At 70.3% G+C, this 113,429-nt stretch carries 101 protein-coding genes, 1 pseudogene and 1 riboswitch (1 of these 103 cut by a window edge); of the genes and pseudogenes, 56 read left to right on the top strand and 46 right to left on the bottom strand.

From position 1 onward, the window contains the following. The first annotated feature begins 56 nt into the window (after window positions 1-56). A riboswitch (cyclic di-AMP (ydaO/yuaA leader) is annotated at window positions 57-214 on the top strand. Between the two features lie 4 nt (window positions 215-218). After that, a complete protein-coding gene (locus ACZ6MZ_RS13025; protein WP_469351637.1) occupies window positions 219-1,055 on the top strand; it encodes a transglycosylase SLT domain-containing protein in 837 nt (278 codons plus the stop codon). An 83-nt stretch (window positions 1,056-1,138) separates the two neighbouring features. On the opposite strand, the gene ACZ6MZ_RS13020 is transcribed toward ACZ6MZ_RS13025, so the two are convergent. After that, window positions 1,139-1,888, bottom strand: a complete 750-nt coding sequence (locus ACZ6MZ_RS13020) for an SDR family NAD(P)-dependent oxidoreductase (protein ID WP_384186885.1) — start codon at window positions 1,886-1,888, stop codon at window positions 1,139-1,141. Window positions 1,889-2,134: 246 nt separating this feature from the next. On the opposite strand from ACZ6MZ_RS13020, the gene ACZ6MZ_RS13015 reads away from it, so the two are divergent. Then, a complete protein-coding gene (locus ACZ6MZ_RS13015; protein ID WP_469351635.1) occupies window positions 2,135-3,133 on the top strand; it encodes an aminoglycoside phosphotransferase family protein in 999 nt (332 codons plus the stop codon). A 117-nt stretch (window positions 3,134-3,250) separates the two neighbouring features. Further along, on the top strand, window positions 3,251-4,477 hold the full coding sequence (locus ACZ6MZ_RS13010) for a hypothetical protein (RefSeq protein WP_469351633.1): 1,227 nt from the start codon (window positions 3,251-3,253) through the stop codon (window positions 4,475-4,477). 24 nt (window positions 4,478-4,501) lie between these two features. Here ACZ6MZ_RS13010 and ACZ6MZ_RS13005 read toward each other — a convergent pair whose 3' ends face one another. Beyond that, on the bottom strand, window positions 4,502-5,494 hold the full coding sequence (locus tag ACZ6MZ_RS13005) for a hypothetical protein (RefSeq protein ID WP_469351632.1): 993 nt from the start codon (window positions 5,492-5,494) through the stop codon (window positions 4,502-4,504). Between the two features lie 210 nt (window positions 5,495-5,704). Continuing rightward, window positions 5,705-7,996: an exo-beta-d-1,3/1,6-glucosidase gene (locus ACZ6MZ_RS13000; RefSeq protein WP_469351630.1), complete on the bottom strand. Its 2,292-nt coding sequence runs from the start codon at window positions 7,994-7,996 to the stop codon at window positions 5,705-5,707. A gap of 315 nt (window positions 7,997-8,311) precedes the next feature. Between ACZ6MZ_RS13000 and ACZ6MZ_RS12995 the strand changes: the two genes are divergently transcribed. Together ACZ6MZ_RS12995 and ACZ6MZ_RS12990 are read left to right on the top strand one after the other, a co-directional pair. Then, window positions 8,312-8,911, top strand: a complete 600-nt coding sequence (locus ACZ6MZ_RS12995; RefSeq protein ID WP_469351628.1) for a TetR/AcrR family transcriptional regulator — start codon at window positions 8,312-8,314, stop codon at window positions 8,909-8,911. Between the two features lie 91 nt (window positions 8,912-9,002). Then, entirely contained in the window at window positions 9,003-10,205 is a 1,203-nt protein-coding gene (locus ACZ6MZ_RS12990) for a cytochrome P450 (RefSeq protein ID WP_469351626.1), read from the top strand. An 11-nt stretch (window positions 10,206-10,216) separates the two neighbouring features. Here ACZ6MZ_RS12990 and ACZ6MZ_RS12985 read toward each other — a convergent pair whose 3' ends face one another. Then, complete coding sequence (locus ACZ6MZ_RS12985; protein WP_469351624.1) at window positions 10,217-13,063, bottom strand: AfsR/SARP family transcriptional regulator; 2,847 nt, start codon at window positions 13,061-13,063, stop codon at window positions 10,217-10,219. A 218-nt stretch (window positions 13,064-13,281) separates the two neighbouring features. On the opposite strand from ACZ6MZ_RS12985, the gene ACZ6MZ_RS12980 reads away from it, so the two are divergent. The 11 genes from ACZ6MZ_RS12980 (at window position 13,282) to ACZ6MZ_RS12930 (ending at window position 23,891) form a co-directional block, all read left to right on the top strand. Beyond that, the gene (locus ACZ6MZ_RS12980; protein ID WP_384186863.1) at window positions 13,282-13,410 is read left to right on the top strand and encodes a lasso RiPP family leader peptide-containing protein; all 129 of its coding nucleotides are present in this window, start codon (window positions 13,282-13,284) and stop codon (window positions 13,408-13,410) included. 63 nt (window positions 13,411-13,473) lie between these two features. Next, window positions 13,474-15,315: an asparagine synthase-related protein gene (locus ACZ6MZ_RS12975; protein WP_469351622.1), complete on the top strand. Its 1,842-nt coding sequence runs from the start codon at window positions 13,474-13,476 to the stop codon at window positions 15,313-15,315. Next, window positions 15,312-15,569 (top strand): lasso peptide biosynthesis PqqD family chaperone, encoded by a 258-nt coding sequence (locus ACZ6MZ_RS12970; RefSeq protein WP_389786598.1) that lies wholly within the window; start codon window positions 15,312-15,314, stop codon window positions 15,567-15,569. Before ACZ6MZ_RS12975 ends, ACZ6MZ_RS12970 begins: the two co-directional genes overlap by 4 nt. Further along, window positions 15,566-15,988 (top strand): lasso peptide biosynthesis B2 protein, encoded by a 423-nt coding sequence (locus ACZ6MZ_RS12965; protein ID WP_384186856.1) that lies wholly within the window; start codon window positions 15,566-15,568, stop codon window positions 15,986-15,988. Before ACZ6MZ_RS12970 ends, ACZ6MZ_RS12965 begins: the two co-directional genes overlap by 4 nt. Beyond that, window positions 15,985-17,847, top strand: a complete 1,863-nt coding sequence (locus ACZ6MZ_RS12960; RefSeq protein WP_469351620.1) for an ABC transporter ATP-binding protein — start codon at window positions 15,985-15,987, stop codon at window positions 17,845-17,847. Before ACZ6MZ_RS12965 ends, ACZ6MZ_RS12960 begins: the two co-directional genes overlap by 4 nt. Window positions 17,848-17,926: 79 nt before the next feature. Then, the gene (locus ACZ6MZ_RS12955) at window positions 17,927-18,466 is read left to right on the top strand and encodes a hypothetical protein (protein ID WP_384186850.1); all 540 of its coding nucleotides are present in this window, start codon (window positions 17,927-17,929) and stop codon (window positions 18,464-18,466) included. Window positions 18,467-18,545: 79 nt separating this feature from the next. Further along, on the top strand, window positions 18,546-18,950 hold the full coding sequence (locus ACZ6MZ_RS12950) for a hypothetical protein (RefSeq protein ID WP_469351617.1): 405 nt from the start codon (window positions 18,546-18,548) through the stop codon (window positions 18,948-18,950). A gap of 304 nt (window positions 18,951-19,254) precedes the next feature. Further along, on the top strand, window positions 19,255-20,382 hold the full coding sequence (locus ACZ6MZ_RS12945) for a glycoside hydrolase family 19 protein (protein WP_469351615.1): 1,128 nt from the start codon (window positions 19,255-19,257) through the stop codon (window positions 20,380-20,382). Window positions 20,383-20,531: 149 nt separating this feature from the next. Then, window positions 20,532-21,485, top strand: coding sequence for an alpha/beta fold hydrolase (locus ACZ6MZ_RS12940; protein WP_469351614.1), 954 nt, complete (start codon window positions 20,532-20,534; stop codon window positions 21,483-21,485). A 100-nt stretch (window positions 21,486-21,585) separates the two neighbouring features. Next, window positions 21,586-23,433 carry an MFS transporter gene (locus ACZ6MZ_RS12935; RefSeq protein WP_469351612.1) on the top strand — a complete coding sequence of 616 codons (1,848 nt, stop codon included), beginning with the start codon at window positions 21,586-21,588 and terminating at the stop codon, window positions 23,431-23,433. Further along, window positions 23,433-23,891 (top strand): MarR family winged helix-turn-helix transcriptional regulator, encoded by a 459-nt coding sequence (locus ACZ6MZ_RS12930; protein WP_469351610.1) that lies wholly within the window; start codon window positions 23,433-23,435, stop codon window positions 23,889-23,891. Before ACZ6MZ_RS12935 ends, ACZ6MZ_RS12930 begins: the two co-directional genes overlap by 1 nt. A 10-nt stretch (window positions 23,892-23,901) precedes the next feature. On the opposite strand, the gene ACZ6MZ_RS12925 is transcribed toward ACZ6MZ_RS12930, so the two are convergent. Then, the gene (locus tag ACZ6MZ_RS12925; protein WP_389786615.1) at window positions 23,902-24,885 is read right to left on the bottom strand and encodes a LuxR C-terminal-related transcriptional regulator; all 984 of its coding nucleotides are present in this window, start codon (window positions 24,883-24,885) and stop codon (window positions 23,902-23,904) included. Window positions 24,886-25,148: 263 nt separating this feature from the next. Between ACZ6MZ_RS12925 and ACZ6MZ_RS12920 the strand changes: the two genes are divergently transcribed. The 8 genes from ACZ6MZ_RS12920 (at window position 25,149) to ACZ6MZ_RS12885 (ending at window position 30,890) form a co-directional block, all read left to right on the top strand. Next, window positions 25,149-25,343: a hypothetical protein gene (locus ACZ6MZ_RS12920; protein ID WP_389786618.1), complete on the top strand. Its 195-nt coding sequence runs from the start codon at window positions 25,149-25,151 to the stop codon at window positions 25,341-25,343. After that, window positions 25,336-26,007 carry an SDR family NAD(P)-dependent oxidoreductase gene (locus ACZ6MZ_RS12915; protein ID WP_469351608.1) on the top strand — a complete coding sequence of 224 codons (672 nt, stop codon included), beginning with the start codon at window positions 25,336-25,338 and terminating at the stop codon, window positions 26,005-26,007. The genes ACZ6MZ_RS12920 and ACZ6MZ_RS12915 overlap by 8 nt, the downstream gene beginning before the upstream one ends. After that, the gene (locus tag ACZ6MZ_RS12910; protein WP_469351607.1) at window positions 26,004-26,837 is read left to right on the top strand and encodes a helix-turn-helix domain-containing protein; all 834 of its coding nucleotides are present in this window, start codon (window positions 26,004-26,006) and stop codon (window positions 26,835-26,837) included. The genes ACZ6MZ_RS12915 and ACZ6MZ_RS12910 overlap by 4 nt, the downstream gene beginning before the upstream one ends. 136 nt (window positions 26,838-26,973) lie before the next feature. Next, on the top strand, window positions 26,974-27,162 hold the full coding sequence (locus ACZ6MZ_RS12905; RefSeq protein WP_389786626.1) for a hypothetical protein: 189 nt from the start codon (window positions 26,974-26,976) through the stop codon (window positions 27,160-27,162). Between the two features lie 125 nt (window positions 27,163-27,287). Further along, window positions 27,288-27,926: a MauE/DoxX family redox-associated membrane protein gene (locus tag ACZ6MZ_RS12900; protein ID WP_469351604.1), complete on the top strand. Its 639-nt coding sequence runs from the start codon at window positions 27,288-27,290 to the stop codon at window positions 27,924-27,926. Continuing rightward, window positions 27,914-28,456, top strand: a complete 543-nt coding sequence (locus tag ACZ6MZ_RS12895; protein ID WP_389786632.1) for a redoxin domain-containing protein — start codon at window positions 27,914-27,916, stop codon at window positions 28,454-28,456. The genes ACZ6MZ_RS12900 and ACZ6MZ_RS12895 overlap by 13 nt, the downstream gene beginning before the upstream one ends. Continuing rightward, window positions 28,453-30,363: an ABC transporter ATP-binding protein gene (locus ACZ6MZ_RS12890; protein ID WP_469351603.1), complete on the top strand. Its 1,911-nt coding sequence runs from the start codon at window positions 28,453-28,455 to the stop codon at window positions 30,361-30,363. The genes ACZ6MZ_RS12895 and ACZ6MZ_RS12890 overlap by 4 nt, the downstream gene beginning before the upstream one ends. Beyond that, complete coding sequence (locus tag ACZ6MZ_RS12885; RefSeq protein WP_469351601.1) at window positions 30,360-30,890, top strand: S26 family signal peptidase; 531 nt, start codon at window positions 30,360-30,362, stop codon at window positions 30,888-30,890. Before ACZ6MZ_RS12890 ends, ACZ6MZ_RS12885 begins: the two co-directional genes overlap by 4 nt. Before the next feature lie 16 nt (window positions 30,891-30,906). On the opposite strand, the gene ACZ6MZ_RS12880 is transcribed toward ACZ6MZ_RS12885, so the two are convergent. After that, window positions 30,907-31,497: a helix-turn-helix domain-containing protein gene (locus ACZ6MZ_RS12880; protein WP_469351598.1), complete on the bottom strand. Its 591-nt coding sequence runs from the start codon at window positions 31,495-31,497 to the stop codon at window positions 30,907-30,909. Window positions 31,498-31,592: 95 nt separating this feature from the next. On the opposite strand from ACZ6MZ_RS12880, the gene ACZ6MZ_RS12875 reads away from it, so the two are divergent. The 5 genes from ACZ6MZ_RS12875 to ACZ6MZ_RS12855 all read left to right on the top strand — a co-directional run bounded on the left by ACZ6MZ_RS12875 (window position 31,593) and on the right by ACZ6MZ_RS12855 (window position 36,984). Beyond that, entirely contained in the window at window positions 31,593-32,222 is a 630-nt protein-coding gene (locus ACZ6MZ_RS12875; protein ID WP_469351596.1) for a class I SAM-dependent methyltransferase, read from the top strand. A 111-nt stretch (window positions 32,223-32,333) separates the two neighbouring features. Next, window positions 32,334-33,095: a FadR/GntR family transcriptional regulator gene (locus ACZ6MZ_RS12870; RefSeq protein WP_469351594.1), complete on the top strand. Its 762-nt coding sequence runs from the start codon at window positions 32,334-32,336 to the stop codon at window positions 33,093-33,095. Continuing rightward, window positions 33,092-34,174, top strand: coding sequence for an asparaginase (locus tag ACZ6MZ_RS12865; protein WP_469351593.1), 1,083 nt, complete (start codon window positions 33,092-33,094; stop codon window positions 34,172-34,174). The genes ACZ6MZ_RS12870 and ACZ6MZ_RS12865 overlap by 4 nt, the downstream gene beginning before the upstream one ends. 58 nt (window positions 34,175-34,232) lie before the next feature. Next, a complete protein-coding gene (locus ACZ6MZ_RS12860; RefSeq protein ID WP_469351591.1) occupies window positions 34,233-35,453 on the top strand; it encodes an aspartate ammonia-lyase in 1,221 nt (406 codons plus the stop codon). A gap of 253 nt (window positions 35,454-35,706) precedes the next feature. After that, a complete protein-coding gene (locus ACZ6MZ_RS12855) occupies window positions 35,707-36,984 on the top strand; it encodes an ice-binding family protein (protein ID WP_469351589.1) in 1,278 nt (425 codons plus the stop codon). 112 nt (window positions 36,985-37,096) lie between these two features. Here ACZ6MZ_RS12855 and ACZ6MZ_RS12850 read toward each other — a convergent pair whose 3' ends face one another. The 5 genes from ACZ6MZ_RS12850 to htpX form a co-directional block, all read right to left on the bottom strand. After that, window positions 37,097-38,332 carry an IPT/TIG domain-containing protein gene (locus ACZ6MZ_RS12850; RefSeq protein WP_469351586.1) on the bottom strand — a complete coding sequence of 412 codons (1,236 nt, stop codon included), beginning with the start codon at window positions 38,330-38,332 and terminating at the stop codon, window positions 37,097-37,099. 229 nt (window positions 38,333-38,561) lie between these two features. Further along, complete coding sequence (locus ACZ6MZ_RS12845) at window positions 38,562-39,308, bottom strand: IPT/TIG domain-containing protein (protein ID WP_469351585.1); 747 nt, start codon at window positions 39,306-39,308, stop codon at window positions 38,562-38,564. Window positions 39,309-39,948: 640 nt separating this feature from the next. After that, on the bottom strand, window positions 39,949-42,060 hold the full coding sequence (ligA, locus tag ACZ6MZ_RS12840) for an NAD-dependent DNA ligase LigA (protein ID WP_469351583.1): 2,112 nt from the start codon (window positions 42,058-42,060) through the stop codon (window positions 39,949-39,951). Window positions 42,061-42,113: 53 nt separating this feature from the next. Further along, entirely contained in the window at window positions 42,114-42,698 is a 585-nt protein-coding gene (gene pspAB / locus ACZ6MZ_RS12835) for a PspA-associated protein PspAB (RefSeq protein WP_469351580.1), read from the bottom strand. Window positions 42,699-42,770: 72 nt separating this feature from the next. Further along, window positions 42,771-43,676 (bottom strand): zinc metalloprotease HtpX, encoded by a 906-nt coding sequence (htpX, locus tag ACZ6MZ_RS12830; RefSeq protein WP_384186786.1) that lies wholly within the window; start codon window positions 43,674-43,676, stop codon window positions 42,771-42,773. A gap of 279 nt (window positions 43,677-43,955) precedes the next feature. Between htpX and ACZ6MZ_RS12825 the strand changes: the two genes are divergently transcribed. Continuing rightward, the gene (locus ACZ6MZ_RS12825) at window positions 43,956-44,555 is read left to right on the top strand and encodes a LuxR C-terminal-related transcriptional regulator (protein ID WP_469351579.1); all 600 of its coding nucleotides are present in this window, start codon (window positions 43,956-43,958) and stop codon (window positions 44,553-44,555) included. Between the two features lie 18 nt (window positions 44,556-44,573). Here ACZ6MZ_RS12825 and ACZ6MZ_RS12820 read toward each other — a convergent pair whose 3' ends face one another. From ACZ6MZ_RS12820 to lanKC, 4 genes are all read right to left on the bottom strand, one after another. Further along, window positions 44,574-46,304 (bottom strand): ABC transporter ATP-binding protein, encoded by a 1,731-nt coding sequence (locus ACZ6MZ_RS12820; protein ID WP_469351796.1) that lies wholly within the window; start codon window positions 46,302-46,304, stop codon window positions 44,574-44,576. A 41-nt stretch (window positions 46,305-46,345) separates the two neighbouring features. Beyond that, window positions 46,346-48,271, bottom strand: a complete 1,926-nt coding sequence (locus tag ACZ6MZ_RS12815) for an ATP-binding cassette domain-containing protein (protein WP_469351578.1) — start codon at window positions 48,269-48,271, stop codon at window positions 46,346-46,348. 181 nt (window positions 48,272-48,452) lie between these two features. Continuing rightward, a complete protein-coding gene (gene ramS / locus ACZ6MZ_RS12810; protein ID WP_384186777.1) occupies window positions 48,453-48,581 on the bottom strand; it encodes a mycelium formation morphogenetic lantipeptide SapB in 129 nt (42 codons plus the stop codon). 61 nt (window positions 48,582-48,642) lie between these two features. Continuing rightward, the gene (gene lanKC / locus ACZ6MZ_RS12805; protein ID WP_469351576.1) at window positions 48,643-51,243 is read right to left on the bottom strand and encodes a class III lanthionine synthetase LanKC; all 2,601 of its coding nucleotides are present in this window, start codon (window positions 51,241-51,243) and stop codon (window positions 48,643-48,645) included. Window positions 51,244-51,412: 169 nt separating this feature from the next. Between lanKC and ACZ6MZ_RS12800 the strand changes: the two genes are divergently transcribed. From ACZ6MZ_RS12800 to ACZ6MZ_RS12790, 3 genes are all read left to right on the top strand, one after another. Next, window positions 51,413-52,402 (top strand): iron-containing redox enzyme family protein, encoded by a 990-nt coding sequence (locus ACZ6MZ_RS12800; RefSeq protein WP_469351574.1) that lies wholly within the window; start codon window positions 51,413-51,415, stop codon window positions 52,400-52,402. 69 nt (window positions 52,403-52,471) lie between these two features. Then, on the top strand, window positions 52,472-53,125 hold the full coding sequence (locus ACZ6MZ_RS12795) for a HemK2/MTQ2 family protein methyltransferase (protein ID WP_469351571.1): 654 nt from the start codon (window positions 52,472-52,474) through the stop codon (window positions 53,123-53,125). Further along, window positions 53,106-53,306, top strand: coding sequence for a CDGSH iron-sulfur domain-containing protein (locus ACZ6MZ_RS12790; RefSeq protein WP_469351569.1), 201 nt, complete (start codon window positions 53,106-53,108; stop codon window positions 53,304-53,306). The genes ACZ6MZ_RS12795 and ACZ6MZ_RS12790 overlap by 20 nt, the downstream gene beginning before the upstream one ends. A 65-nt stretch (window positions 53,307-53,371) precedes the next feature. Here the strand turns inward: ACZ6MZ_RS12790 and ACZ6MZ_RS12785 are convergent, their stop codons facing one another. Next, window positions 53,372-56,092, bottom strand: a complete 2,721-nt coding sequence (locus tag ACZ6MZ_RS12785; protein WP_469351567.1) for a glycosyl hydrolase family 95 catalytic domain-containing protein — start codon at window positions 56,090-56,092, stop codon at window positions 53,372-53,374. Window positions 56,093-56,596: 504 nt separating this feature from the next. On the opposite strand from ACZ6MZ_RS12785, the gene ACZ6MZ_RS12780 reads away from it, so the two are divergent. The 3 genes from ACZ6MZ_RS12780 (at window position 56,597) to ACZ6MZ_RS12770 (ending at window position 60,961) form a co-directional block, all read left to right on the top strand. Further along, window positions 56,597-58,222 carry a M4 family metallopeptidase gene (locus tag ACZ6MZ_RS12780; protein WP_469351565.1) on the top strand — a complete coding sequence of 542 codons (1,626 nt, stop codon included), beginning with the start codon at window positions 56,597-56,599 and terminating at the stop codon, window positions 58,220-58,222. A gap of 148 nt (window positions 58,223-58,370) precedes the next feature. Next, the gene (locus ACZ6MZ_RS12775) at window positions 58,371-59,945 is read left to right on the top strand and encodes an MFS transporter (protein ID WP_389786679.1); all 1,575 of its coding nucleotides are present in this window, start codon (window positions 58,371-58,373) and stop codon (window positions 59,943-59,945) included. Further along, window positions 59,942-60,961: a glutathione S-transferase family protein gene (locus ACZ6MZ_RS12770; RefSeq protein WP_469351563.1), complete on the top strand. Its 1,020-nt coding sequence runs from the start codon at window positions 59,942-59,944 to the stop codon at window positions 60,959-60,961. The genes ACZ6MZ_RS12775 and ACZ6MZ_RS12770 overlap by 4 nt, the downstream gene beginning before the upstream one ends. Here the strand turns inward: ACZ6MZ_RS12770 and ACZ6MZ_RS12765 are convergent. Genes ACZ6MZ_RS12765 through ACZ6MZ_RS12755 form a run of 3 tightly spaced genes read right to left on the bottom strand, consistent with a single transcriptional unit; the run spans window position 60,958 to window position 63,534 of the window. Continuing rightward, window positions 60,958-62,151 carry an MFS transporter gene (locus ACZ6MZ_RS12765; RefSeq protein WP_389786682.1) on the bottom strand — a complete coding sequence of 398 codons (1,194 nt, stop codon included), beginning with the start codon at window positions 62,149-62,151 and terminating at the stop codon, window positions 60,958-60,960. The two genes, ACZ6MZ_RS12770 and ACZ6MZ_RS12765, sit on opposite strands and share 4 nt — an antisense overlap. A 54-nt stretch (window positions 62,152-62,205) precedes the next feature. Then, window positions 62,206-62,904 carry a hypothetical protein gene (locus ACZ6MZ_RS12760; RefSeq protein WP_469351561.1) on the bottom strand — a complete coding sequence of 233 codons (699 nt, stop codon included), beginning with the start codon at window positions 62,902-62,904 and terminating at the stop codon, window positions 62,206-62,208. Window positions 62,905-62,907: 3 nt separating this feature from the next. After that, entirely contained in the window at window positions 62,908-63,534 is a 627-nt protein-coding gene (locus tag ACZ6MZ_RS12755; RefSeq protein WP_469351560.1) for an RNA polymerase sigma factor, read from the bottom strand. Between the two features lie 202 nt (window positions 63,535-63,736). Here ACZ6MZ_RS12755 and ACZ6MZ_RS12750 point away from each other — a divergent pair, with 202 nt between their 5' ends. After that, complete coding sequence (locus tag ACZ6MZ_RS12750; RefSeq protein WP_469351794.1) at window positions 63,737-64,492, top strand: SAM-dependent methyltransferase; 756 nt, start codon at window positions 63,737-63,739, stop codon at window positions 64,490-64,492. Here the strand turns inward: ACZ6MZ_RS12750 and ACZ6MZ_RS12745 are convergent. The 3 genes from ACZ6MZ_RS12745 to ACZ6MZ_RS12735 form a co-directional block, all read right to left on the bottom strand. Then, window positions 64,465-65,517 (bottom strand): hemolysin family protein, encoded by a 1,053-nt coding sequence (locus tag ACZ6MZ_RS12745; RefSeq protein ID WP_469351557.1) that lies wholly within the window; start codon window positions 65,515-65,517, stop codon window positions 64,465-64,467. The two genes, ACZ6MZ_RS12750 and ACZ6MZ_RS12745, sit on opposite strands and share 28 nt — an antisense overlap. Continuing rightward, a complete protein-coding gene (locus tag ACZ6MZ_RS12740) occupies window positions 65,514-66,848 on the bottom strand; it encodes a hemolysin family protein (protein WP_389786691.1) in 1,335 nt (444 codons plus the stop codon). Before ACZ6MZ_RS12740 ends, ACZ6MZ_RS12745 begins: the two co-directional genes overlap by 4 nt. A gap of 245 nt (window positions 66,849-67,093) precedes the next feature. Next, window positions 67,094-68,446 (bottom strand): LCP family protein, encoded by a 1,353-nt coding sequence (locus ACZ6MZ_RS12735; RefSeq protein ID WP_469351792.1) that lies wholly within the window; start codon window positions 68,444-68,446, stop codon window positions 67,094-67,096. Window positions 68,447-68,652: 206 nt separating this feature from the next. Here ACZ6MZ_RS12735 and ACZ6MZ_RS12730 point away from each other — a divergent pair, with 206 nt between their 5' ends. Beyond that, window positions 68,653-69,108, top strand: coding sequence for a tellurite resistance TerB family protein (locus ACZ6MZ_RS12730; protein ID WP_469351555.1), 456 nt, complete (start codon window positions 68,653-68,655; stop codon window positions 69,106-69,108). Between the two features lie 50 nt (window positions 69,109-69,158). Here the strand turns inward: ACZ6MZ_RS12730 and ACZ6MZ_RS12725 are convergent, their stop codons facing one another. The 6 genes from ACZ6MZ_RS12725 to ACZ6MZ_RS12700 all read right to left on the bottom strand — a co-directional run bounded on the left by ACZ6MZ_RS12725 (window position 69,159) and on the right by ACZ6MZ_RS12700 (window position 74,798). Beyond that, complete coding sequence (locus ACZ6MZ_RS12725; RefSeq protein ID WP_469351790.1) at window positions 69,159-70,085, bottom strand: DMT family transporter; 927 nt, start codon at window positions 70,083-70,085, stop codon at window positions 69,159-69,161. Between the two features lie 68 nt (window positions 70,086-70,153). Continuing rightward, window positions 70,154-71,053, bottom strand: a complete 900-nt coding sequence (locus ACZ6MZ_RS12720) for a YihY/virulence factor BrkB family protein (protein WP_469351553.1) — start codon at window positions 71,051-71,053, stop codon at window positions 70,154-70,156. Window positions 71,054-71,152: 99 nt separating this feature from the next. Then, entirely contained in the window at window positions 71,153-71,899 is a 747-nt protein-coding gene (locus ACZ6MZ_RS12715) for a PIG-L deacetylase family protein (RefSeq protein WP_469351551.1), read from the bottom strand. Next, complete coding sequence (locus ACZ6MZ_RS12710) at window positions 71,896-72,546, bottom strand: DUF1796 family putative cysteine peptidase (protein ID WP_469351549.1); 651 nt, start codon at window positions 72,544-72,546, stop codon at window positions 71,896-71,898. Before ACZ6MZ_RS12710 ends, ACZ6MZ_RS12715 begins: the two co-directional genes overlap by 4 nt. Before the next feature lie 75 nt (window positions 72,547-72,621). Further along, entirely contained in the window at window positions 72,622-73,800 is a 1,179-nt protein-coding gene (locus ACZ6MZ_RS12705; protein WP_469351547.1) for a hypothetical protein, read from the bottom strand. A gap of 332 nt (window positions 73,801-74,132) precedes the next feature. After that, a complete protein-coding gene (locus tag ACZ6MZ_RS12700; RefSeq protein ID WP_384186724.1) occupies window positions 74,133-74,798 on the bottom strand; it encodes a GntR family transcriptional regulator in 666 nt (221 codons plus the stop codon). A gap of 490 nt (window positions 74,799-75,288) precedes the next feature. On the opposite strand from ACZ6MZ_RS12700, the gene ACZ6MZ_RS12695 reads away from it, so the two are divergent. The 5 genes from ACZ6MZ_RS12695 to ACZ6MZ_RS12675 all read left to right on the top strand — a co-directional run bounded on the left by ACZ6MZ_RS12695 (window position 75,289) and on the right by ACZ6MZ_RS12675 (window position 84,218). Further along, on the top strand, window positions 75,289-76,566 hold the full coding sequence (locus ACZ6MZ_RS12695) for an ABC transporter substrate-binding protein (RefSeq protein WP_384186722.1): 1,278 nt from the start codon (window positions 75,289-75,291) through the stop codon (window positions 76,564-76,566). A 294-nt stretch (window positions 76,567-76,860) separates the two neighbouring features. Beyond that, the gene (locus tag ACZ6MZ_RS12690; RefSeq protein ID WP_384186719.1) at window positions 76,861-77,751 is read left to right on the top strand and encodes a carbohydrate ABC transporter permease; all 891 of its coding nucleotides are present in this window, start codon (window positions 76,861-76,863) and stop codon (window positions 77,749-77,751) included. Further along, a complete protein-coding gene (locus tag ACZ6MZ_RS12685) occupies window positions 77,748-78,611 on the top strand; it encodes a carbohydrate ABC transporter permease (RefSeq protein WP_469351543.1) in 864 nt (287 codons plus the stop codon). Before ACZ6MZ_RS12690 ends, ACZ6MZ_RS12685 begins: the two co-directional genes overlap by 4 nt. Then, on the top strand, window positions 78,608-81,250 hold the full coding sequence (locus ACZ6MZ_RS12680) for a laminin G domain-containing protein (RefSeq protein ID WP_469351541.1): 2,643 nt from the start codon (window positions 78,608-78,610) through the stop codon (window positions 81,248-81,250). Before ACZ6MZ_RS12685 ends, ACZ6MZ_RS12680 begins: the two co-directional genes overlap by 4 nt. Before the next feature lie 109 nt (window positions 81,251-81,359). Further along, window positions 81,360-84,218, top strand: coding sequence for a discoidin domain-containing protein (locus tag ACZ6MZ_RS12675; protein WP_469351540.1), 2,859 nt, complete (start codon window positions 81,360-81,362; stop codon window positions 84,216-84,218). Window positions 84,219-84,488: 270 nt separating this feature from the next. Here ACZ6MZ_RS12675 and ACZ6MZ_RS12670 read toward each other — a convergent pair whose 3' ends face one another. Both ACZ6MZ_RS12670 and ACZ6MZ_RS12665 read right to left on the bottom strand, forming a co-directional pair. Beyond that, entirely contained in the window at window positions 84,489-85,547 is a 1,059-nt protein-coding gene (locus ACZ6MZ_RS12670) for a Glu/Leu/Phe/Val dehydrogenase (RefSeq protein WP_469351537.1), read from the bottom strand. 127 nt (window positions 85,548-85,674) lie between these two features. Beyond that, on the bottom strand, window positions 85,675-86,031 hold the full coding sequence (locus tag ACZ6MZ_RS12665) for a PRC-barrel domain-containing protein (RefSeq protein ID WP_384186705.1): 357 nt from the start codon (window positions 86,029-86,031) through the stop codon (window positions 85,675-85,677). Window positions 86,032-86,402: 371 nt separating this feature from the next. On the opposite strand from ACZ6MZ_RS12665, the gene ACZ6MZ_RS12660 reads away from it, so the two are divergent. Then, window positions 86,403-87,467, top strand: a complete 1,065-nt coding sequence (locus ACZ6MZ_RS12660; protein ID WP_469351536.1) for a fatty acid desaturase family protein — start codon at window positions 86,403-86,405, stop codon at window positions 87,465-87,467. Window positions 87,468-87,558: 91 nt separating this feature from the next. After that, window positions 87,559-88,047 (top strand): GNAT family N-acetyltransferase, encoded by a 489-nt coding sequence (locus ACZ6MZ_RS12655; RefSeq protein ID WP_389792633.1) that lies wholly within the window; start codon window positions 87,559-87,561, stop codon window positions 88,045-88,047. Between the two features lie 52 nt (window positions 88,048-88,099). On the opposite strand, the gene ACZ6MZ_RS12650 is transcribed toward ACZ6MZ_RS12655, so the two are convergent. The 4 genes from ACZ6MZ_RS12650 to ACZ6MZ_RS12635 form a co-directional block, all read right to left on the bottom strand. Further along, window positions 88,100-88,471 (bottom strand): VOC family protein, encoded by a 372-nt coding sequence (locus tag ACZ6MZ_RS12650; protein WP_384186888.1) that lies wholly within the window; start codon window positions 88,469-88,471, stop codon window positions 88,100-88,102. A gap of 55 nt (window positions 88,472-88,526) precedes the next feature. Continuing rightward, window positions 88,527-89,222, bottom strand: coding sequence for a phosphatase PAP2 family protein (locus ACZ6MZ_RS12645; RefSeq protein WP_469351533.1), 696 nt, complete (start codon window positions 89,220-89,222; stop codon window positions 88,527-88,529). Further along, window positions 89,219-89,761 (bottom strand): phosphatase PAP2 family protein, encoded by a 543-nt coding sequence (locus ACZ6MZ_RS12640; protein WP_469351789.1) that lies wholly within the window; start codon window positions 89,759-89,761, stop codon window positions 89,219-89,221. The genes ACZ6MZ_RS12645 and ACZ6MZ_RS12640 overlap by 4 nt, the downstream gene beginning before the upstream one ends. Before the next feature lie 74 nt (window positions 89,762-89,835). Beyond that, window positions 89,836-90,480, bottom strand: coding sequence for a DedA family protein (locus ACZ6MZ_RS12635; RefSeq protein WP_469351532.1), 645 nt, complete (start codon window positions 90,478-90,480; stop codon window positions 89,836-89,838). A gap of 138 nt (window positions 90,481-90,618) precedes the next feature. Here ACZ6MZ_RS12635 and ACZ6MZ_RS12630 point away from each other — a divergent pair, with 138 nt between their 5' ends. Together ACZ6MZ_RS12630 and ACZ6MZ_RS12625 are read left to right on the top strand one after the other, a co-directional pair. Then, window positions 90,619-90,993 (top strand): BlaI/MecI/CopY family transcriptional regulator, encoded by a 375-nt coding sequence (locus ACZ6MZ_RS12630; RefSeq protein WP_384186691.1) that lies wholly within the window; start codon window positions 90,619-90,621, stop codon window positions 90,991-90,993. Beyond that, window positions 90,990-91,937: a M48 family metalloprotease gene (locus tag ACZ6MZ_RS12625; RefSeq protein ID WP_389792641.1), complete on the top strand. Its 948-nt coding sequence runs from the start codon at window positions 90,990-90,992 to the stop codon at window positions 91,935-91,937. The genes ACZ6MZ_RS12630 and ACZ6MZ_RS12625 overlap by 4 nt, the downstream gene beginning before the upstream one ends. Window positions 91,938-92,118: 181 nt before the next feature. Here ACZ6MZ_RS12625 and ACZ6MZ_RS12620 read toward each other — a convergent pair. Next, window positions 92,119-92,526: pseudogene (locus ACZ6MZ_RS12620) on the bottom strand (hypothetical protein); the annotation flags it as partial. A 300-nt stretch (window positions 92,527-92,826) separates the two neighbouring features. Between ACZ6MZ_RS12620 and ACZ6MZ_RS12615 the strand changes: the two are divergent. The 3 genes from ACZ6MZ_RS12615 (at window position 92,827) to ACZ6MZ_RS12605 (ending at window position 95,304) form a co-directional block, all read left to right on the top strand. Next, window positions 92,827-93,144 carry an ArsR/SmtB family transcription factor gene (locus tag ACZ6MZ_RS12615; protein WP_384192951.1) on the top strand — a complete coding sequence of 106 codons (318 nt, stop codon included), beginning with the start codon at window positions 92,827-92,829 and terminating at the stop codon, window positions 93,142-93,144. Further along, a complete protein-coding gene (locus ACZ6MZ_RS12610) occupies window positions 93,141-93,998 on the top strand; it encodes an SRPBCC family protein (protein WP_469351528.1) in 858 nt (285 codons plus the stop codon). Before ACZ6MZ_RS12615 ends, ACZ6MZ_RS12610 begins: the two co-directional genes overlap by 4 nt. A 205-nt stretch (window positions 93,999-94,203) precedes the next feature. After that, complete coding sequence (locus ACZ6MZ_RS12605; RefSeq protein WP_469351527.1) at window positions 94,204-95,304, top strand: acyltransferase family protein; 1,101 nt, start codon at window positions 94,204-94,206, stop codon at window positions 95,302-95,304. A gap of 81 nt (window positions 95,305-95,385) precedes the next feature. Here ACZ6MZ_RS12605 and ACZ6MZ_RS12600 read toward each other — a convergent pair whose 3' ends face one another. The 8 genes from ACZ6MZ_RS12600 to ACZ6MZ_RS12565 all read right to left on the bottom strand — a co-directional run bounded on the left by ACZ6MZ_RS12600 (window position 95,386) and on the right by ACZ6MZ_RS12565 (window position 104,869). Beyond that, window positions 95,386-95,841, bottom strand: coding sequence for a tellurite resistance TerB family protein (locus ACZ6MZ_RS12600; RefSeq protein ID WP_384192953.1), 456 nt, complete (start codon window positions 95,839-95,841; stop codon window positions 95,386-95,388). 77 nt (window positions 95,842-95,918) lie between these two features. Then, window positions 95,919-97,319, bottom strand: coding sequence for an ABC transporter ATP-binding protein (locus tag ACZ6MZ_RS12595; RefSeq protein ID WP_469351526.1), 1,401 nt, complete (start codon window positions 97,317-97,319; stop codon window positions 95,919-95,921). Between the two features lie 155 nt (window positions 97,320-97,474). After that, on the bottom strand, window positions 97,475-98,218 hold the full coding sequence (locus ACZ6MZ_RS12590; RefSeq protein WP_389675752.1) for a DUF6193 family natural product biosynthesis protein: 744 nt from the start codon (window positions 98,216-98,218) through the stop codon (window positions 97,475-97,477). A 40-nt stretch (window positions 98,219-98,258) separates the two neighbouring features. Beyond that, window positions 98,259-98,759, bottom strand: a complete 501-nt coding sequence (locus tag ACZ6MZ_RS12585) for a hypothetical protein (protein WP_469351523.1) — start codon at window positions 98,757-98,759, stop codon at window positions 98,259-98,261. A gap of 1 nt (window position 98,760) precedes the next feature. Then, entirely contained in the window at window positions 98,761-100,869 is a 2,109-nt protein-coding gene (locus ACZ6MZ_RS12580) for an integrase (RefSeq protein WP_469351522.1), read from the bottom strand. Window positions 100,870-100,937: 68 nt separating this feature from the next. Then, complete coding sequence (locus ACZ6MZ_RS12575) at window positions 100,938-102,680, bottom strand: hypothetical protein (protein WP_469351521.1); 1,743 nt, start codon at window positions 102,678-102,680, stop codon at window positions 100,938-100,940. Next, window positions 102,680-104,131, bottom strand: coding sequence for a site-specific integrase (locus ACZ6MZ_RS12570; RefSeq protein WP_469351519.1), 1,452 nt, complete (start codon window positions 104,129-104,131; stop codon window positions 102,680-102,682). Before ACZ6MZ_RS12570 ends, ACZ6MZ_RS12575 begins: the two co-directional genes overlap by 1 nt. Window positions 104,132-104,221: 90 nt before the next feature. After that, entirely contained in the window at window positions 104,222-104,869 is a 648-nt protein-coding gene (locus tag ACZ6MZ_RS12565) for a hypothetical protein (RefSeq protein ID WP_389675762.1), read from the bottom strand. Between the two features lie 606 nt (window positions 104,870-105,475). Here ACZ6MZ_RS12565 and ACZ6MZ_RS12560 point away from each other — a divergent pair. Next, window positions 105,476-106,117: an alpha/beta hydrolase gene (locus ACZ6MZ_RS12560; protein ID WP_469351516.1), complete on the top strand. Its 642-nt coding sequence runs from the start codon at window positions 105,476-105,478 to the stop codon at window positions 106,115-106,117. 88 nt (window positions 106,118-106,205) lie between these two features. Beyond that, window positions 106,206-106,916 carry a dienelactone hydrolase family protein gene (locus ACZ6MZ_RS12555; RefSeq protein WP_469351514.1) on the top strand — a complete coding sequence of 237 codons (711 nt, stop codon included), beginning with the start codon at window positions 106,206-106,208 and terminating at the stop codon, window positions 106,914-106,916. A gap of 6 nt (window positions 106,917-106,922) precedes the next feature. On the opposite strand, the gene ACZ6MZ_RS12550 is transcribed toward ACZ6MZ_RS12555, so the two are convergent. Continuing rightward, window positions 106,923-107,099, bottom strand: a complete 177-nt coding sequence (locus tag ACZ6MZ_RS12550; protein WP_384192922.1) for a hypothetical protein — start codon at window positions 107,097-107,099, stop codon at window positions 106,923-106,925. A gap of 117 nt (window positions 107,100-107,216) precedes the next feature. Next, window positions 107,217-108,080 (bottom strand): UbiA family prenyltransferase, encoded by an 864-nt coding sequence (locus ACZ6MZ_RS12545; protein ID WP_469351511.1) that lies wholly within the window; start codon window positions 108,078-108,080, stop codon window positions 107,217-107,219. A gap of 188 nt (window positions 108,081-108,268) precedes the next feature. Here ACZ6MZ_RS12545 and ACZ6MZ_RS12540 point away from each other — a divergent pair, with 188 nt between their 5' ends. The 3 genes from ACZ6MZ_RS12540 to ACZ6MZ_RS12530 are packed head-to-tail and all read left to right on the top strand — an operon-like array spanning window position 108,269 to window position 110,902. Beyond that, window positions 108,269-109,321, top strand: coding sequence for a type III polyketide synthase (locus ACZ6MZ_RS12540; RefSeq protein ID WP_469351509.1), 1,053 nt, complete (start codon window positions 108,269-108,271; stop codon window positions 109,319-109,321). 16 nt (window positions 109,322-109,337) lie between these two features. Beyond that, on the top strand, window positions 109,338-109,889 hold the full coding sequence (locus ACZ6MZ_RS12535; protein WP_469351507.1) for an isoprenylcysteine carboxyl methyltransferase family protein: 552 nt from the start codon (window positions 109,338-109,340) through the stop codon (window positions 109,887-109,889). Beyond that, window positions 109,886-110,902 (top strand): NAD(P)/FAD-dependent oxidoreductase, encoded by a 1,017-nt coding sequence (locus ACZ6MZ_RS12530; protein ID WP_469351505.1) that lies wholly within the window; start codon window positions 109,886-109,888, stop codon window positions 110,900-110,902. Before ACZ6MZ_RS12535 ends, ACZ6MZ_RS12530 begins: the two co-directional genes overlap by 4 nt. A 58-nt stretch (window positions 110,903-110,960) precedes the next feature. On the opposite strand, the gene ACZ6MZ_RS12525 is transcribed toward ACZ6MZ_RS12530, so the two are convergent. After that, a complete protein-coding gene (locus ACZ6MZ_RS12525; protein ID WP_469351504.1) occupies window positions 110,961-112,217 on the bottom strand; it encodes a DUF4032 domain-containing protein in 1,257 nt (418 codons plus the stop codon). Between the two features lie 261 nt (window positions 112,218-112,478). Here ACZ6MZ_RS12525 and ACZ6MZ_RS12520 point away from each other — a divergent pair, with 261 nt between their 5' ends. After that, window positions 112,479-113,429, top strand: the 5' portion of a protein-coding gene (locus ACZ6MZ_RS12520; RefSeq protein WP_469351502.1) for an MFS transporter. The gene runs 510 nt beyond the window's last position; the window shows 951 of its 1,461 coding nt (coding positions 1-951); the start codon lies at window positions 112,479-112,481; its stop codon lies beyond the right edge, outside the window.

Genomic DNA, 113,429 nt, shown 5'->3' with positions numbered 1-113,429 from the left:
GGCGGTCTCGCTTACGTTCGCGTCAATCCGGATGGACTGCCGAATCCTGCCGCCATCCGGAAACCGCGTCCACTCACGTACGGCAGGAGCGGGGGAACCAGGTAAGTCGCCGATCCGAAATCCGGACCGGCTTGGGGTGAAGCCGCATTCCACCGCGGCCGGGCAGCTCCAGCCCGAACCCGACAGCTCACCTCGCAGGCGACGGAGAGGAATGCGTCATGCCCGCACATGCAAAGCACCGTCGTCCCAGAACCAGCCCGCTCGCTCGACGCCTCGTCGCCGCGGGCACGGGTGGGGCGGCACTCGCCCTCCCGTTGGTGGCGGCGACAACCGCCGGCGCCGCGCCGTCGGCCCACCGTGTCACCGCGGAAGCGGACCCGGCGACTGCTGTCGCCGCTCAGAAGGACACCTCCGTGACCTACGTCGTGGTCGCGGGTGACTCCCTGTCCAAGATCGCCCGCGCCCATTCCGTGAGCGGCGGCTGGCAGAAGCTGTATCAGGACAACCGGCGGACCATCGGCGACAACCCGTCGCTGATTCGTCCCGGCCTCAAGCTGACGCTCGGTGGGAAGGCGGAGTCGCGGACGGCGACCACGTCCGCCGCCGATCAGGCGGCCACACCGGCGGTCGCCGCGAGCGCGCCGGTCGGTGCGAGTAGTGCCACCGTCCCGGCAGTCGCGACGGCGGAAGTCGCGCCGGCAGAAGTCGCGACCGAGGCAGTCGCACCGGCGTACACCAACGATCTGGACGGCTGGATAAAGGAGTCGCTGGACGTCATGGCCGCGCAAGGCATTCCCGGCAGCTACGACGGCATCTACAGGAACATCATGCGTGAGTCTTCGGGCAACCCGCTGGCCATCAACAACTGGGACTCCAACGCCGCGGCCGGAACACCGTCCAAGGGGCTGCTGCAGGTGATCGACCCGACGTTCCAGGCCTATCACGTGCCCGGTACGTCGATGGACAGTTACGACCCGGTCGCCAACATCACCGCCGCGTGCAACTACGCCGCCGACCGGTACGGCTCGATCGACAATGTGAACGGTCCTTACTGACCTACCGGCACAGCACATTCCCCTACTCGGCCCCGGGTAGGGGAATGTGCCGTGCCGGTAGGTCGCCGGTGCCGGTCCGATCCTCAGGCGGCGGTCAAGCCGCCGTCGAGGAAGACGGTCTGGCCGGTCATGAAGCCGGCGTGGTCGGAGCTGAGGAAGGCGATGGCCTCGGCGATCTCGTCCGGATCGCCCGCCCGGCCGAGGGGGACAGTGGCGACGAACGAACTCTTCGTCTCGTCGCTGCGGCCGATGAACCGGTCGAGCATCTCGGTCTGTACGGGGCCGGGGCCGACGGCGTTGACGCGCACGCCGAAGGCGGCGGCTTCCAGCGCGGCGGACCGGGTCAGGCCGATGACCGCGTGCTTGCTGGCGACGTAGAGCGCGCCGTTGGGGTAGCCCCTTTCGCCGAAGACGGAGCTGACGTTGACGATGGCGCCGGATCCCTGCGCCCGCATGGCCAGCAGCTCGTGCTTCATGCTCAGCAGCGTGCCGAGTACGTTCGTGTCGAAGGTCGCGGCGTACGTCTCCGGGGTCAGGTCGGTGATCGCGCTGAACTCGCCTTCGGTCCCGGCGTTGTTGACGGCGATGTCGAGGCGGCCGAAGCGCTCGATGGTTCCGTCGACGAGTGTCTTCAGGTCGTCGTCATGGCGCACGTCGGCGCGTATGAACTCCGCCTCGCCGCCCAGCTTGCGCAGTTCTTCGGCGAGGGCGAGGCCAGCTTCCTCGTGCCGTCCGGAGACGACGATATGCGCTCCGGCCGCCGCGAACGTGGTGGCTGTCGCGCGGCCGATGCCGGTCAGGGCTCCGGTGATGAGAACGACGGGAGTGGTCATGGCTGACAATTCCTTCTCGGATCGGGTGTGCTTCTCGTATCGGGTGCCGGCCGTCGAGCCACCGCGTTCGGCGTCGCGTCCGCAGACGATCACATGGGCGCCGCGCTCTGCCGCACACCTCGTAAGTGCGATAACCAATGAAAGCCGACCATTAATCCCAAAATGGACAGATAAGTCATCGAGCTGTCGTCCGGACCGGGAGAAAACCGGATGGAGACTCGGCCGGCCCGGTGATGTGATGGCGCGATGCGACGTGATGTGCCGGAGGTCGTGGACCGGGGGCGATACCGGGAAGCGGTCACACCGTGGGAGCAAGAGGCATGGCGGGGCGCGGCTCTCGGCTGGGCGGAGCGCGAGCTCGCCGCCCACGGGCTGCGGGAAACAGGGCAGCGGAAGGTCCGGCTGCGGCCGTGGTCCGTCCTGGTGCGGATGTCCGTCGAAGGACACGACGCCGTGTGGTTCAAGGCCAACCCACCCGCCAGCGGATTCGAAGCGGGTCTGGCCGAGGCCCTGGCTCGCTGGGTTCCGGAGCACGTATTGACGCCGCTCGCCGTCGACGCCGACCGTGGCTGGGCGCTGCTTCCGGACGGGGGCACGCTCTTCAGGGACGTACTCGACCGTGGCCCCGCCGACCCGCGTGCCTGGGAAGAGCCGCTGCGCCAGTACGCCGGAATGCAACACGCACTGCTTCCGTACACCGAGGAGATCGACATGCTCGGCGTCCCCGACGCGCGCGCGGCCGCGCTTCCTCGGACCTTCGACCGGATCGTCGAGGAGAACACCGCGCTGGAGGTCGACGACCTCAAGGCGTTGCGTGAGCTGCGGCCCCGGCTCGTGGACTGGTGTGAGGAGCTCGCGGGCGCGGGCGTCGCGGACTCGCTCGACCATTCCGATCTGCACGACGCCCAGCTCTTCGCCCCGGAGCCGGGCCGTTTCACCTTCTTCGACTGGGGCGACGCGGCCGTCGCCCATCCTTTCTGCAGCTTGCTGGTCCCCGCCCGGGCCGCCCGCGAGCGGTACGGGCCCGAGGTGCTGCCCCGGCTGCGGGACGCCTACCTGGAGCCGTGGACCGGAGGCGGCCGTACGACGGCGGAACTGCGACGCGCGGTGGGTCTGGCCTGGAGGCTCGGAGCGATCGGCCGGGCCTGCTCCTGGGGGCGGCTCTTCCCCGGGGCATCCGACAGCGTGGGCGGCGCGGAGAGCGCCCGGTGGCTGCGGGAACTCTTCACCGAGCCACCGCTCTAGAAGGCAACGCAGGAACGCGTCCTGACGGAGCGTCACACGACGCATGGGTCCGACGTCGCCCTACGTGGGTGTGGCCCCGGCGGGGCCGGGAGTGGTGGTGGTCGCTAGTCTGCCCGGATGCGTGGTGGGGGAAGCAACGGTGACAGTGGCGACGGGCGTGCCGAGGGGCTCGGCGTCGGGCCCGCGGACGGTTCCACCGAGCCGGGCGGCCGGTTCGGGCTGCTGAGAAAGCATTGGCTGCTCGCCTCCGCGGTGGCCGTGGTGGTGCTGGCCGCCGGTATCGCGGTCCCCCTGTCCGGCGGCGCCGACGACCAGGGCAACGACCCGTGCCGGCAGCTGCCCGCCTCGGTCCGGGCCCTCGCCGACGACCCCGCGGCGGCCACCAAGGCCCTCGACCCCGGGGACGATCTCGCCCGCCTCGGATCCGTGAAGAAGCTGCTGGTGCACGAGAAGGTGTGCGGTGACGGCGCCCGGGTTCTGGGGCGCATCGTGGACGGAGCCACCCGCTCCGCGGGCAAGGGTGAGCCGCACACCGAGGCGCAGGCGCGCAGCGCCTACGCGGTGGCCGCAGCGCTGCATGACACCGAACTCCCCACCGGGCTGGCGCCCGGCGTGGCACGGATGCTGGCCGAATACACGCTGGACGCGGCGCGTGACAACGGTTTCAGCATGAAGTCCGAGCCCGGCCCCGTGGCCCCCTCCGAGCAGGCCCGGCCGGACGAGAACGGCTGGGTGAGGCTCGGCCGCTTCCTCGCGCCCGGGGAGGCACACACCACGTTCGCGTACGTCGACCGGGCCGCGGACGCCGACGCGGACATCGAATACCTGATCGCCGAACTCGCCAGGGATCCGGAGGCGTTCGCGATTCTCTACGACGCCGAGCGGGCGAATCTCGCGCACTATCTGGAGCGGCTGACCGATGAGGGCGGCGACCCCGGCTTCCGCCCCTCGCGCCGCGAACCCTCCTCGACCGCGACGACCTGGCCCGACAACGATCTCCAGGACGTGGCAGACCGCGTCGGTAACCTGATGAAATACCGCGCCGCCTATACCAGGGACGGAACGATCTCGGAGCTCGCCGCCTTCGACAGGTCCGTACGCGAGCGGACCCGGGGCACCTTTCGTCCAGCGGACCGGCAGCTGAACACCCGTCCCCCGATGGGTGACATCGCGGACCGGCCCGTCGTCGGGCCCGTGCGGGGCGACCTGATGGACGGCCGGTACCAGCTGTTCACCGTGCTGGACCGCTGGGCGGAGCAGCGGAACGTACCGCCGCAACGCGCCGTCGCCATGCGGCAGTTGATGGACGACTTCTATGTCCGCGCACTGTGGCTGAGGATCTGACCCCGCCGTACGGATCCGGCCGGGTCAGAAACGGAACGTCAGATCGGAGCAACCGCGGCGCCGCACCTCGTCCGCCGCGAACTCCTTGAGCATCCGCCGCTCCGCGGCCTCGCCGACCCCGGGAATGTCGTCGGACGCGCTGAGCGCGTAGTTGGCGGCCTCGCCGTCGCAGCGCGCGGTCGCGGTCATGGGCCACCGCTCGCCGTTGTTGTCGTCGGCCGCGAGGCGGTTGCTCCAGTCGCCGTACCAGGAGGCGAAGGCCAGCCTCGTGTCGTTGTCCGACGTATCCTCGTACTGCGCGTAGAGGTCGCACATACCGCTGGGTGCCGCGTTGTTCGCGTGCACCGCGATCCGCCAGTTCCCGCGCTCCGGCAGTCCGGCCCGGGTCACCCACTCGCACGCCGTGCCCTTCGCCTCGGCCAGCGGCACCGTTTCCGGATCCTCCGAGGCATCGATGAGGGGCACGTCCCGCTTCGGGGCCTTGAGGGGCTCCGCGCCACAACCGAGCGCTTCCGAAGCCGAGTTGGCGAGGGCCACGGTGGTGCGGTACGCGGCTCCCGGGACTTCGGTGCGGATGTCCCGTCCCAGGGTGGCCCGCACCAGCAGCGTGCGCGGTCTGCCGTTGTCGTCCTTGCCGAGATCCGGGCAGGGCAGCCGGAGCCAGGTGGTGCCGTAGTCGTCGGTGAACCCGGGCAGGTCCTCGGGCAGCGGTGCCTGCGCGGAGAACCCCCCCTCGGGGAAGATCCTCATGAACTCCCGGTCCTGGTCGTCCCGACGGGTGTACGCCGACATGGCGACGAACTGGTCGCCCCCCTCGAAGGCGAAACCGCACGAGTAGGAGTCGAGCCCCTCGGTCCGCCTCGACTCCTCGGACTCCAGACGGGAGTCCTCCGGTACGAGCTGCTCCACGGCGTCCCGGGGCAGCGTCCCGCCACAGGCGTTGCGGATCACCATCCACTCGCGCACATGGGGCTCGGCCACATATCCGCCCCCGGCCAGGACCACCGCAACCGCCACCGACACCTTGACCCAGCGCCGCATCCGTTCCCGCCCCCGTCGCACCGACCACACGCCCGCCCCTGCACGGCCGTACGTACCGCCGCACCCTACTCGCCGGCACCGCACCCCCGACGCACCGCCCGACGCATGCCGGTCTGGGGCGGGGCTGCTCGCGGCCCGCGCCGCGCGGCGCCTGGTCCGCTGCCAGGCGCCTCGCGGACGCGCGCCTCAGGCTTTTACGGTGAAGCCGGCCCGCAGGAGGCTGTCATCGCGCGACGACGGGCCGACGAGCAGCTCGAAGGCGCCCGGTTCGATGATGCGGTTGCCCTCGGCGTCCACGAGCGTGCACGCCGCGGCCGGCAGGTCGATGAGGACCTCGCACGACTCGCCCGGGGCGATTGCCACCTGCTGATACGCCTTCAGCTCCTTGTCGGCCCAGGTCACCGAGGTGATCGTGTCGCTGACGTACACCTGCACGGTCTCCAGCGCGGGCCGGCCGCCGGTGTTGCGGACCGTGACGCGTGCGCGCAGCGTGTCGCTCGCCCCGAGGGCGGGCGTGAGCACCTCCAGGTCCGTGTAGGAGACGGTCGTGTAGCTCAGGCCCTCGCCGAACACGAACGCCGGACTCTGGGTGAGGTCGGCGTAACGAGTGCCGTGCTGGCCGCGCACCTGGTTGTAGTACGTGGGCTGCTGGCCGCTGTGGCGTGCGAAGGAGACCGGCAGGCGCCCCGAGGGTTCGACGAGGCCGAGAACGAGCTCGGCCACGGCCCGGCCGCCGAGCATGCCCGGGTTGAAGGCGTGCACGATCGCCGCCGCGCCGAGCGCGGAGGGCGGGAGCACCAGTGGTTTGGAGCTGATGACCACGACGACGAGCGGCTTGCCGGTCGCGGCGAGCGCGTCGAGCAGTGCGATCTGGCCGCCCACGAGCTCCAGGGTCGCGGTCGACCGCCCCTCGCCCACGAGCTCGATCCGGTCACCCACGACCGCGACGACGTAGTCGGCGGCCCGCGCCGCGGCGACGGCCTCGTCGATGAGGTCCGTGCGGGGGGCCGCGGGGACGACGATCTCGGGCCGGGGCTGCCCGTCGGGGAAGAAGGCGCCCTCGGGGTCGGGGCCGACAGTGAGGATGTCGGCGCCTCTGGCGTGCGAGACGGTCCAGCCGTCGGGGGCGTGGTCACGGAATCCGTCGAGTACGGTCTTGATCATCGCGCGCGGATGGCCGTCCGGCAGCCAGTCGGCCTGGCCGGAGGAACCGGCCCAGTCGCCGAGCTGGGTCTGCGGGTCGTCGGCGTTGGGCCCGACGACGGCCACCGTGCGTGGCGCGGAACTGGGACCTGCGACGGCGCGCCCCCGGGGGTCGGCCGCGGCCGAGCCGGTCAGGGGCAGGGTGCCGTCGTTGCTGAGCAGGACCAGCGACCGGCGGGCGGCTTCGAGGTTCAGCGCGGCGTGCTCCGCGCTGCCGATGACCTCGGCCTGCCGGCCGGGGTCCGGGCGGCGCGGGTTCTCGAAGAGGCCCAGCTCGAACTTGAGCGTCAGGACGCGGCTGACCGCCGCGTCGATCTCCGCTTCGTCGAGCGTGCCCTGCGCGACCGCCTCCTGTGCTCCGGCGAAGAACTTCGGCGTCGTCATCACCATGTCGTTGCCCGCGCGGACCGCCGCGGCGGCGGCCTGCGTGTAGTCCGCGTACACCTGCTGCTCCCACACCATGCGGCCGACGTTGTCCCAGTCGGTCACCAGGGTGCCGGTGTAGCCCCACTCGCCGCGCAGCACGTCGTTCAGCAGCCAGTTGTTCACCGTGATCGGTACGCCGTCCATGGACTGGTAGCCGAGCATGAACGTACGGCAGCCCTCGCGGGCGACGCGTTCGAACGGAGGCAGGAACCACGAGCGCAGTTTGCGCCGGGAGATGTCGGCCTCGCTCGCGTCCCGGCCGCCCTGCGTCTCGGAGTAGCCCGCGAAGTGCTTGGCGCACGCCAGGATCGCCGTCGGGTCGCTCAGTCCCTCGCCCTGGTAGCCGCGCACCATCGCCGAGGCGAGGTCGCCGATGAGGAAGGGGTCCTCGCCGAACGTCTCGCTCACCCGGCCCCAGCGCAGGTCCCGGGTGATGCACAGCACGGGGGAGAAGGTCCAGTGGACGCCGGTCGCCGCGACCTCGACAGCCGTCGCCCTGGCGATGCGCTCCACCAGCTCCGGATCCCACGTCGCGGCCATGCCGAGCTGGGTGGGGTAGATCGTGGCGCCCTCCCAGAAGGAGTGCCCGTGGATGCAGTCCTCCGCGACGAGCAGCGGGATGCGCAGGCGGGTCTGCTCGGTGAGCCGGGCCGCTTCGAGGACGCGTTCGGGAGAGGCGTGGAGGATCGATCCCGCGTACAGGTCCTCGATGAGGTGCCGCACCCCGTCCTTGGCGTTCAACTGGAGCATCTGGCCGACCTTCTCGGGCAGCGTCATACGGCTGAGGAGGTCGGCGACCCGCTCGGCGACGGGCAGCGCGGGGTCGAGATAGGGCGGGAAGGGGTCCACAAGAGGTCCTTTCACAACGTCGGTGACGTTCTCGTCGGGCGGATACCTGAATGGGGGGCGGGGACGGGCGGGCAGCCGGCCGGGCAACGGGCCTGCGGGACCGGTCCACGGAGCTGCTCACGGCGGGGGAACGCCGGGACCTGTTCCGGAGGCGCTCGCCGCAGAGCCCGGTGATCACTTCCGACGCGTCGGGTGGGACGGCGCGCTTCGGCCGCTCCGGTTCACCGTACGCTCAATACCGACCATGTGGTAAGTATTTTGGTCTGTGCGAATCTGGTCAGTGGGGCCGTCCGAAGAGACCGGGGAGTGTGACGAGTGACCGCCGAAGCGCGGCGTGGCTACGCGAAGGGCCGTGCGAAGCGAGTGGAGATCCTCGACCACGCCATGGCCATGTTCGGCGAGGTCGGCTACCGGGGCGCGTCCCTCCGGGTGATCGCGACCCGCTGCGGCATCTCGCACCCCGGGCTGCTGCACCACTTCCCGACCAAGGAATCGCTCCTGCTGGCGGTGCTCGAACACCGTGACGCGGTGGACGGCGAGTGGCTCGCGCTCGGCGGCCCCACCGGCGTCGACCAGCTGCGCCGGCTGGTCGATCTGGCCGCGCTGAACGCCACCCGCCGAGGGATCGTCGAGCTGTTCTCGGTGCTCGCCGCCGAAGCGACCTCGGCCGATCACCCCGCCCACGCGTACTTCGTGCGGCGCTACCGGACCTCGGTCGCGAGTACGGCACTCGCCTACGCACAGGCGCACGACGAGGGCGCGCTCCGAGCCGGCATCACGCCCGACGCGGCGGCGCAGCAGCTGATCGCCCTGATGGACGGACTTCAGGTGCAGTGGCTCCTCAGCGGCTGCACGACGGACATGGCAGGCGTGATGCGCGCGCACATCGAGGCACAGCTCACCGTGGCGTACTGAGCACGGAGGGAGCCGTCGCGGCCGATCGTCCGCCCGCTTCGTCGCACCGGTCTCTCTGGCCCTCGCCCGCCCGGCCGGATACCGTCCTTGAATGCCCGAGTTCGACCCACGCTCGCCCGCCTTCCTCGCCGATCCCTACCCCGCCTACGCCGAGCTGCGGGCCGGCGGCCGGGTGCACTACTACGAGCCGAGTGACCAGTGGCTCGTCCCGCACCACGCCGATGTCGCGGCGCTGCTGCGGGACCGGCGGCTCGGCCGGTCCTACGGGCACCGCTTCACCCACGAGGAGTTCGGGAAGACCGCGCCGCCGCCCGGCCACGAACCCTTCCACGAGCTGAACGACCAGGGGATGCTGGAGCTGGAGCCGCCGGACCACCCCCGTATCCGGCGCCTGGTGTCGAAAGCGTTCACCCCGCGTACGGTCGAACGGCTCGAACCGTACGTGCGGCGGCTCGCGGCCGAGCTGGTACGGCGGCTCGTGGAGCAGGGCGGGGGCGATCTGCTGACGGCCGTCGCCGAGCCGCTGCCGGTCGCCGTGATCGCCGAGATGCTGGGCGTCCCCGAGACGGACCGGCCACTGCTGCGGCCGTGGTCGGCGGCGATCTGCGGAATGTACGAGCTGAACCCGTCCGAGGAGACGGCCCGCCGCGCGGTCACCGCCTCCCTGGAATTCTCCGCGTATCTGCGCGAACTCATCGCGGTACGGCGGGAGAAGCCGGGTGAGGACCTGGTCTCGGGCCTCATCGCCGCCCACGACGACGGCGAGAAGCTGACCGAGGCCGAGATGGTCGCCACCTGCGCGCTGCTGCTGAACGCCGGGCACGAGGCGACGGTCAACGCCACCGTCAACGGCTGGCACGCGCTGTTCCGGCACCCCGGGCAGCTCGCCGCTCTGCGCGCGGACCGGGCCCTGCTGCCCACCGCCGTCGAGGAGTTGATGCGCTACGACACGCCCCTCCAGCTCTTCGAACGGTGGGTGCTCGACGCGATCGAGATCGGCGGCACCACTCTCCCGCGCGGCGCCGAGGTCGCGCTGCTCTTCGGCTCCGCCAACCACGACCCGGCGGCCTTCACCGCCCCTGCCACCCTGGATCTCTCCCGCCGCGACAACCCGCACATCTCCTTCAGCGCGGGCATCCACTACTGCATCGGCGCCCCGCTGGCCCGGATCGAACTGGCCGCGTCCATGACCGCGTTGCTGGACCTCGCCCCGGGGCTGCGCCCGGCGGCCGAGCCTCGCCGCAAGCCGAACTTCGTGATCAGGGGACTGGAGGGGCTGCCCGTCACGGTCTGAGGGGGAGCGCCTCAGCCGTCGCCGGGTGGTACGGCCCCGTCCGCCGCCGCCCTCGCGTCCAGCTTGGCCCGGAGCCGTTCGGCGTCCTTCTCGCGGTGCTGCGCCCGGTAGAGGTCCGTGGCCCGCTGCCAGCTCCTGCGGGCCAGGTCGGGCCGGCCGAGGCCGAGGTGGACATCACCCAGGTTGGCCAGGGTGTTGGCCTCCTCGTAGGTGTTGCCGAGGTCGTGGAACAGGTCCCGGGCGCGTTGGTAGTGAGCGAGTGCCTCGGCGTGGCGGCCGGCGGCGAGGGCGATGTAGCCGAGGCTGTCGAGGGTGCACGCCTCGCCGTCACGAAAGCCGTGCCGGCGGTGGATGGCGAGCCCTTCCTCACAGTGGGCCAGAGCCTGTTCGTAGTCACCGAGACGGGCCTCGTACCACCCCACCCCGTTGAGGGCGCTCGCCTCCATCAGCCGGTCGTCGCCCGTGCGGTGCAGCCGCAGCGCGTGCCGGACGTGCGCCAGAGCCTGCCGGTCGTCGCCCCGGCGGGCCCAGGCCCAGGCGACGACGTCATGGACGCGCGCCTGCTCGGCGGTGTCGCCGGCCTCCTCGGCCGAGTGGAGGGCCAGGCGCGCGTGTTCCAGCGCGTCGTCGTGGTCCCCGGCTCTGGCGCAGGCATGGGCCAGCCGCCGGTGCGCCCAGGCCCGTACGGACACCTCACCGAGCCGCTCGGCCGCGGCGAGGCCCGTCCGCCACAGCGCCATGTGGTCGTGCAGCCGGCCCTGCCGCCACATGAAGCCGTCCAGCACCCTGGCGAGTTGCCACACCGGGACGTCCCACCCCTGCTCGACGGCGAGCCGCTGCGCGGCGAGCAGACCGGCGTGCTCCGTGCGGAACCAGGCCATGACCGCCGTCTGGTCGGGCAGCGGCTGGGCCGTCGAGCCCTCGGCCGGCCGGCCGAGCTCCAGGGAGTGGTGATCGAACGGGCCCAGTATCCGGTCACCGGCGTACGCCGTGTGCAGGTAGAAATCCGTCAGACGCCGCAGAGCCTGACGGCGGGACTCCGCCGGCTGGTCGTCTCCGGCGCGCTCGGCGGCGTACAGGCGGACCAGATCGTGCAGTTGATAGCGGCCGGGTACCGGTTGCTGCACCAGATGTACGGTCTCCAGCTCCCGCAGTACCGCGCGGGTGGCGGCGGCCGCGCGCGCGACGAGACTGCCGGCCGCCGCCAGTCCGATCTCGGGTCCTGGGGCCAGCCCCAGCAGCCGGAACACCTCCGCCGTCCCGGGGGCGAGAGCGCGGTACGACACAGCGAAGACCGCGCGTACGTTGGCCGCCAGATCGCCCGCGTCCAGGGCGTCCAGCCGTGCCGACTGGTCCTGCAGCTCCTCGGCCAGTACGGCCAGGGGGAAATGCGGGTGAGCGGCCGCACGGGCTCCCACGATGCTGATCGCCAGGGGCAGCCCCGCACAGTGGTCCAGTAAGGCGGTGACGGCGCCGGGCTCGGCGCTCGCGCGGTTCTCGCCCACATGACGGCCCAACAGCTCGCGGGCCTCGGGGCCGGCCAGCCCGTCGAGCGTCATGAGGTGGGCCCCGTGGGCGGTCGCCAGCCCCGTCAGCCGTCGGCGGCTGGTGACCAGCACCGCGCAGGTGGCGCTGCCCGGCAGCAGCGCGGCCGCGTGCTCGGCGTCCGCCGCGTTGTCCAGCACGATCAGCATCCGTCTGTCCGCGACCAGACTCCGGTAGAGCCCGGTCTGAGCCTGCGGATCCACCGGCATGGCAGCGGATTCCACTCCCAGGGCATCGAGAAAGCCGCGTACCGCCACGGCGGGCGCGACGGGCTCGCCGGAAGGATCGAAACCGCGCAGATCGACATAGAGCTGCCCGTCGGGGAAACGGTCGAGGTTCTCGTGGGCCCAGTGCACGGCCAGCCAGGTCTTGCCGACCCCGCCGCTGCCGCCTATCGCGGAAATCATCATCGTCCCGCCCAGCTCACCGGGCAGGTCCACGGCTTTCGTGAGCTCGGCGAGTTGCTGATCCCGGCCGGTGAACCACCGTGGACAGGCGGGAAGCTGACGGGGCACCAGGACGGGCGGCGCGGTGGGCGGGGCGGTGGGCGGGGCGGACTTCGGGACGTCCAGCGCCGGGTCGCCGGTCAGGATCCGCTGATGGAGCTGGAGCAGTGGCGCTCCCGGATCGATACCGAGTTGACCGGCCAGGATCCGCTGGGTCCGCCGGTAGTGGGTCAGGGCGTCGGCGGAGCGCCCGTCCCGGTACAGGGTGAGCATGAGCTGACCGGCCAGCCGCTCGTCCAACGGGTGTTCCTCGGTACGGGCGACGAGGCCGGGCAGCAGCCCGCCGTGCCGCCCGCACCGTAACGCGATGTCGTTGCTGTCCAGCTCGGCCGAGAACCGCTCCCGCTCCAGGGTCTGGCGCAGATCGCGGAACCACGGGCTGTCGACGGTGGCGAACGGCTCTCCCCGCCACAGCCCCAGCGCCTGTTCCATCAGCGCCGCCGCCCGCTCGTCGTCGGCGGCGCGGGCTCGGACGACCAGAGCGCGGAATCGGTGCAGATCCACCGTCTCCGGGTCGGTCTCCAGCACATAGCCACCGGGCTGTCGCACGATCCGTACGTCCTCGGCGGCGGCCAGCGCCCGGCGCAGATGGGAGAGATAGCCGTACAGCGTTCCTCTGGCCCGCTGCGCGGCGCGGTCCCCCCACACGCGGTCGATGAGCTGGTCGACCGGTACCGCCCGATTGGCGTCCACGGCCAGTGCCGCCAGCACACAGCGCTGCCGGGTGTGGCCCATATCCGCCGGACGGCCGTTGACACTGGCCTCCATCGCGCCGAGTAGGCGGAACTCCACCGTCACCCTGTCCACCCCCCGAGTGGAACTCAAACTAACCCGCGGGTGGTGGGGACGGGGATGCATTCGGCTGATCCGGTCCTCGGTCCCCGCGACCTCCTCGGCGGCTCCGACCGGGCGATTCAAGGTTCGTCCAAGGTCTGTCCATGGCCACTCGCGCAGAGTCGTGGCCGCGGCGCTCCTCCGGGAACGGCGACCGCACTCGTGAATCAACTCAAGGGAGATGGTTTTCCGTGGACGCAGAGCAGCCGGTATACGAGGCCCCGATGCTCGTCGAGGTCGGCGACTTCACCGAACTGACCCGTATCACCGCCAACGGCGGCTACTACGACAATCCCTTCTGGGACCAGTACTGGTTCTAGGCCCAGGGAAGAACAGGCCGGCGCGGGGATTCCCCCGCGCCGGCCCGGCGCGGGAGAGGTGACATGGTATTTGTGATCCTTCCAGATCAGCCGGCGGGAACCGCGATCGAAGCGCGGCTGCCGGACTCCGAAAAGACCCACCTGCTGTCGCACGCTTCCGGCCGGCCATGGATCGCGGGAAGCTGGTCGGAGCGGGACGTGGTGGCCGCTTCGGCCGGGGACAACGCGGTGGCGGTCTTCGGCTCTCCGACGGTGTCCGCCGAGAGGCTGGCCGGGAAGATCGGTGCCGTGCGGACTGTCCATGACATGGACGTGCTGGCACGATCACTGCCGGGTTGCTTCCATCTGATCGTGTCGATCGGCGGCCGCGTGGGGGCGCGGGGGAGCCTTTCGACGGCGCGTCAGATATTCCACGGCTCCGTCGACGGCGTGACCGTGGCCGCCGACCGGCCACAGGCGGTGGCCGCGCTGACGGGTGCCGGCGTGGACGAAGAGCTGCTGGCACTGCAACTGCTGACGCCGTACGGTCCGCCCTGGCCCCTGAACGACCGATGCGTATGGCGGGGGGTTCGGGCTCTCACCCTCGGACACCGTCTGGAGATCGGCAGGGACGGCAGGAGCCGCACTTCCCGCTCCTGGACGCCGCCGGCCGCGGAGGTTCCCCTGACCGCGGGACGTGCCGTCCTGCGACAGGCTCTGGAGACCGCGGTGGACGCGCGTACGGCGGGGGGCGGCATCGTCAGCGCGGACCTGTCCGGCGGCAAGGACTCGACGAGCCTGTGCTTTCTCGCCGCGCGGAACGATGTCCCGCTGGTGACCGTGCACCTGGAGTCGTCAGACCCCGCGAACGAAGACCGCATATGGGCCGCCCGCAGCCGGGAGAAGCTGCCGAAGGCCCAGCATCTGATCGTCCCGATGGAAAGCACACCGGGAAAGTTCGCCGAATCGACGACGCGGCACGAAGAGGACATCGAATCGCCGACGTCCTTGGTCTGCCGGCCGATGCTGGAACATGTCGCCCAGCTCGTCTCCAGCCACGGTTCGGCGGTTCACCTGCAAGGCATCGGCTCCGACGAACTCTTTCTTCCCAGTGTGATGTCCACGCACGCGCTCGCGCGCAGCCGGCCGCTGAGCGCGTTCAGGAACGTGCGGGAACTGAAGTCGATGCGCCGCTGGACGTGGCTGACCACCGCACGCAATCTGCTGCGCGGCCCGACCTATCCGCAGTGGCTGGGCACCGTCGCCGACACCATCACGGCGGACCGGGCCTGGGGCGCGGAAGTCGACTGGGAGATAGCGCCGAGGATGCCTCCGTGGGCGACAGCGGATGCCGTGGACGCGGTGCGCCGTCTCCTCCGCGAGGCCGCCGCCGAGTCCCCCGAGCCCCTCGCCCCGCTGCCCGTGCATCACGAGATGCTGCGGCTGACGCAGATCAACGGCGGTGCCGTCCGTGGCACCGCCCGGATCGGCGAGCGGTACGGGGTGTCGTTCCAGGCTCCGTTCATGGACGACCGGGTGATCGAGGCGGCGATGTCCATCCGGCTGGAGGACCGTACGGAACCGGAAAGGGTCAAACCCGTGCTCGCCGCCGCGCTGCGCGGTGTGGTGCCGGACGACCTGCTCGACCGGCGGAGCAAGGCCGACGCCAGTCCGGAGCTGTACATCGGTCTGCGCCGGCACCGGCGACGTCTGACGGAACTGTTCGACGACTCGTACCTCGCGCGGCTCGGCCTCGTCGACGTCGACGGCATCCGGACCGTCGTCGGCGGTCTGCACATGGACGTCAGACCCCTCGCGCCCCTGGAGAGAACGCTCGCCAACGAACGGTGGCTCCGCTCGCTGCCCTCCGCCGCCCGGCCCGCCGGAACCCACCACGTACCCCGATCCGCCCGAGGAGCATCATGACGTTCGCCCTGGCCCCTCATGTCACCATCACGGGGACCGACCACGGGATGGTGCTGCTCAACGAGCGCACCGGCCGCTACTGGCAGATGAACGACACGGGCGCGCTGGTCCTGCGGTGCCTGCTGGAGGGCGGGACCGTCGAGTCGGCGGTGGCGGCCCTGCGCGAGCGTTTCCCCGACGCGGCGCAGAACACGACCGGCGACGTGGAGCGCGTGATCGCCGCACTGCGCGTCGCGAAGGTGGTCACCCCATGACCGGCAGGTCGCTGACGCTCGAGACGTCCGCCGCGCTGCCGTGGCGCTCGCGTCCGGCCGTGTGGTGCGCGGTCGGTGCGGCCCGGCTGCTGACATGTCTGGCGCCGCTGCGCCTGCGTCAGGTGCTGGAATTCGTCCGGCGTGGGGCCCGTCCCGCGACCGAGGCGGAGACCCTCCGCGCCCGCCAGGCGGTCGTGGCGGTCAGCGTGCCGTGCGCCGGGCCGCGATGCCTGCAACGTTCGATAGCCGGCGCGCTCCTGTGCCGGATGAGGGGTACGTGGCCCGACTGGTGCACCGGCGTACGGACACAGCCGTTCCAGGCCCACGCGTGGCTGGCGGTGAACGGCAAGCCCATTGGGGAGAACGCCCGCGACGTCCGGTACTTCCACGTCCTCATGACCGTGCCGAGCCTGCGATGAAGCCGAGGCAGCGGGGACCGGGAGGGCCACCGCGGGCAGGGACTCGGCGCCAATCGCCCGGGGCTGCGTGGCCGCGTACGCCCGCGGACGCGGGGGAGGCCGACGGCGGCGTCCCCGCCCCGTTGCCCGCCCGGGACACCTGGCGGGCGCTGCGCGCCCACATCCGGCCGCACCGCGCCGTGATCGCCGTCGGCGGCCTGCTGGGCCTGGCCGGCGCGGCCATGGGCCTGGCCCAGCCGCTGGCGGCGAAAGCACTGGTCGACGCTCTCAGCAAAGGCGAGTCGATCGCCGGGGTGCTGATCCTGCTGACCGTTCTGGTCCTGCTGGGCGGCGCGGTCGCCACGCTCGGGCAGTACCTCTTGGAGCGCACGGCGGAATCGGTCGTGCTCGCCGCGCGTCGGCAGCTGGTGGTCCGTCTCCTGCGGCTACGCCTCCCCGAGATGGACCGGACCCAGCCGGGGGACCTGATGTCCCGTGTCATCGCGGACACCACGCTCCTGCGGCAGGCCACCACCCAGTCGCTGGTCTCCGCCGTCATCGGCAGTCTCACGCTGCTCGCCACCCTCGTGCTCATGGGGGTGCTGGACGTCGTCCTGCTCAGTGTCTCCCTGGCCGCGGTCGTGCTGATCGGCGGATCCGTGGTGCTGGTGATGCCGCGCATCGCGCAGGCCACCCAGCAGGTGCAGGGGGCCGTGGGAATCATGGCCTCGGTGCTGGAGCGGGCCTTCGGAGCCTTCCGTACCATCAAGGCCGCGGGAGCGGAACAGCGTGAGGCCTCGGCCGTCGAGGTGGCGGCCCGCGCGGCGTGGCGGCACGGGGTGAGAGTCGCCAAGCTCCAGTCCCTGGCCTCGTCGGCGGCCGGGCTGGCGGTCCAAGTCGCCTTTCTCGCCGTGCTGGGCGTCGGAGGAGCACGCGTGGCCTCCGGGGCCATCGGGGTGTCGACGCTGGTCGCGTTCCTGCTCCTGCTCTTCCAGTTGGTCAGCCCGGTCTCCCGGCTGGTGCAGGCCGTGTCCCAGTACCAGGTGGGTTCCGGCGCGGTGGCCCGGATCGCTCAGGTCCAGGGGCTGGCCACCGAACCGGCACAGTACGTGGACACCCGGCCCCGCGGCCGTCCCGCGGCGGTGGAGTTCCAGGGCGTTCGATTCCGCTACCGCGCCGGCCTGCCCGAGGTGCACCGAGGCATCTCCTTCCGTGTCGACGGCGCCGGGACGACCGCGTTCGTCGGTCCGTCAGGGGCGGGCAAGACCACGGTCTTCGGGCTGATCGAGCGGTTCTACGAAGCCACGGGCGGCCGGGTCCTGATCGACGGCACGGACGTGCGCGACTGGCCCCTGGGCGACCTGCGCGCGGCGATCGGTTATGTCGAGCAGGACGCCCCTCTGCTGGCCGGCACCCTGCGCGAGAACATCGTCTTCGCCGCCCGTGACGCCACGGAGGACGACATCCGCGAGGTGCTGGTACGTACTCGGCTCGACGCGCTCGTGGACGGCCTGCCCGACGGCCTGGACACGCCGGTGGGGCATCGCGGCAGCACGCTGTCCGGCGGGGAACGCCAGCGCGTGGCCATCGCGCGTGCCCTGTTGCGCCGGCCGCGGCTCCTCCTCCTCGACGAGGCGACCTCACAGCTCGACGCCGCGAACGAACGCGCGCTGCGTGATGTTGTCGCGGACACCGCCCTCGACACCACTGTCCTTGTCGTCGCACACCGCCTGTCCACCGTGACCGCCGCCGACCGCATCGTGGTCCTGGACGCCGGACGGGTCCGGGCCATCGGCACCCACGAGGAGCTGTTCGCCTCGGATCCGCTGTACGCGGGCTTGGCAGCCGCTCAGCTCCTCACCGCGACGCCCGTGCGCTAGATGTCTTGTCGGGCCGATCTTCGCGGACCCGCGACGCGTTCATTGGGCTCGTACAGGTTCGTCGTCCATACTGCCTGTCGTGGAGCAGCGCATAGATCCCAATATCCAGCCCGAGCATGCCGTTGGGACAGATCCGGCGTACGTCCCCGGCCTCATCCCCCGTCGTCCTGACGGGACGGAGGAGACGGACCCGGAGCAGGCCGAGCGGCTGACGCCCGACGGTGATGGCCCCGACGGTGATGTCCCCCGAGACGCCCCTCCCGAGCGTGCCCTCGCGGAGGAGCCCGACCCCGGCCCCGAGGAGGAAACAGCTCCCGGCACGGCGGAGGAGGGAGCGGACGGCCCCGTTTTCGAGGTCAGCGACCGCCGCGCCTCGATCACCGCGGACCGGGAAGGCGTCCGGTTCCGGCTGGACGATCAGGAAGCCGAGTTCCGGTGGGACGAGATCGGCGCGGTCGAGGTCGAGTCCGCCCGGTTCGGAAAGCGGTTCACGGTCACGGTCCACGTGTCGACCCGCCGGTGGTTCTACGCCGAGGTCGACGCGGCGGCCAGGAGCGATCTCAAGGAGTGGACGGCGGAACTCGACGCGGTCCTGGATGTCTACTTCGAGGGCGCCTGACCCGGGTGGGTCGGTAAACGTCCACGATCCCGGCCCTCGCGGTGATACCCGCGAGGGCCGGGCCTGCTGAGGAATCCGTATGAGCCACATGCCGGGCACGGTCAGGTCCGTCCGCGCCATGCTCTTCGTCGTGGGCGCGCTGAACATCGGCGCCGCCGGGTGGTTCACGGTGGCCGCCGCCACCTTCGAGACCGGCGCACTGGGTCTGCCGGTCGTGGTTCTGCTCCTGCTCGCGGCGCTCCTGTTGGGGACGCTGGCCGTGGCCGCGGTCGTCATCGCGGCGAAGTTCACGAACGGCGGCAACGGCGCCCGCGCCGGCGCGGTGGCCGTCGGCTACCTGATCGCTGTCGGCTGCGCGGTGGGCGTGATGACGCACCGCGGCGTATGGGGCGTCGGTGTCGCGGCCGGCGCGCTCATGATCGTCCTCTCGGCCGGGCAGGACAGCAGGGCCTGGTTCGACCGTGACAGGACGCGCCGACCGTAACGGCGGCTATTTCTCCGAGATCTTCGGCCGCACCATTTCTTCACAGACTCGATCACTTTCTGATGGGTGATCGAGTGGTTTTCTATTTTCCACCCAAACGCCGCAACGCGACTAAGAGTGCGTCAAAACCGGTGGCCAGAGCGCTGCTTGCTGGACTGATGCTTGACAAGTCTAGACCAATGCCAGTTCAATCCGAACGGAAGATTGGCGTGTGGCGGCGTATATGCGTCATTACCAGTTCTCTACATCCAGTGGTTCGAACCCGAGTCGCAGTCAATGACGTGAAGGGAAAAATCCAGTAGAGATGAAACGAAACTCGTTCAGGGGTCTCACGCTTGTCCGTTCCGCCGTCACGCTGGCCGTGGCGGCGCTCGTCTCCGTCCTGGTCACCGTGCCCGCCTCGGCCGCCGACCCGGTCGGCACCATCTCCGGTCTCGCCGGCAAGTGCGTGGATGTCGCCGCGGGCAGCAACGCCAACGGAACACCGGTTCAGCTCTACGACTGCAACGGCTCCGGCGCCCAGCAGTGGACCGTCGCCGCTGACGGCACACTGCGCGCGCTGGGCAAGTGTCTCGACGTCACCGATCGCGGCACCGCCAACGGATCGACCGTCCAGCTCTGGGACTGCGGTGGGGGCGCCAACCAGAAGTGGGTCGTCTCCGCCGCCAACGACATCGTCAACCCGGCGGCCGACAAGTGCCTGGACGTGTCGGGCAACAGCTCCGCCAACGGCACCCGGCTGCAGCTCTGGACCTGCACCGGAGCCGCCAACCAGAAGTGGAACGCGCCGAAGGGCGGCGGCACGTCGCCGGGCGGCTTCGTCGTCAGCGAGGCTCAGTTCAACCAGATGTTCCCGAGCCGGAACTCCTTCTACTCCTACAGTGGTCTGGTAGCCGCCCTGGGCGCCTATCCCGGCTTCGCCAAGACGGGCAGTGACACCGTCAAGAAGCAGGAGGCGGCGGCCTTCCTGGCCAACGTCAACCACGAGACCGGCGGGCTCGTGTACGTCGTGGAGCAGAACACCGCGAACTACCCCCACTACTGCGACCCGAACCAGTCGTACGGCTGCCCGGCCGGCCAGGCCGCGTACTACGGCCGCGGTCCGATCCAGCTGAGCTGGAACTTCAACTACAAGGCCGCGGGCGACGCGCTCGGCATCGACCTGCTGCGCAACCCCTGGCTCGTCCAGAACGACTCCTCGGTGGCCTGGAAGACCGGGCTCTGGTACTGGAACACCCAGAACGGTCCCGGCACGATGACGCCGCACAACGCCATGGTCAACGGAGCGGGCTTCGGCCAGACGATCCGTAGCATCAACGGCTCGCTGGAGTGCGACGGCAGGAACCCCGCCCAGGTGCAGAGCCGTATCAACGCCTATCAGCGGTTCGTACAGATCCTGGGTACCACCCCGGGCAACAATCTGAGCTGCTGACGTTCTTCTCGCTCGGTTATCGCTCGCTTCTCGCTCGCTGGCGCGCAGCCCCGAAGCCCGGGGCTGCGCGCTCGCGCGTTTGCCGGACCGGCAAGGTTTCTTGCGCCCGCCGTGGCCGCGACCGAATGATCGTGGCGGAGGTGGTCGCGATGGACGCGAAGCATCGGTTGGTGGAGGTTCCGGGCGGTCGGATCCACCTGGTGGAACAGGGCACAGGACCACTGGTCCTCATGGTCCATGGATTCCCGGAGTCCTGGTATTCCTGGCGCCATCAGCTTCCGGCGCTCGCCGCGGCGGGCTTCCGTGCGGTCGCCATCGATGTGCGCGGCTACGGACGCTCGTCGAAGCCCCACGAGGTTGAGGCGTACCGGATGCTGGCGCATGTCGCTGACAACGTCGGAGTCGTGCATGCCCTCGGCGAAGAGACCGCGACGATCGTGGGCCACGACTGGGGCTCTCCGATCGCCGCCAATACGGCGCTGCTCAGACCCGACATCTTCACCGCTGTAGCGCTGCTCAGCGTTCCCTACACACCGCGGAACGGTTACCGGCCCACCGACGCCTTCGCCCAGGTCGGCGGGGCCGAGGAGTTCTACGTCAGCTACTTCCAGACGCCCGGCAGGGCCGAGGCGGAGATCGAGGCCGACGTCCGGGCGTGGCTGGCGGGCTTCTACGCCGGGCTCTCGGGCGACACGATGCCACCGGCCGATCAGGACAGCCTCTTCTTCGTCCCGGCGGGAGGAAAACTCTCCGGCCGATTCCCCGGTGACACCCTGCCCGGCTGGCTCACCGAGACGGACCTCGACGTCTACGCGCACGAGTTCGAGCGGACCGGCCTGGCCGGAGCGCTGAACCGCTACCGCAACGTCGACCGGGACTGGGAAGATCTCGCCGCCTGGGACGGGGCCCCGGTCACCCAGCGTTCGCTGTTCATCGGCGGGGAGCTCGACGCCTCCACCACCTGGATGGCCGACGCCATCGCGGCCCACCCCGCCACGCTTCCCGGCCTGGTCTCCTCGCACATCCTCGAAGGCTGCGGGCACTGGGTGCAGCAGGAGCGCGCCGACGAGGTCAACCGGCTCCTGCTCGACTGGCTGGGCTGAGCCCGGCCGGGCGGCCGATTCTGGGTGACTGGCCCCGCCGCGCCGACGGGATTAGATTGGTTGATGTCAAGCAAGTAACTCCCGATGGGAGTGATGCTCCGTGCGAAGGACAGCCCCGGAGCCGGCCGCAGGACGGCCTGACAGCGACCGTGGGCCGGGACCGCGCTACAAGTGGGTCGCCCTGTCCAACACCACGCTGGGTGTCCTGATCGCGACGATCAATATGTCGATCATGCTGATCGCGCTGCCCGACATCTTCCGCGGCATCGGCGTCGATCCCCTCCAGCCCGGCAACACCAGCCTGCTGCTGTGGCTGATCATGAGCTATCTGGTGGTCACCGCCGTGCTCGTGGTCAGCTTCGGCAGACTCGGTGACATGTACGGCCGGGTCCGCATGTACAACATGGGGTTCGCGGTCTTCACCGTATTCTCGGTGCTGCTCTCGGTGACCTGGATGCACGGTACGGCGGCCGCTCTGTGGCTGATCGGCATGCGGGTGCTGCAAGGCGTCGGCGGGGCGATGCTGCTGGCGAACTCCAACGCCATCCTGACCGACGCCTTCCCGGCCCGTCAGCGCGGTCTCGCGCTGGGGCTGAACCAGGTGGCGGGCATCGCCGGATCCTTCATCGGACTGGTCCTCGGGGGACTGCTCGGCCCGGTCAACTGGCATCTGGTCTTCCTGGTGTCCGTACCGTTCGGCCTGTTCGGCACGGTGTGGGCGTACGTGAAACTGCGCGACACCGGGGTCCGCGCGCCCGCCCGGCTGGACTGGTGGGGCAATCTCACCTTCGCCGTCGGCCTGATCGCCGTGCTGTCCGGCATCACGTACGGCATCCAGCCCTACGGCGGCCACACCATGGGCTGGACCAATCCGTTGGTGATCGCCGCGATCGTCGGCGGGCTGGCGATGCTGGCGGTCTTCTGCGTGGTCGAGACCAGAGTCGCCGAACCGATGTTCCATCTGGCGCTGTTCAAGATCCGCGCGTTCACCGCCGGGAACGTGGCCAGCTTTCTGGCGGCGCTGGGACGCGGCGGCCTGCTGTTCATCCTGATCATCTGGCTGCAAGGCATCTGGCTGCCGCTGCACGGCTACAGCTTCGAGCGGACCCCTCTGTGGGCCGGTATCTACATGCTGCCGCTGACCATCGGATTCCTGATCGCGGGGCCGTTCTCCGGCTGGGCCTCCGACCGGTTCGGCGCCCGGACCTTCGCCACCGGCGGCATGCTGCTGGCGGCCGCCACCTTCCTGGCCCTGGAGGAACTGCCGGTCGACTTCGGCTATCCGGCGTTCGCCCTCATCCTGCTGTTCAACGGGCTCGCCATGGGCCTGTTCGCCTCGCCCAACCGGGCGGCCATCATGAACAGCCTCCCACCGGACCAGCGCGGAGTGGGCGCCGGGATCAGCACCACCTTCCAGAACTCCGCCACGGTGCTGTCCATCGGCATCTTCTTCTCCCTGATGATCGCGGGCCTCGCCGGCGCGCTGCCCGCCGCTCTCACCCATGGCCTGACCGCGCAGGGGGTGCCCGCCGCCGACGCCGCCAGGGTCGCCGCCCTCCCACCGGTCGGCGTGCTGTTCGCCTCGCTCCTGGGATACAACCCGGTCCGGACCCTGCTCGGCCCCCATGTGCTCGCGCAGCTGCCCGCCGGTCACGCCGACTACCTCACAGGGCGCGGCTTCTTCCCGGCGTTGATCTCTCAGCCGTTCTCCGACGGACTGTCCGTCGCCTTCGACTTCGCCATCGCCGCCTGTCTGGTCGCGGCCTTCGCCTCGCTGCTCCGCGGCCGCCGCTACATCCACGGGGACCGGCCCGGAGCCAAGGCGGCGACATCCGTCGCCGGACATCCGGCGCCCGCTGCACCTCCGCCGCCGTCCCCGTCGCCGCGGGCCTCCTCGGCCCCCCGGCCGTCCGCGCCCCCGCCGCCACCCCGTTCCAAGGGGCCGTGATGACCGCCCCCGACCCCGGCTGCCCGGAGCCCGCCGACATCGCCGGACGGCTCCGTACGGCGATCCAGCACCTGCTGCCCGTACTGCGGGCCGGGAGCGTCCGCGGCGACCTCACGCCCAGCCGGCAGGCCGCGCTCGCCGCGCTCGCGGATCATGGGCCGCTGCGCATCAGCGATCTCGCCGCGCACATGGGAATCGCCCTGTCCACCGTCTCCCGCATGGTGGATCTGCTGGACGGCTCGGGATGGATCGAACGCAACCCCGATCCGCAGGACCAGCGGGCCTGCCTGATCGCCCTCAGCGACACCGGCCGGACCCTGCTGGACACCGTGCGCCGCGAGGCCGCCGCCCGCCTCGCCGAGCAGGTCACCCGGCTGACCCCGGAGGAGCAGCGCTCCCTGTACGCCGCGCTGCCTGCGCTGGAGGCCCTGTCCGAGCAGGCGGCGAGACATTCGTGATCAACACGCCCTAGACCCAGCCGAGCTTCGCCGCCTTCACCCCCAGCTCGAACCGGCTGGAGGCGTCCAACCGGGTCAGGAGGTCGGCGACCATGCGACGTTCGGTCCGCACGGACACGCCCAGCTCCCGGGCGACGGCTTCGTCTTTGTCCCCGTTGGCCAGCATGCGAAGCAACTCCCTCTCCTGCAAGGAGATTTCGCCGGGATGGATATCGGACGGCTCTTCGAGCGGCTCCGCGTCCTTCCAGTACGCCTCGAAGAGCGCGAGCAGCGCACGGACCACCGGAGCGCTGCGCATGAGGATCGCCGTGGGCTGCGCCGACATCACCTCACCCGGGATGACGGCGACCTCCCGGTCCACGATGAGCAGGCGCAGCGGGAGGGTCGGGGCGAGACGGACTTCGCTGCCGCACCAACGGGTCTGCCGCACGTACTCGAAGGTCGCCCGGTCCTTGCTGATGCTCTGCAGATAGAGGCTGCGGAACTTCACGCCCCGCTGCATGGCCTGCTCGTTGAGCGGCTGCCCGGCCTCCATCGCCTCGGCGGGGAGCGCGCCGCCCGGGAGGAAGGACAGCACCTCCTCCACGCATTGACTGGCCAGTGCCTCCAGATGAGTGCGGATCCGGTCCATTCCCCGCAGGAGTTCTATCCCCTGAAAGCCCGAACCGCTCTCGAACGTGGAGAATTCGGCGGCGAGCACATTGAGAGTGGCATGTGTCTGAGCAATTCGTTCCTGACGCGCCGCCAGTTCGGCTTTCTCGCGCTGGACGAGTAATTCGAGACCGATCTCCGGACTCACCGCCCGGATGACGTCCGGCTCTTCCCACGAGGGGCGGAGCATGGAAAGGGCGATGAGCCGGTCCACGGAGGCCTGCACCTGCGCGGGACTTACCCCGAGCCGTTCCGCGAGCCGCTCACGGCCGTGTTCGTGGTGCAGCAGCACCGCCCGGTAGACGGCGAGATCGGCCGCGTCCAATTCCACTGCCTCGGACATACAGCGCATCCCCCGGATTGCCACCGCCGCGTAGTGTTCGCTTGCCTGGCGGTATCTTCTCACACGCTCCAGACCCGTAACCGCCGTGAATCGGACAGGCCGGTTTCCGATGCGGTAGCCGTTCTCCGCGCTCGAAGATCGAGTCTTTGCAGGAATCTGCATGGCATGCGCCTGCAGGGCGCGGTGTCTTACCCCGGTCCGTTTCTCGGTGCTTGGCTTCCCCGTCAAGAAGTAATCACCACCCGTAGTCCCCAGGGGGAGCTATGAACCATGTCCGTAACCGGTGTACGAGATCCGGGGCCGCGGCCGGCCTCGCCGTCGTGATGCTGCTCGGCGCGCACATGACGCTCGGCCCGGACGTCTCCGAGCCGACGGGACAGAGCACTCGGGCCGGCGGTGACGACTTCACCTGGCCCGCACCGCCGAAGCCCGTAGAGCCCGGCTCCACCGGTGCTTGATCAGCTGACCGAGCCGGCCCGTGAAGTGGCCCTGGTGGTGGGAAGCGACGGCCCCGTGAGCCGGATCGTCTGCCGCCGGCTCGCCGCCGAGGGAATCACCACGGCCGTCGCGGGCCCTTCGGCGCAGCGGACCGCGCTCTACGGCAAGGCACTGGCCGATGAGCGGATACGCGCCCTGCCCTACCAGGTGGATCCGGGGGAGTGGGACAGCATCGATCAGCTCGTCACGGACGTCGTCGCCGACCTCGGGCGCCTCGATGTCCTGGTCAACCTCACCGCAGCGACGCCGCGTTCCGATACGGCGACGGAGTGGAGCCGGGTACTGAACGTCAATCTGGCCGGCGCGTACCGGCTGGGGCGGGCGGCCGCGCGGGCGATGGCCGGCGCGGGCCGGCCCGGCCGCATCGTCGTGCTGACCCCCGGTGAACGCCCGGGCGGCGAGGGGGGACCGGCGGCCGGGGTGTCGGCCGCCGGTGTCGCCTCGCTGGTGGCGGACTGGGCACGGCTCGTGCCGTCGCCCCGTATCACCGTCAATGCCGTGGCGCCGGAGCCCGCCGCCGACCCGGACAGCGTCGCCTCGGCCATCCTGCTTCTGCTGCGCACGGACGCGCGGAGCGTCACCGGCCAGTCGGTCACGGTGCCCGGCCCCGACGTACTCCGGTGAGAGCCGCCCTCCCTGTCGGTCATGGCCTGTGGAACTACGGCGGCTTCCTGATGGACGGTACGTACCGGAGCCTCCAACTGCCCACGGGGACCGTGACGCTGATGCTCGTCTTCGCCGGTAGCTTCCGGCTGACCGACGCGGCGGAGCGCGGGCCGACGCGTTCGTACGTCTCCTACGTGGCGGGTCCGCGCAGCGAGGCCATGGTGTGTGAACACGACGGCCCGGTGTACGGGGTGCGGGTGACCCTCGTGCCCTGGGCCGCGTACACCCTCCTCGGCATCCCGATGGACGGGCTCGCCAACACCGTCGTCGACGCCACGGAGCTGCTCGGCACGCGCGCCGGGCAGCTGGCCCGCACACTGGAGTCGGCGTCCTCGTGGGAAGAGCGGTTCGCCCTGCTCGACGGGGCGTTGTGGCAGTGGATGGCGCACGGTCCCGAACACGCGCCCACGGTGGAGCGGGCCTGGCAGCGGCTCGACCACAGCGCCGGCGCGGTCGCCGTCAGCGGACTCGCCCGCGACATGGGCTGGTGCCAGAGGCAGTTGGAGCGGCGGTTCCGGGAGCAGGTGGGCCTGCCGCTCAAGGCGGTCGCGCGGGTCATGCGCCTGCAACGCACGCTGCGTCTGCTCATCGAGGGCCGGCGAGCTTCCGAGGTGGCGGCCGAGGCCGGCTACCACGACCAGGCCCATCTCAGCCGGGAGTTCAAGGCGATGACAGGACGGACGCCACGCCTGTTCCTCGCCCATGAGGCAGCGGTTCTCCGGAATTCTGGTATGGGCCGCGCCGAGGGCCGCATCACCGGTTTCCCGCTGCCCTGCCGCGCCTCCTAGGTCGGTTTTCTACAAGACCGGGGCGGGGCGCGGCAGCAATACTCAGGCCAAGGGAATCCGCGGAAAGGGAATCTCCGAGAAGAGAATCCGTGAAAGGGAATCCCCGTTCTGTCCCGGTCGGTCAAAGGAGTTGGACATGCTCAAGAGGCTCGAAACAATGGGTGCGCGGATGCTCGAGCGGCTGGTGCCGAGCGCTGACGCCTCGGCCGCGTCGGCGGCCTGCGGCTGGAAGTACTTCGCGCAGTGCATGGAGTGCCCCAACTACGGCGCGTGCCGCGGCTACTGCTGCGACGGCTCCGGCTGCTCCGAGGTCCGGTGCTCGTAGCGGACCCCCGGACTGTGCCGTCGCGGCGATCGTGACGGCATGTCCACCTCCGCGCGGCTCTTCCGCGCGTGTCGCCCGGTGGCGGTGCGTCCGCCACCGGGCCCGGCGGCTCCTCGCGAACCGCTGTGGCGAAGGGGCCGCCCCCGAGCTTCCGTCCGGACCCCGAGGAGTACGCGGTGCTGTATCTGGCGCTGGGAATACGCTGTCTGATCGGCGGCGTGTTCCTGGTCTCCTTCCTCACAAAGATCAGCGGGCGCAGGGCATTCGACCAGTTCACCGCGTCGGTGCACGGTATGAGGGTGCTGCCGGCCGCACTCGCGCGGCCGGTGGCGGCGTCCGTCGTGGCCGCCGAGTTCGCGGTCTGCGCGCTGCTCGCCACCCCGGCGCGGCCGGCGGCGCCGGCCGGACTGCTGATCGCCGCCGGGCTGCTGGCGGCGTTCACGATCGGCATCGCCCGTGCGGTCAACCGCGGTGCGCGGGAACCCTGCCGGTGCTTCGGCGCGTCCCGGGTTCCGCTCGGCCCCCGGCACCTGGCCCGCAACTCCGTACTCACGCTGTGCGCCGTGCTCGGTGCGGCGGCCGGCCTCGGCACCGGTCCTGTGCACGCCGGCGGGGTGAGTGTGGCCGTGGTTGCCGGTCTGCTGCTGGCCTGGCTGGTGATCGCTTCCGACACCATTCTCGACCTCTTCCAGCCCCTCCCCAAGAACGCGGGACACCGTATTCCTCCCGCCCCGAACGTCACGGAGACGTCATGGTTTTCCTGATCGCGGCAGTGGTCCTCGTAGGCCTGGTGGCCCTGGCGGACCTGATTCTCACCCTCGGCGTGGTCAAGCGACTGCGCGAGCACACCGAAATGCTGGCGGGCGCCGGTGGAATGCCGGTCACCATCGCCGTCGGCGAGAAAGTCGGCGATTTCACCGCGGTCACGATCGACGGGGAAACGGTGAACTCCGACCGGGTGGAGCCGGATTCACTGGTGGCTTTCTTCTCGCCCACCTGTCAGCCGTGCAAGGAGAAGCTGCCGAAGTTCGTCGCGCACGCGCGGACGCTGCCCGGCGGGCGGGACCAGGTCCTGGCCGTCGTGGTGGGCGGTATCGACGAGGCCTCGGAGTTCACCACCCAGCTCTCCCCGGTGGCACGGGTGCTGGTCGAGGACCGCGAAGGTCCGCTGCACACCGCCTTCCAGACCGCCGCGTACCCGACGCTGCTGCGGGTGTCGGCCCATGACGACGGCGGGCTCATGGTCGCCGCCAACGAGGTGCGGCTGGACCACCCGGCCGTGGCACTGGCATGAGCGATGTCCGCCCCGGCCCCCTGGTCCGGCGTGTTCTCGCGGCGTGTTCCCTCGCCGTCGCGGCGGCGCCCGGCACCCTGGCGCTGTACACCGTGCTGACGCTGGCCGCGGGTGGACTGCCGGTGGCGACCGCCTGGTTGACCAAGGAGCTCCTGGACGGCCTGGTCGGCGACGCGGCGACGGAGACCCTGGTCGCGGTGGGCGCCGGACTCGCGGGCATGGGGGTCATGGCCGCCGTGGTGCCCCAGCTGACGCAGTACCTGAGGTCCGAGATGGACCGCGAGGCGGGCCTGCTCGCCCAGGACCGGCTGTTCAGAGCGGTGGACGGACTGGCCGGCCTCGGCCGCTTCGAGGATCCGCGGTTCCTGGACCATCTGCGGATCGCCCAGCAAGCGGGCAGGACGAGCCCCAACCAGACCGTGGACGGCCTTCTGGGAGTGGCGCGTTCGGTGATCACGCTCTCCGGATTCACGGCTTCGCTGCTTCTGCTCAGCCCCCTCATGGCCGTACTGGTACTGCTGTCCGGCATGCCGACGCTCGCGGCCGAGATCGCGCTGTCGCGCCGCCGGGCGCGGGTGTTCTGGGACATCGGGCCCTCGGAGCGGCGGGAGTTCTTCTACACCTCACTGCTGTCCAGCGTGGAGGCCGCGAAAGAGATCCGGCTGTTCGGCACCGGCGCCTTTCTGCGCGGACGCATGCTCACCGAACGCCGGGCGTCGAACGCCGCGAAGCGCGGGCTGGACCGGCGCGAGCTGGTCACACAGGCCGGACTCGGCTTCCTCACCGCCCTGCTCGCGGGAGGCGGCCTGCTGTGGGCGGTGCACGCCGCACGGACCGGGACGCTCACGATCGGCGGCATCGTGATCCTCATCGCCGCGATCGGCGGCGTGCAGACCGGCCTCGCCGGCCTCGCCCATGAGGCCGCCCGCTCGCACCAGGCACTGCTGATGTTCCATCACTACGTCGTCGTCACCACTGCGGGCCCGGACTTCACGGCGCCCACGTCACCGCGACCCCTGCCCGCCCTGCGCGACGGCCTGACCCTGCGCGACGTATGGTTCCGCTACTCCGACAGCCACCCGTGGGTACTGCGCGGCGTCGATCTGCACATCCCGCACGGCAAGGCCATGGCGCTCGTAGGACTCAACGGAGCCGGTAAGTCCACGCTGGTCAAACTCATCTGCCGCCTCTACGACCCCACCCGAGGCGCGATCCTCTGGGACGGCGTGGACATCCGGCACACCGACGTCAAGGAGATACGGGAGCGCATCAGTGTCGTCTTCCAGGACTACATGGAATACGACATGACGGCTGCCGAGAACATCGCCCTCGGTGACCTGGCGGCCCTCTCCGACACCGGACGCGTACACACGGCGGCGAGAAGAGCCGGAATCCACGACACGGTGGCCGCACTCCCGCGCGGTTACGACACGCTCCTGTCACGCATGTTCTTCATGGAGACGACCGAGACCCGCCCCCAGTCCGATTCCGACTCCGATTCAGACTCCAATTCAGACTCCGACTCGGACTCCGGAGCGGGCGTCGTGCTGTCGGGCGGTCAGTGGCAGCGGCTCGCCCTCGCCCGCGCGCTCCTTCGTGACCGGCGCGAGCTGATGATCCTCGACGAACCCTCCGCCGGTCTCGACGCCGAGGCCGAGCAGGAGATCCACACCGCGCTGAGGCGGTACCGCGCGGGACGGACCAGCCTGCTCATCTCGCACCGGCTCAGCGCCGTACGCGAGGCCGACACCATCGTCGTCCTGCGCGAAGGCCGGATCGTCGAGCAGGGCGGTCATACGGCCCTGATGGCGGCGCGGGGTGCGTACGCGCATCTCTTCACGCTGCAGGCGTCCGGTTACCAATTCGCCGCCCCCGCCGAGCTCCCGGCCCCGGCGGCGACGCCATGACCGCCGCCCTTCCACGGGCGCGGGCGTCCCGCCCGGCCGGCCGGCTCCTGCCACTCGCCGCGGCCGCGCTCGGCGCCGGCGCGGTGCTCCACGCTCTGCTGAGACGCCGCCTGGTCGTGGTGACCGTCCGCGGGGCCAGCATGGAGCCGGTCTACCACGACGGCGACCGCGTCCTCGTCCACCGGCAGCCGCTGCTCGTACCGGGAGAGGTCGTCGTGGTGGAACGCCCCGTGGCGGACGCCACGCGCTTCGTTCCGCCCCCGCCGCTCCCGAAGTCCTCCGGCGAGGTCGCCGGCCGCCACTGGATGATCAAACGCATCGCCGCAGTCCCGGGCACCCCGGTCCCCGGGACCGGCTTCCCGGCCCTGGCCGGTACCGGCGGCCGGCTGATCCCGCCGGGCAGACTGATCCTGACCGGCGACAACGCGGCCAAGAGCCTCGACTCCCGGCAGCTGGGCTTCTTCCCCACGGACCGCGTGCTGGGAACCGTCGTGCGGCGCCTCCCGCCGTCCACGAGGGCGTCCTGACCGGGCGGGGGAAGGGTTACGCGCCGGCGGGGCGGGCGCGCACGTGCATGCGTTCGCCCTGCCGTCCGAACAGGCTGAGGAATTCGACCGGCTCCGGTCCCGCGCCGGCCCAGGCGTGTGGGGTGCGGGTGTCGAACTCGGCGACTTCCCCGGGGGTGAGGACGAGGTCGTGCTCGCCCAGGACCAGCCGCAGCCGGCCGGCCAGGACATAGAGCCACTCGTAGCCCTCGTGGACCCGCTGCTCCAGCTCCCCGGATCCGCCCTGTCCGCCGGGGATGATCTGCTTGTAGGCGTGCAGCCCGCCGAGGTGGCGGGTCAGGGGCATGAACGTCATTCCGTGGCGGGTGAAGGGGCGCAGATGGACGCGCGGGTCGCCGGTCGCCGGCGCGTCCACCAGTTCGTCCAGCTGCACGCCGTACGCCTTCGCCAGGGGCAGGAGCAGCTCCAGGGTGGGTTTGCGCCGGCCGGACTCCAGACGCGAGAGCGTGCTGAGGGAGATCCCGGTCGCTTCGCTCAGCTGGGCAAGGGTGCTGCCGCGATCCCGGCGCAGGGCCCGCAGGCGCGGGCCCACGGCGGTCAGGACGGTCGAGAAGTCATCGTCTGCCATCCCTCCATTTGCCGTCCCGGCAAGAAGCTTTGTCAAACGGTTCCGTGCGGCCGCACCATCGTCCGACCTGACGAGACGAAAGAGGCCACGCACCCATGACCGATGACACCGCCACCGAAGAGCAGTTCTGGGACAGCCGCTACGGGGAGAGCGACCGGATCTGGAGCGGGAACCCCAACACCGTCCTGGTCCGTGAGATCACCGGCCTGGAGCCCGGCAGCGCCCTGGACCTGGGATGCGGTGAGGGAGCCGACGCGATCTGGCTCGCACAGCGGGGATGGCGTGTCACCGCCACCGACATCTCAGGCGTCGCCCTCGGCCGTGCGGCCCGGCACGCGGCGGCCGAGGGCGTCGCCGACCGTATCGACTGGCAACGGCACGACCTCGGTACGTCCTTCCCCGCCGGTACCTTCGCTCTCGTCTCCGCCCAGTTCCTGCACTCCCCGGGCGACATGCCGCGAGAGAAGATCCTGCGGAGCGCCGCCTCCGCCGTCGCGCCGGGCGGGGTGCTCCTCGTCGTCGGACACGCGGGGTACCCCTCCTGGGAGCAGAATCCCGATCCCCGCGTGCACTTCCCCACGCCGGAAGAGGTCCTCGCATCGCTGGAACTCCCGGACGGGCAGTGGGACGTGCTGCTCAGCGATGAACACCAGCGCGGTCAGACGGGCCCCGACGGCCGGCCGACGACCCGGACGGACAACGCCCTCAAAATCAGGCGGCGCTGAAGCAGGCCATGGACGCGGCGGCCGTGCCGAGACACCTCGGCCGCCGCGGTGCGGTCGCCGAAGCTGCCCCACGGCTTGACAGTTCTCCGATGCGCGTTCGAGGATGCGCGGGTGAACCTGTCAGACAGCCAGACAGCTGGTGATGTGCCCAGGCGGATCAGCGCGCTGGAGGCCGTACTGGGCCATCTGCGCGGCGCCATCGAGCGGAGCGAGTACGAGGTGGGGGAGAAGCTGCCCTCCGAGGCGGAGCTCTGCCGCCGCCTGGAGGTGAGCAGGCCCGTGCTCCGTGAGGCGCTGCGCGCTCTGCAGACGATGGGGCTCACGGTCTCGCGCACCGGCAAGGGCACCTTCGTCGTCTCCAACGGCCCGGTGGAGGATCCGACCTTCGGCGACTACTCGGCGAGCGACCTCCTTGAGGTGCGCCGGCACGTGGAGATCCCGGTGGCCGGGTACGCGGCCGTGCGCCGTACCCCCGAAGACCTCGACCACCTCGCGCACCTGCTGGAGCGGATGGAGCGAGAGACCGACACCACCGCGTGGGTGGCGATGGACACCGTCTTCCATCTCGCCGTCGCCCAGGCGGCCCAGAACCCGGTATTCCGCAGAGTCATCGAGGAGATCCGTGACGCGCTGGCCCGTCAGTCGGCGTTCCTCAACGAACTCGGCGGACGGCGCGAGCAGTCGAACCGGGAGCACCGGGCGATCGTCGACGCGCTCGTCGACCGTTCCGAGCAGGAGGCCGTGGCGGCCATGACCCACCATCTCGCGCGCGTCGAGTCGACCCTGACCACCATCGTGCGGTCCCCCCATCACACGGATTCCCGCACGAATTCCCGCACGGATTCCCCCATGGAAGGCGGAGACCAGGCGTGAGCCACCCCACCACGCCGCGCCCCACTCCGAGGGAGCGGCCCGCCGTCCGCGAACCCGCCCATGTCCCCCTTGCCCATGTCGTGCGCGGAGGTGTCATTGAAGGCGTGCACTACGGCTCGGTCGTCGTGCTCGCCGCGGACGGCAGCGTGAAATTCCGCGCGGGCGACATCGAGGCCGCGTTCTACCCGCGCTCCGCGCTGAAGCCCCTCCAGGCGGTCGGCCTGCTGCGCGCGGGACTTCCGCCGCTGGACGCCGAGGCACTGGCGCTCGCCGCGGCCAGCCACTCCGGTGAGGCACGGCACCTGGCCACCGCGCTGCGCATCCTGCACACCGCCGGGCTGACCGAGCACGACCTGCGCAATGTCCCGGATCTGCCGTACGAACCGGCGCTGCGCGAGGAGTGGATCCGCAGTGGCCTCGGACCCACCCGGCTCGCCCAGAACTGCTCGGGCAAGCACGCCGCCATGCTGATGACCGCGCGGGCCAGGCACTGGCCCTTGGAGAGCTACCTCGACCCCGGGCATCCGCTGCAGCAGGTGCTCGCGTCGACCGTGGAGGACCTCACAGGACAGCACATAGCCCGGGTGACGGTCGACGGATGTGGCGCGCCGCTGTTCTCCGTATCCCTGCAGGGCCTCACCCGGGCCGCCGCCCGGCTCGCGACGGCCGCGCCCGACACGCACGAGGGCCGGGTCGCGCACGCCATGCGTGAGCACCCCGAGATGGTCTCCGGCAGCGGGCGGGACGTCGCCCGGCTGATGCGCGCGGTGCCGGGCCTCCTCGCCAAGGACGGCTTCGAGGGCGTGCAGATCGCGGCGCTGCCGGACGGGCGGGCCGTCGGCGTGAAGATAGCCGACGGCGCCGACCGCGCCCGGATGCCGGTGACGGCGGCGGCCCTCGCGCTCTGCGGAGTCGACCCGAAGAGCCTGGCCGGATTCGAACGTACGCCGGTCACCGGGGGCGGGGTGACGGTCGGGAGCCTGCGGGCGGCGGGCGCGCTGGCCCCCTTCTTCGCCGAGCTGGCCCCGTCCGCACGTCCGTCCGCCCGGCCCGCTCCGGCGGCCTCGCCCGTGGCGTGACACCGCTCCGTATCCGCGCGCAGCGATCCCCACCGCTTGACGAAGGGACACCCGCGCCATGACCGCCGGCCTCCGCCGCGAACACGACCTGCTCGGCGAGCGCGACATACCCGCCGACGCGTACTGGGGGGTCCACACCCTGCGCGCCTCGGAGAACTTCCCCATCACGGGTACGGCGATAGCCGCGTACCCGCATCTGATCAACGCGCTCGCGGCCGTCAAGGAAGCGGCGGCCCGCGCCAACGAAGACCTCGGGCTGCTCACCCCGGAGAAGGCCGGCGCCATCGCCGCCGCCTGCCGGGAGATCCGGGAGGACGGGCTTTTGCATGACCAGTTCGTCGTCGACGTAATCCAGGGCGGCGCCGGTACGTCGACCAATATGAATGCCAACGAGGTGATCGCCAACCGGGCGTTGGAGATTCTGGGCCATGGCAAGGGCGACTACGGCCATCTGCATCCGCATGAGGACGTCAACCTCGGCCAGTCGACGAATGACGTCTACCCGACCGCCGTCAACGTCGCCACGATCATCTCCGTACATGAACTGCTCGACGCGATGGCGATCCTGCGCGAGGCATTCGCCGCCAAGGCGGAGGAGTTCTGCGACATCCTCAAGATGGGGTGCACCCAGCTCCAGGACGCGGTGCCCATGACGCTGGGTCAGGAGTTCTCCGCGTACGCGGTGATGCTGGAGGAGGACCGGAGCCGCCTGGCCGAGGCCCTGCTGCTCGTACACGAGATCAACCTCGGCGCGCCCGCCGTCGCTACCGGCCTCAACGCCCCCCAGGGGTACGCCGAAGCCGCCCGGGGCCATCTCGCCGCCCTGACCGGCCTGCCCCTGGTCACCGCGGCGCACCCGGTCGAGGCGACCCAGGACTGCGGGGCCTTCGTCCATCTGTCCGGCGTGCTCAAGCGCATCGCGGTCAAGCTCTCCAAGACCTGCAACGACCTGCGCCTGCTCTCCTCCGGCCCGCGCGCGGGCTTCGCGGAGATCAATCTGCCGCCGGTCCAGGCGGGTTCCGGCATCGTGCCGGGGAAGGTCAACCCGGTGATCCCCGAGGTCGTCAACCAGGTGGCCTTCGAGGTGATTGGCAACGATGTCACGATCACCATGGCCGCCGAGGCTGGCCAGTTGCGGCTCAACGCCTTCGAACCGATCATCCTGCACTCTCTCTCGGAGAGCATCACCCATTTGCGGGCCGCCTGCCTCACCCTCGCGGAGCGCTGCGTATCCGGTATCACCGCCAACGCTGGTCCATTCGGGGCGACACGCTCGTAGTCAATAACCAGTAATGCGATAGCTGAGCCCTTACGCTGGGTTCTTTAATTCCTGAGAACACGTACGCGAGTTCACTCGAATGCGACGCACGGGAATATTTGGTATGGGCTACGTTGTGGATCAGCCTCCTCCCGCGAGTATCTCAATGGGATTTCATGGCCAATGGAAATCGCTGGGGCGCTTGCTGGGAAGAGACTTCGCGGTTCGATGAGAGCCGCACAATTCCACCGTTCCCCACGGGAGTAAGCCCTCAATGAAACCGAACACCCTTTGCGCGGCTCAATGGCGCATCCTTTCCAGCTGGTTCGCGGCGATCGTGTTGATCGCCGCTGCCGCGGTCGCGGTGACTCCGGCACGGGCGCAGGCCATCGGCACAGCCGTACCTCTCGGTACCGCGTCCACTTTCGCGGTTCTTGGTGGTCAGTCAGTTACCAACACCAACCCCTCCGTGGTCACGGGTGACCTTGGGGTAAGTCCGGGAACGTCGATCACCGGGTTCCCGCCGGGCATCGTCAGCGGAGCTGTTCACTCCGCGGACGCGGTCGCTCTCCAGGCGCAGACCGACCTCACCACGGCGTACAACAACGCCGCCGGACAGGCCCCCGACAGCAGCATCGCCGGGGACCTCGGTGGGCTCACCCTGGTACCGGGCGTCTACAACGCCTCGTCATCCATCGGGCTCACGGGGACGCTCACCCTGGACGCCCAGGGCGACCCCAACGCGGTCTGGATCTTCCAGGTCGGATCGACCCTCACCACGGCGAGCGCCAGCCAGGTGCTCCTGATCAACGGGGCTTCGCCCTGCAATGTGTTCTGGCAGATCGGCAGCTCCGCCACGCTCGGCACCAACAGCAACTTCGTGGGCAACATCCTGGCGCTGACGTCGATCACGCTGAACACGGGCGCGACGGTCAATGGGCGGGCGCTCGCCCGTAATGGCTCGGTGACGATGGACACCAACGTCATCAGCCGCAGCGCGTGTGGCACCGTCCCCACTGGTGGCACGACCAGCGCGACGACCACGGGCACGACCGGTGCCACGACCACCACGGGTACCACCACCGGTGTGACCACGGGCGTCATCGGCGGAATCACCTCGGGCGGCATCATCACCGGTGGTACGACGACCGCCGGCACCACCGGCGCCACGACGACTGCCGGCACCACCGGTGGTACGACGACCGGCGGCTCCACCGGTGCCACGACGACCGGTGGTACGGCGACGGGTGGCACCACCGGCGCGACGACGACCGGCGGTACGGCGACGGGCGGGACCACCGGCTCCACGACGACCGGTGGCACCACCGGCGGCGGTCGGCCTCCGCACGGTCGCTGTGACCACGGCAAGAAGCACGGCAAGCACCACGGCAAGAAGCACGGAAAGCACCACGGAAAGCACCACGGCAAGAAGCACGAGAAGAAGCACGGAAAGGACCACGGCAACAAGGGTGGTTACGGCAAGGACGACGGCTACGGTGGCGACTACCGCGCCATGCAGGCCACCTTCGTCCCCTGCAAGGCCGGGTACTGAATCACCGGCGTGTCGCAAGCAGAGTGAGTAGCTGAAGCGACCGGATCGATACGGCTGGAACAGGCGGCGCGCGGCGGATCTCGTGGAGATCGCCGCGCGTCGCCCTGTTGGTTCAGATACCGGGCGGGGCGAGTCGGGTGTAGGGGACGCCCGCGCTGGTGCCGCCGGGGGCGGTGACCGTGACATTGACCGTGCCGGCGGCGCCGGGCGGCACGGTGGCTGCCAGCTGGGTGTCGGAGATCACGGTGAACCCGGTGAACGCGCCCCCGAACTGCACCGTGGTGACACCGGTCAGGTTCGTACCGGTGAGGGTGACCGTGTTTCCGCCCGACAACGGGCCCTGGTTGGGAGCCACGCTGCTGACGGTCGGGGCGCCCACGTACGTGTACGCCACGCCGTTGCTCAGGCCGCCCGAGGTGGTGACGGTGACCGCGACCGTGCCGCCGGCTCCGGCCGGAGCGACCGCGTTGATCTGCGTGTCGGAGACGACGGTGAAGCTGGTGGCCGCCGTGGCCCCGAAGACCACCGCGGTGGTCCCGAGGAGATTCGTCCCCGTCAGCGTCACGGAGGTGCCGCCGGCGACAGGGCCAGTGCTGGGAGTGGCGGCAGTGAGGGTGGGTGGGGCGACGTAGTAGTAGAAGACAGTGCCGGCCGTGGTCCCACCCGGTGTGGTGACGGTGACAGGAACCCCACCGGGGCTCCCGCTGGGAACCACCGCGGTGATCTGCGTCGCGGAGACGACCGTGAACGAGGTCGCCGCGTGCACACCGAAGGAAACTGCGGTGGCGCCGGTGAGATTGGTCCCGGTCAGGGTGACCGTGTTCGTCCCCGCGAGTGGTCCCTGGCTGGGCACGACGCTGCTGAGTGTCGGGACGTTGACGTAGCTGTAGGGGACGCCGTTGCTGGTGCCGCCGGGGGTGACGACCGTGACATTGACCGTGCCGGCCGGGCCCGCCGGGGCGTACGCGGTGATCTGGGTCGGGGAGACGGTGATGAAGCCCGCGTTCGTGGTGCCGAAGCGAACCGCGCTCGCCCCGGTGAAACCGCTGCCGTTCAACGTGACGGTGTTCCCGCCGGCGACCGGCCCCTGGTTGGGGACCACGCTGGTGAGCACCGCGGTGGCCGTCGCATAGGTGAAGTTGATGCCGTTGCTGGTGCCCCCGGAGGTGGTCACCACGATCTGTACGGTTCCCGCGCCGGCGGGCGCGACCGCGGTGATCTGGGTCGCGGAGACCACGTTGAAGGACGTCGCGGGTACGCCACCGAAGGTGACCGAGGTCGCGCCGGTGAATCCGGTACCCGTCAGCGTGACCGTGGTCCCGGCGATCCCCGAAAAGGGGGTGCTCACGGTGATCACGGGTGCGGCCAGCGCGGCTGACGGGTGGGCAGCTTGAGAAAGTGGGCTGCCGGGGGTCTCCATGGCCATTCTCCTGTTCAGGGGATCGTGGGTCGGGGGGCGGCCCGAACTCCGTGCCGGGCGGCGATGGTCGATTGATTGATGGCCCGCCCGGCCGGGGGGACGCGGCCCCGGCCGGGCGGACGTTTGTGCGGTCCGGCAGTTGAGTGCCGGGCGTGGATCAGATGCCAGGCCCCGTGACGTAGGTGAAGGCGCCCGCGTCCGTGGCGGTGCCCGCGGGGTTGGTGAGGGTGACGTCGACCGCGCCGGCGGCTCCGGGCGGGGTGACGGCGGACACCGTGGTCGCGTTGATGACCGAGAACGGTGCCGGAACGCCGTCGAAGGCGACCTGGCTGGTGGAGGTGAGGTTGGTGCCGGTGATGGTCACCGCGGTACCGCCCGAGGTCGGACCGGACGTGGGAGCGAGCGCGGCGATGGTGGGCGCGTCGATATAGGTGTACGACAGGCCGTTGTTGGTGCCCCCGGCGGTGGTCACACTTACTCCCACCGGTCCGGCCGCCGCGCCCGCGGGAACGACGGCAGTGATCTGGCTGTCCGACACCACGGTGGGAGTCACCGTGTTGGCACCGAACGACACACCGGTCGCGGTGGACAGACCCGTGCCGCTGACGGTGATGGTGTTACCGCCCGCGGTGGCTCCCGAGTTCTCGCTCAGACCGGACTTGAACGGCGCGCCGACGTAGAAGAACGAGATCGGGTTGCTGGTCCCGCCCGGGGTGGTCACCGTTACCCCGACGGTGCCGGAGCCCGCGGGTGAGACCGCGGTGACCTGCGTCGGCGAGACGTTGGTGACGGCGGTGGCCGGGTGGGTGCCGAACTTCACCGCGGTGGTGCCGGACAGGTTGGTGCCGGTGATGGTGACGGTTGTACCGCCCCCGGTGGATCCCTGGTTCGGAGAGATAGGCATGGTGCTCCTCCTGAGTGAACTACGCGCATGAAAGTGGTTGTTGGCTCCGGTTGGGGGTGTGGACCGGGCCACCGGACTCCAGCCGGCGCACTCGGAACGTCGGGGCCGACCGGGATGCTGAACACGCCCCGTGTAGAGGGGGATCCGCATCGCGGTCTCTGAACTGCCGGCCGGAGAAGACCTCTTGGCGGTAGCGACGACGTCGAAGAGTGCGGACTCGTCCACCGTCGGCTGCCGCGCGGGGTCGTGGACCGTGGCCGCCAGAATCGTGCCGTGTACGCGGACGGGCCCGCGTACCGCTCTTGTGCAGAAGGTGGGAAAACGCCGCCGGCACGAGCCCGGAACGGGGCGTTGGCCGGTCGGACCCACGTGCGTCGCGGCGCACAGGGCGACGCAACGACAGAATTGGTTTCAGTGTCTTGTGCGCGCTAGGGGGCTCTTCGCGAGTAGCCCGAATGCCGCGCTTCCCCGAAGTGGGCTGGGCTTCCCACCGGTTCGGATCTCAGTCACCCATACCAGTGGAATATGGCGCAAGCATCTTGACGGGGAGTCACCTGAATGGCGGAGCGCATGGCGGCGTGCCCGGACCCACAAGAAGTCCGCCCCCCAGCGCCCCGGCCGTCTCCTCGGGGTGTGACGTTCAGTGATCCGCGGCCGTTCCGGCGGCGTCCTCGGCGAGGAGACCGGCTATGAGGCCGGCGAACTCGTCGGGCGTGGCGATCCGGATGCCCAGGTCTTCGGCCTTGGCCCGCTTGGATCCGGCGTTCTCCCCGGCGACGACCAGGGTGGTGCGCTTGGAGACACTGGAGGAGGACTTCCCACCGGCCCGCTCGATGAGCTCGTTCATCTGATTCCGGGACAGTTCCGCCAGGGGCCCGGTCATCGCACCGGTGACCACGACGGTCATGCCGTCCAGCGGCCCGCCGGCGGAGGCGCCTTCGGGGCTGTTCTCCTCCGTCGCGGGCGGCTCGGTGGCGCCCGGCTCGGTCATATTGACACCCGCGGCGACGAGCTTGTCGATCAGCGGGGCCAGTTCGGCGAGTTCGGCCACGATCACCGGTGCCTTTTCCGGGCCGATGCCCTCGACGCGCTGGATCGCTTCGGCGTCGGCCGTTCTGACCCGGTCCATGGTGGCGAAGTGACGGGCGAGACGGCGGGACATGGAGCGCCCGGTGCCCCGGACACCGAGCGCCGCCAGGACCCGGGACAGCGGCTTCCCCTTCGCCCCTTCGATGGCCGCGAGGAGGTTGTCGGTACTGGTCTCGCCCATCCGCTCCAGGGCGAGGAGCCGCTCGCGCCGTACGGTGAACAGATCGGCGAAGTCCGTCACCAGCCCGGCGTCGACGAGCTGGACGACGCGGGTGGTGCCGAGACCTTCGATGTCGAGCTGGTCGCGGCCGACCGCGTACGAGATGGACGCCACCACGCGGCAGTCGCGGCCGCGGACACAGCGCCAGCGCTGCTCGCCGCCGTCGATGCCGGATCCGCACCGAGGACAGCTCTCGGGGAAGACGATCGGACGCTCGTCCCCGGTCCGCAGGTGGGCGACGGGCGCTTCGATACGGGGGATGATGTCGCCGGCCTTGTGGACCATCACCTGGTCACCGATCCGCAGATCGCGGCGGGTGATGTCCGCCGGGTTGTGCAGCGTGGCGTAGGTGACGGTGGATCCGTCGATCTCCACCGGTTCCAGAACGGCGCGCGGCGCGATGATCCCGGTGCGGCCGACATTCCACTCCACGTCCAGCAGGCGGGTCATCTTCTCGACCGCGGGAAGCTTGTACGCGGTGGCCCACCGCGGCGCCCGTGATCCCGACCCCGCCGCGCGCTGGTCCTCGGCCCGGTCGGCCTTGATGACGATGCCGTCGATCCCGAACGGCAGTCCGGCGCGCAGCCCCGCGATCTCCGCCACCCGTTCCCGCACCTCGGCCGTCGTGGTCACCGCGCGGGGCGGGACCGCGGTCGCGGCGGCGGTGTGGACGCCCAGAGCGGCCACATGAGCGAGCACCTGGCTGTGCGGCAGGCGCCGGAGCTCCTCGGCGAGCCGGCCGGAGGAGGGCAGGGGCAGCGCCCCGTAGCAGTAGAAGGTCGTCTCCACCGTGTACGGGCGGTCCTTGGCCCGCAGCGTCCCGGCCGCACCGCTGCGGGGATTGGCGAACGGTGCGGCGCCGTGCGCGGTACGCACCATGTTCGCCCGCTCGAACTGCTCGTTCGTCATCAGGACTTCGCCGCGCACCTCCAGGGTGACCGGTTCCGCGAGCTGTCCCGGCAGGCCCACGACGGTGCCGACGGCGTGCGAGACGTCCTCGCCGGCGATGCCGTCCCCGCGGGTGATCAGCCGTATCAGCTTCCCGTCCTCGTAGCGCGCGGCGATGGCGAGACCGTCGAGCTTCGGCTCCACACTCCAGGCATCCACCGGGTGGCCGAGCCGGCGCTCCAGCGAGGCGGCCCAGGCCGTGAACTGCTCGGCGGAGAACACGTTGTCCAACGACAGCATCGGGGCCGTGTGCGGCACATCGCCGACCGCGGCGCCGCCGGCGACCTTCCCGGTCGGCGAATGCGCCAGCACCTCGTCGGGATGCGCCTGCTCGTAGGCGGCGATCCCGCGGACCAGAGTGTCGTACGCGTCGTCGTCCAGGGCGCTGTCGCCGCCCGCGTAGTACGCGGCGGCGGCCTTGGCGGCATCCTCGACCGCCTGGGCGTACACGGAGGCGTCGGTGACTGTGGCTGAAGTCGTCGTCATGCCGTTCATCCTGCCGCCGACCACTGACAATCGAGCCGGCCTCCCGCCCGGGCGGGAGGTTGTCACAGCCCTGGGGCGCCCCAGACGGGGAACCAGCGGGAGAGGTCGGGTTCGATGCGCAGGTCCTCCCCGAGCACCGCTCTGACCTGGAGTTCCCGCTCGTTGTCACGCTTCTCGGCGCCGCCGGGCAGGGGAGCGAAGGGATAGAAGGTGCCGCGCTTGTAGAGGTAGACGAGAGCGAGAGGCCGCTGTTCGGCGTCCCGGAAGCTGACGAGCGAGCAGAGAAGCTGCGGGCCGAAGCCGCCGTCCTGGAGCAGTGTGTTGACCGCGTGCAGATCGTTCACCAGGGCGGCCGTGTCATCGGGGGCCTGCCGGGCGAGCAGCCAGGTGTAGCCGAACGAGTCCTGGCTGAACTCCACCGGGGATCCGGCCCGGCCGGTGTCCGCGTCGAGCAGTTCCTGTACGTCCTGCTGGATCCGCGCGAACCCGCCGCCCTCGACGCCGGCGAAGCAGACCGAGCCGAGGCCGGTGGGGGTGAACCCGGCGCCCGCCTGGAGTGTGAGGGCGGCGGACGGCAGCGCGAAGAGCTGGTCGAGATCGGGCCGGACGGGCTTGCTCCGGCCGAGGATGGTGTCGAGAAGACCCACGGGACCAGCTCCTCGCTGCTCGGTGCGGTTGACGGGGCGATCGGTGCCGTCGGTATCAGGGGCGTACGGCGCTCACGGGCGGGCGAGCTGGGCGGAGATGTGGGCGAGCTGGTCCAGCCGCTGTTCGAGCGTCGGGTGCGAGGAGAGCAGTCGGCCCAGGCTCTCCTTCGAGGAGAACGCCGGCACGAAGTAGAAGGCGTTGTACGGCTCCGCCTTCCGCAGGTCCTCGGTCGGGATCCGGGCCATCTGACCGCTCACCTTCGTCAGTGCCGAGGCGAGCGCCGAAGGGCGGCCGGTGAGCAGCGCCGCGGTGCGGTCGGCGGAGAGCTCGCGGTAGCGGGAGAGCAGCCGGGTCAGCAGAAAGCCGATCGCGTAGACCACCGCGCTGACCAGCGGAATCAGCAGGATCGCGATCCCCGCCGGGCCGGCGTTCCTGGCGCTCCTCGCGAGGCCGCTCCACAGGGCTATCCGGGTGATCAGGCCCGCGAGCACGCCGAGGAACGAGGCGATGGTCATGACGGCGACATCGCGGTGCGCGACATGCGACATCTCGTGGGCGAGGACCCCTTCCAGCTCCTCGGGCTCCAGTCTGCGCAGCAGGCCGGTGGTGGCACAGACCAGCGCGCTGCGCTGGCTCCTGCCGGTGGCGAAGGCGTTCGGGATGTCGCTCTGGGCGATGGCCACCCGTGGTTTGGGCATGTCGGCCAGCGCGCAGATCCGGTCGACGGCGCCGTGCAGCTCGGGTGCCTGCTCGGGGGTGACCTCCCGCGCGCCCATGCTGAAGGCGGCGATGCGGTCGCTGAACCAGAACTGCGCGATGAAGAGGCCGCCCGCGACGATCACGATGAGCGGCCAGGCGCCTCGTAGTACTGCCAGAAGTACACCGACCAGGACCACGTACAGCAGACCGATCAGGAACATGGTGGTCACCATGCGCGTGGTCAAACCGCGGTCCGGGGTGTACCGGGTTCGTGTCATCGTCGCCTCCACTCACTCTCTCTGCTGTTAATTTTCCTCCTTCGGCAGCGAAACGGAATATGCGCCGGATGGGATTCGAACAAGGCTCCGTATTGCCGGGGGCGCACGGTGGCGCACTGGCGCACACCAGGGCTCACGCGCCCTGAAGAATGCCTCCCGTGCTGCCGGAAATTCGTGTTCCTTCCTTCTTTGAAGGGGCAGTGGGGTGGGGGTGCGTACGAGACACTGAACGATCACAACGTATGACCGCCGTACGGCGGCATAAAGGGGGGAAGTGCCATGATCAGGGTCCTTGTTCTGCACCATGCGAGTCTGTTCCGCTCGGCTCTGGTGGCGCTTCTGCGTTCCGAGGCGACACTCGACGTGACCTCGGTCTCCGGACGAACGGCGTCCCGGTCGCGGACCCGTCCACATGTCTGTGTGGCCGATGTCGACTGTCTGGATTATCCGGTGTACGGCGACGGCGCGGGCAACGCCACCGGTGACCCGGGCGATGATCCCGCGCTGCTGGTTCTCACCACCGCGCGCAAGCCAGGAGCGCTCCGTAGAGCCTTTGAAGCGGGGGCGCTCGGATACGTCAACAAGGACGGTGAGCCGGGGCGTTTAGTTGAAGCGATACACAAAGTCGCCAGAGGCGAGCGATTCATCGATGAATCGCTGGCTCTCGATTTTCTGCAGGCCGCGAATATGCCCTTGACGCCACGCGAACTCGGCGTGCTCGCCATGGCGGCGGAAGGGGCGCCGATCGACGAAATCGCGCGATCCCTGCATCTGTCCAAGGGGACGATACGCAACTACCTGGCCGCCGCGATACGAAAGGTCGGCGCACGCAACCGAGTTGACGCGATACGGATATCCCGGGGCGCCGGCTGGTTGTGACCGGCGCCGGACGGTTCCTCAACCGCTCTGCCAGTGGCCCACCAGATCGCGGTAAAGAGGCGAGCGGGCCAGCAGCTGGTCGTGCGTCCCGTACGCGGGGCTGGTCCCGTCCAGTACGAGAACGCGGTCCGCGCGGCGCGCGGACGACAGCCGGTGCGCGACGACGATCAGTGAGCCCGCGCGCTCGGCGAGAGCCTGTTCCGCCCGCGCCTCGGCGACCGGATCCAGATGGCAGGTGGCCTCGTCCAGCACCACCAGGGGCGCGGGGGACAGATAGGCGCGGCACAGGGCCAGCAACTGCCGCTCGCCCTGGGAGAGCCTGGCGGGATCGACCAGGGCGTCAGGGCCGCCGAGCCGGCCGACCAGCTCGTCGGCGCCCACCGCGGAGACCGCCCGTGCGAGCTCGGCGGATGACGCGTCGGGGCGCAGCTGCAGAAGGTTGGCGCGGACCGTGCCGGTGAATACGTACGCCTGCTGCGGTATCAGGACGCGCAGACCCGCCAGGTCGCGCGCGGTCAGGCCGGCTACGGGCCGCCCGGCGAGCAGAACGGTTCCCCGGTCGGGAGCGAGCAGCCCCGAGAGGACGCTCGTGAGGGTGGACTTGCCGATACCGCTCGGTCCCACCACCGCGACATGCTCGCCCTGCTCGATGACCAGGTCGAGACCGTCCAGCACGGGCGGCGCACCGGGGCCGTACGCCAGCGTTACGGAGCGGACCTCCGCCGCCGGCGCGGGGAGCGGCCCGGGCGCGGCTGCTTCGCGGGCGGCGCCCACGGGGGCCGCCCGGACCGTCCCGTCCTCAGTCGTCTCCTCCTCGAACCGGTCCAGCACCACGAGCAGCCGGGTACCCGCGGCCCCCAGGGCGGTCATCAGCGTGTGCAGGGCGGGCAGCAGGGCCTGGACGAGATAGGTCAGGGCTCCGATCAGGGCGCCCGCGGTGACGCCCTGCCGCAGCAGCCACGGCGTGGCGGCCAGCAGCAGGATCACCGGCAGCTGACCGGCCACCCCCAGGGCCAGGGTGCGGACGGCCGCCCAGCGGGCCAGGGTGTCCGACGCCCGGGCCCCGGCGTCGATCAGCTTCCCCGTACGGTCCGCCACGTCTTCTTGCGTACCGGAGGCCACGATGTCGCGCAGTCCGGCGCCGATCGTGCCGACCCGGCGGGCGATGTCCTCGTCGATGTCCAGGAAGGCGCGCTGGGCGGTCGCCATCGGCAGCAGCGTGGCAAGGAACAGCAGCAGCCCCAGCGCCAGCGGCGGCACGACCACGAGCAGGAACTGCGGCGCGAGGGTCAGCAGGCCGGCCAGCGCTCCCGCCGCGGTGAAGACGAAGGAGCGCGCGGTGAGCACCAGCCCGGCGAAGCTGTCCCGGACGATCTCGGTCTGATGCGTGAGCCGTGACACCGCGCCGCCGTCCGCACGCGCCGGATCGGCCACCGCGCGGCGCAGCGACTGGGTCACCGCGCGGCGGACCAAGGCATCACGCAACGGCTCCACCAGCGCCGCCAGCTGGGCGAAGACACCACGGACCAGCGGGCCGCCGACCAGGATCGCGGCCGCCGCCACGGCCAGCCACCACAGGCCGGTGCCGGTACGCCCCGCCAGGAAGCCGCGGTCGAGCGCACGCGCCAGGCAATATCCACCGAGGAAGGTCTGCGCGGACTCCAGCAGGGACCAGCCCGCGAGCCTGACCAGGACCCCCTTCCTGCGCACCAGAAAGGCCCGGCCCTGCGGAAGGATCCGGCGCAGCATGCCGCGGCCCTCCGGCGGCCGGCCGGCCAGGTCCGTGGCCGTCACCGGCCGGGCCGTTCAAGGGGAGCAGCCGCGGGCTGCCCCGTTCCGTACCGTACGGAGCCCTCCGAGGCAGGTCCTGAGGAGGCCGGACCGTGCGCCGCCGAGTCCGCCGAGTCCGCCGAGTCCGCCGAGTCCGCCGAGTCCGCCGAGTCCGCCGAGTCCGCCGAGTCCGCCGGGTCCGCCGGGGCCGCGTCGGGCGCCGCGAAGACGGCGCGGTAGGCCGGGTTCCGCCACAGCTCCGAGTGCGGTCCCACCGCCCGTACCCGCCCCTCCTCCAGCCAGATCACCAGATCGGCCCGGACGGCGGAGGAGAGCCGGTGGGCGACGACCAGCCGGGTGCCCGCCCGGACGTCCTGGACGAGTGCGCGCTCCACCTGACGCTCGGTGACGGTGTCCAGGCTGGAGGTCGCGTCGTCGAGGATCAGCAGACGTCCGGCATGGGCGAAGGCCCGCGCCAGACCGAGCCGCTGGAGTTCGCCCCCGGACAGCGGCGCCTCGGCCGGCGGGGTGTCGTACCCCTGCGGCAGCAGCCGGACGAAGGCGTCGGCGCTCGCCGCCCGGGCCGCGGACCGTATCCGTGGTGTGGAGGCCCGCTCGGCGCCGCAGGAGAGGGCCTCGCCGATCGTGTCACCGAACAGCACGGGCCGTTCGAACGCGTACCCGACCTCGCGACGCAGCTGTCCGCGCTCGACGGCCTCCAGACGCACACCGTCGAGCAGGACACGTCCCTCGTCCGGATCGGTGAGCCGTCCGGCGACCGCGGCCAGCATGGACTTGCCGGCTCCCGAGCGCCCCACCACGGCGGCCGACGTGCCCCCGGGAATCTCCAGGTCCACGTCGGAGAGCAGGCGTTGACCGTCCCGTACGACCTGGACCCCGCGCAGTTCGAGCCTGCCGCGCCCGTCGGGCGGCAAGGACGCGTCGCCGTACGTCATGGCGGGCAGGTCCAGGAGCGCGGAGGTCCTGCGCGCCGCGGACCGGCTCCGGATCAGCGAGCCCAGCAGCCCGGCCACCGCGCCCACCCCGGCCGCCAGGGCCGCGTACCGCGAGGCGGCCAGCAGCTCGCCGACACTGATCCGGCCGGACGCCAGCCGCGCCCCGCCGACCGCCAGGACCCCGGTCGTCAGCAACGGCATCAGGACGCCGCTGCGGGCGACGGCGCTGCCGTGCACACTCCACATACGCCGGCCCTGTACGCCCAGTTCGGGCAGGGGAGCGAGGATACGGGCGCGCTCGTGCTCACTGGTGCCGGCGGCGGCGATCGTGCGCGCCCCGCCCAGCGCCTCGATGAGCCGGGACGCGATGTCCGACTGCACCCGCTGGTACCGCGCGACGCTGTCGGAGGAACCACGGGCGAAGGAGCGCAGCACCAGCACCAGAAGGGGCAGCCCGACAAGGAAGGCGAGGGCCGTCCACAGGTCGATGAGGAGCAGCGCGACGATCGCCCCGGCCGGCGCGAGAAGCGACGCCGCGAGGGCCGCGGCCGTCACCGGCGCGGTACCGGCCTCCGTCGCGTTCGCGGACAGGCGGGCCGCCACCTCACCGGGCGAGAAGCGGGCGCCGTGTTCCGGTGGCGCCGCGAGGAACCGGGCCAGGCCGCGGGTCCGCAGCCAGGCGGTCGACCGGGCGTTGGTCGTCCCGCTCAGCAGGGCCACGAGCGCGTCGAGGAGCACCTCCGCGGTGATCGCGACGGCACACAGGACGACCCAGAATCCGGCGCCGCGGTCCCGGTCGAGCAGCAGGTCCAGGGCGCGTCCGACGAGCGCCGGCAGGGCGAGGGCCGCGGCGGCCGAAGCGGCCGAGCAGACGAAGACCGCCGTCGTGCGGCCCGCGCTGTGCCGGGCCGCGCCCAGAAGAGGGCCGGGGCCGGTACGCGCGGAAGCGGGCGAGTCGCGTGCTCCGCGACGCTGACGCGGGAACACCATCGGGGCGGGGCCTCCTCCGGTTCAGGAGCCGGGCCGTGCGCGCGAGCCGGCGGTCAGGACTTCGGGCCACGGTCTCCCGGCGGCGCGAAGGTCCCGGGCGGCGGACCGCCCGGGACCTCGTTCACCGCGGCCGCTGCCTACCGGTGCGACCAGCGGGACACCACGTCAGCCGGGTGGGGCCTCAGTTACAGGTGGTGATGCTCAGGCTGCTGTCACCACAGAGCAGCAGGCTCGCGCGGCTTCCCGTGGCCACGTCGCCGGTGGCCTCTTCCTTCGGGGTCTCCATCGACTGCAGGTCGAGAAGGGTCATGATGTTTCCTCTCATTCATGGGGACGATGTGCTTGTTCACGGCTCCCGGAGGGAGCCGGCTCTAGGGCCGCCGGAGCGGCGGGAGGAACGGCAGCTGCGCCGGGCGGTCGTGCGAGGCCGCGGCGAGTGCCAGGAGACAACCGGCGGTGCCGGTCGCGAGATCCATGGAGAGCCGCATCATCTGCTCTCCGGGGAAGGCCAGTTGACCTCGGTACGCCATGGCGTGCCAGGCGAGGGCGTCCATCTGCCGCCGTACGTCGGCGACTTCGGTGCCGGGTCCTCCGGCCGTCGTACGGCTGAGGTACAGCACCATGCCCGCGGCGCCGCGGAAGAGCCCCGGCTGCGCGTAGAAGGTGGCCTGCGCCGCCTGGACGATCTCACCGCGCGCCTGCTCGAACGCGTCGTCAGCGCGGTGGGCGAGGTAGTCGTCGAGCACCATGCCGATGCCCACACTGCCCGCTCCCAGGTACGGCATGGTGCGCCATCCCTCGTTGACCTGGAGGGTTCCGCCGACGCCGTGCGTGCACCGGGCCAGATCGTGCCGCAGCGCCCGGGCCGCGAGATCGAGCAGGGCCGTGTCGTGGGTGCGCTCGTACAGCCGGATGAAGAGCAGGGCGACGCCCGAAGCGCCGTGCAGCAGCCCCGCGCGGGACATCCCGCCCTCGGCCGGCACCGAACGGGCCGCCAGGCTCGCGCAGCGGAGCGCCGCTTCGTGCAGCGCCGACTCGCCGGACGCGTCCGCGAGGGCGCTGAGCGCGAGACCGATTCCGGCAGCGCCGCTGTGCAGGTCGGGCGGGAGGTCGTCCCATGGCTGGGCCATCGTCAATTCGGCTAATTCGAGGGCGCCTTCAGGATGACCGAGCCGGTTCAGGGTCCAGGCCAGGCCGGCCAGGCCGTCGTAGAAGCCGAGCGGAGTGCCCGAGGCGGGCTGCTTGGTCCTCAGCAGCAGCCACTCCTCCGCCGGGACGCACCGGCCGGCTCCGCTCTCGGCCAGCGCGTACAGCACGCCGGCCGTCCCGTAGCCGAAGGACAGGCCGCCGCCCGCCGTGGCGAACTGGGCGATGTCACCGGGGAAGAAGCGGTCCTCGCGTTCCGGTGACGCCGAGGTGAGGATGGCGTTCACCATGGATTCCCGGCTGCGCGGCCAGTCGGCGGGCTCCGCCGGAAGGAAGGGCTCCGTGGCGGGACCGCTGGCCGGCGTCCGCGGCCGGCCGGTCGTCCCGCTGTCGACCGCGGGGTCGCGGAGGATCTCGGCCACGGCCTCGTCGAGAAAAGCGCGCTCGACCGGGAACTGCCGGGCCACCACCTCGGCCAGATGCGTGGCCTTGCCGCGATCGATGGCGAAAAGGCTGGTCAGCGGTATGAAGAGTGCCAGGCGCAGACAGGCGAGCGCATAGCGGTCCACATCGAAGCCGCGCCGGTCGGACGGGGCGACGAAGGCGGGACTGGCCACGGTCTGGCGCCCGTTGTCATCGACGTGCGCGGCCGCCTCGAAGTCGAGCAGGACGACCGACGACTCGTCCTCGGAGACCATGATGTTGAACAGGTGCAGATCGTTGAAGACCACCTTGCGGCTGTGCACCGCCTCGACGGCCTTTTCGACCAGCTGGTGGATCCGCAGGGCCCAGGCGGTGTACTTGGCGAGCCGCCCCGCGTCGGGGTCGGCGTCGATCAGCGGGTGCCGACGGGCGAAGAAGGTGTTCAGGGGCTTGCCCTCGATGTATTCGAGCACCAGGAAGTGGTGATCGCCCAGGACGAAGCTGTCCAGGACCTCGGGCGTGCAGGGGAGGCCCGACAGCCGCTCCAGAGCTTCCTGTTCACGCTTCAGGCGGGTCACGGCGTCGGCGCCGTCGGCGGCCAGCCCCGCGTGCGGCCGGGCCTCCTTCAGCACGACCTTCTCGCCGGTCCTGCTGTCCCGGCCGACGTACACGCCGCCGCCGTTGGAGAAGTGGAGCGCCTGCTCGATCGTGTACGGGATGTCGACGACGGTCGTGGCGTCCCGCGCGTCGAGGTGAGCCCGCAGAAAGTCAGGGGGTTCGACCCAGTCGGGTATCCGGAAGACCGGGCCCCGGAAATCCGGTACGAGCTTTCCTTCGGCGTTCGCGACCGCGGGGCGCAGTTCGCCGTCGGCGTCGTAGCAGTCGCGCTGGGTGAAGCTGCCGTAGCGAAGGTGGAGCGGTCCTTGGCCCCAGCGCAGATCACTCAGGATGTACGGCCCCGCTTCGCCCGTCAGCAGCGCGTCGAGTCCCTCGGCGACGCTGCGGCACTCCTCGTCGTCGGTCGGGTAGACGGTGATGAACTTCCCGCTGGCGCTGCGGTCCGCGTATTTCGCGTTGCGGGTGTGCAGCAGATATCTGCTCGGCACGAACTTGAACGCGACACCACGCGGAACGCAGTACTCGATGACCCGGCTCAGGATCGACTCGGCGTTGTCCAGGCACGCCGACACGTGGATCTTCCAGCCCTGGGCCGGCAGTGTGCTGTCGCGTGGGCGCCAGGCCAGCCAGTCCCCGGCGCGATGCCGCTGCCACCCGGCCGGTGCCGGGCGGGTGGCAGCCTCGTACAGGGCTTCACGGCCCGTGCCGCCGTCGGACGACAGCCGGTGCGGCGCGTCGTAGAAATGCCGGTCGACATCGCAGAAGACGGCGTACCCCTTGTTCACGCGCACTCCCTCGGTCGGCGACAGCGCCAACGGTGCCAGGCGCCGGAAACGCCAGACAGTCGCCGATGTCACCTGCTCGACGTGGACTACGCACGAGTAACAAGAGCGGAATACCCAGCGCGCCGCGGTCGGTCCGGTGCCGCGGCCGGTCTCCGGGTACAGAAGAGGTATGGCTATTGACCAGCGAGGACCGTCACTGCCGCAGGCGCGGGGAGTTCTCTCGGCCGCGGTGACCGGCTCTCTGCGATGCGGTACGGCGCTGCCCGACGAGAGCGCCGTGCGGCGGGCCGACCCGTACGGAGACGATCTCCAGCTCGCCCTGTACGTCTGCTACGAGTTGCACTACCGCGGTTTCGCGGGCGTCGACTCCTCGCGCGAGTGGGATCCGGATCTGCTGCGGGTACGGGCCGCGCTGGAGCGGCGGTTCCTCGACGCACTGCGCCGGGACGCCGCCCGCCATGACGATCCCGGTGAGGCCCTCGCGGAGCTTCTCGTGGAGCCGGTGCACGGAGCGGGCGTATCCCATTTCCTCCAGGACGAGGGACAGCTCTGGCAGGTGCGCGAGTACGCGGCCCACAGGTCGCTGTACCACCTGAAGGAGGCGGATCCGCATGCCTGGGTGCTGCCGCGGCTGTGGGGCCGGGCGAAGGCCGGCATGGCGGCGGTGGAGTTCGACGAGTGGGGCGGCGGCCGGGCGGAGCGGGTGCACGCGCGACTGTTCGCCGACCTGATGGCCGATCTGGACCTGGACACCACCTACGGGCACTACCTCGACGCCGGGTGCGCGGAAATGCTGGCCACGGTGAATCTCATGTCCCTGCTGGGGCTGCACCGGAGCCTGCGCGGAGCGCTGGTGGGGAACTTCGCCGCCGTCGAGGTCACCTCCTCGCCCGGCTCCAGGCGTCTCGCGCTGGCCATGAAACGGACCGGGGCGGGGCCCGCCGCCGAGTTCTTCTACAGCGAGCACGTCGAAGCCGACGCCGTCCACGAGCAGGTCGTGCGTCACGAGGTCATCGGCGGCCTGCTGGAGGAGGAACCGCAACTCGCGGGCGACATCGCCTTCGGTGTCGACGCCACGGGACACCTGGAGGACCGGCTTTCCGAGCGCCTCCTCCTGGCCTGGCGGGCCGGGGAGACATCACTGCGCGTGATCACCTGATTGGTCCTGGTCGCCACTTCTGCCAGGAAAAATAACGATCATCCCGGTAAATTCGGGTAGGTGGCGAAGGTGACTTGTATAGCACTGCCGGGTGTCTACGCCCCGCAAGACGACACGGCCCTGCTGGCCGAAGCCCTGCGCAACGAGACTCTGGCGCCGCGGGCCCAGGTTCTTGATGTCGGCACCGGCACCGGAGCGCTCGCCCTGGTCGCCGCACAGCTGGGCGCCCGGGTGACGGCCGTGGACATCTCCCGGCGATCGGTGCTGAGCGCCCGGCTCAACGCGCGGCTGGCCCGCCTCCCGATACGCGTACTGCGCGGAAACCTCCTGGCTCCCGTGGCGGGGCACGACTACGACGTGATCCTCTCCAACCCGCCCTATGTGCCCGCCCCCGCCGGCGCGCGTCCCGGCCACCGAGCGGCCCGGGCCTGGGACGCCGGACACAACGGCCGGCTCCTCCTCGACCGCATCTGCCAGGAGGCGCCCGCGCTGCTCCGCCCCGGCGGCGTACTGCTGATCGTGCACTCCGCGCTGTGCGGGGAGGAACCCACCCTGCGCCGGCTGCGGGCGGCCGGTCTGGACGCCATGGTCACCGAGCGCCGCTCGGTCGCTTTCGGCCCGGTCATGCGCGCCCGGCGGACCTGGCTGCACTCCCAGGGTCTGCTGGCGGCGGACCAGAACAAGGAAGAGCTGGTGGTCGTCCGTGCCCGACGCATCCCGTGAGCCACGGCGCATCACCGTCCAGCGCGACGGCCCGACGCTGGTGGAAGGCCCGGTCGAAGTCGTGCTGGAGGACGGCACCACCGTCACCTCCGACCGGTTCTGTGTCGCGCTGTGCACCTGCCGGCGCAGCCGCAGCTACCCCTGGTGCGACACCAGCCACCGCCGCCGCACCAACGAATAGCGGTCCCCGGCACGAGAGTGGGCCCCGGCGGACATCCGCCGGGGCCCACAGTCAGGGGGCGGGATCTAGGGAGTGATGCGGAAGGCGTCGATGATGCCGACCGAGGTGGACCGGTTGACGATCTTTATGGTGTGGGTGCCGCGGGTGAGCCCTGACTTCTCCCAGACGACCTGTTGGACCTGGCGTGCACCGGAGATCCTCAAGTCGACGGTGGCCTGGAAGGCGTTGTCCAGGTAGACGTCGACCGTTCCCATGTCCCCGTTGCGTTCGGAGAGGTACTGGATTCCGGTCCCGGTGAAGGTGTACTGCGCCGTCGCGCCCACCGTGTTGCTGTGATGGGTGTCGTCGTTGTAGTCGCCGTATCCCCGGGCGCTCGTGCTGTACCAGTTGCTGTCGTACGTCGCCGCGGTGTCGTTGACCATCGGGTTCGGCGACCGGCTGAGGCCGAGGGTGGAATTGGTGTCGCGCAAGGACTTCGCGTCCTGGTTGGCGGTCCCGGTGAGCCGTGTCGAGCTGTACGAGGTCAGCGGCTTGGCGGTGCGCTCGACCACGTACACCGTGTTGGCGGTGGTGTTGAGGGTGAACTCGGCGTCGCTGGTGGTCAGGACGGTCGCGTTGTCCGAGACCCGGCGGACCCGGAGCTGCTGGCCGCCCCACGGGTTCACGATCCGGGTGCTGTTGCCGTACTGGCTCTTCAGCCCGACATACTTGATCTCACCCGCCTCACGCTCCGAGCTGACCGTGAAGCCGCCCTTGGCGAGCAGGCTGAATTTGCCCACGAAGCTGGAATCCGCGGGCACGGCGGGGAAGACGCGGATCTTGTCGTTGTACGACTGGAGCAGCGACTCGTTCATCGCCGACAGATGCACGCCGAGATATTCGAAGACGCCGTTGGTGTTGTCCGTCAGGCCGTTCGGATAGGTCTGGTACTTGCGCAGCATGGTCTTCATGCCCTGGAACGTCTGGTCTCCGAGACCGAGCCGGGCCGCCTGGACCGCGTCGTTCGCCCATACGTTGCCGTAGGGGAACGGCCGGCTGTTCCAGGTGTTGATGGCCTTCTGCTGATCGGGGTATCCGATGCCGGTGACGTCGTACGGCCAGATGAGCTCGGCCGCGACGTTCTCGTTGTTGCGGGTCTGCGCTATCGGGGGCGTGTGCGGGAGATACGTGTTCGCGTCCGAGGGGTACGCGATCAGGTTGTCCACGATCCGCTGCCACTGCGGACGGAGATCGGCGTCCAGACCCAGTTGCTGTCCCACCTGGATGGCCAGCGGGAACAGGTTCCGCACGGCGGCCAGATCGGTGATGGCGTTGGGCACGTCCCAGTACGTCTCGTGCGAGTTGGACGTGGCCACGTAGTACTTGCCCGTGCCGCTGTTGAGCGACAGCTTCGCCTGGTAGAACTTGGCGACCTCGCGCATGAACGGATACGCCGTGGTGCGCAGGTAGTTGGTGTCGTTGGTGTAGCGGTACTGCAGATACATGTTGTACGCGGCTTCGGCGCCGGTCGACCAGATGTCCTGGGTGTACTCGCTGTTGACCGTGCCGCGGGCGTTTCCGTCCCAGCCCATGGTCTCCGGTACCCAGATGCCGTCCACGTTGTATCTCGTCCGGGTGTACGCCTTCAGCGCGTCGAAGTTCCGGCTGTACAGCCGGTTGAACCCGGACAGCAGATCGACGTGATTGGACGCCAGGAAGGAGTTGTAGACGTCCCGCTGGTTCCAGTACCAGTAGGAATTGCTCCACTTCGTCGCGTCCCCGGTGGCCCGGAACGCGCCGTTGATGAAGTGGAACGGATAGTTTCCGTAACCGCCCGCGGCGATCATGTAGGTGCTGAGGTAGTAGATGTTCTCCATGTAGTCCGCCTCACCGGACCCGTTGGAGTACTGCACGAACGACTTCTCCCAGAACCCGTGCCACCAGTTGCGGAAGCTGTTCAGGGTGTTCGTGTATCCCGTGCCCTTCACCGAGTTCAGCGCGTTCTTGGCCTGGGTCACGGAGTTGTGGCTCGGCGCGTTGAGCCGGCTGCTGGCGGTGAACCAGATCGTGTAGCTGGTGGACGGCGTGATCGTGAGCCGTACCTTGCGGCCGTCGACGACCTGCGCGGTGTACGGGGCTCCCTCCACGGTCGCCGCGAGGGTGTAGCCGAAGTTCTGCGGGTCGGCCTGGCCCCGGCTGAGACCGGCGCCGCCGGCGTCCGCGTAGGTGGACACGGTCTTCCAGGTATCGAGGTTGGGCACGTCCCCGCTGTTCCCCAGCGAGCTGACGTCCCACAGGCTCAGCTCCAGCGCGATGCTGGACACCCCGCCGCGGGTGTCCTCGACATGGACCCCCATGACCTCGGAGTTCGGTGAACCCATCACCGTGACGGTTCGGTTGTTGTCGTACTTGGTGGTGAGCGTCCCGTCGTACAGCGAGAGGCGCTGCTGGAACGTGGAGTATCCACTGTCCATCGCCGGTGTGGTGGCCAGGTTGAGCGACCCGGCGCCGAACGCGGTCTGCTGTGAGGTGTCGACCCCGGAGACCTGCATGGACAGGCCGTTGGCCTGCCATGCCATCGCGCCCATACGGCCGTTGCCGACCGTCAGGCCGTGCTGCGGGTTGGTGTTGGGGCGGTTGTAGACGATGTCGTGTTTGGACAGGTAGTTGGCGTAGTCCACATTCAACGCACCGCTCGCGGGGTTGAAGGCGGCGTCGGCCGGTGACGCGGACGCCGGTGAACCGGCGAGGGCGCCCATCGAGCAGACGGCGGCAAGGACGAAGACGAGGAGCCGGGTTGCTTTCATCGTGTGTCACTCCCACGAGCGGCGAGGGGGGTGCGAGGACGCGACAGCGCGGACCACCGGGCTGGACCGGCGGTCAGTGAAGCAGCGAGGTGACATGTTCGTAACAGGCAGTGAACATCGGAGGTTTCGGGCCGTCAAGTAGCGGCGCAGAAGAATTCTCGCTCCGGTTTCCTGTATTGATCGGATCTTCTGCCGACGGCACCCCAACTGCCCCCGAGGGGGCCACCGCTGAGTGCGTCCGCGCCCAACCTCTGTCCGACTGTGACCGTTTGGTGGCTGAATGCCGCGCTCGACGGGCAACACAAGGTCAAATTCTGGTTTCTGATCTGTTCGAACTTGACCGATCAATGTCACTCTCTGGACGGCTCACCGCGCGTAGATGTCGCGGTGAGTCTGTTTGTGGCACTCGCACAGCTCAGCACCATCGCACGGCAGCCCCCCCAAGGCGGCCGCTTCCCCACACAGGACCGCTCTCACCGGCGGTCCGGCACTCTTGGAGACTGAGTGAGACTCGTAGCTTCCGCCCCCCGCAAGAACTCCGTCCGTCTCGCGGCCCTGGTCGCCTCCGCCGCCATGGTGGTCGTCGGTGTCCAGACCGGCACGGCCAGCGCTCAGCCCGACACCGCCCGGGAGGGTGGCGCCACGGCCCTGGCCCTCACCCCCGGCCAGCGCGTCGAGGCCATCCAGTCCGCCCAGGCGGACACCACGAGCGAGGCCAAGGCCCTCGGGCTCGGTGCGCAGGAGAAGCTCGTCGTCCGGGACGTCATCAAGGACGCGGACGGCACCGTACACACCCGCTACGAGCGGACCTACGCGGGACTGCCGGTCCTCGGCGGCGACCTCGTCGTCCACGCGACCCCGGCAGGCAAGCGCAGCCTCACCAAGGCCACCACGGCCCGGATATCGGTGGCCACCACGGACGCCGCCGTCGCGTCGTCGGCCGCCAAGTCGACCGCGCTGAAGGCCGCTTCGGCGGAGAAGACCACCGAGGCGGCGGCCGGCACCGCGCCCCGCAAGGTGATCTGGGCGGCCGACGGCAAGCCCGTGCTGGCCTGGGAGACCGTCGTCAAGGGCGTGCAGCCCGACGGCACGCCGAGCGAGCTGCACGTCGTCACCGACGCCGCCACCGGCAAGCAGCTGTTCACGGACGAGGCCATCGAGACCGGCACCGGCACCGGCGACTACAACGGCACGGTGACGCTCGGCACCACGAAGAGCGGCAGCACGTACAACCTCACCGACGGCGGCCGCGGCAGCCACAAGACGTACGACCTGAACCAGCGCACCTCGGGCACCGGCACGCTCTTCACCGACGCCGACGACGTCTGGGGCGGCGGCCGCCAGAGCGCGGGTGTCGACGCGCACTACGGCGCCGCGGAGACCTGGGACTTCTACAAGAACGTGCTGGGCCGCAACGGCATCAAGAACAACGGTGTCGCGTCCTACTCGCGCGTCCACTACGGCAACAGCTACGTGAACGCGTTCTGGGACGACAGCTGCTTCTGCATGACGTACGGCGACGGCTCGGGCAACGCCAACCCGCTCACCTCGCTGGACGTGGCCGCGCACGAGATGACCCACGGCGTCACCTCCGCCACCGCCAACCTGACCTACAGCGGTGAGTCCGGTGGGCTCAACGAGGCGACCTCCGACATCTTCGCCACCGCGGTCGAGTTCTACTCCGCCACCGCCAGCGACCCGGGCGACTACCTCATCGGCGAGGAGATCGACATCAACGGCGACGGGTCGCCGCTGCGCTACCAGGACAAGCCGAGCAAGGACGGCGGCTCGAAGGACTACTGGTCGTCCACCCTGGGCAACCTCGACGTCCACTACTCCTCCGGCCCCGCCAACCACTTCTTCTACCTGCTGTCCGAGGGCAGCGGCGCGAAGACCATCAACGGCGTGAGCTACAACAGCCCGACCTACACCGGCGCCGCGGTCACCGGCATCGGCCGGGACAAGGCCACGAAGATCTGGTACAAGGCGCTCACCACGTACATGACGTCCTCCACCAACTACGCGAAGGCGCGCACCGCGACGCTGAGCGCGGCGGGCTCCCTGTACGGCACCACCAGCGCCGAGTACAAGGCGGTCGGCGCCGCCTGGACCGCCATCAACGTGAAGTGACCCCCAGGGGTCCGGTGTAACGGACAGCCCCGGGCACGGGTCCGCCGCGTTCCTCGCGCGCGGCCCGTGCCCTCGGCGCGTCCGGCGCGATAGACCGGTCGGCGCCCTCCGGATGAGGGATCGGGGCGCACGAACTAGGGTCCGATTCATGGCTCCTGTGGCTCCGCAGCCCGCGAACGAGCCGGAACCCGGCCGGGGCGGCCCTTCCGGCGGTACCGGCGCGGCCGACGGCACCGGGGGCGCGGAGCCTGACCCGCGGCGCTGGAAGGCACTGGCGGTCTGTCTGGTCGCGGGGTTCATGACGCTTCTGGACGTCTCCATCGTCAATGTCGCGCTGCCGTCCATCCGGGCGGGCCTCAAGGCACCGGAATCCGATCTTCAGTGGGTGGTGTCCGGTTACGCGCTCGCGTTCGGCCTCTTCCTGATCCCCGCGGGGCGGCTGGGCGACGCCCGGGGCCGGCGCGCGGTGTTCATGGTGGGGCTGGCCCTCTTCACTCTGTCCTCCGCGGCCTGCGGAGCCGCCCTGTCCAGCCAGTGGCTGGTGATCGCCCGGCTGGTGCAGGGACTCGCGGGCGGCATGGTCTCGCCACAGATCTCCGCCCTGATCCAGCAGATGTTCTCCGGCCGTGAGCGGGGCCGGGCGTTCGGCATGTTCGGCACGGTCGTCGGGATCTCGACCGCCGTCGGCCCTCTGCTGGGCGGTCTGCTGATCCAGGTGGCCGGCGCGCGGGAAGGGTGGCGCTGGGTGTTCTACGTCAATCTGCCGCTGGGCATCGTCTGCCTGCTGCTGGCCCGGCGGCTGCTGCCGGACACCCCGGCGGCCGGCCACGTCCGGATCCGCGACCTCGACCCCTTCGGTGTCCTGCTGCTCGGCACCGGAGTGCTGGCCCTGCTGCTGCCCTTCGTCCAGGCGCAGCAGTGGCACAGCGATGAGAGATATCTGCTGCTGGTGGTCGCCGTGGCGCTGCTGGCCGGCTTCGTGAAGTGGGAGTCCCGGTGCCGGAAGGGCCGTACGCAGCCGGTCCTGAACATGTCCCTCTTCCGCATCCGCTCCTTCTGGCTGGGCTGTCTGATGATCCTGCTGTACTTCGCCGGGTTCACGTCGGTCTTCTTCATCAGCACGCTCTATCTGCAGAGCGGGGTGCACTACACCGCGCTGGAAGCTGGTCTGGCCATCACGCCCTTCGCGCTGGGCTCCGCCGTCGCCGCCGGGATCGGCGGCCGGCTGGTCAGCCGCTTCGGCCGGCCGCTGGTCGCCGTCGGACTCGCCATGGTGACGGTCGGGCTGGCCGCCACCACCTTCGCCGTGCACCTGGTACCGGGACGCGGCGTGGGATGGGCCATGGCGGCGCCGCTGCTCGTGGCGGGCCTGGGCAGCGGCCTGGTCATCTCCCCGAACCAGACACTGACCCTCGCGCGGGTACCGGTGCCCTCCGCCGGCAGCGCGGGCGGCACGCTCCAGACCGGGCAGCGGGTGGGGTCCGCGATCGGTATCGCCGCCGCGGGGTCGGTCTTCTTCGCCCAGGTGACGCCCGACGGCTGGACCACGGCGTACGACCATGGACTGGTGGTGGCCGTGGCGTTCGTGATGGCCTCGCTGCTCGTCGCGCTTGCCGATGTGGCCGAGGGGCACTGGGAGAAGAAGCGCGCGGCACGGGCGACGCCCGGACAGCACGCCGAGCGTCAGCACGCCGAGCATCCGCAGGAAGGAGACCCGCCATGACCGGGACCACCGAGGGCAACAAGGGATACGGGCACAAGCCCTTCAAGCGGTCCAGGAGCCACTTCGCGGACCGCGTCACGGCCGACGGCAGGGACGGCTGGCCGGTCGAGGCGGGCCGCTACCGGCTGGTGGTCAGCCGCGCCTGCCCGTGGGCGAGCCGCGCGCTCGTCGTGCGCAGGCTGCTGGGCCTGGAGGACGCGCTCTCGCTCGCCGTCACCGACCCGATCCAGGACGACCGCAGCTGGCGCTTCACGCTGGACCCGGACGACCGCGACCCCGTACTCGGCATCCGCTTCCTCGGCGAGGCGTACGACGCGCGGGAGAAGGACTACCCCGGGGGTGTCAGCGTGCCCGCCGTCGTCGACGTAGCCAGCGGAAAGCTGGTCACCAACGACTTCCAGCAGATCACGCTGGATCTCGAGACCGAGTGGACGGCGCTGCACCGCCCTGGGGCGCCCGATCTCTATCCCGAGCGGCTGCGCGCGGAGATCGACGAGGTCATGGACGGCATCTACCGCGACGTCAACAACGGGGTGTACCGGGCCGGCTTCGCGACACGGCAGAGCGACTACGAAGACGCCTACCACGATGTGTTCCGGCGGCTGGACCTGGTGTCCGAGCGGCTGGCGGACCGCCGCTATCTGGTGGGGGACACCATCACGGAGGCGGACATCCGGCTGTTCACCACACTGGTGCGCTTCGACGCCGTTTACCACGGCCATTTCAAGTGCAATCGGTCAAAGCTGACCGAGGACCGAGTGTTGTGGGGCTACATCAGGGATCTGTACCAGACGCCCGGCTTCGGTGACACGGTGGACTTCGACCACATCAAGCGGCACTACTACCGGGTGCACACCGGTATCAACCCGACCGGCATCGTCCCCCTCGGCCCCGACCTGTCCTCCTGGCTGTCCCCGCACCACCGCGAGGAGCTGGGCGGACGGCCGTTCGGGGACGGCACACCGCCGGGCCCGGTGCCGCCGGGAGAGGAAGTCCCGCCGGCGGGACGTCCCTAGGTCCTGTCCGGGGGCCGGCGCAGTACGTACAGTCCTACGCACGCCGTGAGCACCACCACGCAGACCGTGAACGTCAGCCCGGCGCCCCGCAGGCCCAGCCAGAGGGTCAGCGCGCCGACGCCGACGACCGGCAACGAGATCCCCGTATAGGCGACGACGAAGAGGGCCGAGATCGTGCCGCCCCGGTGCTCGGGCGGAGCCGCGCCGCCGACCGCGGTGATCGCGGCGCGGAAGGCCAGGCCCTGGCCGAGCCCGCCGAGGAGCGCGCCCGCGACGAGCAGCGGCAGCGACTCCACCGCCAGCGAGGCGCCCACCAGCACCAGACCGACCGTCAGTACCAGACAGCCGGCCGGCAGCGCCCTGCGTACCCCCAGCCGCCCCATCAGCGACTGCCCGACGGTGGAAGCGAGGAAGACCGAGAAGACGATCGCACCCGAGACGGCCAGGTTGCTCACCTGGAGGGTCTGGGCGACGAAGGTCGGCGCCACCGCGGTGAACAGACCCAGGAGCGCGAAGCCGGCGAACGCGGCGAGCGCCGCCGGCGCGAACACACCACGGACCTCCGGCGGCACCACCAGCCCCTGGGGCCGCAGCCGCGGCCGGCGCTTCGGATTCCTGACGGTCTCCGGCAGGAACCAGGTCAGTACGGACGCCACCGCCAGCAGAGCGAGATGCACGAGAAACGGCAGGCGCAGCGGCCATGGCGCGTACTGGGCGAGCAGTCCGGCCAGCAGGGGGCCGCAGCCGAGGCCGCCCATGTTCGCCGCTGTCGCGGCGAGCCCGGCGCGCGCCTCGTGCCCCGGTGCGGCCAGCTCCATCACGGTGGCCGTGGCGGCGCCGCTGAGCAGTCCGGCGGCGAAGCCCGACAGCAGCCGGCCGGCGAACAGCAGCGGGAGTCCGCCCTCGAACAGGAAGCACAGGGCACTGGCCGCGGACAGCCCCAGGGCACAGAGCAGCACCGGCCGGCGGCCCACCTCGTCGGAGAGGTCGCCCGCCAGGAGTAGCGCGGCGATCACACCCACGGCGTAGACGGCGAACACCACTGTCACCGTCAGTTCGGAGAAGCCCAGCTGCTCGCGGTAGAGCCCGTACAGCGGGGTGGGCAGGGTCGTGCCCGCCATGCCGATGGCGAACACCGCCGCGGCCACCGGATAGCCGAGGCGCCGGCGCCCGCCCTTGTCAACGATCATGCGCGCCACAGTACGAGCGGTCCGGCACCGGCCCCGGGTCCGAAACGAACGGTGTCAGCTGTCCGGGGTGAGGTCGTCGGGCAGAGTGACCGCCGGTTGGGGGACTTCGCCGAAGTCCTCGTCCGCGCTGTCGATACGGAGGCGGTTGATGACCGCTTCCAGGGGGGCCGGCAGGGTGGGGTGGCGGCCGTGGCGGCACTGGCTGAGGAGATCGTGCCTCACCGTCTCGGGCAGCAGGGAGGACAGCGTCGCCGGTGTCCTGGGGCGTCCTGACCGAGGCAGCCGGCGGGACTGGGCGCGCCAGTGGGCGGCGTCCTGGAACTCGGCTCTCCGCTGGTGGGCGAGGAAGAGGCAGAAGGCCGCCGTCCGGTTGCCGCCGCCGGCGGCGAACTGCCACCAGAACTGCGCCGCGTCCTGGTGGCCGGTCAGATGCAGGAGGGCGGCGAAGACGACGGCGCCCTCGGGGTCGATCCGGTCGTGGTCGACCAGACGGGTGAGGCCGGCCGCCGCCTCGGGGGCGTTCAGGATCAGGGCCACCGCGAGGTTCAGGTCGTGGGCGGCCTGTTCGTGGGCGGAGGGATGGTGTCGGGGCACGGCCGCCGCGCCCCCGGGGCAGGCCGCGCCGTCCCTGGTCCGCCGGGCGGTGACACGCCGGCGCGCGGCCTCGCTGTCGTAGTCGTCATAGGTGTCGGCGAGGACTTCCGCGTCGTCCAGCAGCGCGTCGATGGGGGCGGGTTCGTCGGTGCGGGCCACGGTCTACTCTTCCGTCCCGGTTTCCCGTACGCCGAGTTGCCTGGCCAGCCGCCTTCTGGCGTGCCGTACATGGGAGCGGACGGTGGCGACCTCTATGCCCAGGTATTCGGCGACGTCCTGGTCAGGGACCTGTAGGACGTAGCGCAGGACGACGGCGTCGTACTGCCGCTCGGGCAGCCGGGCGATGGCCCCGTACAGGCCGATCTCGCCCTGCAGAACGGCGAATTGATCACTTATCTCGGATAAGAGGAGCTTGCGTATCGCGGCGTGGAAGGCGGCGGTGTCCACCAGGACCGGCTGCGCGTCGTGCTCGTTCAGCCAGCGCGCCACCTCCTCCTTCAGGACCGCCCAGGCGTAGCGGGGTACCGATTCCTGGACCAGGACATGGGGCCAGTGGTCCAGCAGCCGGGCGCAGGTGGCGTCCACCACCGTCTCGGCGGCGGCGCGGCTGCCGACCTGCGTGTGGGCGTACCGCAGCCACAGTGTGTGGTGGTGCGAGTCGAAGGCGTCGAAGGTCAACGCGAGCCGCCGCAGGGGCCGGTCGGCGGAGCGCCGCACGCCCCGGTCGTCGACGCCCCGGGCGCCGTTGGTGGCACGGACCATCAGATGCCGCTCCCCTCGGTCGCGCACCGGGGCACCCCCCGGGGCGCTTTGCTCATAGTCATCATATGATTACACCGCTCGTTACCGGAGTTGCGGGGGTGTCTCGTACGGTTGTCCGCAGGCGGTGGCGGGCAGACACGGACCGATATCCGGCAACGAGGACGGGGACCGCACGGTGGGGGACAACGGCACGGTGGATCTGGAACTGGACCGGGCGCACTCGGCGCGTATGTACGACTACTACCTGGGCGGGACCACCAACTTCCCCGCCGACCGCGAGGCCGCGGGGCGGGCCATGGCCGCCTTCCCCTCCATTCTGGCCACCGCGCGCGTCAACCGGCGCTTCATGCACCGCTCCGTCCGCTTCCTCGCCCGCGAGGGCATGGACCAGTTCCTCGACATCGGGACCGGCATCCCCACCTCCCCGAACCTCCATGAGGTCGCCCAGGGGGAAGTGCCGCACGCGCGCGTCGTCTACACCGACAACGACCCGATCGTGCTGGCCCACGCCCGCGCGCTGCTCCACAGTGACCCCGCGGGCCGCACCGCGTACGTCCACGCCGATGTCACCGATCCCAAAGCGCTGTTGGACATCGAGGAGATACGCGGCACGCTCGACTTCACGCGGCCGATCGCCCTCAGCCTCAACGCGCTGCTGCACTTCGTGACCGACGACCACGGCGCCCATGACATCGTCGAACACCTCAAGGACGCGCTGCCGTCGGGCAGTACCCTCGCCATCGCTCATGTCACGACGGAGTTCGACCCCGAGGGCATCGCCCGGCTCACGGCCGCGTACCGCGCCGCGGGTACGCCCGGACAGGCACGTACCCGCGAGGAGATCGCCCGCTTCTTCACCGGCTGGCAGCTGTTCGACCCCGGGATCACCGCCTCGCACCAGTGGCGCCCCGACCCCGGTGACGGCAGCGAGAACGTCACCGACAAGGAAGCGGCCTGCTACGTCGGCATCGCGCGCAAACCCTGACCGGCCGGTGAGCCGGCGGCGGGGCCGACCAGTTCCGCCAGGACGTCTTCCATGGTGACGAAACCGATGACGGTGCCCTTGTCGCCGGTGACGGCCGCGAGGTGGGTACCGGCGGCCCGCATGGCGGTCATGGTGTCGTCGAGCGGGGTGTCGATCTCGACCCGGACCATCGTGTGCAGCGCGCCGCGGGGGAAGGGCTGGGTGCGCTCGGCGGCGCCGAGCGCGTCCTTGATGTGCAGATAGCCCAGGATGGTGTCGTCGGGGCCGGTGACCGGCAGCCGGGAGAATCCGGAGGAGGAGGCCGTACGCTCCAGCTGCTGCGGGGTGATCAGATGGTCGACGGTCACCGTCCGGTTGAGCGCGACCATCACCTCGCCCGCCGGGCGGGTGCCCAGCTCCAGGGCGTCACGCAGCCGCTCGCCGTCCGCCGGGTCGAGCAGTCCCGCCTCGCTGGAGTCCTTGACCAGACGGGCCAGTTCGTCATCCGTGAAGACCGAGGCCACCTCGCCCTTGGGCTCCACCTTGAGCAGGCGCAGCAGGGCGTTGGCGAACGCGTTGATCCCGAAGATCACCGGACGCAGCGCGCGGGTGAGGGCCACCAGCGGCGGACCGAGCAGCAGCGCGGTCGGCGCCGGCGCGGCCAGCGCGATGTTCTTCGGCACCATCTCACCGACCAGCATGTGCAGATACGTCGCCAGGGTCAGCGCGATGACGAACGCGATCGGATGGATCAGGGCCTCGGGCACCCCGGCCGCTTCGAACGGCGGCTCCAGGAGGTGGGCTATCGCCGGCTCGGCGACGGCGCCCAGCACCAGCGAGGAGATGGTGATGCCGAGCTGGGCGGTGGCCATAGCGGCGGACAGGTGCTGCAGGCCCCACAGGGTGCTCTTCGCCCGTCGGCTGCCCTTGATCGCCTGCGGCTCGATCTGGCTGCGCCGTACGGAGATGAGAGCGAACTCGGCGCCGACGAAGAACGCGTTGGTGAGGAGAGTGAGCGCGCCGATGGCGAGCTGCAGGGCGGTCATCGGACGTCCTCCACGAACTGTGCGGCCGGGGCGGGCCCGGTGATCCTGACCCGGTCGGCTCGGTGGTGCTCGATGCGCAGGACGGCGAACTGCCAGCCCTCTATCTCCAGCGTGTCGGTCAGCACCGGCAGCCGTTCAAGCCGCGTCGCGAGCAGCCCGGCGAGGGTCTCGTAGGGGCCTTCCGGCGCGCTGAGACCGATCTCTTCGAGCTGGTCGAGCCGGACGCTGCCGTCCGCCTCCCAGACGCGGCGGCCGTCCGCGGACGGCTTGCCGGGGGCCAGGCCGGGGGTCTCGTCCGGGTCGTGTTCGTCGCGTACCTCTCCGACGACCTCCTCGACGATGTCCTCCACGGTGGCGACGCCGGCGGTGCCCCCGTACTCGTCGATGACCACGGCCATCGTCCGCGCCTCGCGCAGCCGCCGCAGCAGCCGGTCCACCGGGAGGGAGTCGGGGACGAGCAGCGGGCCGGTGGCCAGTTCGGTGACGAGGGTGTGGTCGCGCCTGGTCTCGTCCAGGGCGAGGACATCACGGATATGGACCGTGCCGATCACCTCGTCCAGGCTGTCGCGGTAGACGGGGAAGCGCGACAGGCCGGTGGCCAGGGTCAGGTTGGCGGCGTCCGTGGCGGTGGCGTGCGCCTCCAGGGCCCGGACGTCCACGCGGGGGGTCATGACGTTCTCCGCGGTCAGCTCGGCGAGATGCAGGGTCCGTACGAACAGCTCGGCGGAGTCCGCCTCGATGGCGCCCTCCCGGGCCGAGTGCCGCACCAGGGCGACCAGCTCCTCGGGGCTGCGGGCGGAGGCCAGCTCTTCGGCGGGCTCCAGGCCGAACCGCCGTACGAGACGGTTGGCGGTGTTGTTGAGATGGCGGATCAGCGGGGCGAACGCGGCGGTGAAGCCGCGCTGCGGACCCGCGACGACCTTGGCGACCGCGAGCGGGCTGGAGATCGCCCAGTTCTTCGGGACCAGCTCGCCGATCACCATCAGCACCACGGTGGACAGGGAGACACCGAGCAGGGTGGCGACGGTGGGCACCGCCCCGTGCGGCAGGCCGACGGCTTCCAGCGGCCCGCGCAGCAGCACGGCCAGGGAGGGCTCGGCGAGCATGCCGATCACCAGCGAGGTCACGGTGATGCCCAGCTGGGCGCCGGAGAGCTGGAAGGTCAGCCGCTTGGCCGCCTCCAGCGCGCCGGCGGCGCCGCGCTCGCCCGCGGCGGCGGCCCGTTCGAGCTCGCCGCGCTCGATGGTGGTCAAGGAGAACTCGGCCGCGACGAACACCGCACAAGCGAGGGTGAGTGCGAGGGCGAGGAGCAGCAGAAGTACTTCGGTCACCGTGTCACCTCCGCCCCATGGATCGAGGGGTCGGGAATGGCACGGCTCGTACTGGGAGGCTCACCCATTGCGGGACCGCAGCTCCTTCTCGGATAGGTGGTCGGGACGGGGGGCACCCCGTCCGCCAATAGTAAAGGAATCGCAAAGCAGTGCAATGCGGTGGCTGGTGTCGGCCACCGCCCGCGTCGTCGGATGTCGGCCGATCACATCAGATGATTTCGGATAGTGTCAGGCAGTATGCGGTGTCATCTGAGGGCATGGAAATCCGCCCCCACGGTCAGCGTCACCACGCCCGGCGCGGATTCCGCGTCCTGCCGCGCCCCGACGCCCGGCAGCCGGGAGGCGAGTACCCGGGCCTGCGCCGCCAGGCCCTGCGGATACGCGACGGTGGTCCGGTCCGCGGCCACGGGCGCGTTGCCGACGCCCGCGATGGTGAATCCCACCGTGCGCAGCGTGTCCGCGACCTTCGCCGCCTGCCCCGGGGTGCCGGTGCCGTTCAGGACCTGGACGCGCACCGTGTGCGCGTGAACCGGGTTCCTGGAGGCGGCCTCCAGCTGCTTCTTGTCCACTTCCTGGTCCTTCGCCAGGGCGGCGAACAGGCCGGCGGCCTGCGGGTACTGCCAGAGGACATTGGCCTTGTCGGCCGGCACATCGGCCTCGCGCGGGTAATTCGGCACGGTCAGGAATGTCAGACGGTCGCCGGGGATGCCCTTGACCTCGGAGGCGAGGCCGGAGAGGGGCTTGATCCCCGCCAGCGCCCTGTCGGTGGTCAGTGATCCGGTGGCCGAGTCCAGGAACCGGTACAGCGCGTTCGGGCTGGTCAGCTTCTGCTGGGCCTTGGCGGCCAGGGCCTCCATGAACTCCTGCTGCCGGCCGATCCGCCCCAGATCGGAACTGTCTCCCAGGCTGTAGCGCGTACGGACATAGCCCAGGGCCTGCTCGCCCCGCACCGTCCGGCAGCCGGCGGCCAGGTCGAGGTGGGCCTTCTTGTCGTGTATCGGCGCCCCGGGGCAGACCTCGATACCGTCGAGCGCGTCGACCATGCCCTTGAAGCCCTGGAAGTCGACCGACATGAAGTGGTCGATACGCAGCCCGGTGTTCCGCTCCACCGTCTTGATGGTGCAGGCGGCGGCGCCGGCGACCTCGCCGCCCGTACCGCCGAGGGCGAACGCTTCGTTGATCTTGAAGTGGTGCGGGGCGGATGAGCTGCCGTCTCCGCGGTCGCAGACCGGGATGCTCACCCAGGAGTCACGGGGGAGCGAGACCACCGTGGCCCATTTCCGGTCGGCGGCCACGTGCAGGATCATCAGCGTGTCCGACTGCATGGTGGTCAGATCCTTGCCGTACTTCGCGTTGGCGCCTTTCCGTGAGTCGGAGCCCACGACGAGGATGTTCTTGGAACCCGGACTCATGTTGACCGGCCGTCCGCCGCCGATCTTGTTGTCGACGTCCGCGGAGTGGATGTTGCCGTTGAGGTCCTGGTAGACCCAGGCCGCCGCACCCGCCACGGCGAGGAGCGCGACGGCCAGCACGCCGCCGGACCACACGACTGTCCGGCCGCGCCGGGTCAGCCTTGTCCGGCCGGTTCCGCGGCCGATGGGACGACCTCTGCGTGGGGTGCTTCCGCGCCGCCCCCTGGATTCCGTGTCCACGCTGATCCTCCGTGCCCCGTTCCCGGCCCGCCCAACCACCGGACACGCCGGGCGTCGCCGCGCGACGCGCTCGACTCTACTGGCTCCCAGCTAACTTCTACAGTGTTGTAGATTTACGGCCCTCGGACAACCAACCAGCTCAGGAGAGTCACGTGGCCCTGTGGGACCGCATCAAGGATTCCGCTTCGTCGATGCAGACGCAGCTCAACGCCAAGAAGAACGACCTCAAGAGCGGCGCCTTCCGTGACGCCAGCATGGCCATGTGCGCCCTGGTCGCCGCCGCCGACGGCTCCATCGACCCGTCCGAGCGCCAGCGCGTCGCCTCGCTGATCATGACCAACGAGGTGCTCCAGAACTTCCCCGCCGATGACCTGCAGGTGCGGTTCAACGACTACTGCCAGAAGCTGACGGCCGATTTCGACTTCGGCAAGGTCGGCATCCTGCAGACCATCGGCAAGGTCGCCAAGAAGCCCACCGAGGCCCGCGCGGTCATCCAGATCGGCATCGTCATCGGCGGAGCCGACGGCGACTTCGACGAGACGGAGCGCGCGGTCGTCCGCGAGGCCTGCTTCGCCGTCGGCATCGCGCCGAGCGAGTTCGACCTCTGACGGTCAGGAACCGGGCGTGCCGCCTTCCCCGCGGCACGCCCTTCTTGTCCTCAGCCGGGCCGTGGCCCCGCCGCGCGACGGCCCCAGGCCGTGCCCGCCAGGACGAGTACCGCGCCCAGCGCACCGGCGGGCCCCAGGTGTTCGCCGCCGATCACGATGCCCGCCGTGGCCGCCCACAGCGGCTCGGTGCCGAGCAGCAGACCGACCCGGGACGGTGAGGTGCGGCGTACCGCCCACATCTGTACGAAAAAGGCGACGAGGGTGCAGAAGACGGCGAGGAAGAGCAGCGTCGCCCAGGCGCGCGGACCGAAGCCGGCGGCCACGGCCCAGGGCGCGGAGCCGGTGCCGGGCAGTGTGGCCAGTACCGCGAACACCGCCACCGCGCCGCCGAGTTGGACGGTCGTCAGCGACAGCGAGTCGGCGCCGCGCAGCGCCTTGATCCGGGCCATGGCCAGCACATGGACGGTACGGGCGAGCGCGGCCAGCAGCATCAGCAGATCGCCCGCCGAGGGAGCGGTGAATCCGCCGCTCTGCGTCAGCAGCACCACCCCGGAGACACTCAGCCCCGCGGCCGCGACAAAGGCCCCGGGCGGCCGTGTCCTGGTGATCACGGCCTCCGCGAGCGGCGTGAAGATCATGGTGAGGCTGATGATGAGCCCGGCATTGGTCGCCGACGTGTGCACAACCCCGTACGTCTCCAGCAGGAAGATCCCGCCCAGTACGAGCCCGAGCAGCCCGGCGCCGCACCACTGGGCCGCGTCCAGCGCCCTCAGTCTCCGCCACCCGGCGACGGCCAGCACGGGAAGGACCACCGCGAAGCGCAGCACGAGAACGGCGACGACGGTGTGGCCGGTGGTGATGTCCTTCGCGGCGAGATAGCTGGCCCCCCAGAACACGGCGACCAGCAGGACCGGCAGATCGGTGAGCCAGGCCCGGCGCGGTACGAGGGCAGGCGCGGGTGCGGCGATCGACGACATCGGGGACCGGGTCTCCAGCGGGCGGGGTGGTGCGGAGACTTCGACGGCTCGCACGAGGGACAGTCACTTTAGCCGGGCGCCTCGCCTTGCCCGCCGGGCCGGCCGGTCCCCGGCGCCTCCACGGCCCTGTCGATCGCCTCCTGCAGGCGCCGGTGGGTGCGGTGTTCGTGGACGAGGCGGCCCACGAGCGCGCCGCCGTAGACGACGAAGCCGACGCCGACGAGCCAGGACTGAATGACCAGAACCGTTCCGAACGGGCCGTAGGTGACGGCGTTCGAGGCGATCAGAGGGGAGAAGACAAGGCGGGAGAAGACCCTCAGGCCGAGCAGGCCCACGGCGGTCACCACGGCGCCGGGCAGCAGCGCTCGCCAGCGGACCCGCCCGGCGAGGAGCACGCGCTGCGACCACCAGAAGAACAGGAACGTACCGATCACATCGCCCACGGTGCTGAGCACCGTCGTGACGGCTGACGCGGAGGTGACGGGTGTATTGACGAAGGCCAGGAGGAAGGCGACGAGTACCGCGAGCCACAGGACATGCCGCCATATGGTGTGCCAGCGCGCCGTCGGCAGTTCCCAGACCCTCTCGTACCCCGTCTGTACGGCGGATCCGAACGTCAGCCCGAACACGGCGAGCGCGGCGAGGCCGAACGCCGTCGTGCGCTGCAACGCCTGCCCCGGTCTGCCGAACAGCTGCTGGAGCTCTCCCTGCGACGACGCCGACACCCCCAGCCCCTGCCCCAGCCAGCGGGCGAACCCCGTGCCGCTCGCCGGGTCGGCCGCGGCGACGAGGATCAGCAGGGGCACCAGGGTCAGGAAGCCGAGGGCGGCGAAGCTCATGGCCCGATGCATCAGCTCCATCTCACGGCCGCGGTTCCAGGCGAGCACGGCAGAAGAAGTGGTCATCCTGCGGTACAGGTTCTGGAACCGGTGCCGGTCCTCCGGCGCACCGAAACGCTTTCGGGTCATAGGTCGTCTACTACCCCGAAGGGCGCCCGCCTCCGGGCGGGGCCCCCGGATGGGTGCCGGTCGTCGGTGGGGGGATCCCGCCCCTGGCCATACGGCCGGTCAGTCGCGCGCGTGGCCCACGTCCTCCAGTGACCAGGCACGTTCGGCCCGCAGCGGCCCGCCGCGGGCCAGCAGACTTCCGTGATCGACGGCGAGCGGCGCGAGCTGCGAGGCGTAGCAGAGCACCGCCGCCCGTTTGTCCGCCCACTGTGCGTCGGAGAGGGTCAGGTCGTACGCGACCCGGGTCCGGTAGCGGCCCGCGAGGTCCCGGTAGGCCGGCCCGTAGTCCAGGCTCCCGGCGAGTCCCGCCTCCGTGCCGGGGGTGCCCCACTCCGGCAGATGCCCGGTGTAGGGCAGGTCGGCGTAGACAAGGGGGAGTGGCCTGCCGAGCGTGTTGAGGAGGTGCAGGGCGCGGTCGCGGACCTTCGCGTGATCGGGCTGGTTGGTGCCCAGGGGGATCAGCAGACAGGTCTCAGGAGCGAGGCCCGCGAGGTACGTGCCGATGTCGTCGGGCACCTCCCCGTCCCCGTACGGACCGTCCGGATGTCCCAGGACGACGCTCTCGACACCGAGCAGCGCGCAGGCCCGCGCGTCCTCCGCCAGCCGCGCGAGATACGCCTCGCCCGGCGAGGAGAAGCCGCAGGTGCTGTCCCACCAGGAGACGTCGTGCCCGGGGGAGGGCGCACCGCCGTGGACGGTCACGACAGTGACCGGGGAGGGCAGCCCGGGGATCAGCCCCGCGAGCGACAGCGCGGCGTCGTCGAAGTGCGGGGAGAGGATCACGGTGGCGGGCGGGGGCGGTGTCATACGGTCGTACTCCTGTCGGTCGCGGGCCGAAGCCGTGGCGCGTCGGTGAATCGCACATCGCGGAACGCGGCGTTCCATTGGGCGTCGTCGCCCTGCCACCGCCCGGGGGCGGCCGCCACGGTGCCCCAGCGGATCCCGGGGCCGAGGGTGTGGCCGTCCCCCGGCGGGGTGCGGCGCAGCCAGAGCAGATCGAAGCGGTGGCCCGGGTGCGCCGTCGCGAGGACCAGGCGCAGCCGGCGCAGATCAGCCGCGGTGACCTCGTCGAAGGCGTCGTGGTGGACGTACAGCACCCGCGCGGATGACTGGGCGAGGGCGCGCCAGCGCCCGGCCAGTGCCTGGAACTTGGCGCGCACATCGGGGAGTTGCCGGTCGATGTCCCGCTGTCCGAGGGTGCTGCCCGCGGCGGGGCGGAAGTCGTGGAAGAACCGGATGTCGGAACCGCGGTCCAGCGCGCACAGACCGTCGCTGAACGGCTCGACCATGCCGGGCCGCAGCACGTCGGCGAAGTCGCCGGCGATCGTCTCCACGACCGACTCGAAGTCGAGGTCGAGCCAGTCGAAGAAGTGTGCGCGGTCGTCGCCGGTGATCCGCCGGATCTGGTGGGTGGACTCGCAGTGGTAGCCCAGCCCGACGCAGCTGTCGTACATGTCTGTTCTCCTGGGCGGGTCAGGAACAGGAAAGGGGCAGGAATGGGTCAGGAACGGCTCAGGAATGAGCGAGGGTCAGGAGGCCGCGGTACGCCGCAGGAGCAGTCCCACGCTGCCGCGCTTGCTCAGATAGGCGCGTCCCGCGCAGACGGTTTCGACCCGTGGCGGCACCAGGACGACTTCTCCGTCCGCGCGCCAGGTCGTCGACCGATCCAGCCAGGGGCGTACGCGCGTGCGGAGCGCGTCGGGTTCGAGGGCGACGAACACGAGGTCCGTGGCCAGGTCGTCGAGCAGCGCGAGATCCTGGCCGTAATAGAGCATCTCGATCAGCAGATGGGCGGCGGCGCGGGGACCGCCGTCCTCCTTGGCCAGCCCGGCGAGATCCGCGTCGTCCACGGTGACCGCCCCGGCGCCGGCGAGCGCCGCGGCCAGCCGCGGCCGGAAGACGGGGTTGGGCTCGGTGGCCCGTACGGCGAAGCCCGCGGCGGCGAGCCGGTGGGTCAGCGCTCCTTCGCACGCCCCCACCTCCACGAGCGTGCCGTCCGTGGCCGGGCACCGGTCCCGTACCCAGGCCGCCGTCGCGTCCAGCCGCTCCGACTCGTACGGCGAACTGCCGAACTCCCAGGGGTCCACCACGGAAGCGGCCTCGTCGTCCAGGCTGGCGAGCAGGGCGAAGAGCCGCTCGCGCTGGTCGGGTTCGGTGTCGAAGAAGCGCTCGGTGGCGGGGATGCGCGGCGTCTGTACGACGTACTCGGGAGCTTCCTCGGCCAGCAGATGCCCACAGGAACGATTGACGAAATCCAGCTTCGCCGCGATCAGCCGCCGGTCCAGCGGGCGGTCGAGATCGCTGAGGAACTGGAGATACGGCGAGTATCCGACGGCATGGCGCACGGGCCCATGCCCTGGACCGGCGCAGGCGATGGCGGTGTCACGGCCGAGCCGCCCGCGGCTGCGCCGGTTGTCCGCCGGGGAGTGCGTCCAGATCCGGACGGGCCGTCCGGCCTCGGCCCCGGCGTCGCGGATCAGCCCGGCGAGGGCGTCAGGACCGGGTGAGGTGATGTGTCCGGCCACGGGCCCGACATACGGGGCGAGCAGGGCGAGGCGCTCGGCCAGGTCCGTACCCGCGGGCAGCGTCAGCGCCTCGGCGCGGTCACCGAGGATCACCCGGGTCTCCCCGCCACGGTCATCGGCGAGCACGGACAGAAAGTCGAGGACGGCGTCCTCGGCCCGGAGTACGACAACGATATCGATCACGGACTTCGGTCCTCGGTACGGAGCCGACAGGGGGAGCGGGACAGGGTGGAGACGGTCGGGGGACGCTCGGTACGGGTCGTCGGCTGGCAGGGACCTTAGCGGTCGCCGCCCATGTGGTCCAGACCAATCCATTGGCTGATCGCCGAGTTTCAGCCACCTCACCCCGCACGGCGGCGCCCGCCCCGCAACGGCCCGCCGGCCTCGCCGCGCCCGGGGAAAATCCCTTGGCGTTTCTGCCGTTCGGCGGACCGACGGAGCGGCTCGGTGTCGTGGCGGACGCGCGCGAGCGTTACCACCGCTCTCCCGGCGGGTCCTGACCGTACGGCCCCCGCCTACTGCTGCTCCGCCGCGTCGGTCAGCCGGGTGTGCGCCCTGCGCAGATGCGTGCGCATCCGGGCGAACGCGGTCTCCTCGTCGGCCTCGCGCAGCGCCTCCAGGATCCGTTCGTGCTCGCCGCAGGTCTCCTCCGCCCACCCCTCGCGGAACGAGAGCCGGTACTGATGCGTATGCGCGTGCAGTCGCCCCAGCGTCGCGCGGAGGAACGCGTTGCCGCTCAGGCGCGCGATCCGGTCGTGGAACACCGAGTCGTGGTGCATGTACAGCAGAAGCGTCGACCGGCTGCGGAAGTCCTGCGCCGCCGTGCGCATCTCGGCCAGCTGCTCGGCGAGTTGGAGCAGATCCGCCTCACTGATCTGTCTCGCCGCGTGCGCGGCCGCGGTCGGTTCGAGCAGGAGACGTACCTCGAAGAGCTCACCGAGACTACGGCTGCTGAGCAGCGTGGCCGCCGTGTAGCCGGCCAACGACCGCTTCACGACCAGGCCTTCCGCCTCCAGCCGCGCGAGGGCCTCCCTGAGTGGCGTGGGCGAGATCGCCAGCTCCTGGGCGAGGGTGTTGATGTTCATCTTCGACCCCGGCTCGATGTCGTGGTCCACCAGCCGCTGACGGATCGTGTCGTAGGCGGTGTCCGCCAGTGCCTGCCGTCGAGGCGTGCCTGCCATCGTGCTGCTCCTCGTTTCGGTCTCACACCCACGTGACGGCCTGTGAAATGACGGCTCCCGCCGTCCTCCCTGGGCGTCCCGCGATGCTACCGCCCATCGATCATATTTTTTTCTTCCCTCTCGCGGGGACCGGAGCCGGCGGCGTCCGCCGCCGTCCCTCCGTGCCCCACCAGTGTGGTCCCCTTCCGGGCCGGATTGTCAATACCTCGCGTGAGCAGGTCTTTTCGCGAAAATGTGGCGCCGTGGCCGCATCGCGTCCGATCTCGATCCGGTAAAGGTCGGTACGAGTCTTGACTGTGCCGGGACGCTGGCTACTCTTCTGAAAAGTATACGAAACGAGGGTGTTTACCGGGCCTCAGAACCGAGGGGCCGGTTCTCGCGCACTGCCCCACCCCGCCTCCGCACGCGGGTTTTCAGGACAAGCAATTCGCTCGACGGCACAGGGCGGCCGGAGTCCGGCCGCATCGCGTGAAGCATCAAGGAGGATGACATGAAGCGCAGACCTGCCCTCATGGCGGCGGTCACCGGTCTGGTGAGCGCTCTGGCGATCACGGGCTGCTCCACCAGCGGCACAGCGGCGGGCGGCGGTGGTGGTGGCCTGACGTTCATGACGTTCGAGACCCCGGCGCTGACCGCGAAGTTCTGGGACACCTCCATCTCGGAGGCGCAGAAGGCGGTCCCCGACGTCAAGGTCAAGAAGATCGTCTCGCCGGACGCCGACCGGACGGCCTACGCCAAGCAGCTCCAGGCGTCGGGGCAGTTCCCGGACATCCTCTCCTCCATCAACCCGAAGGACTTCACCGCGGCCGGGCTGCTGAAGCCGTTCGACCAGAAGTGGCTGGACGAGAACTTCACCGACCCCAACGGCAACGCGATCGACGGCAAGACGTACATCCCGCCCACCAACTCCCAGGTCATCCCGATGATCTTCTACAACAAGAAGATCTTCGCCGAGCACAACCTCCAGGTCCCGCAGACCTGGGACGCGTTCACGAAGGTCGTCACGACCCTCAAGAAGGCCGGCGTCACTCCGGTCGAGATGGCGGGCGGCGAGCCGTGGTCGGCCGGGATCCCGCTGTCCGGGATCATCACCGCGGATGTGCTGGGCTCGGATCCGCAGTGGATCCAGAAGCGCTACAAGGGTGAGGTCGCGTTCACCGGTCCCGAGATGACCGCCGCCGTCGGCAAGTACCGCCAGCTCATCGGCGCGGGTGCGTTCGACAAGGGCGCCCTGAGCGTGAGCTACGCGGACGCCAACAAGCAGTTCCTGGCCGGCGAGAGCGCCATGTACCCGATGGGCAGCTGGTTCATCGGCCAGATCCCCGCCGCCGACGCGGACGACTTCGGTACGTTCCTGCTGCCGAGCGAGACCGGCAAGGCGATCGTGCCGTTCAACACCGGTGGCACCACCTCGGTGAGCGCCAAGTCCTCGGACGTCGACGCGGCCGCCACGTTCGCGCAGGCGTGGTCGCTGTCCAAGCCGAACCTGAAGACGCTCATCGAGACCGACGGCGCCTTCCCGATGCTGAAGAACGTCCCCTTCGAGGACTTCGGCGCGAAGGTGACCCCGCTCTACACCGACGGGTTCAAGCTCGTGACCGACGACAACGCGAAGGTCAGCGCGTTCGGTCAGGTCAATAATGACGACGCGCTTCCGCCCGGGGTGGTCGAGCAGTTCAACTCCCTGGCGCAGAAGCTGTTCACCAGCTCCGACACCAAGGGCGCGCTCGCCACGCTCGACGCGGACTGGGACAAGGCCGCCAAGTAACCGCCGCCCGCGGAAGAGACGGGCGGGGGCCGTGGTCCGGCCAAGGGTGACATCGTTGTCAGGTGTTTTTCGGCCAGGCGGGATATAGCGTACGGACCTGACGCCGTACGACCCCCGCCGGCCGGATCTGACGGTGTACGCCCTGACGTCGACGGACCGACGCCGTACGACAACGGACGGCCGCGGCTCCCGCCTTTTCCTCGCTCACCACCTCGGTCGCCGTGCGGCCCTCCGGGGCGCCGACCCACCCCCGAGCGGCCGCAGCGAGGCACGGGGGACAGAAAGGATCAAGCTGTGCCCAGTCGATCTCCACGAGCGGGCCGAAGCCTCGGGCTGGCCCCCGCTGCGTGGATCGCGGTCATCCTCTACGGGGTGTTCCTCCTGTACCCGTTGGTGCAGAGCCTCTTCCTCAGTTTCACGGACAAGAACCCGTTGCAGGCCGGGAGTGACTTCGTCGGCCTCGCCAACTACCGGGAGCTCTTCTCGGACGACCGGCTGCTGTCGAGTCTCCTGTTCACGATGATCGTGGTCGTGGCGGTCACCGTCATAGCCAACGTGGTGGGGCTGCTGCTGGCCGTCGTCCTCAACCGCTCCTCCGCCAACTACCGCGTCATGCGGACCCTCATCTTCATCCCGCAGGTCCTCTCCGGTGTCATCGTCGGCTTCATCTGGCGATCCATCCTCACCCAGAACGGCCTGCTCAACAGCGCGCTGTCCCGCATCGGCCTGATCGACGAGCCCATCGCCTGGCTCGGCGACGACACTCTCGCGGTGGTGTCGGTCTGCGCGGTCGTCAGCTGGATCACCATCGCGTTCGCCACCGTCGTCTACACCGCTTCACTCCAATCCGTGCCGCAGGAGCTCTACGAGGCGGCCCGGATGGACGGGGCGGGGGTCCTCAGCCGGTTCCGGCACGTGACCCTTCCCATGATCGCGCCGGGCATGACGATCAGCGTCGTGCTGTGCCTGATCACCACGCTCAAGCTCTACGACGTGATCGCGGTCCTCACCGGCGGCGGCCCGGCGGAGTCGACCCGGTCGACCGCCTTCTACCTGATCTCCGTGGCCTTCACCGACAACCGGTTCGGCTATGCCTCGTCCATCGCGATGTTCCTGCTGGCGCTGACCGCCGTCGTCTCGTACGGCGTCACCACCCTGCTCCGCCGAAGGGAGACGAACCTGTGAGCGCTCCCGCCGCCCGGTCCGCCCGGTCCGCCGGACCGAACCTCCGTAAGAAGTCGCATCTGATCGGCGCCTGGCTGATCACCCTGGCGTTCATCCTGCCCGTGTATGTCGCGTTCGTCAGCGCGTTCAAGACGCAGGACCAGATCGTCTCGAATCCGGCCTCTCCGCCGGTCCCGTTCACCTTCGACAACATCCTCAACGCGCTGCAGAGGCCGGACCATCTCGTCCAGGCGGGGCTGCTCAACTCGATCCTGGTGACGACGGCGACCCTCGTCATCCTCGTCCCGCTCAGCTCCATGCTCGCCTTCTACATATCCGAGCGCGCGCCCCGCCTCAGGGCCGTCCTGCTCGCGGTGTTCGCACTCGGGTTGATGGTCCCGCCGCAGGTCATCCTGCTCCCGATCGTGACCCTGCTGCGCTCGATCGGTCTGGCCAACTCCTACGCCGGCCTGATCCTGTCCAACGTCGGCGGCGGGTATCTCTCGTTCGCGGTCTTCGTCTACGTCGGATTCCTGCGGACCATCCCCCGCGAGGTCATCGAGGCCGCGCGGATGGACGGCGCCGGCGATCTGCGGCTGTGGTGGCGCATCATCTTCCCGGTCGTACGTCCCGCCACCGCGACCGTCGCGATCTTCCTCGGACTGTGGGTGTGGAACGACTTCCTCAATCCGCAGTTCATTCTCGGCCCGCTCCAGGGCCAGACGATCACCACCGGCATCTATGTCTCGCTCGGTGCCTATTCGACCGACTACAGCCAGCTCTTCGGAATCATGTTCCTCGCCGCTGTCATCCCCGTGGTGGGATATCTGGTCAGCCAGCGCGAGTTCATTCACGGACTCATGTCTGGAGCGTCCAAGTGAACCAGCCGATCAATGGCGTACCGGCCCTCGACGACCTGGCCGGCGCCTGGATCGACCGCGCGGAACTCAACCACCTCCCGTCGCTGCGCAACCAGTGGGGCCAAGGCCATGTCAACGGCGACCTCACCTCGCTGTCCTGGCTGGCGTTCCCCCCGTACAGCGGCGGCTACCACACGGGCGTGCTGCGGATCGACGGATCCGTCCCCGCCGCCGAGCGGATGCGATGGGCGCCGTGGGGCGTACGACGGTCCGCCACGGCCGGCGCGCTGGCGGTGACCACCGACGTACGCATGGGATACGAGCAGAGCCGGCTCATGTGGCGGCTCGTCCTGCGCAACGTGTCGGCCGCGCCGGTGACGGCGGTGGTGGAGCAGGAACTGCTCGCGCCGTTCGCCCACTCGGAGGTGGACTGGGGCTGGCTCTACGGCAGCCCGTGGAACGACGGCCACTACCACGACTACTTCACCACCGAGCGGCTCCGCGACGAAGCCACCGCCGACCGGCCGCGACAGGTGCAGTTCCTGCCCATCGGCGAGCGATGGGTGCGGCTGGGCAGTCCCCGTATCCCCGGAATCCAGCGCGACGAGGACTCCGAGCCGATGCTGCTGGAATCGGAGCTGCCGGACCACTCGACACCGGACTCGGGGCGGGTACGGGCCCCGGGCGCCGCCTGCCGGGTCCGGGAGATCTCCGTACGCCGCGCCACCGGCGAGGCCGTGGCGATCGGCGAAGCGGTCGAGCACACGGTCCGCCCCGACACGGATCTGCGGATCGGCACGGTGCGGCTCGGCGACGGCGATGTCCTCCGCTTCGACGTGCGGGCCGACGAGCCGGACCGTACCGGAGTCGTGCTCACCCATGGCAACCACCCCGACTCGCTCCAGGTCGCCCTGGAGAACGGGCATCTGTCGCTGCGGATCGCGGGTGAGCACCTGACCGCGCCGGCGCCCCTGCCGACCGGCGGCTGGCACACCGTGACGGTCCTCGTCAGCGACGAGGGGGCCGAACTGCGGCTGGACGACGCGCCCCTGCTGGGGACCGCCGCCTGGTGGGAGGGGCAGCGCTGGCGGGCCACGACCGACGGCGCCACGGTGTCCGTCGCCGACTCCCGCACGGTCGCCCGCAGTGCCTACGCCTTCTCGACGGCGCCCGATTCCGTCGAAACGGCCGGAGCACGTGCGGTCGCCCACTGGAGCGTCACTCTGGAGCCCGGCGAGGAGACCGAGCTGGGCATCGTCCTCGACATCGGCGACTCGGCCGAGGGCGTGACGCGTGACGCCGTGCGAGCCGCCGCCTCCTTCCGTACGGAGTTCGACGCGGTGGCCGACCGCTGGCGCCGGACCTGGCGCAGCGCGTTCCAGCCGGGCAATTCCGAGTTCTCCGGCCATCTGCCCACCCTGCACACCGAGGACCCCGACCTCGCCCGTACGTACTACCTGGGCGCGCTGCTGGCGATCTATCTGCGCAACACCACCGTCAGCCCGCTCGGCCCGGTGTTCCTGACCGGCGGACCGCGGCTGGGAGCCACCACCACCTTCTTCTGGGACATCTCGGAATGGGCCAGGACCGCGGCGCTGCTGGAGCCGGACGGTCTGCGCCGCTGGGTCCTGGCCGCGCTCGCGCAGCCGTACGACCGCTGCCACTCCTTCGACACCCGCAATCTGCTGCCGGTCGGCAACCACTACTCGGCCAACGACCACTCCCTCTTCCGCGTCGTGAAGGCGTACGTGGGAGTGACCGGCGATCTGGCGCTGCTCGGCGAGAGCGCGGGCGGGCGCAGTGTGCTGGATCATCTGCGCGCGATGGCCTTCCGCCCGCGCGGCCTGCGCGCCGCGTTCGGCGGGGGAGTGCTCGCCGACTTCGGCCGGGACGCCTGGGAGCTGCTGGAGTGCGTCCCCAACTACCGCGACGCCGTGGTCTCGCTGAACGCCGGCTACGTCGGCATGCTGCGCTCGCTGGCGGCGCTGCTGCGCGCGCTCGGCGACGGCAACGAGGCCGAGGCCGCCGAGGCGGAGCGCGAGGCCGGCGCGCTGTCGGCGGCCGTCCTGGCGCAGTACGCGGGCGACGGACGCTGGATGATCTCCCACCCCGAGGGCAACGAGGTCATCGGCCACTGCCTCGACTTCGAACTCGTCGCCGCCGATATGGCCGAGGACCTGTCGGCGGACCAGCGCGGGGAGATGGTCCGCTTCGTCACCGAACGCCTGCTGGACGGCGACTGGATGCGCGCCCTCGACCCCGACGACCCGATCGCGCCGCTCTCGGACCGCCCGGACCACGGCGCCGCCGGCGCGTTCGGGGCCTGGCCGGGGGCCACCGCCTTCGGTCTGTGCCGGCTCGGCCGGCCGGAGATCGCGGCCGGTGTACTGCGCCGCGCGCACCGCGCCACCTCCGGCGGGCTGTGGGGCCAGGCGATGGAAGTCACCGCGGACGGCACCTACCGCGTGGCAGGACGCGGGGTGGCGAACCGCGACAGCAACGCCGGCGTGGCCGTGACCGAGGCCGTCATCGCCGGACTCTTCGGAATCGAAGCGGGCGTCGAGAGCCTGAGCAAGGACGTCGGGACGGCCCTGACCCCCTACGGCCGCCTGGAGAACGTCCGGGCCATCGGCTTCGACCTGCCCAGACCGCTCGGATAGAGCGGTCCCCCGAACCTCTGCGGCCGGGTGCTGACAGCACCCGGCCGCAGGGCAGCGCAACGCACACGCACCGACCTCTCGCAAGACCCCGACTCAAGGGAGAGCCAGAATGGGGCAGGAGAGAACGACGCGGGGAGTTTCCCGCAGCTTCGGACGAGGACGCGGACAGGGACGAGGGCGGGCACGCGGCTACGCGGGGCTGCTCGCCCTGGCCGTCGCCGTACCGCTCATGGTTCCCGGTACCGCACTGGCCGGGGACACGGCCGCGCGGGCGGCGGCCGCGGGCCCGCCCACCGCGGCTCAGCAGTGGGACACCATGAAGGCCAAGCTCTCGGCGATCAAGGGCGTATGGACCGACCAGAGCTACACCGGGTCCATAACGAACGCCATGCCCAACACCGCCCTCCTGGGCAATGGTGACGTCGGCATCACCTCGGGCGGCAGCACGGGCGTGAAGACGTTCTATGTCTCCAAGGGGGACTTCTGGAACGCCAACCCCAATCCGAAGCCCGCCCCCATCGGCGGGGTGACGATCACCAGCACCGCCCCGCAGACCAGCCAGAACCTGGCACTCGGCGCCCGCGCCACCGCCAGTACCACCGAGGGCTCCTTCACACCGGACCGCGCCGTCAACGGCCAGTGGGGCGGTGGATACGAAGGCTGGGTCTCGCAGGTCGGCAAGCCGCAGTGGATCTCCCTCGACCTCGGCTCCGTCAAGACCATCGGCCGCTACGTCGTGCGCAACGACAATGCCGCGCGCCCGGGGAACGAGGCCTTCAACACCAAGACGCTGGCGTTCCAGACCAGCAACGACGGCAGTGCCTGGAACAGCGTCGACACGGTCCAGAACAACACCGCCGATGTCATCGACCGGACCATCAGCTCCGTGCAGGCGCGGTACATCCGGCTCAACATCACCGAGCCCACACAGGGCACGACGGGTGACTCGATCCAGAACCCCCGGGCCCGTATCGGCCAGATCGAGCTGTACCAGCAGAGCGGCGGCGGCACGCCGCCGCCCGCCCAGCCCTTCCGCGAGGAACAGAACATCGTCGACGGCACCGTCGGTACGTCGATGTCGCTCGGCAACGCGCCCGTGTCGATGAAGACCTGGCTCGCCGCCGACAAGAACGTCATGGTCACCTCGATCACGTCGACCGGTTCGCAGCCGGTGCAGCTCCAGGCGTCGACGTTCGCCGGCGCCACCACCCCGAACTCCGCCTACAGCAACACGGCGGGGACCGACGGCCAGGTGATGTGGGCCGAGCGGGCCACCGCGTCGGGCAGCAAGTGGGTGTCCAGGGCCGCCCTGGCCACCACCGTCCTCGGCGGGACGGCCGTACAGCAGCCCACCGTGTCGGGCGCCACCGCGAAGACCGTCTTCACCGTCCCCGCGGGACAGACCGTCACCGTCGTGACCACGGTGGGCGGCGGCGGGCAGAACCCGGCCGCTCCGCACAACGACGCGGTGACGCAGGTGCGCGGCCAGAGCACCGGATCGCTGGCGACCCTCGACACCCAGCGCGTCGACTGGTGGAAGACCTACTGGATGCAGTCGGGCGTGGAACTGGGCGACGCCACCCTGGAGAAGTTCTACTACGCCGCCCAGTACTTCATCGGGTCCGCCAGCCGCCGGGGCGAGCTCGCTCCCGCGCTCTACGGCATCTGGACCACGACGGACAATCCGCAGTTCAACGGTGACTTCCATCTGAACTACAACGCGCAGGCACCGTTCTACGGTGTCTACTCCAGCAACCGCCCCGAACTCTCGCTGCCCTTCCACGAGACGATCCTGGCCTATGTGCCGGAGGCACAGCGCCGTGCGAAGCAGGATCTGAACCGGGTGAAGCCCGACTACATCAGCGGCCGCTTCCCCAGTGGTGGCGTCCCGGCCGGGGTCCTGTTCCCCGTGGGCATCGGCCCGTACGGATCGACCACGGACGACCAGTACCACCAGCAGGTCTCCAACTCCCTCTTCACCGCTTCCCAGTTCGTCGACTACTACGAATACACCCAGGACGTCGACTTCCTGCGGAACAAGGCGTACCCGTTCCTCAATGAGGTCTCGCTGTTCTTCGAGAGCTACCTGGAGCGCGACGCCGCCGGCCGCTACAGCCTCTGGAGCGGTCCGCACGAGGGCACGTGGGGCCAGAACTCCTCCGCCGACCTCGGGCTGCTCAAGCGGGTCCTGTCCGCGCTGATCGCCGGCAGCCAGAAGCTCGGCGTCGACGCGGGGCGGCGTACGACCTGGCAGAACATCCTCACCAACCTGCCGGCCCAGCCGACCGCGGTGTACAACGGCAAGACCGTCTTCTCGCTGGCGACCGCCGGCACCATGCAGGGCTCGGACACCAGGGACATCCACCCCGGTGACAACACCATCAACCTCGAATTCATCCAGCCCGCCGACCAGCTCGGCATCAACTCCGACGCGGCGCGGCTGCGGACAGCGGTCGACACCCTCGACGCGATGAATTCCTGGGGACAGGAGAACAGCTTCCCCAAGGTGTTCAACCAGGCGGCCAGGGCCGGTTATCCGGCGCAGTCCCTCATCGACAAGTTCAAGTCGGTCATCACCTCGCGCATGGCGCCGAACCTGCGGATCAGCGATCCGCATCACGGCATCGAGAAGTCGGGGGCGACCGAGGCGGTCAACAGCATGCTGATCCAGACCGACCAGCAGTACATCACGCTCTTCCCCACCTGGCCGGCCGGCAAGAACGCCAGCTTCTACCAGCTGCGCCAGAAGGGCGCGTTCGTGGTGTCCAGCGCCAAGCAGTCCGACAAGGTCAGCTATGTCGACGTCATCAGCAAGGCGGGCGGCACGCTGAAGCTGAAGAACCCCTGGACGAGCACGTTCACGGTGACCAACGCGAGCGGCGCGGCCGTTCCGTTCACCACGGCGAACGGGGTGATCTCCGTCCAGACGAGCGTGGGCCAGACCTACCACATCGTCCCGACGGCCTGATCCACGAGTGAGCCGGAACCACTGATCGGTCCGGCTGAACGTCACCACGTCGGGCACCGCGGGCCCGCCAGGGCGTGTTGCGAAAGGAGCGCCGTCCGTCCGCAGGGCGGGGCTCGCGGCGTCCGGCGCGTGTGATCGCAAGGCGGAGGATCGTCCTCGTACTGGACGTACTTGGACGACTCCGACAACGCGGCGAGCATGCGTGCCGGGCGTCGCGAGCCAGGCGGGACTTTCGCAACACGCCCTAGGTCCCGTAGCGCCCGACCGGCGTCAGGGGCCCGGCAGCGGGTCGTCGCCTGCGGTCGCCGTACGGTGGAACCGCAGACCGCAGTACGCGCCCGTCGGCGGGAGGGTCACCCGGTCCAGCGCCGCGGTCGGCGAGAGCCCGGCGTCCAGGGCCGCCGCCGTCAGGTCCGCCACCGCGGACCGGACCGTGTTTCTGACGAACTCGTAGACGCGGCGCGGCGAGGCACCGCGGAACGCCTCAGGACCGTACAGCTCCATGGAGTCGACCATCACCGCTCCGGCGCTGACGAGCGGCGCCGGCAGAAAGGTGATGCCCCTGCCGTACAGGACGTCGGCGGTGACGTCCTCGTCGGCGAGTACGGCGTGCGCCGAACCGATGACCGCGCCGCAGCGCAGCCGCCGGGCGAGCCTGACATCGATGAGATCGCTCACCGAGCACGGCACGAGAACGTCCACTTCCCGTTCGGCCCAGTCCTGGACCGGCCTGCAGCCCGGCAGATCAGCGACGCCGGGAGCGATGTCACAGGTCAGGACGGTGGCTCCGGCCGTGGCCAGCTCCCTGGCCAGTACGCCGCCGACCTTGCCGGTGCCGTGCACCAGCACCCGCAGCCCCGCGACGGGCCCCCGCGCCCATGCCTCCACCGCACCCAGCACCCCGAACGCCGTGGCCGTATGGGGCTCGAAGGCGCTGCTGACCGCGTTGAGCACATACGGCGTCATCCCCGCCAGCAGCTCCATGTCATGGGCCGTCACTCCCATGTCCGCGCCGGTGTACAGCCTGCCCTCGTAGCCGTTCAGGACCTCCGCGACGGCGAGCAGCAGCGGTTCGTCCACGGCGCCGGCCCCGGTGACCACGATCGTGGCGCCCCGGAAGCCCGTACGGTGCACCTCGTGCTGCACCAGCATCTCCCGGGCGAGCCGGCGGCTGAGCCGTCGCGCGTCCGGTTCATGGGCCGGTCCCGGACGGATGCGCAGCCCGCCGTTGGCCGGGACGCGCTGCCGCGGGCGTCCCGGGGCGAGCGCCAGATGGAGGGTGCTACCCCGTGGCCCGCGAAAGCGTCTGACCTGTACGAACTCCGCCACCTCCCTCACGGCCCCCGAATCCGGGCAGTGACTTCATATCTGTCCAGCGCGCGACGCGTCGAACATCGGCCGGGCAGGCGTGAAGAAGCACGACGGAGCCCTGCCGCACGCCCCGCGCCCCGAGCGCTCAGCGGCGGCCGAGCCGGCGCTCGCCGTTCGCGCCGGTTTTATAGGCGAGCCCGTAATGCGCGAAGACCCGCGGCTCGTCCTCGGCGAGCAATTCCCCGTCCATGTCGATCCAGGGCGCTTCCTTGGCCAGTTTCTTGTCCCAGGGGACCTTCAGATAGTCAGGGCCGACGGTGGCATCGGTCAGCGGAACGAAGATCAGCCGCCGCTTGGTCGGCAGGCCGATGATCACCGTGGCGAACGACGGGGCGTCCGTCGCGGTGTCCACGTACACGGCTTCCAGGGAGCCGATCTTCTTCTTCTCGGCATCGACCACATCGTGGCCCCGCCACTCCCGAATGTCTTCAGCTTCGAACACGGGTCATTCGCCTCTTATCCACTGGATGGTGCACGCGAGGTGCGACTGTCGAATACCCCGCATTCCCCGGGCCCGCACCCGGCCGGCGTGCAAGGGGGCACCGGGATCCCGTCCCGGGGCCGTTTCCGTGTCAGTTGTCCGCGGTCGACAGGCAGCTACACTGAAAAGCAGGACGCCTCATTTTCTGCTTCCTGTGGCCCCCGGCCAGGGACAGCGGCGCGTGTCGCGTCATTCTTTCCGGTCGGCGGCAGTTTCCGCGCACCCCTCCGTACGGGCATCCGTGGCGGCACGACCGAACTCACCAGCCACCCTGCCGAGCAGTCAGTACCTCGGCACAAGGCGGTCGTGACCGACCCGAAAGGCGTGGCCTCATGCCGATGCACCCCACTGGCGAACCCGCATTGCTGGAACAGCGGCGAGAGGCCGGCAGCGATTTCGCGTGCCTGGCCAAGAAAATCACCGCGGCCGGCCTGATGCGGCGAAGGCCCTGGTACTACCTGCTGCGCATGTCTCTTGTCGCCGGGGTCTACGCCGGCGGCTGGGCGGCCTTCGCCGCCGTTGGTGACAGCTGGTGGACGCTCGCCGTGGCCGCCTTCCTCGCCGTGGTCTTCGGACAGGTGGCGCTGGTCGCCCATGATGTGGGGCACCGCCAGGTGTTCCGGCTGCGCAGGGCCAGCGCCTGGACAGGCAGGATCGCCGGGAATCTCGGCATCGGCATGGGGTACGGCTGGTGGCAGGACAAGCACTCCCGCCACCACGCGAATCCGAACCACGAGGAGCTCGATCCGGATGTCGAGCCGGACGTCCTGGTGTGGACGCGTGGCCAGGCGCGCAAAGCCACGGGGCTGCCCCGGCTGATCGGCGGCTCGCAGGCGTATCTCTTCTTCCCGCTGCTCGCCCTGGAGGGCTTCAACCTGCATGTCGCGGGGGTACGGGCGCTGGCCAACCGCTCACTGAAACAGCGTCGGCTGGAAGGCGTGCTGCTCTTCGCGCACTTCGCGCTCTACCTCAGCGCGCTGTTCCTGGTCCTGCCGCCCGGCAAGGCGGTGGCCTTCCTCGCCGTCCACCAGTGCCTGTTCGGTCTCTACCTGGGCTCCATCTTCGCCCCCAACCACAAGGGCATGCCCACCCTGACGGGCGATGAGCGCCCCGACTTCCTGCGGCGCCAGGTGCTCACCTCGCGCAATGTGCGCGGCGGCTGGTTCACCGATGTCGCGCTGGGCGGGCTCAACTACCAGATCGAGCACCATCTCTTCCCGAGCATGCCCACGCCCCATCTGCGCAGGGCGCAGCCCATCGTGCGGCGGTACTGCCAGGAGCTGAACGTCGGCTATCTGGAGACAGGACTGTTCACCTCGTACCGCCAGGCGCTCAGCAGCCTGCATGCCGCGGGCGCCCCGCTCAGGACGGCCACCGCGCGGGCGACGCCGGAGTAAGCCGGAGCAGCCGCCGGAGTACCGGAACAGCCGCCGGAGCAAGCGGGAAAAGCACTGGCGGCCGCGGAGAGCGGACCGGCATCCTGACCCTATGTTGATCAGAGAAGCCACCACGGAGGACTGGCCCGCCATCTGGCCGTTCTTCCATCAGATCGTCGCCGACGGCGAGACCTTCACCTATCCGCCGGGCCTCAGTGAGAGTGACGGCCGTGACTGGTGGCTGGTGGCCGCACCGAGCCGGGCCGTCGTCGCCGTCGATGAGGCCGGTACGGTCCTGGGCACGGCGAAGATGAACAGGAACCATATGGGCAACGGCGGTCATATCGCGAGCGCCAGCTATATGGTCGACCCGGCGCACGCGGGCCGTGGTGTGGGCCGGGCGCTGTGCGAGTACTCGATCGAGTGGGCCCGCGCGGCGGGGTTCCGCGCGATGCAGTTCAACGCCGTCGTCGAGACCAATGTGTACGCGGTCAAGCTGTACCGGTCGCTCGGCTTCGAGGTCCTGGGCACGCTGCCGGAGGGATTCAGGCACCCGACGCAGGGCTATGTGGGACTGCACATCATGCACCGCGCCCTGTGAGTGACCGGGCGGCCCGGCGACCGGCGAAGGACCGGCCGGATTCCTGTGCTTCCTACCGCTCCTGGAGCACGGAGAGGGTGTTTCCCGCCGGGTCGGTGAACCAGGCGATGTACGGGCCCCCGGCCCGGAAGACGCCCTTGTCGTCCGTGTCCATGCCGGGGTAGCGCTCGAAACGCACCCCCCGCCGGGCCAGCTCGTCGACCGCCGCGTCGATGTCGTCCACGGGGAAGTTGAGGACCGTGAACGACGCCGGCGTGTGAGCGGGCTTCGGGTAGACGAGCACGGAGGCGCCGCCGCCCAGGCGCAGTCGCAGCATGCCGTGATCCTCGGAGACGTCCAGTCCCAGCGTCTCGCCGTAGAAGCGGTGGGCCTTCTCGATGTCGTCCACGGCGAATCCGCTGAACGCCTTGCTGTTGCCGAACATGGCTGAGTCCTTTCCTGGGGCTGTCAGAGGGGTAGACGTCCGAGGAGCCCGGGAATCATCGCTCTCCCCGCCGGCCGCCGGACACGTCGTGGGGCAGCAGGCGCCCGGTGGGGATGAGAAGCGCGCCGAGGCCGAGCAAGGTGGCGGCGTACAGCCATCCCCCGAGGACATCGCTCACCCAGTGCACCCCGAGATAGATCCGGCTCAGTCCCACGGCGACGGCCCAGCAGACGATGAGCGCGCAGAGCGCGCGGGTGGCGGCCGTACGGCTCCGGCGGGCCAGGGCCCAGACCAGCAGGCCCGCCACCAGCGCCGAGGTCGTCGCGTGTCCGGAGGGGTACGCGAACCCGGAGGCATGGGTCGCCCAGTCCGCCATGGCGGGCCGAGGACGGCCGATCGCGTGCAGGACGGCATAGCGGACGGCCTGCCCGACGACGAGAAAGGCGAGGGCGCCGGCCGCCGCGCTCAGCCGGTGCCGCAGGTCGTGGCCGGCGATCAGACCCGCGCCGATGGCACACAGATAGGGGTAGGGGCCGGTGCCGCTCGCCGTGACGACGCGGGCCGGCGTGAGGGCGCCGGCCGGGCGGTGCCCCAGCGACCAGGCGAGCGCGCTCCGGTCCAGCGGGAACGGCGCCCCGTGGCGGGCCGCCACGCCCACGGCCAGCAGGGCGAAGAGCGCGGCACAGAGCGCGGTCACGCCCAGCGCCGACGTACGGCGGCTGCGGCCGGCCGCAGCCGCGGGATGGCTCACCGCGGCGCCGCCGGCGGGCGCAGACGGGTGTCTCTGAGGCGCTCCACGAGCGGCACGGTGCGGCGCGCGGCGACCATCAGTGTCCAGCTCAGCGCCGTGCCCACGACCAGACCGAGGGCCACATCATGCGGATAGTGCGCCCCGACCCACACCCGCGACACCGCCATCAGCAGGGCGGCCAGGACCGCGACCGCCGCGAGCACGCGGTCGGTGAACAGGAGAGCGGTGGCGGCCGCGGCGGCGATGGCGGCATGGTTGCTGGGCAGCGACCAGTCGCCCAGCGGGGGACAGGCCTCGATGGTCAGCGTGTGCAGGGTCTGACACGGCCGCTGCTCCCGCAGCAGCGACTTGAGGCCGTCGTTGGCCAGATACGACACGACCACCACGAGGGGCGCGGCCAGCGCCAGGGTGCTCCGCGCCGGGGCCTCGGGGCGGGCACGCCACCACGCGGCCAGCAGGAGCACGCCGAACAGCGCGAGTCCGTAGGTCGACCAGGAGGAGACCACTGTGTCCAGCCAGACGGGTGAGCGCTGGGCCATCTCGGTCACGGAGGTGTACAGGCCGTCGTCGAACCAGCTGCCGTCCTGAAGGGGCGCCGCCCCCGTACCGGCGATCAACGCGCTCCCTCCTCGGACCCGCGGCGTGAGCGTGCGCGCAGCAACTCCAGGGCGATCGGAATCAGCGAGACGATCACGACGAGCGCGACGATGGGCAACAGATAGCGGTCGACGTTGGGTACGGACGAGCCCAGCGCGTATCCGGCGAGCACGAGTCCGACGGTCCAGACCGCACCGCCGACGATCTGCCAGAGGGTGAAGAGCCTGGCGGGCACGTTCAGGGCGCCGGCCAAGGGGTTCAGCACGGTGCGCACGACGGGTACGAACCGGGCCAGCACGATGGCTTTGGCATGGCCGTACCGGTCGAGCAGTTCCTCGGCGCGGGCCGCTCCCTCGTGGAGTTTGCGGGCACGGCTGCGCGCCAGCAGCGCCCGGCCGCCGCGCCGGCCGATCCAGTAGCCGGTCTGCGCCCCCAGCAGGGCGCCGACGGCCGAGGCGACGAGCACCTGGGACAGTGCGAGATGCGCGGCCCCGTGCGCGCCGGGGACGCTCAGCAGCCCGGCGGTGAAGAGCAGGGAGTCGCCGGGGAGGAAGAAGCCGATCAGAAGTCCGGTCTCGGCGAAGAGGACGACGGCGATACCGAGGGCGCCGAACGCGGAGAGCAGTGATCCCGCGTCGAGGAGGTTCACGGCCTGTGGCATAGCCGTGAGGGCGGATACGGCCATAGGGGGCTGCTCCCATAATGGTGGGCAGGGGTGTCCTGCGTGACGATCCGATTGACTACAGTTCTGTAGACGGTCTACTTCACTGTAGACGAAGGAAACGGGAGGAGCATTCCCATGGGCGACGAGGGCCCGGAACGGCGGCCGGCGGGGGAGCTGGAAGCCGGTGTGCTGGCGGCTCTGTGGGCCGCCGACACGCCGCTCACCCCTGGCCAGGTCCAGGAAGTCCTCGGGGTGCCGCTCGCCCGCACCACCGTCACCACGATCCTCTCGCGGTTGTACGAAAAGGGCAGCGTCACCCGGGTCAGGGCCGGCCGGGGTTACGCGTACACCCCGACCGAGGACGCCCCGGGCCTGACCGCCCGCCGTATGCATACGGAACTGGCCAAGGACGACGACCGCAGCGCGGTCCTCGCCCGCTTCGTCTCCCAGCTCAACGACGAGGACGAGCTGCTGCTGCGGTCCCTGCTGGACGGCGGCGAGGCCGGATGATTTACCTCGTCTGGGTGCCCCTGCTGATGCCCTTCCTCGCGGTGCCCGCCGCGCGCCGGGTCGCGGCGGCCCTGCCGCCCCGCCACGCCGCGTGGCTGCTCACCGCCGCAGCGCTCGCGCTGGCCGCCGGCAGCTCGGCCGCCCTGGCCCTGCTGGTCGTCCCCGGCGCGTCGTATCTGCCCGCCGTCGCCGTCCTCGGCGAACTCCTCGAACCGCTGACGGCGGGGCCGCCCGCCCTGACCATCGCGCTCGCGCTCGCTGCCGGCGGCCTGCTGGCGTGGCGTACCGCGGTGCTCGCCGTCGCCGCGCACCGGCACCGGGCGGATCTGCGCCGGGCCAGGATCGCGGTGGGCGGTACGGACGGGGAGCTGGCGGTCCTGCGGGACAGCTGCCCCGACGCGTACGCGCTGCCCGGCAGGCCCGGCCGGATCGTCGTGACCACTGGCATGCTGCGGGCCCTGGAACCGGCCGAGCGCGAGGCGCTGTTCGCCCATGAGCGCGCCCACCTCCGCGGCCACCACCACGTCCTCCTCGCGGCCGTGGAACTGGCCGCTCTCTGTCACCCCGCCCTGCGCGCCCTGCGGGAGCCGCTCGGCTACGCGCTGGAGCGCACCGCGGACGAGGCCGCGGCGGTGGCCGTCGGCGACCGGCGCCTCGCCGCCCGCGCGATCGGCCGGGCCGCCCTGGCCGCCCGCGCCGCCGGGACGCCCGGCCGGGTCCGGCCGCGCGCCGTCCTCGCCGCGACGGCCGGCCCGGTGCCCCGTCGCGTCGCCGCCCTGCTCGGCGCGGAGGCGAGCGCTCCACCGGCCGCGCCCAGGACCGGCCGCCTCGTCGCGGGCCTGCTGCTGATCTGCCTCACGCTGTCCGGCGCCACCGTGCTGGGGGCGGCGAACGATCTGCACACCCATATCGAAATCGCCCAGGGGGAAAGCGCCGCGAAGTGACCTCCCGGGGTCCGGCCGGGCCGCCGTCTCAACCGGGTAATCGGCCCAGTTGTACGGTCTCCCCGAAGGATTCCTCCCGTGCGATCCGTGGTTCCGCGGTATCGCTGTTTCCGCGCTGTTCCTGCGGCGCGGTCCGGGAAGAGGCGGCGAGAGGGCGCTCCCGGCGGTACGCCTCCGGCATCGCGGCCGGAGTGAGGAGAACCGGAAGCGCTCGGTCCATTCTCAGCGCGTCCACCGATTCCGCCAGCAGTTCATATTCCGTGGTGTCGTCGCGCGTGGCGACGCGAATGAGACGCCCCGCGGCCAAATGCTCCGCGACCATGTCCTGATGGGAAGCGTCGTCCCGCCATATCCGGAGCGTCGCCGGCACGTCCGGAACGCTCTCGCCCACCGGAGCGAGCGCCTCGGCGGGGAAATGATCGCTTTCCGGGCTGGGGTCGAGCCGTTCGGCGATCCAGGTGGCCCGGTCCCGCAACCACCACAGTGCAAGTGCCAGAGTGGGGGCGCGGTAGGTGCCTAAAGGGACGCCGATACGCTGTCCACCGCAGACTCCGTACGCGGTGACATGGCACAGGAATTCGTCATGCACGGCCGCTCTCCTTGCGCCGTTCTGTGGAGGCCGGGTGGCCTGGGCCGCAATTCTTGCGCAGTGACGTTGCGCGGTGCCGCGGGGCGATTTCCGGGAGAGCAGTGTGGTCGGCCTTCGATCGCCCCAAATTACCATTATGAATGGCTTGCTGACACGCTGTCACCAGGCGGTTCCAGCCAGAATAGGGACACGTTCACCGCGCTTTATGGCCGAAATTCGCGACCCGCGATGAAAACGTCTGGCCGGGGACACGCCGTGCATAGCCGCATGATTATATAGCCGCTGGGATATGTTCGATGTATGCCCATACCGTTCGACGTCCTCGCAGAGCCGAACCGGCGGAAGATCCTCGATCTCCTCCTTGAGCGCCCGTACCTGGTCGGGGAGCTCACGGACCGCCTCGGGCTCAGCCAGCCGGGCACCTCGAAGCATCTGCGGGTGCTGCGCGAGGCCGGACTCGTCCGCGTCCGGCAGGACGCTCAGCGCCGCTGGTACGAGCTGCGGCCCGAGCCCCTCGCGGAACTCGACGCTTGGCTCGCCCCCTACCGGCATCTGTGGTCCGGCGCTCTCGACGCGCTCGAACGGCATCTCGACGCGATGGAGGACGACTCCTCATGAACATGAACACCCACGCCGACACCCTGACCACCGCCGACGGCCGGACCTCACTCCGGATGGAGCGCAGGCTCCCGCACCCTCCCGAGCGGGTCTGGGCCGCGCTCACCGACCCCGCGAGTCTGCGGCAGTGGTTTCCCTCCGAGGTGACCGTGGAACTCGTGCCGGGCGGCGCGATCGGCTTCCGCTTCCCCGGCGAGAGCGGACCGGGCATGACCGGCACCGTCACGGACGTGGACGCACCCCGCCTCTTCGCCTTCACCTGGGGCGACGACCATCTGAGCTGGGCGATCACCCCCGACGGCGAGGGCTCGCTGCTGACCCTCGTACACACCTTTGACGACCTTCCCGGCGCCGCCAGCTTCGCCTCCGGCTGGCAGCTGTGCATCGCCGCGCTGGCTCAGCTGCTCGACGGCGGGCCGGTGCGGACGGACCGTGACGCGGGGGAGCTGCACGAGGCGTACGTCCAGCGGTTCGGCCTCGGCCGGGGCGTCGTCGAAACATTCGAGGGGGGCAAGCGGCTGCGCCTCGAACGCCAGCTGGTGCGGCCGGCCGAGACGGTCTGGGAGGTGCTGTCGGCCGGCATCGAGCCGGTGGCGGGGCTGCCCGTCCCCGAGGGGTTCACCGCCGAGAAGGTGCCGGAGGGACACGTCACGGAGGTCCGGGCGCCGAAATCACTCACCTACACCTGGGAGCCCCAGGGCGCGGTCAGCTGGGACTTGGGGGAGGGTACGGGCCACGGTGCCCGGCTCGTCCTCACCCAGAGCGGCCCGCCCGGATTCGACGCGGACGCGGCTCTGGCCGCCTGGCGCACCCGTATCGAACAGCTCGCCGCGGAGCTCCTCGACGTCCGGTGAGCCGCGGCGCCGCCCAGTCATGGGGCGCGTGATGCGGGGTACACGGAGGCGGGAAGTCCCCCCAGTGGCTTCCCTGTCCGTGCCACCCGAGTGAATGGAAGGTGGGAACCCTCGTTAGGGTGCCTTGAATGTTTGCTCTGCGCTTTCCCCCCACAATTTTGCTAAGAGGCGTGCGCACTGCCCCGGGTTCCCCCTGGGAGGCGATGTGACACAGGTCACCGAGCAGTCGCTAAGGCCCACGTCAGGTACGAAGACGGCCGAAGCAAAGGCGGCCGCCCCACCGGCCAAGAAGCGGGACGCGTTCTTCGACAACGCGAAGTACCTGGCGATCGTGCTCGTCGCCATGGGCCATGCCTGGGAGCCGCTGCGGGACAGCAGCCGGGCGGTCTCGGCGCTCTACATCTTCATCTACACGTTCCACATGCCGGCGTTCATCATCATCTCCGGCTACTTCTCGCGCAGCTTCGACTTCCGGCCCGACCGGGTGCGCCGTCTGATCACCGGCGTCGCCGTGCCGTACATCGTGTTCGAGGTCGCCTACAGCCTCTTCCACCGGTGGGCCGCGGACGACCCGTCCATGCCGATCAGCCTGCTCGACCCGTGGTATCTGACCTGGTTCCTGCTCGCCCTCTTCGTCTGGCGGATCACCGCGCCGATCTGGCGGCTCGTCCGCTGGCCCGTCCCGCTCGCTCTGGCCATCGCGGCGCTCGGCGCCGTCTCGCCGGACATCGGTGACGACCTCGATCTCCAGCGGGTCCTGCAGTTCCTGCCGTTCTTCGTGCTCGGCCTGCGGCTGAAGCCCGAGCACTTCGCGCTCGTGCGCCGCAAGGAAGTACGCATCCTGGCCGTGCCGGTCTTCGCGGCCACCGCGGTCTTCGCCTACTGGGCCGTCACCCGGATGAACATGGCGTGGTTCTTCCACCGCGACAGCGCGCAGGAACTGGGTGCGCCCTGGTGGAGCGGCATCCTGATGACGCTCGCGCTGTTCGGCTGCTCCCTCGTCCTGACCGCCTGCTTCTTCGCCTGGGTTCCCGGCCGCAGCCTGTGGTTCACGGCCCTGGGAGCGGGCACGCTCTGCGGCTATCTGCTGCACGGATTCCTCGCCCAGAGCGCCGACACCTGGGGCTGGTACGGCGCCGACTGGCTGCACCAGCCGTCGGGCGCGGTCTTCGTCACGCTCCTCGCCGGCGTGGTCGTCACCCTGCTGTGTACGTCACCGGTCCAGCGGCTCTTCCGTTTCGCCCTGGAGCCCGACATGACCTGGGCGTTCAAGAAGGACCCCGCCGCGCGGCGCGGAAGAAGCTGAGCGGAAGAGCTTCGCGGGGAGGCCCGGATGTGATGCGGGGCGGTGGCCGTCGGCCACCGCCCCGCACCCGTGTCCGGCCGCTCAGAGGTCGAACTCGTGCGGCGGCAGGTCGAGCGCGAAGCACGCCTCACGGACCACGGCCTGCTCCGACTTGTCGAAGTCGCCGTCGGCGCCGCCGATGACGATGCCGATCTGGATGACCGCCCGCGCCTCCGCGGGCTTCTTCTTGGCCTTGGCGATCTCCTGGAGGATGCCGACCTTCCCGAACGCGAAGTCGGCGGCGAGCTTGTTCAGCGCGTCGTCGAAGCGGCGCTGAAGGTCCGCCGCCGGGAAGTTCTGCAGCACCTCATTGGAGGCGATCAGCGAGGCGACCCGCTGACGCTCCGCAGGGTCGACCGAGCCGTCCGCCGCGGCGACCAGGGCGCACATCGCCATACTCGCGTCCCGGAACGCACCGCTCTTCAGGTCGTTCTTCTTCGCCGTGAGTTGCGTCTGCATCGTCGCGGCGGATTCCTTGAACCGGTCCCACAGGGCCATCGCGTTCATCTCTCCTCAGGTGTTTCACAGAGCCAACCGGACAACGTCCGGGACCGCCGAGGCGTGCCCGCGCCGGATCACGCCACGCCTTCGGACGCGTCCGTGTCCGTCCTGTCCGCCGCCGCGGGGCCGCGCTGGGCCGGTACCTCGGGACCGCCGGTCCGGTACTGCTCGGACTGCAAAGAGAACAACTCCCGGAAGAGTCCGGGCCCTTCGTGATCGTCGGCCATCAGCGAGGTGAAGTCGCCCGCCTCCACGAGCCGCCCCCGGTCCAGGACATAGATCACATCGGCCGACCGGACGCTGTGCAGCCGGTGCGTGACGAGGATGACCGTCTGCCCGTCGCCCGCGAGAGCGCGGATCTGCTGGAACGCGGCGATCTCGGCCGCCGGATCCATACTGCTGGTCGGCTCGTCGCAGATCAGGACCGCGGCCTGCCGGTAGTACGCGCGGGCCAGGGCCAGCCGCTGCCACTGGCCGCCCGACAGGTCCACGCCACCCTCGTACCCCTTCTCGCACAGGGTGTCCCAGCCGCGCGGGAGTTCACCGACCACCGTGTGCGCGTCGGCCAGGGACGCCGCCGCTTCCAGCCGTTCGAGGTCATGGATCTCGGACGGGCGGCTGATGGCGACATTGGCCCGCGCCGTGAACGGCCACCGCTGATAGTCCTGGAGCACCAGGGCCACCTGGTCGAAGAGCTGGTCCCGGTCCAGCTCCCGTACATCGGTGCCGTCCCAGCGGACCTGGCCCCCGGACGGCAGATACAGGCCGGCGAGCAGCTTGCTGAGCGTCGTCTTGCCACTGCCGTTGACCCCGACGAGAGCCACGGTCTGGCCCCGGCGAATGGTCAGGGAGACCGCGTCCAGGGCCGGAGTCTCCCGCCCCGGATAGGTGAAACCGACCCCGTCGAACTCGATCAGCGCGGGCGGGCCCGGCACCGGCGTACCGCCCGTGGGGATGGCGCGGAGCCGGGACTCCTCGCCGGCCCTGATCAGGTCGGTCATGAACAGCGACTGCTCGTACAGCTGGTGCATATGGGTGACCATGCGGCGCAGTCCCGCGGTGCCGTTGGTCAGCGCGAGCGCGGCCGTGGCACCGGAGGCGAGCGGCAGATGGCCATGTGTCAGCAGCCAGGCCAGCAGCCCGTACGTCACCGCCGCGGTCAGCCCGGACAGCGCCGAGGTCGCCAGGTCCGTCCCGGCCTCCCGGTGCGCGAGCCGCGTCTGCTCCTCCGCCGCCTCGACGCCCATCCGGTCGAACTGCTCCAGCAGAAATGGGCCCGCGCCGTGCACCCGCAGCTCAGGTCCGGCCTTCTGGGAGATCAACAGCCGTCGCAGCTCGCTCTGCTGGCGTACATGCTCGATCCACACCTGAATCGATTCGTAGGTACGGCGGGCCGCTTTGACGGTGCCCCACGCCTTGGGCACCACGACCGCGATCAGCAGGGGCAGCAGCACCGGATTAGTCGTTGCAGACACCGTGTCCCCCGCAGGTCGTGTCGCATTCCGGAGGGCTGGCGCTCCGGCGTGTGATGCGCTGCGGAACGTCGGTGTGTACCTTTCACCGGGCGTTTCGCATGACCAGCGTTGCAGCGGAAGGAGTGCGCGCGCCCACGGTTGCGGCAGGTTGCATCTCAGGCAGCTGACGCGGCCCCGGAGGTGACAGGACCAAGGCCGGATGGCAGGTAGCGTAGGGCCGTCGACACAGCCTCCTGCGCTGTCGTGGTCTCTGCGAGGACCTTGCCCATGTAGTGGGCGCTGACGGTGTACCGGGTGTCCCGATGAGCGTCCAGGGACATTGGGACGACGGTGAGGTGAGGGCGGGTACTGGTGGAGAACCGCAGTGTCCAGTGACTGGTGAACGGGTAGAGCTCCCGTAGCGCACGCTCGCTGTATGCCGCTTCGACAAGCGCCTGGTACTCGGGCCAGTCCTGTTCGTGTGCCTCCGTGCGCAGGTGTTGCCACTCGGACTCGGCCAACTGCACAGGATCGTGGTCGGGCACCTCGAAGCGGCCGGTCAGGCGAACAAACGACGTGGCCTGGCGGATGTCGGAAAGTGCGGTTCCCGCGTGCCATGCCTGTGCGACCCTGCCAATCTGGGCCAGATCCTGCGTGTTTCCTTCGATGAGCGTCATGTCTTGAAATGACTCGCAGCCGCGGATCGACCACCGCCGTTCGACCGCCCACGCGCTGATGACCAAATCATTCCGATGTGGAGCTTCACTCGCAACGATGGCCTGGCCAAGCGGGTCGCTTTCCGAGACCGCGATGGGTACGGAGAGGCTGTCCTTGACCGCAACGGCCTGGAGCGCGGTGCCGAGACTGCCTTTGGCTGCGATGTCGGGATACAGAGCGGCTGGATCAGTGGAGGTGGCCATGAAGCAGATTGTGCCGCAACCGCCTCGTCGAGATCCCCTTCTAACTGCACGAGCCGAAGGGCGCGACGTGGTTCGTCCTGGCCCCTGGCAGCTGTCGCACGACGCCGATGTCGGTAACTTGCCTGCGCAGACGCTCGATCTCGTCGTGCTGAGCCGCAAGGCGAGAGATCGCCAGGGTTCTGAACTCGGCGAGCTGCGCGATCTGCTCGTCGCGGGTGACGATGCGCTCTTTGAGCCCGGCATTCTGTGCCTTGAGCCGTTCAATCTGCGCGATTCGGGGATCGACGATCTCTCCGGCGTCGCGGAGTTCGTTCAACCTGCGCTCGAACTCTTCGGCGAGGTGCTGGTAGGCCCCGGGCCGGGTGGTTCCGTCGCGGTTCTTCTTGGGATAGAAGCCGGTGCGGGTCACGCCAGCCAGGGCGGCGAGGGTCTTCAGGTCGGCCTTGCCGCCGGGTGGGAGATCTCCCTTCAGGATCCGTTCCATGGCGGCTCGGATTGCGGCCTCGTTGTGGGTCTTGGATTCCTCGGTGAGCCGGGCCATCTCAGTCCTCTCCAATGGAAACGGTCTGGGCGGCGTCGATCTCGGCGACGACTCGCAGAGCGCGGTCGCGTTCGGGGGTCAGCCGCGCCTTCTCGCCCTTGGCGACCCGGGGGCTTTGAATGAACACGTCGATGGCGGTGGCCTGCCCGGCCCACACGGGACGGTGACACGGATGGTGGGTGGCCTGCGGGCAGCGCGCCGAGTCACACATCCCCACAAGCGGCTTCGTGGCATTAGGCGTGCCGGCCAGGCGCAGGCATAGGGCTTTGGACGGGTCGCGGAACCAGCAGAAGTTGGCGGGCCCGACGTGGAGTGTCCTGGCCTGCTTGCGCAAGAGTCCCTCCAGGTGACGGTCGTCCTTGAGGATCTTCGGGTCCGTACGGGCCGCGTTCTTCAACTGAGCGTCCACGTGGAGGAACGCCTCGATCAGGCTCCGAGCACCCGGCCCGGCGGGCATCCGGCCCGCCTGGACATCCCGGAATGCCTCCACCGTCAGCTGCACGTGATGGGCCTCCTCAGCTTCCTCGATCTCGGCGTGGAACAGTCGCTGGGAGCCGCCGGGGCGAGCGGCATAGCCTTCCGTGGTGGCCACGGAGATGTGCTTGAGGGCGACCTTCGCCGCCAGGAGGCCGCCGGGCCGTTCTGCGATGGTCAGGGACAGCGTCCGGCGCAACATCCGGGCGCTGAGCGGACCTTGGGGAATGACCGGCAAGCCCCAGCGTTCCCGGTTGCCGGTCCGCTCCAGCCAGTCGCGCAGATTCTTCAACCGGCCGGCCAGGCCGATGGTGCCGAATAGTGCTTCACCGGCGGGCCGGTTCACAAGCCGTTCAGCGAGGGCCACAGCCCGGTCCACCTGCTGGATGACCACCCACTCGTCGGGTACTCCTCCGAACTTCTGCCCTTTGATCAGGCGGCTGGCGAGCCGGAACCGGCGACCGCCCCCGGGCGTCGCCACGGCGGGGAGTCGGCATCCTGTCTCGATCTCCAACAGTTCACTGGTCCGCATCCCGCTGAGGGCGCAGGTCACCACCAGACAGGCCGTCACCGCATGATCGACCATGAAGACCAGATCGCCGTCGGCCAGTGGCAGTGTCCACGGGACGAGCTCGCCGTCGATCGCACGGGGGACTGCTGCGGCCTGCCTGGCCAGCGGCGGCTGGAAGCCGACTTCGGTGGCCAGCGCGGTCAGTTCTGGGACCAGTGCCTGCCGGGCGTCGTACCCAAATCTGCAGGCGCCTACGGTGCGGGCGAGAGCTTCCCACCCCAGATGCTTCAGCGGGCCTTCCTCTCCCAGCGTGGACCGCTTGCGCAGCTGAACGTCATCGGCTGCGGGAAGGGGCTCGCCCGATGTGCGCATGCGTTCCAGGGCCTGCCGCACAGCGGGAAGCTGGGCCAGGGTGATGCCGCCCGAGGCCGGAAGGCTCGCTCTGTCGGCGCGCACCGTCTCCAGCAGGTCCGCGAGATGCGGCCCCACCTCGTTGACCAGGTGCAGGCAGGTGGCCAGCAGCGGTTGCAACATGGAGTCGGGCACGGGAGGCGTCAGGTTCGGCCCCTTCGACTTGTAGCCGACGACCTGGGTGGCGGTCTTCCCCTTCCACGGTACGAACCCAGCGGCGTAGGTGTCGCCGGACAGCAACTCTCCGTACTGTGCGATCAGCTTGAGGATCTTGACGTGTGCCACGGTCGAGTACGGCTCCAGACGACGTCGGGGCTGCCCTGGTCGGGGAACAGTCCACGAACGTTCCTCCAGATAGCGCCCGCACAGTTCCTGCGAGACGCCACCCAGGTCGGTAATGCCTTTTCCAGTGAGCCAGTTGAACCACTCGACGTACCTATCGAGGAAGCTGTAGAGGGTCCGAGGAGAACGTGCAGCCCGCAGCGCGTGGGCACATTCCAGCACTGCCTCGTACTGCGGCGCCAGCATCGCCAGCAGGATCTCTTTGGCCACGACCCGCCACAACGGATTGATGATCTCGGCGAAGTCCCAGATCTGCTCGCGCTCGGACATCATCCGGTGCGCGTCCACGAGACCGGAGAACACCCAGCGATCCTGCTCGAACTGCGGGCGCACAGCATCATCGGCCAGCCTCAGCCCGGCAATCTCACACACGTCCCCCTGGGCAAAGACCGAGACCGACCGGCGGCGCCGAGGCAGGGGCGCGGATACGGGGCGGGGCATCACAGCGTGCCCTCCTCGGGCCGGAGCGGGAGATCAGTGTCGTCGTCCGCCACCTCACGTGCGGCTTTCACCTTGGCCTCCTCGGAGAGCTTCGGCAGGATCTCGTTGGCCAGACGGTCGGCGTACGGGCCGAAGACCCGGACGAAGTTCTCCGTGGGCATCTGCCGGAACTGCCGCGCGAAGAAGGCGTTCAGCCGCAGCAGGTTCGCCGCGTGACGCGGCAGGAACACCGCCAGCGGGCACAACAGGCACACCCACGGCCGGGCCGGACACGGCTGCCCGGCCGGACCGTGCACCCCGGCCAGTTGATCGGCGCACGCCGCGGTGAACACATCACGCTCGCCGCCGACCAACTCGGCGATGGCCACAGCGTCCAGCTCAAGCCGCTTCACCTCATCAGGGAAGCCCTCGGCGAATCGCACCGCCTGCTCCGCCGAGAGCACCACTGGCGACAGTGCCTTGCGCAGCACGTCGGCCTGGCCGTCCTCGATGATCGACTCCACCGCGTCGAGCTGGGCGGGGCTGGTCGGTGTGACGTAGTGATCGCCCTCGGTGCGGGCGGTGTGCTTCGGATCGATCGTGGCCCGTCCGGTCCATCCCCGTCTCGCCAGTCGTTCGTGGTACGTCGCACGAATCCGACTGCGATGGATCACGAACGGATTCCCCGCATCGTCCTCCAGGCCCACCTGCTTCACCAGATCCCGATGGCGGTTCGTGCCCGGCGGAGGACCGACGATCGGGCTGAACCCTCCATTCGTCGTGAACCACTTCGGGCTGTACGAGATCCACAGCTGCCCTCGGAGCTCGTCGTCGGCGAAGCTCCGCAGCGGAGCCGAGTACTCCAGCCACCGCTCCAAGAGCCGCACCGCGCGAGCCGGGAGATGGGAACTCTCCCGCGCTGTACGGCCCTTGATGTAGGTGATCAGCATTGAGGTGTCGCCGGTCCACTCGAGACCATCCAGCTTCAGATCGTCGATGCCGTCTGGGACGACCCCGCAGTACATGCCGAACAACACGGAGTAGGCGACTTGGACGATCGGGTGCGGAAACAGATCGCTGCGCACCTGCCGCACGGCCCGGCGCAGGTCCCACTGCGGCGACTTCGCGCTCCGGGCTTGGACCCGGTACCCGAGTCGGTCCGGGAAAGGGCCGTCGCGCAGTAGTAGCCAGGCGATGTCCTGCGAGCTGTGGTCCGTGCCCGCCGATGGTTCCGCGCCCCCAGCGGCCAGTGCCAGAGCGCGCCGGTGTCGACCCCAGCTGTCGTCCACCACCGCCCGGCAGCCCGTCTCCAACCGTTCCCACTCGCCGTCTGTGTACGCCTTGTACGGACTGGTGCTGCGATACGCCTGGATCTGGTTCCCCAAGAGATACGCGCGCACTTCTGGACGCAGGGCTCCTGTGACCGCGTCGAAGCCCTTCAACAGCATGCGGGTCTCGCGCTCACGGGAATACGTGCTGGTCATCCAGTAACGGACCAGAGACGCCCGTGTCAGCTCCGAGGCGGACCCGGCAAACCCGGCCGTGCTCAGGGCAGTCACCATCTTGCGGACGGCCACCGCGTACGCCTTGACCGTGTTCTTTGCGCCGATCCCGCCATTCGGATGGGCGTTGGCCGCGAGACCCTGTGCCAGGTCGCGCGCCAGCCCGGGGTTGGGGAGGCCGGCCAGAGCAGCCGTCCACTCGCTGCCGTTGGGGAACGTGAATTGCACGGACAGCGGTTCGTCGATCACGTACGCGGGCATCAGACCGTCTCCTCGTCGTCGAACTCGGCCGCCGCCTCGGCGGTGGCTCCCGGATCCGGAGCACCGGTCGTGTCCTTGTAGGCGTCGCGATAGATCCGCGTGACGTCCAGGCGAGCGATGTAGAGCTCCGTCGACAGGACGCTCTGGTGGCCCAGCAGGTCCCGCAGGATCAACATGGGGTCGTTCCGGGTCAGATACAGAGCCATCGCGGCATCATCCCCGGTGCTTGCCGCAAGGGCGGCCGCCCGCTGGTAGTAGCCCGTGACCAGCCACTCCAGGGTTGCCATCGCCATCGAATGACGGAGCCGGTGCGGGGCCACCATCGGAAACCGCGGCTCGAACCGCTCTCGAACACGGGCCGACGTCCGGCGGAAGACCGTTGCCCAGTCCACGAACGGCTTTCCCGAGGACTGCAGGCCCACCAGCGCCGACCCGCCCTCCGGGGTCACCAGGCGGAGCCGCTCGGCAGGACGTAGTTTTCGCCACGACCGCCGTTCTCCGTTGAGGAACGCCCCTTCCCAGTCTGGCTTCTCGACGATCAGAGGCCCCCCCAGCTTCGACGGTGGCCGCCACCGGCAGCCTTCCGTCGACGCCGCCCGGTCCAGTTCGATGTACTGGTGCACGTCGGCGAGTGCCTCATAGCTGATCCACGACGTGCGGGCCTTCTGCCCCTTGGTGATCGCATGGCTCAACGGAAACAGCACCGGCAGTTTGCGCGGACGGGACGGGAGTGGCGGCACCTCGTAGATCGTCAGGTGTGTGAACTCCTGCCGACGCAGACCACTGGACAACACAAGGCCGCCCATCGCCGCGTTGCGGGCCCCCTCCCGGCCGCGGTAGCTCGGGTCCGGCTCGCCATCCGGGCCGAGCCCTGCCAAGCCCTGCACGAACAGCTCCGCGAAATCCCGCTCCAGGTACTTGATCGTCGTGTGCGGCCTCGGAGTTCGCAGCTTCGCGAGGTTCCGCTCCACCTCGACCAGAACACCGTCCGCCATGCGGCGGCTCGCCCGGTAGCTGAACGGCACATCGGCAGCGACGCCCTCGTCCCGGGCCCACGTGTAGAAGCCGGACAGAATGCCCATGCTGAGGTTCCACGTGGTGGGGTCCCAGCGGTCTTTCAACTCGCTGCCCAGTCGGTACTCGGCGTACATGCTCAACGCGGCGCGCAGCTCCGTACGGCTGCCCAGGGGGCTGACGCCGCGGGCTTGGAGGAACGTCAGCCAATCCCGGAGACAGCCCGCACTGTTCCGCCACGTACGCACGGCCGGGGACCCGTTGAGCGGCAGCCCACGCAGCCACTGATTGACGAACGCCGCTGGGCGGGGCGCTCCGGGGGCGTCCTCGAGTATCAGGTCGTCGTCGATGAGTACGGGCATCTGCTCGCGAATGAGCGGCTGTTGGTCCACATCCCAGGACTCCCAGCCCGCAGCGGAGAAGCTGATCAGGTGCATGGTCCGGAGGCTAGATATTCGACACGCCCTGGATGCAGCAGACTTCGTGAAATCACTCGTACGTGTTCCACGAGGAATGAGACACGATGATTAAGCAACGACTTCCGGATGCAGGAGGGCGAGCACCCCGCTGACCGCGATGAGCGCCATCAGGGAGTCGACGATGCCCAGGGCGTGCTGGATCAGCCGGCGAGCGGCGGTCTGGCCGTGCTGCCCCGAGTCGAGGATCTTGTGGAAGTCCGGCTGCTCCAGATGTTCCATCTCCACCCGGATCACCGGGGTGAGCATGGTCAGCGCGGCGATCCGCTCGACCTTCGGCTCCAGCCGGCCGGTGGCACCGAAGGAGACGGCGCGCAGTGTGGCCGCCAGAGCGCCGGCGCCGCCGACCCAGAGCAGGGAGGGCAGCGCCTCGGAGATGCGGTCGGCGGTGGGCCCCGCGGTGAAGAGACTGACCAGGACCCGGTTGGTGGCCAGCAGCCCGAAGACGGTCGCCGCGGCCTGGCCGAGCTGTGCCAGGGCGACGACGGTCAGCGCGAGGCGATCGGCGCGCCAGGCCAGCGAGACCGTATGGCCGATGAGGCTGGGGATCTGCCGCAGGATCGCCCAGAACGACGCCTTGAGGCGCGCGCCCTCATGGACGGTCCAGCCCCAGGAGCCCTTCAGCCGGCCGCCGAAGAGCAGTTGCTCGGGCGGCGAGTTCTGGACGTACGGCTTCCGGCCGAAACGGAACAGCTTCATGCCGCGACCCCGCCTTCGGCGTCAACCCGGCGTACGTTCACCGTGAGCGCCGTGCGGTCGCACTCGAACGCGCGATGTCCGCCGATGCCGCCAAGGGGAGTGGGAACGGGATACATGAGTCCTCCTGAGCTGACGACGACGTGTAGGGACGCCCGGACAACGGACCTGATCAAGGGCGTGTAACGGGCTGCGCCGGGCGAATCGTCGGACAGAGTTTCGAGAAGGTGCGGCAGCCCGTGCGGGCCGGGCGCAGTCGTTCGTCATGCTGCGTTCGAACCACCCGGGAGGGGGCGTTCACTCGATCGGGGGGTTGTGTTGCGGTCGTGAAGTGACGTGCCCCGGCCCCGTCCCGGCGTACGGGGGCGACGGCCCCGGCGCCGGAAGGAGCGGGCACCCCTGATCGGCCGGGTGGCGTCCCGGGCGGGCTTCGCCGCCTTGCGAAGGCACATGATCGAGAGGGTCCGGCCCCTCGGCCGCTGCCGTGCGGCCAGTGCCGATGCTTGAATATTCAATGACGGGGCGTAGGCTCCTGCTGGGTGCGGCGGCAGCGCATCACGGGCCCTCGGCCGCAGCCCCGTACCCGTACAAAGGGAGAAGAGCGCCGCCATGCCCCACGCAGAACAGACCCCTCCGGTCGTCCACTGGTCGCGCGAGGAGGCCGGCCGCGACGGCACTCCGCTGCTCGTGGCGCTGCACGGCCGGGGCGCGGACGAGCGGTCCTTCTCCGAGATCACCCCGTATCTGCCCGAGGAGACCACCATCGCCTTCGTCCGCGCTCCGATCGCGGAGGGCGGCGGCTACGCGTGGTTCGAGAACCGGGGGATCGGACGGCCCGTCGCCGCCTCCCTCGCGGCCAGTTCGGGACAGCTTTTCTGCTGGCTCGACGCGGTGGCCGCCCGCCACAGCTCCGTCAGCCTGCTCGGCTTCTCCGGCGGGATGGCGATGGCGGGCGGTCTGCTGCTCGCGCAGCCGGAACGCTTCGCCTCGGCGGTCCTGCTCTCCGGCACCCTGCCCTGGGACGCCGGCCTGCCCGAGGAGCCGGGCCGGCTGACCGGCGTGCGGGTCCTCTGGGGGCGCGACGCCGCGGACACGGTCATCCCGGCGGACCTGGTGACACGTACCGGCGCGTGGCTGCGTGAGCAGTCGGGCGCGGAGCTGGCCGAACGCACCTATCCCGCGCTGGGTCACGCGATCGGCGCCGGGGAGCTCGACGACATCCGGGTCTTTCTCACCGGCGCGGGTGGCTGACACCGGTGCCCGGAGGGGCGCGCGGGCGCCGGGCGCTCCGCCTTCATACGATCTCGATGTCACCGATCACCAGCTGGGAGAGCACCCCATGGCCACCGAGCCCACCCTGCAGAACGTCTCGTTCCCGAGCGCCGGGACCACCGCCTACGGCTATCTCGCCGTACCGCCCGCCGGACACGGCCCCGGCATCATCGTCATCCAGGAATGGTGGGGCCTGACCGCCCACATCAAGGACATCACCGACCGCTTCGCGCGGGCGGGCTTTGTCGCGCTCGCGCCGGACCTCTACGGCGGTCAGGTCGCCCATGACTCCGACGAGGCGCTGCGCATGATGGCCGAACTGCCCACCGAGCGGGGCGTCGACCTGCTCTCGGGCGCGGTCGGCTACCTCCTCGCGCGACCCGAGACGGACGGCGACACGGTCGGCGCCGTCGGCTTCTGCATGGGCGGCGGATTCGTCCTCGGCCTCGCGGCCAAGGACCAGCGGGTCTCCGCGGCTGTCCCGTTCTACGGCGTCCTCCGGGACGGAGTGCCCGACTTCTCACGGCTCAAGGCGGAGATCCTCGGCCACTACGGCGAGCAGGACCACACCGTGCCGCCGGAGTCCCTCGAAGAACTCAGGTCCACGATCGAGTCCCGGTCCGGCATCGTCCCGACGTTCCATCTCTACCCGGGGGCGGGCCACGCCTTCTTCAACGACGGCCGCCCCGAGACGTACCACGCGCGATCCGCCGCGCAGGCGTGGGAGCGCACGCTCGACTTCCTGCGCACCCAGCTCGCCCCCGCCGACCCGGCATAGGCCCGGTCAGCGGCGACGGCCCCGCGCCGCCCAGCCGGCCCCGATGCCTGCCACATGGAGCGCCAGCAGGGCCAGTCCGAGAAGCATCAGGCTGGTCGGGGCGAAAAGGGCGTCGACCGATGTCTCGGTGGCGTTGATGATGAACGCGATGGCGAAGAGTACTGCTGCGGCGAAGCCCAACATCTGTCCACTCCCGGTGCTCGATGGCCGGCCACCGCTGACCGCGGTGGCCGTGCCGTAGCCGCCGGGTGCCCCCTCCTGCCCCGATCAGTCGTGCGCGACGTCACCGGTTCGAGGGGGTCAGGCGAGCGCCGCGCCCTGCCACAGCAGCAGTGCGACATCGGCGCCCGCGACGAGGATCGCCGCCAGGAACGGCACCCTCGGGCGGTGACGGCCCATCAGTGATCCGCCGACCGCCGCGACCAGTGCCACGGCGGCGACGACCGCGCCGGCCGTGCTCGGCCGGCCGAGCACGAGCAGGACCGTCGCCCCCACCAGCGGGACGGGCAGCAGCAGCCGCACCGCGGCCGGTCCCAGCCGCTGCGGGCCGCCCCGTACCCCCGCGGCCAGATCGGACGCGATGTCCGGCAGCACATTGCCCAGATGCGCGCCGACCCCCACCAGCGCCGCGGCGGTGACGATCCACCAGGCGGGCCGGGGCTGCCCCGGCAGGCCGAGCGTGACGAAGGCGGGCAGGGACGCGAACCCGATCGCGTACGGCAGCCAGGACAGCACCGTCGCCTTGAGCCAGAAGTTGTACGTCCACGCCGCGGCCACGCCCACCAGATGGACCGCGCCGGCGAGCATCCCGTACGCGAGGGACAGCGGCACGCACAGGGCCAGCGCGACCACGGCGGCCATCCCCACCGCCCTGGCGTCCACGGCCCCGCCCACCACGGGCTTGGCGTCGCGTCCGGCCGCGGCGTCGCGCGCCGCGTCGACGGCGTCGTTGCTCCAGCCGACCGACAACTGCCCCGTCAGTACGGCGGCGGTCGCCAGCACACAGCCGGAGCCGTCCTGCCCGGCGGCCACCGCGAGACCGGCGACCAGCAGCGTCACCGCGACCGTCGGGACCGGGTGACACGCCCCGAACAGGGCGGCGACCCGGCGCAGCCGTCCTCCGGGCGCCCGGCCCGTGGTCCCTGCCCGTTCGATCGCGTCCACGCGGCCATCGTAGGCGGCGGCCCGGCACCGGCCCGGTGTGTCGCGGCCGCGCCCGTCCGGGTGACGAACAGGGCGGCGCGGCGGCGCGCTACAGCGGCCGGTGCGGGGCCGTACAGGCGACTTCGTGTGTGGCCGGGTGGTGCGGGGGCAGGAATTGCACGTCAATCGCCCCCGACCTCGGACCGCAGATGACACGTATCGCAGCCGTCCACGGAGCCCTGGCTCCGTATCAGTACCCCCAACAGGACATCACGGACATGGTCGCCAGGACGTGTCTGCCCGAGGGGGCCGACCGACGGGTCCTCGACCGGCTGCACCGCGGCGCGCGGGTGACCACGCGTCACACGGCCCTGCCGCTCGACCAGTACGGCGAGCTCAAGGACTTCGGCGCGGTCAACGACGCCTTCATCGCCGCGGCCGTACCGCTCGGCGCCGAGACCGTCGGTGCAGCGCTGGACATGGCGGGCCTCTCCCCGCGCGATGTCGATCTGCTGATGTTCACCTCGGTGACCGGCATCGCCGCACCGTCCGTGGACGCGCGCCTGGTGGGACGGCTCGGCCTGCGACCCGACGTGAAGAGACTGCCGATCTTCGGTCTGGGCTGTGTCGCGGGAGCGGCGGGAATCGCCCGGATGCACGACTATCTGCTGGGACGGCCCGACGACGTGGCCGTCCTTCTCTCGGTCGAGCTGTGCTCGCTCACCTTCCAGCGCGACGACGTCTCCGCGGCGAATCTCGTCGCCACCGCGCTCTTCGGTGACGGCGCGGGGGCCGTGGTCGCCTGCGGCGCCCGGCGCGGGGCTGACGGACCCGTCGTCATCGACACCCGCAGCCATCTCTACCCGGACACCGAGCAGGTGATGGGGTGGGACATCACCGGATCCGGCTTCCGGATCGTCCTGGACGCGAGCGTTCCGGACGTCGTACGCAAGAACCTCGGCGCGGACGTCGACGGATTTCTCGCCGATCACGGCCTCACCCGCGAGGACATCACCGCGTGGGTGTGCCATCCCGGCGGGCCGAAGGTCCTCGAAGCCGTCGAGGAGGTCCTCGAACTGCCCGACGGAGCCCTCGATGTCACCTGGCGGTCGCTGGCCGCCGTGGGGAACCTGTCGTCCTCCTCCGTCCTGCACGTCCTGCGTGACACCCTGGCCGAGCGCCGGCCACCGGCCGGTACCGCGGGACTGCTGCTCGCCATGGGGCCCGGCTTCTGCTCCGAGCTCGTGCTGGTCCGCTGGTAGGGAGGGACGGGGAGACATGATCTGGTACACCGTGCTGGTGCTGGCCGTCGGTGCGGAGCGCGTCGCCGAACTGGTCGTCGCCCGCCGCAATGCGCGCTGGAGCCTGGAGCGCGGCGCCGTCGAGCGCGGGCAGGGGCATTATCCGGCGATGGTCGTCCTGCACACCGGGCTGCTCCTGGGCTGCCTCGCGGAGGTCTGGGCGGCCGGCTGGCCCTTCGACCCGGCGCTGGGCTGGACGATGTTCGGCGTCGTCGTCGCCGCGCAGGCGCTGCGCTGGTGGTGCATCAGCACGCTGGGCCCGCGCTGGAACACCCGGGTGCTGGTCGTGCCCGGACTTCCGCTGGTGACGGGCGGTCCGTACCGGCTGCTGCGGCACCCCAACTACGTGGCGGTGGTGGCCGAGGGCCTCGCGCTGCCTCTCGTACACGGCGCCTGGCTGACCGCGCTCGCGTTCACCGTGCTCAACGCGGCGCTGCTGACCGTCCGGATACGGTGCGAGAACCGCGTGCTCGCCCCGGGGTTCGCCCTGGGCGGCGACGAGACGGACACCGTGGGCGCCCGCCCGTGATCGACCTGCTGGTCGTGGGCGGCGGGCCCGCCGGTCTCGCCACCGCGGTCCACGCGACGCTGGCCGGCCTCGAAGCGGTGGTGATCGAACCGCGTACCACCCCGGTGGACAAGGCCTGCGGCGAGGGGGTGATGCCCAGCGGCGTACGCGCGCTGTCCGCCCTCGGCCTCGACCTCCCGCGCGGCCACGCGCTGCGCGGTATCCGCTATGTGCGCGGACCGCACCGCGCCGAGGCCCCGTTCGACGACGGCCCTGGGCTCGGGGTGCGGCGTACGGAACTGCACGCGGCCCTGGCGCGGCGCGCCGACGAGACCGGCGTCAAGATCGTGACCGGCCGGGTCACCGAGGTGGAGCAGAGCGCGGACTCGGTGACGGCGGGAGGGCTGCGGGCGCGCTGGCTGGTGGCCGCGGACGGGCTGCACTCGCCCGTACGGCACCGGCTCGGCCTGGATCTGCCCGACCGCCGGCCCCGGCGTTACGGCCAGCGGCGGCACTACCGCATGAAGCCGTGGACGGACTTCGTGGAGGTGCACTGGTCGTCGGCCGGCGAGGCGTATGTGACGCCCGTGGCCGACGACCTGGTGGGGGTGGCGGTGCTGAGCACGGCGAAGCGCGGTTACGACGACCATCTGGCCGGCTTCCCGGAGCTGCTCGCCCTGCTGGCAGGACCGCCCGCGAACGCCGTGCGGGGCGCAGGGCCCCTGCGGCAGCGGGTGCGGCGCCGCAGCGCGGGGCGGGTGCTGCTCGTGGGCGACGCGGCGGGCTATGTCGACGCGCTCACCGGCGAGGGCATCGCACTGGCGCTGGCGTCGGCGGAGGCGGCCGTACGGTGCCTGCGCGCCGGCCGTCCGCAGGACTACGAGGGCCTGTGGCGCGCGCTGTCCCGGCGCCACCGGCTCCTGACGGAAGGGCTGCTGCGGGTCAGTGGCCACGCGGCGGGAGCCCGCCTGATCGTCCCGGCGGCGGCCCGGATGCCGTCGGTCTTCGCGGCGGCGGTACGCGCCCTGCAGTGACGGGCCGTACCGGTCCAGGTGGCCACCGGACTGCCGCGCCCGGCCTCTCCCCGGCCGATCAGGGGGACAGGCCGGCCGCCGAGTCCGTCGCCGGCGGGGTCATCGCCCGCGCCGTCCGCGGCAGGACCCGCGCGATGTAGTCCTCGATCGTCGCCTCCAGGCCGACATCACGCCCCGCGCTCTCCGAGAGATACCAGCGGTGCTCCAGCACCTCGTGGTAGATCTCCGCCGCGTCCATCTCGCCGCGCAGCTCCAGCGGTACGGCCCGCACGGTCGGCCGGAACACATCACGGACCCAGCGGTGCGCCAGCACCTCGGGCCTGGCCCCCAGCGGATCGCCGGGAGCGTAGTCCTCCTCGCCGGCCATCCAGCTCTCCAGGTCGTTGAGCAGGCGCCGCGCCTGGTTCTCCTCGGCGTCCAGACCGGTCAGCCGCAGCAGCTGGCGCTGGTGGTGGCCCGCGTCCACCACCTTCGGCAGGAACGTGACCGTGTCACCCACCGGGGAGCGCTCGATCTGCATCTCCGCCACATCGAAGCCCAGATCGTTCAGGCGGCGGATCCGCCGGTCGATGTAGTGCCGTTTGCCCACCGGGTACACCGACTCGCGCGTCAGCTCGTGCCAGAGGTCCTCGTACCGCTGGACGATCGCCGCGCCGAACGGCACCGGGTCGACGGACGGATGCAGCGCGCCCGACGCCTCCAGGTCCATCAGCTCCCCGGCGATGTTCACCCGGGCCAGCTCGATGTCGTAGTCGCGCTGGCCGCGGCTCAGGTTCTGCTGGATCTGTCCCGTCTCGGCGTCCACCAGGTAGGCGGCGTACGCCCCGGCGTCCCGCCGGAAGAGAGCGTTGGACAGCGAGCAGTCGCCCCACGCGAAACCGGCGAGATGGAGCCGCACCAGCAGCACGGCCAGCGCGTCCATGAGCCGCTTGACGGTGCTGGGGCGCATCGTCGACTCGAACATCGAGCGGTACGGCAAGGACCCCTTGAGGTGACGCGTGATCAGCGCCGACTCCAGTGGCGCGCCGTCCGCGTCCACGCGCCCGGTCACCACCGCCACCGGATCCACGGCGGGAATGCCGAGACGGTGCAGATCGCGCAGCAGGCCGAACTCGCGCACCGCGGCCCGCTCGGCTATCTCCTTGACCGCCACCACCTCGGACCCGGTGGACGCGAACCGCACCACATGGCGGGAGATACCGCGCGGGAGCGCGACGAGACACTCCTCGGGCCACTGGTCGAGCGGGGCGTTCCAGGGCAGGTCCAGCAGCACGGCCGGCTGCTCCGGATTGGTCGCGCTGATCTGCAGCGCCATCGTGCCTCCCACGGCGGTCGTCGGGCGGGGACCGGACCCGGAACCGCCCAGACCAGTGTGCAGGGTGGCGGGAGTGCCACCGGGGGCCGGGGGAGGCGCGCGGTGACCACGTTCGGCCCCCCTCCGCGCCCCGCAGGGGTGCACAAGCGTTTACCCTGGGGTGAACGCTTGTGCACCCCCGCAGTCCCGCCCCCGCCGGCACCCCGGCGTCCCACCCCTGTCGGCGTCCCGCCCCTGTCGTCCCACCCCGTACGGAGAGACATGTCCGGAGCGATATCCGAGCCCGCCGAGGCCCCGCACCCCCGTTTCCTCGTCGCCGTCCTGGCGTTCTGCGGTGTCGTCGTGGCCGTCATGCAGACGCTCGTCGTCCCCCTCCTGCCGCATATCCCCGCCCTCACCGGAGCCACCCCCACCGCCGCCAGCTGGCTTGTCACCATCACGCTGCTCACCGGAGCCATCTGCACCCCCGTGCTCGGGCGGGCCGGCGACATGTACGGCAAACGCAGGGTGCTCTTCGCCTCGCTCGGGGTGCTGGTCGCCGGCTCCGTGCTGTGCGCCGTCAGCTCCCACATCGGCGTGCTCATCGCCGGACGCGCCCTCCAGGGCGCCGCGCTCGCCGTCGTACCGCTGGGCATCAGCATCATGCGGGACGAGCTGCCGCCCGAGCGCGTGCTGCCCTCGATCGCGCTGATGAGCTCGACGCTGGGCATCGGCGCGGCCGTCGGGCTGCCCGTCGCCGCGCTGGTCGTCGAGCACTTCGACTGGCACACCATGTTCTGGGCCTCGGCCGGGCTCGGTCTGCTCGACATCGTGCTCGTCCTGCTCTGCGTCCCCGAGTCGCCGCTGCGTACCCGCGGCCGCTTTGACGTCCTCGGTGCGCTCGGCCTCTCCGCGGCGCTGGTCAGTCTGCTGCTGGCGGTCACCCAGGGCGGCGACTGGGGCTGGACGTCCGCGCGTACCCTCGGACTTCTCGTTCTCGCCGTGGTGATCGCACTGGTCTGGGGCCGCTACGAGCTGCGCGTCACCACCCCGATGGTCGATCTGCGGGTGTCCGCGCGGCCCGCGGTGCTGCTGACGAACATCGCCGCCCTGCTCATCGGCTTCGCCTTCTACGCCAACTCCCTGACCACCGCGCAGATGGTGCAGGAACCCACGAGCACCGGCTACGGCCTCGGTGCGTCCATCGTCGTCAGCGGACTGTGCCTGCTGCCC

The sequence above is a fragment of the Streptomyces sp. NPDC042201 genome (assembly GCF_055582185.1).
This window is presented reverse-complemented; position numbering and strand designations above follow the sequence as displayed.

Bases quoted from the DNA above. Each gene is read 5' to 3' on its own strand.
- ACZ6MZ_RS12600 (WP_384192953.1), bottom strand. From the start codon at position 95,841: ATGGCCCTGTGGGACCGGTTCAAGGAATCCGCCGCGACGATGCAGACG.
- ACZ6MZ_RS12560 (WP_469351516.1), top strand. From the start codon at position 105,476: ATGCCCCACGCAGAACAGACCCCTCCGGTCGTCCACTGGTCGCGCGAG.
- ACZ6MZ_RS12875 (WP_469351596.1), top strand. From the start codon at position 31,593: ATGACCGATGACACCGCCACCGAAGAGCAGTTCTGGGACAGCCGCTAC.
- ACZ6MZ_RS12590 (WP_389675752.1), bottom strand. From the start codon at position 98,218: ATGGCCACCTCCACTGATCCAGCCGCTCTGTATCCCGACATCGCAGCC.
- ACZ6MZ_RS13020 (WP_384186885.1), bottom strand. From the start codon at position 1,888: ATGACCACTCCCGTCGTTCTCATCACCGGAGCCCTGACCGGCATCGGC.
- ACZ6MZ_RS12940 (WP_469351614.1), top strand. From the start codon at position 20,532: ATGGACGCGAAGCATCGGTTGGTGGAGGTTCCGGGCGGTCGGATCCAC.
- ACZ6MZ_RS12925 (WP_389786615.1), bottom strand. From the start codon at position 24,885: ATGTCCGAGGCAGTGGAATTGGACGCGGCCGATCTCGCCGTCTACCGG.
- ACZ6MZ_RS12675 (WP_469351540.1), top strand. From the start codon at position 81,360: ATGGGGCAGGAGAGAACGACGCGGGGAGTTTCCCGCAGCTTCGGACGA.
- ACZ6MZ_RS12885 (WP_469351601.1), top strand. From the start codon at position 30,360: ATGACCGCCGCCCTTCCACGGGCGCGGGCGTCCCGCCCGGCCGGCCGG.
- ACZ6MZ_RS12700 (WP_384186724.1), bottom strand. From the start codon at position 74,798: ATGGCAGGCACGCCTCGACGGCAGGCACTGGCGGACACCGCCTACGAC.
- ACZ6MZ_RS12920 (WP_389786618.1), top strand. From the start codon at position 25,149: ATGAACCATGTCCGTAACCGGTGTACGAGATCCGGGGCCGCGGCCGGC.
- ACZ6MZ_RS12775 (WP_389786679.1), top strand. From the start codon at position 58,371: ATGGCTCCTGTGGCTCCGCAGCCCGCGAACGAGCCGGAACCCGGCCGG.
- ACZ6MZ_RS12610 (WP_469351528.1), top strand. From the start codon at position 93,141: ATGAACATGAACACCCACGCCGACACCCTGACCACCGCCGACGGCCGG.
- ACZ6MZ_RS12770 (WP_469351563.1), top strand. From the start codon at position 59,942: ATGACCGGGACCACCGAGGGCAACAAGGGATACGGGCACAAGCCCTTC.
- ACZ6MZ_RS12785 (WP_469351567.1), bottom strand. From the start codon at position 56,092: ATGAAAGCAACCCGGCTCCTCGTCTTCGTCCTTGCCGCCGTCTGCTCG.
- ACZ6MZ_RS12960 (WP_469351620.1), top strand. From the start codon at position 15,985: ATGAAGCCGAGGCAGCGGGGACCGGGAGGGCCACCGCGGGCAGGGACT.
- ACZ6MZ_RS12565 (WP_389675762.1), bottom strand. From the start codon at position 104,869: ATGAAGCTGTTCCGTTTCGGCCGGAAGCCGTACGTCCAGAACTCGCCG.
- ACZ6MZ_RS12905 (WP_389786626.1), top strand. From the start codon at position 26,974: ATGCTCAAGAGGCTCGAAACAATGGGTGCGCGGATGCTCGAGCGGCTG.
- ACZ6MZ_RS12855 (WP_469351589.1), top strand. From the start codon at position 35,707: ATGAAACCGAACACCCTTTGCGCGGCTCAATGGCGCATCCTTTCCAGC.
- ACZ6MZ_RS12535 (WP_469351507.1), top strand. From the start codon at position 109,338: ATGATCTGGTACACCGTGCTGGTGCTGGCCGTCGGTGCGGAGCGCGTC.
- ACZ6MZ_RS12845 (WP_469351585.1), bottom strand. From the start codon at position 39,308: ATGCCTATCTCTCCGAACCAGGGATCCACCGGGGGCGGTACAACCGTC.
- ACZ6MZ_RS12765 (WP_389786682.1), bottom strand. From the start codon at position 62,151: ATGATCGTTGACAAGGGCGGGCGCCGGCGCCTCGGCTATCCGGTGGCC.
- htpX (WP_384186786.1), bottom strand. From the start codon at position 43,676: ATGACACGAACCCGGTACACCCCGGACCGCGGTTTGACCACGCGCATG.
- ACZ6MZ_RS12710 (WP_469351549.1), bottom strand. From the start codon at position 72,546: ATGTACGACAGCTGCGTCGGGCTGGGCTACCACTGCGAGTCCACCCAC.
- ACZ6MZ_RS12715 (WP_469351551.1), bottom strand. From the start codon at position 71,899: ATGACACCGCCCCCGCCCGCCACCGTGATCCTCTCCCCGCACTTCGAC.
- ACZ6MZ_RS12815 (WP_469351578.1), bottom strand. From the start codon at position 48,271: ATGGTGTTCCCGCGTCAGCGTCGCGGAGCACGCGACTCGCCCGCTTCC.
- ACZ6MZ_RS12970 (WP_389786598.1), top strand. From the start codon at position 15,312: ATGACGTTCGCCCTGGCCCCTCATGTCACCATCACGGGGACCGACCAC.
- ACZ6MZ_RS12650 (WP_384186888.1), bottom strand. From the start codon at position 88,471: ATGTTCGGCAACAGCAAGGCGTTCAGCGGATTCGCCGTGGACGACATC.
- ACZ6MZ_RS12660 (WP_469351536.1), top strand. From the start codon at position 86,403: ATGCCGATGCACCCCACTGGCGAACCCGCATTGCTGGAACAGCGGCGA.
- ACZ6MZ_RS12990 (WP_469351626.1), top strand. From the start codon at position 9,003: ATGCCCGAGTTCGACCCACGCTCGCCCGCCTTCCTCGCCGATCCCTAC.
- ACZ6MZ_RS12640 (WP_469351789.1), bottom strand. From the start codon at position 89,761: ATGGCCCAGCGCTCACCCGTCTGGCTGGACACAGTGGTCTCCTCCTGG.
- ACZ6MZ_RS12895 (WP_389786632.1), top strand. From the start codon at position 27,914: ATGGTTTTCCTGATCGCGGCAGTGGTCCTCGTAGGCCTGGTGGCCCTG.
- ACZ6MZ_RS12540 (WP_469351509.1), top strand. From the start codon at position 108,269: ATGACACGTATCGCAGCCGTCCACGGAGCCCTGGCTCCGTATCAGTAC.
- ACZ6MZ_RS12695 (WP_384186722.1), top strand. From the start codon at position 75,289: ATGAAGCGCAGACCTGCCCTCATGGCGGCGGTCACCGGTCTGGTGAGC.
- ACZ6MZ_RS12555 (WP_469351514.1), top strand. From the start codon at position 106,206: ATGGCCACCGAGCCCACCCTGCAGAACGTCTCGTTCCCGAGCGCCGGG.
- ACZ6MZ_RS12890 (WP_469351603.1), top strand. From the start codon at position 28,453: ATGAGCGATGTCCGCCCCGGCCCCCTGGTCCGGCGTGTTCTCGCGGCG.
- ACZ6MZ_RS12585 (WP_469351523.1), bottom strand. From the start codon at position 98,759: ATGGCCCGGCTCACCGAGGAATCCAAGACCCACAACGAGGCCGCAATC.
- ramS (WP_384186777.1), bottom strand. From the start codon at position 48,581: ATGACCCTTCTCGACCTGCAGTCGATGGAGACCCCGAAGGAAGAGGCC.
- ACZ6MZ_RS12950 (WP_469351617.1), top strand. From the start codon at position 18,546: ATGAGCCACATGCCGGGCACGGTCAGGTCCGTCCGCGCCATGCTCTTC.
- ACZ6MZ_RS12550 (WP_384192922.1), bottom strand. From the start codon at position 107,099: ATGTTGGGCTTCGCCGCAGCAGTACTCTTCGCCATCGCGTTCATCATC.
- ACZ6MZ_RS12965 (WP_384186856.1), top strand. From the start codon at position 15,566: ATGACCGGCAGGTCGCTGACGCTCGAGACGTCCGCCGCGCTGCCGTGG.
- ACZ6MZ_RS12525 (WP_469351504.1), bottom strand. From the start codon at position 112,217: ATGGCGCTGCAGATCAGCGCGACCAATCCGGAGCAGCCGGCCGTGCTG.
- ACZ6MZ_RS12570 (WP_469351519.1), bottom strand. From the start codon at position 104,131: ATGCACCTGATCAGCTTCTCCGCTGCGGGCTGGGAGTCCTGGGATGTG.
- ACZ6MZ_RS13025 (WP_469351637.1), top strand. From the start codon at position 219: ATGCCCGCACATGCAAAGCACCGTCGTCCCAGAACCAGCCCGCTCGCT.
- ACZ6MZ_RS12625 (WP_389792641.1), top strand. From the start codon at position 90,990: ATGATTTACCTCGTCTGGGTGCCCCTGCTGATGCCCTTCCTCGCGGTG.
- ACZ6MZ_RS12745 (WP_469351557.1), bottom strand. From the start codon at position 65,517: ATGACCGCCCTGCAGCTCGCCATCGGCGCGCTCACTCTCCTCACCAAC.
- ACZ6MZ_RS12860 (WP_469351591.1), top strand. From the start codon at position 34,233: ATGACCGCCGGCCTCCGCCGCGAACACGACCTGCTCGGCGAGCGCGAC.
- ACZ6MZ_RS12880 (WP_469351598.1), bottom strand. From the start codon at position 31,497: ATGGCAGACGATGACTTCTCGACCGTCCTGACCGCCGTGGGCCCGCGC.
- ACZ6MZ_RS12575 (WP_469351521.1), bottom strand. From the start codon at position 102,680: ATGCCCGCGTACGTGATCGACGAACCGCTGTCCGTGCAATTCACGTTC.
- ACZ6MZ_RS12615 (WP_384192951.1), top strand. From the start codon at position 92,827: ATGCCCATACCGTTCGACGTCCTCGCAGAGCCGAACCGGCGGAAGATC.
- ACZ6MZ_RS12725 (WP_469351790.1), bottom strand. From the start codon at position 70,085: ATGTCGTCGATCGCCGCACCCGCGCCTGCCCTCGTACCGCGCCGGGCC.
- ACZ6MZ_RS12945 (WP_469351615.1), top strand. From the start codon at position 19,255: ATGAAACGAAACTCGTTCAGGGGTCTCACGCTTGTCCGTTCCGCCGTC.
- ligA (WP_469351583.1), bottom strand. From the start codon at position 42,060: ATGAACGGCATGACGACGACTTCAGCCACAGTCACCGACGCCTCCGTG.
- ACZ6MZ_RS12750 (WP_469351794.1), top strand. From the start codon at position 63,737: ATGTACGACTACTACCTGGGCGGGACCACCAACTTCCCCGCCGACCGC.
- ACZ6MZ_RS12975 (WP_469351622.1), top strand. From the start codon at position 13,474: ATGGTATTTGTGATCCTTCCAGATCAGCCGGCGGGAACCGCGATCGAA.
- ACZ6MZ_RS12820 (WP_469351796.1), bottom strand. From the start codon at position 46,304: ATGCTGCGCCGGATCCTTCCGCAGGGCCGGGCCTTTCTGGTGCGCAGG.
- ACZ6MZ_RS12930 (WP_469351610.1), top strand. From the start codon at position 23,433: ATGACCGCCCCCGACCCCGGCTGCCCGGAGCCCGCCGACATCGCCGGA.
- ACZ6MZ_RS12800 (WP_469351574.1), top strand. From the start codon at position 51,413: ATGGCTATTGACCAGCGAGGACCGTCACTGCCGCAGGCGCGGGGAGTT.
- ACZ6MZ_RS12635 (WP_469351532.1), bottom strand. From the start codon at position 90,480: ATGCCACAGGCCGTGAACCTCCTCGACGCGGGATCACTGCTCTCCGCG.
- ACZ6MZ_RS12720 (WP_469351553.1), bottom strand. From the start codon at position 71,053: ATGACCCGAAAGCGTTTCGGTGCGCCGGAGGACCGGCACCGGTTCCAG.
- ACZ6MZ_RS13010 (WP_469351633.1), top strand. From the start codon at position 3,251: ATGCGTGGTGGGGGAAGCAACGGTGACAGTGGCGACGGGCGTGCCGAG.
- ACZ6MZ_RS13015 (WP_469351635.1), top strand. From the start codon at position 2,135: ATGCGACGTGATGTGCCGGAGGTCGTGGACCGGGGGCGATACCGGGAA.
- ACZ6MZ_RS12825 (WP_469351579.1), top strand. From the start codon at position 43,956: ATGATCAGGGTCCTTGTTCTGCACCATGCGAGTCTGTTCCGCTCGGCT.
- ACZ6MZ_RS12655 (WP_389792633.1), top strand. From the start codon at position 87,559: ATGTTGATCAGAGAAGCCACCACGGAGGACTGGCCCGCCATCTGGCCG.
- ACZ6MZ_RS12630 (WP_384186691.1), top strand. From the start codon at position 90,619: ATGGGCGACGAGGGCCCGGAACGGCGGCCGGCGGGGGAGCTGGAAGCC.